General features: G+C 71.6%; 87 protein-coding genes, 1 rRNA gene, 5 pseudogenes and 1 riboswitch (1 of these 94 only partly in view). Of the genes and pseudogenes, 39 read left to right on the forward strand and 54 right to left on the reverse strand.

The genetic code is table 11. The features are described from left to right. The 4 genes from AB0I16_RS20360 to AB0I16_RS20375 all read left to right on the forward strand — a co-directional run. Positions 1-616: the 3' portion of a hypothetical protein gene (locus tag AB0I16_RS20360; RefSeq protein ID WP_363250840.1), read on the forward strand. 365 nt of this gene lie to the left of the window's left edge; only the last 616 of its 981 coding nucleotides appear in the window; its start codon lies off the left edge, out of view; its stop codon occupies positions 614-616. A 341-nt stretch (positions 617-957) separates the two neighbouring features. Next, positions 958-1,731 carry a hypothetical protein gene (locus AB0I16_RS20365; RefSeq protein ID WP_363250841.1) on the forward strand — a complete coding sequence of 258 codons (774 nt, stop codon included), beginning with the start codon at positions 958-960 and terminating at the stop codon, positions 1,729-1,731. Between the two features lie 87 nt (positions 1,732-1,818). Next, positions 1,819-2,919, forward strand: a complete 1,101-nt coding sequence (locus AB0I16_RS20370; protein ID WP_363250842.1) for a hypothetical protein — start codon at positions 1,819-1,821, stop codon at positions 2,917-2,919. Between the two features lie 108 nt (positions 2,920-3,027). After that, positions 3,028-4,374 carry an MFS transporter gene (locus AB0I16_RS20375; protein ID WP_363250843.1) on the forward strand — a complete coding sequence of 449 codons (1,347 nt, stop codon included), beginning with the start codon at positions 3,028-3,030 and terminating at the stop codon, positions 4,372-4,374. On the opposite strand, the gene AB0I16_RS20380 is transcribed toward AB0I16_RS20375, so the two are convergent. Together AB0I16_RS20380 and tuf are read right to left on the reverse strand one after the other, a co-directional pair. Further along, positions 4,336-5,127, reverse strand: coding sequence for a fused MFS/spermidine synthase (locus AB0I16_RS20380; RefSeq protein ID WP_363250919.1), 792 nt, complete (start codon positions 5,125-5,127; stop codon positions 4,336-4,338). The two genes, AB0I16_RS20375 and AB0I16_RS20380, sit on opposite strands and share 39 nt — an antisense overlap. Before the next feature lie 425 nt (positions 5,128-5,552). Further along, positions 5,553-6,725 (reverse strand): elongation factor Tu, encoded by a 1,173-nt coding sequence (tuf, locus tag AB0I16_RS20385; RefSeq protein ID WP_363250844.1) that lies wholly within the window; start codon positions 6,723-6,725, stop codon positions 5,553-5,555. A gap of 420 nt (positions 6,726-7,145) precedes the next feature. On the opposite strand from tuf, the gene AB0I16_RS20390 reads away from it, so the two are divergent. Together AB0I16_RS20390 and AB0I16_RS20395 are read left to right on the forward strand one after the other, a co-directional pair. Continuing rightward, positions 7,146-7,850: a TVP38/TMEM64 family protein gene (locus AB0I16_RS20390; RefSeq protein WP_363250845.1), complete on the forward strand. Its 705-nt coding sequence runs from the start codon at positions 7,146-7,148 to the stop codon at positions 7,848-7,850. Between the two features lie 348 nt (positions 7,851-8,198). Next, the gene (locus AB0I16_RS20395) at positions 8,199-9,071 is read left to right on the forward strand and encodes an undecaprenyl-diphosphate phosphatase (RefSeq protein ID WP_363250846.1); all 873 of its coding nucleotides are present in this window, start codon (positions 8,199-8,201) and stop codon (positions 9,069-9,071) included. Between the two features lie 81 nt (positions 9,072-9,152). Here AB0I16_RS20395 and AB0I16_RS20400 read toward each other — a convergent pair whose 3' ends face one another. From AB0I16_RS20400 to AB0I16_RS20425, 6 genes are all read right to left on the reverse strand, one after another. Then, entirely contained in the window at positions 9,153-10,325 is a 1,173-nt protein-coding gene (locus AB0I16_RS20400; protein WP_363250847.1) for an LLM class flavin-dependent oxidoreductase, read from the reverse strand. Between the two features lie 29 nt (positions 10,326-10,354). Next, positions 10,355-11,542, reverse strand: a complete 1,188-nt coding sequence (locus AB0I16_RS20405) for an SfnB family sulfur acquisition oxidoreductase (protein WP_363250848.1) — start codon at positions 11,540-11,542, stop codon at positions 10,355-10,357. Then, on the reverse strand, positions 11,539-12,096 hold the full coding sequence (ssuE, locus tag AB0I16_RS20410) for an NADPH-dependent FMN reductase (RefSeq protein WP_363250849.1): 558 nt from the start codon (positions 12,094-12,096) through the stop codon (positions 11,539-11,541). Before ssuE ends, AB0I16_RS20405 begins: the two co-directional genes overlap by 4 nt. A gap of 11 nt (positions 12,097-12,107) precedes the next feature. Then, complete coding sequence (locus AB0I16_RS20415; protein ID WP_363250850.1) at positions 12,108-13,325, reverse strand: acyl-CoA dehydrogenase family protein; 1,218 nt, start codon at positions 13,323-13,325, stop codon at positions 12,108-12,110. A gap of 39 nt (positions 13,326-13,364) precedes the next feature. Continuing rightward, positions 13,365-14,492, reverse strand: a complete 1,128-nt coding sequence (sfnG, locus tag AB0I16_RS20420; protein WP_363250851.1) for a dimethylsulfone monooxygenase SfnG — start codon at positions 14,490-14,492, stop codon at positions 13,365-13,367. Positions 14,493-14,686: 194 nt separating this feature from the next. Continuing rightward, on the reverse strand, positions 14,687-14,767 hold the full coding sequence (locus AB0I16_RS20425; RefSeq protein WP_351078001.1) for a putative leader peptide: 81 nt from the start codon (positions 14,765-14,767) through the stop codon (positions 14,687-14,689). Between the two features lie 120 nt (positions 14,768-14,887). On the opposite strand from AB0I16_RS20425, the pseudogene AB0I16_RS20430 reads away from it, so the two are divergent. After that, positions 14,888-15,010 (forward strand): annotated as a pseudogene (locus tag AB0I16_RS20430) (LysR family transcriptional regulator); the annotation flags it as partial. Then, positions 15,004-15,189, forward strand: a pseudogene (locus AB0I16_RS20435) (ATP-binding cassette domain-containing protein); the annotation flags it as partial. The pseudogenes AB0I16_RS20430 and AB0I16_RS20435, both read left to right, overlap by 7 nt. Positions 15,190-15,208: 19 nt before the next feature. Here AB0I16_RS20435 and AB0I16_RS20440 read toward each other — a convergent pair. From AB0I16_RS20440 to AB0I16_RS20495, 12 genes are all read right to left on the reverse strand, one after another. Then, the gene (locus tag AB0I16_RS20440; protein ID WP_363250852.1) at positions 15,209-16,336 is read right to left on the reverse strand and encodes an LLM class flavin-dependent oxidoreductase; all 1,128 of its coding nucleotides are present in this window, start codon (positions 16,334-16,336) and stop codon (positions 15,209-15,211) included. Further along, on the reverse strand, positions 16,329-17,414 hold the full coding sequence (locus AB0I16_RS20445; RefSeq protein ID WP_363250853.1) for an LLM class flavin-dependent oxidoreductase: 1,086 nt from the start codon (positions 17,412-17,414) through the stop codon (positions 16,329-16,331). The genes AB0I16_RS20440 and AB0I16_RS20445 overlap by 8 nt, the downstream gene beginning before the upstream one ends. Then, positions 17,411-18,820 (reverse strand): NtaA/DmoA family FMN-dependent monooxygenase, encoded by a 1,410-nt coding sequence (locus AB0I16_RS20450; protein ID WP_363250854.1) that lies wholly within the window; start codon positions 18,818-18,820, stop codon positions 17,411-17,413. The genes AB0I16_RS20445 and AB0I16_RS20450 overlap by 4 nt, the downstream gene beginning before the upstream one ends. Positions 18,821-18,841: 21 nt before the next feature. Next, entirely contained in the window at positions 18,842-20,044 is a 1,203-nt protein-coding gene (locus tag AB0I16_RS20455; protein ID WP_363250855.1) for an LLM class flavin-dependent oxidoreductase, read from the reverse strand. 81 nt (positions 20,045-20,125) lie between these two features. Continuing rightward, a complete protein-coding gene (locus AB0I16_RS20460; RefSeq protein ID WP_363250856.1) occupies positions 20,126-20,239 on the reverse strand; it encodes a putative leader peptide in 114 nt (37 codons plus the stop codon). 285 nt (positions 20,240-20,524) lie between these two features. Continuing rightward, positions 20,525-21,784, reverse strand: a complete 1,260-nt coding sequence (locus AB0I16_RS20465; RefSeq protein ID WP_363250857.1) for a vanadium-dependent haloperoxidase — start codon at positions 21,782-21,784, stop codon at positions 20,525-20,527. Between the two features lie 341 nt (positions 21,785-22,125). Beyond that, positions 22,126-23,112 (reverse strand): ABC transporter substrate-binding protein, encoded by a 987-nt coding sequence (locus AB0I16_RS20470; RefSeq protein ID WP_363250858.1) that lies wholly within the window; start codon positions 23,110-23,112, stop codon positions 22,126-22,128. 44 nt (positions 23,113-23,156) lie between these two features. Further along, a complete protein-coding gene (locus AB0I16_RS20475; protein ID WP_363250859.1) occupies positions 23,157-23,921 on the reverse strand; it encodes an amino acid ABC transporter ATP-binding protein in 765 nt (254 codons plus the stop codon). Next, on the reverse strand, positions 23,918-24,940 hold the full coding sequence (locus AB0I16_RS20480) for an amino acid ABC transporter permease (RefSeq protein ID WP_363250860.1): 1,023 nt from the start codon (positions 24,938-24,940) through the stop codon (positions 23,918-23,920). Before AB0I16_RS20480 ends, AB0I16_RS20475 begins: the two co-directional genes overlap by 4 nt. A gap of 21 nt (positions 24,941-24,961) precedes the next feature. Then, positions 24,962-25,918: an ABC transporter substrate-binding protein gene (locus AB0I16_RS20485; RefSeq protein ID WP_363250861.1), complete on the reverse strand. Its 957-nt coding sequence runs from the start codon at positions 25,916-25,918 to the stop codon at positions 24,962-24,964. Continuing rightward, positions 25,915-26,469, reverse strand: coding sequence for a GNAT family N-acetyltransferase (locus tag AB0I16_RS20490; protein ID WP_363250862.1), 555 nt, complete (start codon positions 26,467-26,469; stop codon positions 25,915-25,917). The genes AB0I16_RS20485 and AB0I16_RS20490 overlap by 4 nt, the downstream gene beginning before the upstream one ends. Further along, positions 26,466-27,602 carry an LLM class flavin-dependent oxidoreductase gene (locus AB0I16_RS20495; RefSeq protein ID WP_363250863.1) on the reverse strand — a complete coding sequence of 379 codons (1,137 nt, stop codon included), beginning with the start codon at positions 27,600-27,602 and terminating at the stop codon, positions 26,466-26,468. Before AB0I16_RS20495 ends, AB0I16_RS20490 begins: the two co-directional genes overlap by 4 nt. A 596-nt stretch (positions 27,603-28,198) precedes the next feature. Here AB0I16_RS20495 and AB0I16_RS20500 point away from each other — a divergent pair. From AB0I16_RS20500 to AB0I16_RS20565, 14 genes and pseudogenes are all read left to right on the forward strand, one after another. Then, positions 28,199-29,206, forward strand: coding sequence for an amino acid ABC transporter permease (locus tag AB0I16_RS20500; protein ID WP_363250864.1), 1,008 nt, complete (start codon positions 28,199-28,201; stop codon positions 29,204-29,206). Next, on the forward strand, positions 29,203-31,218 hold the full coding sequence (locus AB0I16_RS20505; RefSeq protein WP_363250865.1) for an FAD/NAD(P)-binding protein: 2,016 nt from the start codon (positions 29,203-29,205) through the stop codon (positions 31,216-31,218). The genes AB0I16_RS20500 and AB0I16_RS20505 overlap by 4 nt, the downstream gene beginning before the upstream one ends. Before the next feature lie 271 nt (positions 31,219-31,489). Then, a complete protein-coding gene (locus AB0I16_RS20510; RefSeq protein ID WP_363250866.1) occupies positions 31,490-32,059 on the forward strand; it encodes a winged helix-turn-helix domain-containing protein in 570 nt (189 codons plus the stop codon). Between the two features lie 13 nt (positions 32,060-32,072). Then, positions 32,073-32,395: pseudogene (locus AB0I16_RS20515) on the forward strand (acyl-CoA dehydrogenase); the annotation flags it as partial. 260 nt (positions 32,396-32,655) lie between these two features. Next, the gene (locus tag AB0I16_RS20520) at positions 32,656-33,438 is read left to right on the forward strand and encodes a sulfite exporter TauE/SafE family protein (RefSeq protein ID WP_363250867.1); all 783 of its coding nucleotides are present in this window, start codon (positions 32,656-32,658) and stop codon (positions 33,436-33,438) included. 177 nt (positions 33,439-33,615) lie between these two features. Next, on the forward strand, positions 33,616-33,708 hold the full coding sequence (locus tag AB0I16_RS20525) for a putative leader peptide (RefSeq protein WP_363250920.1): 93 nt from the start codon (positions 33,616-33,618) through the stop codon (positions 33,706-33,708). 318 nt (positions 33,709-34,026) lie between these two features. Beyond that, positions 34,027-34,167: pseudogene (locus AB0I16_RS20530) on the forward strand (ABC transporter permease); the annotation flags it as partial. Between the two features lie 83 nt (positions 34,168-34,250). Then, on the forward strand, positions 34,251-35,606 hold the full coding sequence (locus AB0I16_RS20535) for an LLM class flavin-dependent oxidoreductase (RefSeq protein ID WP_363250868.1): 1,356 nt from the start codon (positions 34,251-34,253) through the stop codon (positions 35,604-35,606). A gap of 225 nt (positions 35,607-35,831) precedes the next feature. Then, positions 35,832-36,290, forward strand: a complete 459-nt coding sequence (locus tag AB0I16_RS20540) for an Rrf2 family transcriptional regulator (protein ID WP_363250869.1) — start codon at positions 35,832-35,834, stop codon at positions 36,288-36,290. A gap of 168 nt (positions 36,291-36,458) precedes the next feature. Then, positions 36,459-36,560, forward strand: coding sequence for a putative leader peptide (locus tag AB0I16_RS20545; RefSeq protein ID WP_363250870.1), 102 nt, complete (start codon positions 36,459-36,461; stop codon positions 36,558-36,560). 195 nt (positions 36,561-36,755) lie between these two features. Beyond that, positions 36,756-37,862, forward strand: a complete 1,107-nt coding sequence (locus tag AB0I16_RS20550) for an aliphatic sulfonate ABC transporter substrate-binding protein (protein ID WP_363250871.1) — start codon at positions 36,756-36,758, stop codon at positions 37,860-37,862. 233 nt (positions 37,863-38,095) lie between these two features. Further along, a complete protein-coding gene (locus tag AB0I16_RS20555; protein WP_363250872.1) occupies positions 38,096-38,275 on the forward strand; it encodes a hypothetical protein in 180 nt (59 codons plus the stop codon). 485 nt (positions 38,276-38,760) lie between these two features. Beyond that, positions 38,761-40,020 carry a TfuA-like protein gene (locus AB0I16_RS20560; RefSeq protein WP_363250873.1) on the forward strand — a complete coding sequence of 420 codons (1,260 nt, stop codon included), beginning with the start codon at positions 38,761-38,763 and terminating at the stop codon, positions 40,018-40,020. After that, positions 40,017-41,192: a YcaO-like family protein gene (locus AB0I16_RS20565; RefSeq protein WP_363250874.1), complete on the forward strand. Its 1,176-nt coding sequence runs from the start codon at positions 40,017-40,019 to the stop codon at positions 41,190-41,192. Before AB0I16_RS20560 ends, AB0I16_RS20565 begins: the two co-directional genes overlap by 4 nt. A gap of 144 nt (positions 41,193-41,336) precedes the next feature. On the opposite strand, the gene AB0I16_RS20570 is transcribed toward AB0I16_RS20565, so the two are convergent. Beyond that, positions 41,337-41,534, reverse strand: coding sequence for a hypothetical protein (locus AB0I16_RS20570; RefSeq protein WP_363250875.1), 198 nt, complete (start codon positions 41,532-41,534; stop codon positions 41,337-41,339). An 11-nt stretch (positions 41,535-41,545) separates the two neighbouring features. Between AB0I16_RS20570 and AB0I16_RS20575 the strand changes: the two are divergent. Next, positions 41,546-41,647 (forward strand): annotated as a pseudogene (locus AB0I16_RS20575) (undecaprenyl-diphosphatase); the annotation flags it as partial. Here AB0I16_RS20575 and AB0I16_RS20580 read toward each other — a convergent pair. Continuing rightward, positions 41,601-42,302 carry a poly-gamma-glutamate hydrolase family protein gene (locus tag AB0I16_RS20580; RefSeq protein ID WP_363250876.1) on the reverse strand — a complete coding sequence of 234 codons (702 nt, stop codon included), beginning with the start codon at positions 42,300-42,302 and terminating at the stop codon, positions 41,601-41,603. The pseudogene AB0I16_RS20575 and the gene AB0I16_RS20580 overlap by 47 nt on opposite strands. A 175-nt stretch (positions 42,303-42,477) precedes the next feature. Next, positions 42,478-43,152, reverse strand: coding sequence for a hypothetical protein (locus AB0I16_RS20585; RefSeq protein WP_363250877.1), 675 nt, complete (start codon positions 43,150-43,152; stop codon positions 42,478-42,480). Positions 43,153-43,806: 654 nt separating this feature from the next. Between AB0I16_RS20585 and AB0I16_RS20590 the strand changes: the two genes are divergently transcribed. The 3 genes from AB0I16_RS20590 (at position 43,807) to lnt (ending at position 46,594) form a co-directional block, all read left to right on the forward strand. Next, entirely contained in the window at positions 43,807-43,986 is a 180-nt protein-coding gene (locus tag AB0I16_RS20590; RefSeq protein WP_363250878.1) for a hypothetical protein, read from the forward strand. Positions 43,987-44,182: 196 nt separating this feature from the next. Then, positions 44,183-44,677: a nuclear transport factor 2 family protein gene (locus tag AB0I16_RS20595; RefSeq protein WP_363250879.1), complete on the forward strand. Its 495-nt coding sequence runs from the start codon at positions 44,183-44,185 to the stop codon at positions 44,675-44,677. A gap of 276 nt (positions 44,678-44,953) precedes the next feature. Continuing rightward, positions 44,954-46,594 carry an apolipoprotein N-acyltransferase gene (gene lnt, locus AB0I16_RS20600; protein WP_363250921.1) on the forward strand — a complete coding sequence of 547 codons (1,641 nt, stop codon included), beginning with the start codon at positions 44,954-44,956 and terminating at the stop codon, positions 46,592-46,594. On the opposite strand, the gene AB0I16_RS20605 is transcribed toward lnt, so the two are convergent. Then, entirely contained in the window at positions 46,518-47,423 is a 906-nt protein-coding gene (locus AB0I16_RS20605) for a Gfo/Idh/MocA family oxidoreductase (protein WP_363250880.1), read from the reverse strand. The two genes, lnt and AB0I16_RS20605, sit on opposite strands and share 77 nt — an antisense overlap. 351 nt (positions 47,424-47,774) lie before the next feature. Here AB0I16_RS20605 and AB0I16_RS20610 point away from each other — a divergent pair, with 351 nt between their 5' ends. Then, positions 47,775-48,260 carry a hypothetical protein gene (locus AB0I16_RS20610; RefSeq protein ID WP_363250881.1) on the forward strand — a complete coding sequence of 162 codons (486 nt, stop codon included), beginning with the start codon at positions 47,775-47,777 and terminating at the stop codon, positions 48,258-48,260. A gap of 31 nt (positions 48,261-48,291) precedes the next feature. On the opposite strand, the gene AB0I16_RS20615 is transcribed toward AB0I16_RS20610, so the two are convergent. After that, positions 48,292-48,780 carry a hypothetical protein gene (locus tag AB0I16_RS20615; protein ID WP_363250882.1) on the reverse strand — a complete coding sequence of 163 codons (489 nt, stop codon included), beginning with the start codon at positions 48,778-48,780 and terminating at the stop codon, positions 48,292-48,294. A gap of 97 nt (positions 48,781-48,877) precedes the next feature. After that, positions 48,878-49,840 carry a WYL domain-containing protein gene (locus AB0I16_RS20620; RefSeq protein WP_363250883.1) on the reverse strand — a complete coding sequence of 321 codons (963 nt, stop codon included), beginning with the start codon at positions 49,838-49,840 and terminating at the stop codon, positions 48,878-48,880. 382 nt (positions 49,841-50,222) lie between these two features. Between AB0I16_RS20620 and AB0I16_RS20625 the strand changes: the two genes are divergently transcribed. Then, positions 50,223-50,720, forward strand: a complete 498-nt coding sequence (locus tag AB0I16_RS20625; protein WP_363250884.1) for a DUF3224 domain-containing protein — start codon at positions 50,223-50,225, stop codon at positions 50,718-50,720. 12 nt (positions 50,721-50,732) lie between these two features. On the opposite strand, the gene ung is transcribed toward AB0I16_RS20625, so the two are convergent. The 6 genes from ung to AB0I16_RS20655 all read right to left on the reverse strand — a co-directional run bounded on the left by ung (position 50,733) and on the right by AB0I16_RS20655 (position 56,136). After that, positions 50,733-51,416: a uracil-DNA glycosylase gene (ung, locus tag AB0I16_RS20630; protein ID WP_363250885.1), complete on the reverse strand. Its 684-nt coding sequence runs from the start codon at positions 51,414-51,416 to the stop codon at positions 50,733-50,735. 98 nt (positions 51,417-51,514) lie between these two features. Beyond that, positions 51,515-53,077, reverse strand: a complete 1,563-nt coding sequence (locus AB0I16_RS20635) for an ABC transporter substrate-binding protein (protein WP_363250922.1) — start codon at positions 53,075-53,077, stop codon at positions 51,515-51,517. A gap of 203 nt (positions 53,078-53,280) precedes the next feature. Beyond that, positions 53,281-54,036: an SDR family oxidoreductase gene (locus AB0I16_RS20640; protein ID WP_363250886.1), complete on the reverse strand. Its 756-nt coding sequence runs from the start codon at positions 54,034-54,036 to the stop codon at positions 53,281-53,283. 18 nt (positions 54,037-54,054) lie between these two features. After that, positions 54,055-54,816: a 3-oxoacyl-ACP reductase FabG gene (gene fabG / locus AB0I16_RS20645; protein WP_363250887.1), complete on the reverse strand. Its 762-nt coding sequence runs from the start codon at positions 54,814-54,816 to the stop codon at positions 54,055-54,057. 148 nt (positions 54,817-54,964) lie between these two features. Continuing rightward, positions 54,965-55,348 (reverse strand): DUF3037 domain-containing protein, encoded by a 384-nt coding sequence (locus AB0I16_RS20650; protein ID WP_363250888.1) that lies wholly within the window; start codon positions 55,346-55,348, stop codon positions 54,965-54,967. Then, positions 55,345-56,136, reverse strand: coding sequence for a HipA family kinase (locus tag AB0I16_RS20655; protein WP_363250890.1), 792 nt, complete (start codon positions 56,134-56,136; stop codon positions 55,345-55,347). Before AB0I16_RS20655 ends, AB0I16_RS20650 begins: the two co-directional genes overlap by 4 nt. 64 nt (positions 56,137-56,200) lie before the next feature. On the opposite strand from AB0I16_RS20655, the gene AB0I16_RS20660 reads away from it, so the two are divergent. Together AB0I16_RS20660 and AB0I16_RS20665 are read left to right on the forward strand one after the other, a co-directional pair. Further along, the gene (locus tag AB0I16_RS20660) at positions 56,201-58,402 is read left to right on the forward strand and encodes a prolyl oligopeptidase family serine peptidase (RefSeq protein WP_363250891.1); all 2,202 of its coding nucleotides are present in this window, start codon (positions 56,201-56,203) and stop codon (positions 58,400-58,402) included. A gap of 32 nt (positions 58,403-58,434) precedes the next feature. Then, positions 58,435-58,887, forward strand: a complete 453-nt coding sequence (locus tag AB0I16_RS20665; protein WP_363250892.1) for a Rieske (2Fe-2S) protein — start codon at positions 58,435-58,437, stop codon at positions 58,885-58,887. 6 nt (positions 58,888-58,893) lie between these two features. Here AB0I16_RS20665 and AB0I16_RS20670 read toward each other — a convergent pair whose 3' ends face one another. Then, entirely contained in the window at positions 58,894-59,535 is a 642-nt protein-coding gene (locus AB0I16_RS20670) for a cysteine hydrolase (RefSeq protein ID WP_363250893.1), read from the reverse strand. Positions 59,536-59,775: 240 nt separating this feature from the next. Between AB0I16_RS20670 and AB0I16_RS20675 the strand changes: the two genes are divergently transcribed. Further along, complete coding sequence (locus AB0I16_RS20675) at positions 59,776-60,243, forward strand: pyridoxamine 5'-phosphate oxidase family protein (RefSeq protein ID WP_363250894.1); 468 nt, start codon at positions 59,776-59,778, stop codon at positions 60,241-60,243. Between the two features lie 221 nt (positions 60,244-60,464). On the opposite strand, the gene AB0I16_RS20680 is transcribed toward AB0I16_RS20675, so the two are convergent. Continuing rightward, the gene (locus AB0I16_RS20680) at positions 60,465-61,367 is read right to left on the reverse strand and encodes a LysR family transcriptional regulator (protein ID WP_363250895.1); all 903 of its coding nucleotides are present in this window, start codon (positions 61,365-61,367) and stop codon (positions 60,465-60,467) included. Positions 61,368-61,470: 103 nt separating this feature from the next. Between AB0I16_RS20680 and AB0I16_RS20685 the strand changes: the two genes are divergently transcribed. Beyond that, positions 61,471-62,571 (forward strand): DMT family transporter, encoded by a 1,101-nt coding sequence (locus tag AB0I16_RS20685; protein ID WP_363250896.1) that lies wholly within the window; start codon positions 61,471-61,473, stop codon positions 62,569-62,571. On the opposite strand, the gene AB0I16_RS20690 is transcribed toward AB0I16_RS20685, so the two are convergent. Next, a complete protein-coding gene (locus tag AB0I16_RS20690) occupies positions 62,510-63,841 on the reverse strand; it encodes an aminotransferase class I/II-fold pyridoxal phosphate-dependent enzyme (RefSeq protein WP_363250897.1) in 1,332 nt (443 codons plus the stop codon). The genes AB0I16_RS20685 and AB0I16_RS20690 overlap by 62 nt on opposite strands. Before the next feature lie 94 nt (positions 63,842-63,935). Between AB0I16_RS20690 and AB0I16_RS20695 the strand changes: the two genes are divergently transcribed. Further along, positions 63,936-64,652 carry a pyridoxamine 5'-phosphate oxidase family protein gene (locus tag AB0I16_RS20695; protein WP_363250898.1) on the forward strand — a complete coding sequence of 239 codons (717 nt, stop codon included), beginning with the start codon at positions 63,936-63,938 and terminating at the stop codon, positions 64,650-64,652. A gap of 56 nt (positions 64,653-64,708) precedes the next feature. Here the strand turns inward: AB0I16_RS20695 and AB0I16_RS20700 are convergent, their stop codons facing one another. From AB0I16_RS20700 to AB0I16_RS20710, 3 genes are all read right to left on the reverse strand, one after another. Then, on the reverse strand, positions 64,709-65,674 hold the full coding sequence (locus AB0I16_RS20700; RefSeq protein WP_363250899.1) for a DMT family transporter: 966 nt from the start codon (positions 65,672-65,674) through the stop codon (positions 64,709-64,711). A gap of 154 nt (positions 65,675-65,828) precedes the next feature. Then, positions 65,829-66,848, reverse strand: a complete 1,020-nt coding sequence (locus AB0I16_RS20705; RefSeq protein ID WP_363250900.1) for an EamA family transporter — start codon at positions 66,846-66,848, stop codon at positions 65,829-65,831. 69 nt (positions 66,849-66,917) lie between these two features. Beyond that, entirely contained in the window at positions 66,918-67,493 is a 576-nt protein-coding gene (locus AB0I16_RS20710) for a Clp protease N-terminal domain-containing protein (protein ID WP_363250901.1), read from the reverse strand. A 196-nt stretch (positions 67,494-67,689) separates the two neighbouring features. Between AB0I16_RS20710 and AB0I16_RS20715 the strand changes: the two genes are divergently transcribed. Further along, a complete protein-coding gene (locus tag AB0I16_RS20715) occupies positions 67,690-67,878 on the forward strand; it encodes a hypothetical protein (RefSeq protein WP_363250902.1) in 189 nt (62 codons plus the stop codon). A 110-nt stretch (positions 67,879-67,988) separates the two neighbouring features. Here AB0I16_RS20715 and AB0I16_RS20720 read toward each other — a convergent pair whose 3' ends face one another. Beyond that, positions 67,989-68,786, reverse strand: coding sequence for a putative protein N(5)-glutamine methyltransferase (locus AB0I16_RS20720; protein WP_363250903.1), 798 nt, complete (start codon positions 68,784-68,786; stop codon positions 67,989-67,991). 295 nt (positions 68,787-69,081) lie between these two features. Beyond that, positions 69,082-69,738 carry a PadR family transcriptional regulator gene (locus tag AB0I16_RS20725; RefSeq protein ID WP_363250904.1) on the reverse strand — a complete coding sequence of 219 codons (657 nt, stop codon included), beginning with the start codon at positions 69,736-69,738 and terminating at the stop codon, positions 69,082-69,084. A gap of 228 nt (positions 69,739-69,966) precedes the next feature. Between AB0I16_RS20725 and AB0I16_RS20730 the strand changes: the two genes are divergently transcribed. Continuing rightward, the gene (locus AB0I16_RS20730; RefSeq protein WP_363250905.1) at positions 69,967-70,812 is read left to right on the forward strand and encodes a PhzF family phenazine biosynthesis protein; all 846 of its coding nucleotides are present in this window, start codon (positions 69,967-69,969) and stop codon (positions 70,810-70,812) included. Positions 70,813-70,822: 10 nt separating this feature from the next. Here AB0I16_RS20730 and AB0I16_RS20735 read toward each other — a convergent pair whose 3' ends face one another. After that, positions 70,823-71,602 (reverse strand): type II CAAX endopeptidase family protein, encoded by a 780-nt coding sequence (locus AB0I16_RS20735; protein WP_363250906.1) that lies wholly within the window; start codon positions 71,600-71,602, stop codon positions 70,823-70,825. A 209-nt stretch (positions 71,603-71,811) separates the two neighbouring features. Here AB0I16_RS20735 and AB0I16_RS20740 point away from each other — a divergent pair, with 209 nt between their 5' ends. Beyond that, a complete protein-coding gene (locus AB0I16_RS20740) occupies positions 71,812-73,587 on the forward strand; it encodes a substrate-binding and VWA domain-containing protein (protein WP_363250907.1) in 1,776 nt (591 codons plus the stop codon). Between the two features lie 20 nt (positions 73,588-73,607). On the opposite strand, the gene AB0I16_RS20745 is transcribed toward AB0I16_RS20740, so the two are convergent. Then, positions 73,608-75,128 carry a glutamate--cysteine ligase gene (locus AB0I16_RS20745; protein ID WP_363250908.1) on the reverse strand — a complete coding sequence of 507 codons (1,521 nt, stop codon included), beginning with the start codon at positions 75,126-75,128 and terminating at the stop codon, positions 73,608-73,610. A 481-nt stretch (positions 75,129-75,609) separates the two neighbouring features. On the opposite strand from AB0I16_RS20745, the gene AB0I16_RS20750 reads away from it, so the two are divergent. After that, entirely contained in the window at positions 75,610-76,194 is a 585-nt protein-coding gene (locus tag AB0I16_RS20750) for a hypothetical protein (RefSeq protein WP_363250909.1), read from the forward strand. A gap of 313 nt (positions 76,195-76,507) precedes the next feature. Beyond that, on the forward strand, positions 76,508-76,714 hold the full coding sequence (locus tag AB0I16_RS20755; RefSeq protein ID WP_363250910.1) for a DUF5999 family protein: 207 nt from the start codon (positions 76,508-76,510) through the stop codon (positions 76,712-76,714). A gap of 131 nt (positions 76,715-76,845) precedes the next feature. On the opposite strand, the gene gcvP is transcribed toward AB0I16_RS20755, so the two are convergent. Beyond that, positions 76,846-79,731, reverse strand: a complete 2,886-nt coding sequence (gene gcvP / locus AB0I16_RS20760) for an aminomethyl-transferring glycine dehydrogenase (RefSeq protein ID WP_363250911.1) — start codon at positions 79,729-79,731, stop codon at positions 76,846-76,848. 199 nt (positions 79,732-79,930) lie between these two features. Beyond that, a riboswitch (glycine riboswitch) is annotated at positions 79,931-80,029 on the reverse strand. A gap of 174 nt (positions 80,030-80,203) precedes the next feature. Between gcvP and AB0I16_RS20765 the strand changes: the two genes are divergently transcribed. Next, positions 80,204-80,581 carry a PRC-barrel domain-containing protein gene (locus tag AB0I16_RS20765; protein ID WP_363250912.1) on the forward strand — a complete coding sequence of 126 codons (378 nt, stop codon included), beginning with the start codon at positions 80,204-80,206 and terminating at the stop codon, positions 80,579-80,581. 98 nt (positions 80,582-80,679) lie between these two features. On the opposite strand, the gene AB0I16_RS20770 is transcribed toward AB0I16_RS20765, so the two are convergent. The 11 genes from AB0I16_RS20770 to rrf all read right to left on the reverse strand — a co-directional run. Then, positions 80,680-82,047 carry a DNA polymerase IV gene (locus AB0I16_RS20770; protein ID WP_363250913.1) on the reverse strand — a complete coding sequence of 456 codons (1,368 nt, stop codon included), beginning with the start codon at positions 82,045-82,047 and terminating at the stop codon, positions 80,680-80,682. Between the two features lie 46 nt (positions 82,048-82,093). Then, the gene (locus AB0I16_RS20775) at positions 82,094-82,711 is read right to left on the reverse strand and encodes a MerR family transcriptional regulator (RefSeq protein WP_363250914.1); all 618 of its coding nucleotides are present in this window, start codon (positions 82,709-82,711) and stop codon (positions 82,094-82,096) included. Between the two features lie 169 nt (positions 82,712-82,880). Beyond that, positions 82,881-83,354 (reverse strand): bifunctional nuclease family protein, encoded by a 474-nt coding sequence (locus tag AB0I16_RS20780; protein WP_030794342.1) that lies wholly within the window; start codon positions 83,352-83,354, stop codon positions 82,881-82,883. Between the two features lie 98 nt (positions 83,355-83,452). Next, the gene (locus AB0I16_RS20785) at positions 83,453-84,193 is read right to left on the reverse strand and encodes a MerR family transcriptional regulator (protein ID WP_363250915.1); all 741 of its coding nucleotides are present in this window, start codon (positions 84,191-84,193) and stop codon (positions 83,453-83,455) included. Positions 84,194-84,237: 44 nt separating this feature from the next. Further along, complete coding sequence (locus AB0I16_RS20790) at positions 84,238-85,206, reverse strand: FHA domain-containing protein (RefSeq protein ID WP_363250923.1); 969 nt, start codon at positions 85,204-85,206, stop codon at positions 84,238-84,240. An 82-nt stretch (positions 85,207-85,288) separates the two neighbouring features. Next, complete coding sequence (locus AB0I16_RS20795) at positions 85,289-86,119, reverse strand: DUF881 domain-containing protein (protein WP_363250924.1); 831 nt, start codon at positions 86,117-86,119, stop codon at positions 85,289-85,291. Positions 86,120-86,124: 5 nt separating this feature from the next. Continuing rightward, complete coding sequence (locus AB0I16_RS20800) at positions 86,125-86,457, reverse strand: small basic family protein (RefSeq protein ID WP_030794354.1); 333 nt, start codon at positions 86,455-86,457, stop codon at positions 86,125-86,127. Then, positions 86,454-87,353 (reverse strand): DUF881 domain-containing protein, encoded by a 900-nt coding sequence (locus AB0I16_RS20805; protein ID WP_363250916.1) that lies wholly within the window; start codon positions 87,351-87,353, stop codon positions 86,454-86,456. Before AB0I16_RS20805 ends, AB0I16_RS20800 begins: the two co-directional genes overlap by 4 nt. Before the next feature lie 111 nt (positions 87,354-87,464). Then, positions 87,465-89,960, reverse strand: coding sequence for a mannose-1-phosphate guanyltransferase (locus AB0I16_RS20810; protein ID WP_363250917.1), 2,496 nt, complete (start codon positions 89,958-89,960; stop codon positions 87,465-87,467). A 111-nt stretch (positions 89,961-90,071) separates the two neighbouring features. Further along, positions 90,072-90,680, reverse strand: a complete 609-nt coding sequence (locus AB0I16_RS20815) for a CDP-alcohol phosphatidyltransferase family protein (RefSeq protein WP_363250918.1) — start codon at positions 90,678-90,680, stop codon at positions 90,072-90,074. 172 nt (positions 90,681-90,852) lie between these two features. Further along, a 5S ribosomal RNA gene (gene rrf / locus AB0I16_RS20820) occupies positions 90,853-90,940 on the reverse strand; the annotation flags it as partial.

Genomic DNA, 90,940 nt, shown 5'->3' on the forward strand with positions numbered 1-90,940 from the left:
CGACAGCGGCGAGCCGCGGCCGACCGTGGCCGGCTGGCAGGTGGTCACGAACCCGGCCCGGGGCATCGCCTTCGAGGTCCCGCCCGAATGGGCACCCCAGACCAAGACCTGGGTCCATTACGTCTCCGACGACGAGGACCCCTACGACAAGCCGCTCGCCAGCATGGGCGCGCCCGCGCTCCTCAAGGAGAAGTGGTGCGGCTCCGACGAGGACCGCAACGGCACGAAGGACTACTCCGCGCTCGCCGCCGCGGGCTCGCGCGGCAACAGGGGCGCCAAGAGCACCGACGGCATCGCCCGCAGGGACGCCCGCAACTGGATCTACGGCGGATACACGCAGCCCTCCAGGGAGCAGATCACCGTCGGCGAGCCCGCCCCGTACACCACCGCGTCGGGCCTGGAGGGCAGCCTGGTGACGGCCTTCTCCGAAGGCGCCGAGAAGCAGCACAAGTGCGACTCCGACGGCAAGGCCACCGTGTTCGCCTTCAAGAACGCCGAGGGTGAGTTCGCCTCCTGGTCCTTCGTCGGGGCCAAGGGCGTGCGGGACGAGGTCCCGGACGCCACCGTCAGGAAGATCCTTTCGACAGTACGCGTGTACGAAGCGCCCGAAGACTGAGGCTCCGTCAAGGGGTGCCAGCGGAGACCGCTGTGCCCCCGCCGGGGCGGCTGCGACCCCGTCGGGCCGCCCCCGTATCGTTTCCGGCCATGTGGCCAGGACACCAGCCGCCCGGGGGCGAGCAGAACCAGCGGAATCAGCCGGACCAGCAGAGTCAGCCGGACCAGGGTGGGAACCCGTATCAGCAGCCGGGGTACCAGCAGCCCAATCCGTATCAGCAGCCGGGGTATCAGGCGCCCCATCCCTATCAGCAGCCCGCGGCCGGGCCGCAGGGGCAGTGGAGTGTGCCCGCCGCGCCCGTGGCTTCGGGTGGCAGTGGGGGCGGGGGGAACCGGGTCAAGGTGCTGTCGATCGTGGCGGCGCTCGCGGTGGTCGTGGCCGCCGGGGTGACCGGGTTCCTGGTGCTCGGCGGTGACAAGGACGGCGAGGACCGTGCGGCGGACGCCCCGTCGAAGGGTGCGCCCCAGGCATCGGCCACCGCGGGCGACGACGACGGGCGCGGCGGCGACGACGGGCTCAAGCCGACCGTCAAGGGCTGGCACGTCGTGGTGAACCCCCGCTGGGGCACCGCCTTCGACGTACCGCCGGAGTGGGACGTGCAGAACCCCGACACGGCTCTCACGTACTCGGACGACAAGACCGGCGAGCCGCTGATGACCATGTCGGCCCCGGCGTACCTCAAGCCCAAGTGGTGCACCGCCGACGACGACAAGGACGGCAGGAACGAGGACCACGAGCTGGCGGCCGTGGGCACCAAGGGCGCCAAGGGGGCGAAGAGCACCGACGAGATCGCGCTCGTCCAGGCCGAGTCGTGGGTGTACGCGGCGTACACCCAGCCCGACAAGAAGAGCTACACGGTCGGGAAGGCCGAGCCCTTCACCACGAAGTCGGGCATCAAGGGCAGCATCGCCTGGGCCCGCTCCAAGGGCTCACCGATGACCGGCAAGTGCGCCACGGACGGCAAGGCGATCACCTTCGGCTTCAAGAACTCCGAGGGCACCTACGTCTCGTGGAGCCTGTACGGCGCAAGCGGCGTCGAGGGCGAGGTCTCCGAGGACACCGTCATGAAGATCCTCAGCACGGTGCGGACGCACGGCGAGCCGACGAAATCCTGACAACTCGTCCCGTGCCACGGGTCTCCCCGCCTCCCCTCGCGAGGGCCCGTGGCACCCGGCGCCCCGGCACCTCTATGGTTACTGGCCATGTGGCCAGAACAGCAGCCGCCCGGGGGCGAGCAGAACCCGCAGGACCAGAGTCCGAACCCGTATCAGCAGCCGGGTTACCAGCAGCCCAACCCCTACCAGCAGCCGGGGTACCAGCAGTCGGGGTACCAGCAGCCCGCCGGTGGGTACCAGCAGCAGCCGCCCCCGGGCGGCCACCAGCAGCCGCAGCCGGACGGCTACTCGCAGCCCCAGCAGCCGCAGTGGTCCGCGCCGACGCCGCCCCCGATGCCGCAGCAGCCGGGCGGCGGCCAGGGCGGTGGCGGCGGCAACAAGACGAAGATCACCGCCATCGTCGCCTCCCTGGCCGTGGTGGTGGCGGCCGGCGTCACCGGCTTCCTCGTCCTCGGCGGTGACGGGGACAAGGAGGACGACGCCGCGCCCGCGAAGCCCGCGAAGTCCGCGACCGAGAAGCCGAGCCCGACGGCCACCGACGACGGCAACGAACGCGGCGAGGGCGGCGAGGACAAGCCGACGATCGACGGCTGGCAGGTCGTCGTGAACCCCAAGTGGGGCACCGCCTTCGACGTGCCCGCCGACTGGAAGGTCGAGACGCCGGACACCTTCGTCGGCTTCGACGACCGCGCGGACAAGGGCACGAAGACGATCATCGGCATGTCGGCGCCCGCGGTCTACAAGGAGAAGTGGTGCACGTCGGACGACGACAAGGACGGCGAGTCCGACGACACCTCGCTCGCCACGGTCGGCACCAAGGGCCAGAACGGCGCCAAGAGCACCAAGGACATCGCGCGCAACGACTCCGCGTGGTGGGTGTACGGCGGCTTCACCGAGCAGACCAAGGCCGACAAGAAGAAGATCAAGATCAGCGAGGTCGAGGACTACACCACCGAGTCCGGCATCAAGGGCAGCCTCGCCACGTCCACGACGACCGGCACGGCCACTTCCGAGAAGTGCGACTCGGACGGCAAGGCGACCACGTTCGGCTTCAAGAACGAGGCCGGTGAGTACGTGGCCTGGACCCTCTACGGCGCCAAGGGCGTCAAGGACGAGATCTCCGACGACACGGTGAAGAAGATCCTCTCCACCGTGCGCTGGAGCGAGGCCGCTTCCGAGGGGTCGTAGAAGAGGGGGCGCGGAAGAGGGGACGCGGAAGAGGGGGCGTGGAAGCGGTTCTGAGCCACAGGGACAAACCGTTTGGCAAGTCGGACCGGTGACGGGGATAGTCCCGGGGTGAACAACGCCGAGCCGCCCGTCCCCCGCCGCCGCCGACGCCCCTCCTGGGCGGGCCGCAACTACACACTGCTGACCGCCGCCGCGATCATCACGAACCTCGGGAGCCACGGGGCACTGATCGCGGCGGCGTTCGCGGTTCTCGACGCCGGGGGCGACGGCGGGGACGTCGGTCTGGTGGCCGCCGCGCGGACACTGCCGCTCGTCCTGTTCCTGCTCATCGGCGGCGCGGTCGCCGACCGGCTGCCGAGGCACCACGTCATGGTCGCCGCCAACGCCCTGAACTGCGTCTCGCAGGCCGCCTTCGCCGCGCTCGTCATCGCCGGCGAGCCGCAGCTGTGGCAGATGATGCTCCTGTGCGGCCTCGGCGGCGTCGGCCAGGCCTTCTTCGGGCCCGCGGCCGAGGGCATGCTGATGTCGTCGGTCAGCGGCGAGCAGGTCAGCAGGGCGTTCGCGCTGTACCGCATGGCGATGCAAGGGGCGGGCCTCGGCGGAGCCGCGCTCGGCGGTCTGATGGTCTCGGCGCTCGGCCCCGGCTGGGTGCTCGCGGTGGACGCGGCGGCGTTCGCCCTCGCGGGCACCCTGCGGATGTTCCTCGACGTCAGCCACATACCCCCGCGCGCACCCGGCGGCGGCCTCCTCGCGGATCTGCGCGACGGCTGGCGGGAGTTCATCGGCCGGCCCTGGCTCTGGTCGATCGTCGCGCAGTTCTCCGTGGTGGTGGCGGTGGTGGGCGCCGCCGAGTCGGTGTTCGGACCGCTGGTGGCCAGGGACGAGCTGGGCGGGGCCGGGCCGTGGGGCCTGGCGCTCGGCGCGTTCGGGGCGGGCACGGTCGGCGGTGCCTTCCTGATGATGCGGTGGAAGCCCCGCCGGCTGCTGCTCGCGGGCACCCTCTGTGTCTTCCCGCTGGCCGCGCCGTCGGCGGCGCTCGCGGTGCCGCTGCCGGTGGCCGGGCTCGCCGCGGTGATGTTCGTCAGCGGTGTGGCGATCGAGGTCTTCGGCGTCTCGTGGATGACCGCCATGCACCAGGAGATCCCGGAGGAGAAGCTGTCGCGCGTCGCCGCCTACGACTGGTTCGGCTCGATCGCGATGGTGCCCCTCGCAACGGCCCTCGCGGGCCCCGCGGAGTCCGCTTTCGGGCGCGGCCCCTCACTGTGGGGGTGCGCGCTGCTCGTGGTCCTGGTGACGGCGGCCGTCCTGCTGGTGCCCGACGTACGGCATCTGACGCGCCGGACGAAGGAAGCGGGCGCCTCCGTGCCGAGCCCCGGCTCAGGTTCGGCTTCCGGTCCCGCGCCGGCGGGCGAGACCTCAGCCGATGACGAACGTTCCGTCGGGCGGCTCGGGTGAGGGCACGGCGTCCTCGTCCCGCACGGGTTCCGCGCCGCCGATGAGCCGCCGCAGCGCGTCCCCGTGCTCGACCCTGGCGGGGAAGGCGTCGGAGGCCGCGCGCCGGGCGAGGGCGGCGATGTCGAGGGGGCGGTGCGCGGCGACGAGCACCGCGTTGCCGAAGCGGCGTCCGCGCAGTACGGACGGCTCGGCCATGAGCGCCAGTTCCCCGAACACCGCCGCGAAGGTGGCGAGCTGGGAGCGGAGGAAGGCGAAGGGGGCGCCGTCGGCGAGGTTCGCGGCGTAGACGCCGCCGGGCCGCAGCACGCGGTCGGCGGTGCGGGCGTACGCGACGGTCGTGAGGTGCGCGGGGACGCGTGAGCCGCCGAAGACGTCCGCCACCAGGACGTCGGCGCTGTCGTCCGGCGCCGCCTCCAGCCACTGCCTGGCGTCGGCCGCGTGGGCGGAGATCCCGGTGCTGCCGGCCCACGGCAGCTGCTCGGTGACCAGTTCGAGCAGCTTCCGGTCGGCCTCGACCACGTCCTGCCGGGACCCCGGCCGGGTGGCGGCGACATAGCGGGGCAGCGTCAGGGCGCCGCCGCCGAGATGGACGACGTCGAGCGGCTGCCCCGGCCCTGCCGCGGTGTCCAGGACGTGCGCGAGGCGCCGCGCGTACTCGAACTCCAGGTACGTGGGCTCGTCCAGGTCCACGTACGACTGGGGGGCGCCGTCGACCGTGAGCAGCCAGGCCCTCGGGCGGTCGACGTCGGGCATCAGCTTGGCGAAGCCGTGGTCGACGGCGCGGGCCACCGGAATGGCCTCGTCCGGCACGACTTCACCGCCTCCCGCACCGCCCTCACCGCCTTCGCCGCCCTCGCCGTACTCGCCGTACTCGCCGCCCTCGCCGCCTTCGCCGACCTCGCCGCCTGCACCCCCTCCGGTGCCCTCGCCCCCGCCGGTGCCGCCGCCTCCGCCGTCATCCACGTGCTTCGCGCTCGCGGCACGCTCGTCCGCGATGCCGTGGCTCCGGCACCCGCCACTCGGGCGCTCGTCGTCCCGGCGTTCGTCGCCCCGGCGTTCGTCGCCCCCGCACTGGTCGTCCACGCGCCCATTGTGCCCGTCCGCCCCGGGGGCCCGATGCCCCCGGGGCGGACGTCGCGGACGCGTACTCCCGTACGGCCCGGTGGGCCGCGCGCCCGTCAGACGACCTCCGTCACGGTGCCCGCGCCGACGGTGCGACCGCCCTCGCGGATCGCGAAGCCGAGGCCGACCTCCAGCGGCATGTCACGGCCCAGCTCCACCGTCATCGTGACCGTGTCGCCGGGGCGGGCCACGGCCGCCTCGCCGAGGTCGACGTCGCCGACGACGTCCGCGGTGCGGAGGTAGAACTGCGGCCGGTACCCCGTGGCGACCGGCGTCGTACGCCCGCCCTCGCGCGCCGACAGGACGTACACCCGCGCGGTGAAGCGCCGCCTCGGGGTGACGCTGCCCGGCGCCGCGACCACGTGACCGCGGCGGACCGCGTCGCGTGGCAGCCCGCGCAGGAGCAGCGCCACGTTGTCGCCCGCCTGCGCCTCCTCCATGGGCTTGCCGAAGGTCTCCAGGCCGGTGACCACCGTCTCGGTGTCGGCGCCGAGCACCTCCACGCGGTCGCCGAGGCGGACGGTGCCGCGCTCGATGGCACCGGTGACGACGGTGCCGCGGCCGGTGATGGTCAGCACGTTCTCGACGGGCAGCAGGAACGGCGCGTCGAGATAGCGCTCGGGCATCGGCACGTACGTGTCCACCGCGTCGAGCAGCGCCTCGATCGCGGCGGTCCACCGCGGGTCGCCCTCCAGGGCCCTGCGCCCCGAGACCCGCACCACCGGTACGGAGTCGCCTCCGTACCCGTGCGTGGAGAGCAGGTCGCGGACCTCCAGCTCGACGAGGTCGGTCAGCTCGGCGTCGTCGACGGCGTCGGCCTTGTTGAGGGCGACGACGATGTGGTCGACGCCGACCTGCCGGGCGAGCAGCACGTGCTCGGCGGTCTGCGGCATGATCCCGTCGAGCGCCGAGACGACGAGGATCGCCCCGTCGAGCTGGGCGGCGCCGGTGACCATGTTCTTGACGTAGTCGGCATGGCCCGGCATGTCCACGTGCGCGTAGTGGCGGGTGTCCGTCTCGTACTCGACGTGCGCGATGTTGATGGTGATGCCGCGCCGCGCCTCCTCCGGCGCGCGGTCGATGCGGTCGAAGGGCACGAACGTGCCGGTGCCGCGCTCGCTGAGGACCTTGGTGATGGCGGCGGTCAGGGTGGTCTTGCCGTGGTCGACGTGCCCCATGGTGCCGATGTTGAGGTGCGGCTTGGTGCGGACGTAGGCCGTTTTGGACATGACGGTTCCTTCTCCGGAACTCGAAGCTGTGGTCCCGGACCGGCGGCGGTGCGCGCACGGTCGGGACGGGGACCCCGGGGCCTGACCGACCCTCCCCCTGCGGGGTCCGCCGGAATGTCCGGGGAGGGTCAGCTTCGGGCGCCGTGGAAGGCGTCGGGAGTGGGGACGGCAGCCTTCGCAGCGCCCGCGACTGCGGGCGTGGCTGCGAGGAAGGCGTACCGGGACATGGGTCCGATCCTCATCGAAGAGGACGTCCCCGTCGAATGGTTTTCCGCCGGGCGGCCCGGGCAGTTTCCACCGGTTCTCCGCCGGCCGGGAGGCTCCGCGTGGCTCCGGCCCGCCCGGTCACCTCTCCGCACTGTGACGCTCGTGAGACGCAGCATACGGCGATCAGACACATGAGCCGGTTAGTCTGCCCGGATGCCCGAGACCGCAACCGCCCGTCCGCAGGCCTTCGCCGTACGCTGCACCAGAGTGCTGCTCTCGCCGTGGTCGCGGCTGTCGCTGCTCGTCGTCCTGCTGGCGGCGGCGGGTACGTGCGTGCTGCTCTTCGAGCCGCAACGGCTGCTCTCGGGCGGCTGGATCGCGCAGCTCGGCGGCGCCACGGCGGTGGCACTCTTCGCCGTGGCGTACGGGGCGTGCACCGCCGCGTTCGTGCCGCGCCCGCTGCTCAACCTGGCCGCGGGCGCGCTCTTCGGCACGCAGGCGGGTGTCGTCGCGGCGATCGGCGGCACGGTGTTCGGGGCGGGGATCGCGTTCGGGCTCGGGCGGATGCTGGGGCAGGACGCGCTCCGGCCGATGCTGCGGGGCAAGTGGCTGCGGGCCGCGGACGGCCAGCTCAGCCGGCACGGCTTCCGTTCGATGCTGGCGGTACGGCTCTTCCCCGGGGTGCCGTTCGCCGCGGCCAACTACTGCGCGGCGGTCTCCCGCATGGGCTGGCTGCCGTTCCTGCTCGCCACGGGCCTCGGGTCGATCCCGAACACCGCGGCGTACGTCATCGCGGGCGCCCGCGCCTCCACGCCGACGTCCCCGGCCTTCCTGATCGCCATGGGGTTCATCGCGGTCACGGGGCTCGGCGGGGCGACGGTGGCCTGGTTCAAGCGGCATCACCTGCGCGGGCGCTGAATCACTTCGGGGGGGGCGCCACAGGCCCTCGCGCGTCCGCGGGTTGCCGCAAGGCGAACCCCCGGGCGCCGGGAGGTTACGGCCGGACGGGCCCGCGGTAACGCCGAAAGGTTACGGCGGGCAGGCCCGCGGCGGCGGTCGGCGCCGGCAGGGCGGGCCTCCCACCACCCCGTAACTTCGGACCGCTACGCTGCCCCCGGACGAGGGACGTGATCAGGCGATCACCCCCCGCGTTCCGGCGTTCGCCCACCCCTTGTCCCCTCCCCCAGCCACGCCTCTCGATGACCGCTACGACCGCTACGACCGCAGCCGCGGTCCGATGATCAGTACTTGGACGGCGCAGTACTCATGTCTTGGCTTGAATCCTTCATCCTCGGGCTCGTCCAGGGACTGACCGAGTTCCTTCCCATCTCCTCCAGCGCGCATCTGCGGCTGACGGCGGCGTTCGCCGGCTGGCACGACCCCGGGGCGGCGTTCACGGCGATCACGCAGATCGGCACCGAGGCCGCCGTGCTCATCTACTTCCGCAAGGACATCGCGCGGATCTTGTCGGCGTGGTTCGGCTCCCTCTTCGGGAAGGTGCCGCGCTCGGACCACGACGCGCAGATGGGCTGGCTGGTCATCGTCGGCTCGATCCCGATCGGTGTGCTGGGCGTGACGTTCAAGGACCAGATCGAGGGCCCGTTCCGCGATCTGCGGCTCATCGCCACGACGCTGATCGTGATGGGCATCGTGCTCGGCATCGCCGACCGCCTGGCGGCCCGCGACGAGACGGGCGGCAGGCACCGCGTGGTGCGGGAGCGCAAGAGCCTGCGGGAACTCGGCGTCAGGGACGGCCTGATCTTCGGCATCTGCCAGGCCATGGCGCTGATCCCCGGCGTCTCGCGCTCGGGCGCCACGATCAGCGGCGGCCTCCTCATGGGCTACACGCGCGAGGCCGCGGCCCGCTACTCCTTCCTCCTGGCCATCCCCGCGGTCCTCGCCTCCGGCGTCTTCGAGCTGAAGGACGCGGGCGAGGGACATGTCTCCTGGGGCCCCACGATCTTCGCGACGCTCGTCGCCTTCGTGGTCGGCTACGCGGTGATCGCGTGGTTCATGAAGTTCATCACCACGAAGAGCTTCATGCCCTTCGTCTACTACCGGGTCCTGCTGGGCCTCGTCCTGATCGTGCTGGTCAGCATGGGCGTACTGAGCCCGCACGCGGGCGAGTCCGGCGGCTGAAACCGGGCCGCACACGTAGCGCTGACGTGTATTTCCTGGCGCTCGATCGCAGCACCACGCCGGCCTCCAAGTCGTCAGCGATCACCTGGGCCGTGGTGCGCTCGCGGCGCCGGCGAAGGGGACCTGGGCGGTGGGCCCCACATCCGTCACGGTGCGGAAGGGGTGGGTCCACAGGCCCTGTGCCGCGAGCCCGGGCAGGACGCCCTCGCCGAACCAGTACGCCTCCTCCAGGTGCGGGTAGCCGGAGAGCACGAACTCCTCGATGCCCAGGGCCGCGTACTCCTTGATCCGCTCGGCGACCTCCTCGTGGCTGCCGACCAGCGCTGTGCCCGCGCCGCCCCGGACCAGCCCGATGCCGGCCCACAGGTTCGGATGGATCTCCAGGGCGTCCCGGCTGCCGCCGTGCAGGGCGAGCATGCGCTGCTGCCCCTCGGACTCACTGCGGGCCAGGCCCGCCTGGACGGCCTTGACGGCCTCCGGATCGAAGCCGTCCACGAGCCGGTTCGCCTCCGTCCATGCCTGCTCGGACGTGTCGCGCGTGATGACGTGCAGCCGGATGCCGAACCGGACGGTGCGTCCCTGCTCGGCTGCCAGCCTCCGGATCCACGCAATCTTCTCGGCGACGGCGGTCGGCGGCTCGCCCCAGGTGAGGTAGACGTCCGCATGGCGGGCGGCGATCTCGCCGGCGATCGGTGAGGAGCCGCCGAAGTACACCTCGGGGGCCGGGTCGGGCACCCGGGCCAGCGTGGCGTCCTCGACCTGGAGGTGCTCGCCGACCAGATCGACGGTCTTGCCCTCCCACAGCTCCCGGACGATCCGCAGGAATTCGCCCGTGCGGCGGTACCGGTCGTCCTTGCCGAGGAAGTCGCCGTAGGCGCGCTGTTCGTGGCTCTCGCCGCCGGTGACGACGTTGAGCAGCAGCCGTCCGCCGGTCTGCCGCTGGAAGGTGGACGCCATCTGTGCGGCGAGCGTGGGTGAGACGAAGCCGGGCCGGAAGGCGACCAGGAACTTCAGCCGCTCGGTGTTCTGGCTGACCATCGCGGTGGTGAGCCACGCGTCCTCGCACCAGGCGCCGGTGGGGGTGAGGGCGCCGACGAAGCCGAGGTCCTCGGCTGCGCGGGCGATCTGGCTCAGGTAGGCGACGGACGGCGGCCGGTCGCGGCCGAAGGCGGTGGCGGGGGTGCCGTGGCCGCCGCCGACGACGTGGCGGCTGTCGCCGTTGGTGGGCAGGAACCAGTGGAAGGTGAGGGACACGTGGGGGTCTCCGTTCGAGGGGCGTCGGTCTACAGCAGTCCGTGCCGGGGCGGCCGGGTGCCGTTCAGGATGTAGCGGCCGATGTGCTGGACCTTCCAGCGGGTCGGATCGTGCAGGGTGTGAGTGCGGGCGTCACGCCAGTGGCGGTGCAGGCCCAGGGAGTCGAGGGCGGCGCGGGTGCCGGCGACCTCGAAGAGAGCGCTGCCGACCTCCACGGCGGCCTCCGCCGCGGTCACCTTGGCCGCGGCGACCGCGATCGACGCCTCGGCGGCGGAGTCGTCGGTCAGGTCGTCCCGGGCGGCGTCGACCCTCCGGGCGGCCTCGCGCAGCAGTGCCCGCGCCGCCCTGACCCGGAGGTCGAGCTCGCCGAACCGCTGGACGAGCAGCGGGTCCTGCGCGGCCGTCTCGAACCCGCTCTCGAACCACGGCCGGCTCTTCGTACGGACGAAGTCCACGGCCTCCGCGAGCGCGCCGGAGGCGATGCCCGCGTCGATGGCGGCGTGCAGCAACTGGGCGACGGCGCCGTGGAGCTGAGGCCCCTGGAAGGTGAGGTGGTGCGGTACGACCCGGTCGGCGGGCACGGGCACCGACTCCAGGCGGACGGTTCCGCTGGCGGTGGTGCGCTGTCCCATGCCGTCCCAGTCGTCCACGACCGTGAGGCCGGGCGCGTCGTGCGGTACGTACGCCACGTACAGGGTGTCGTCGTCGGCGCGGGCGAGGACGGGGACCCAGTGGGCGAACAGGGCACCGGTGGAGTAGTGCTTGACGCCGTCGAGGACGTACGACCCGTCCGGGCGTCGCGCGAGCCTGGTACGGATGTCCTGCACGTGCTTGGTGCCCGCCTCGGACTGGGCGTTGCCGAATCGCTTGCCGCGCAGCACCTCACCGAAGAAGAACTTCCGCTGCTCGTGCGTCCCCTGCCGGCGCAGCACGTTGACGTAGACGAAGTGGCTCTGCGGGATCTGGGCGAGGCTGGCGTCGGCGGCGGCCAGCAGCCGAAAGACCTCGGCGAGCGTCTCCGCGCGGACGTCCGCGCCGCCGAACTCGGCCGGCACGTTCACCCCGAGCAGCCCGGAGGCGGAGAGCCGTTCCAGCTCCGCGTGCGGCAGCCGGCGTACCGCGTCCCGCTCCGCGGCGTCCTTGCGGAAGTCCGCGGCCAGACCGGCGGCGACGGCGAGGGCCTCACCGTCGCCGCCGATCACGACCGGGGCGCTCATCCGGTGGCCGCCAGCGGTGCCGTACGGCCGCCCAGCGCGAGCGAGAACTGGTCCGTGACCTGGGCCAGCGCCTCGGCCGAGCCCGGCGCGACGATCAGCGAGCCGTCGTCGCCCACGGTGAGGTCCTTGTCGAGGGTGAACCAGCCCGGGACGATGTGCGTGGCACCCATGGAACTCAGCACGGGGCGCAGGGCGTAGTCGATGGCCAGGACGTGGGCGGTGGAGCCGCCCGTGGCCAGCGGCAGCACCGTCTTGCCGGCCAGCGCGTACTGCGGGAGCAGGTCCAGCAGGGACTTCAGCAGCCCGGAGTAGGCGGCCTTGTAGACGGGGGTACCGACCACGACCCCGTCGGCCCGCTCGACCAGGGCGGTGGCCCGGATGATCTCCGGGTGCCGGAAGTCCGCCCCGAGCAGGGCCTCGGCGGGCAGGGTCCGGACGTCGAACGCGATCACCTCGTGGCCCTGCGCGGTGAGCCGGTCGTCCAGGTGGCGCAGCAGCCGGGCGGTGCGGGAGGTGGCGGAGGGACTGCCGGAAACGGAGAGGATGGTGGCCATGCGAGGACCTTTCAGGAGTACCAGGTGGGCTGCGGCAGTTCGCCGGTGAGGACGTGGCGGCCGATCTCGCGGCGCTTGTAGGCGACCGGGTCGTGGAGCGAGTGGGTGCGGACGTTGCGCCAGAAGCGGTCGAGGCCCTCCGCGGAGGCGGTGGCACGCGCACCGGTCACCTCGAAGACGCGATGGGTGATGTCCAGGGCCACGTCGGTGGCGCGGGCCTTCACCGCGGCCACCCGGACCTCGAACTCGCCCCGGGCCTGTTCGGTGACCGCGTCCGGGTCGTCGTGCAGCCTCTGGCCCTCGGCGGCCACGGCGTCGGCCAGGGCCTCGACGGCCCACAGCTTGGCGGTGAGGTCGCCGTAGATGTCGATGACGTACGGCTCGTCGACGGCGCGCTCGTGGCCGCCGTGCAGCCAGGGCCGTGACTTGGTCCGGGTGTAGGTGGCGGCGGTCTCCAGTGCGCCGGCGGCGATGCCGAGGTAGAAGTTGACGAAGACGAGCTGGATGGTGGGCACGTTGAGGGTGTTGTAGACGCGCGGCCGGAACCGCTTGTCGACGTAGCCCGCCGCGGCCGACCAGGGGACCCGTACGGCGTCGAGGGTGACGCCGCCGCTCTCGGTGAGGCGCTGGCCGATGTTGTCCCAGTCGTCGTGGAAGGTCAATCCCTCGCTGTCGGACGGGACGATGGCGAAAACGTGGTCGTCGGTGCCGGCCAGGACGCCTTCCAGCACGGTGACGTCGGAGACCTTGCTGCCGGTGGAGAAGGACTTGCGGCCGGTGAAGGTGAGCGTGTCGCCCTCGTCCCTCACCACCACGTCCTCGTCGCGCGGGTTGACCGCGCCGCCGAAGAACCACTGGCTGCGGGCGGCCTCGGCCTCTACGTGCTCCCACTGCTCGCGGGTGCCGACGATCCGGGCGGCCCAGTTCCACAGGTAGTGGTAGCCGAGCAGCTGGCCGATGGAACCGTCCGCCTTGGCGACCTCGCGGACGACACGGTAGGCAGTGGGCCAGTCCTGGCCCCCGCCGCCGTGCTCGACGGGGCCGAGGAGGGTGACCAGGCCGGACTCCTTCAGCAGCCGGACCTCGGCGTACGGGGTGGCGGCGGCCTTGTCCCGGGCAGCGGCGTCGGAGGCGAGGACGGCCGCGACCTCGGCGGCGCGGGCGATCCAGCCGGCGGCGTCGGTCGGGGCGGGGGCGGTCTTCCAGTCGGCCGGTGCGGCGGTGCTCATGGGGATACCTCTCTTACTGTCGGTGCCGGTCACGGGTGGTCAGGCGCGGGCGGCGACGAGTTCGGACTCGGGCTGCTGGGCCTCCAGTTCGCGTACGAGGGGCAGCACCCGCTTGCCGAAGTAGTCGACCTCCTCCAGGTAGTGCAGGAAGCCGAGGAGGAAGAGGTCGACGCCGAGCCGCTTGTAGGCGACGATCCGCTCGGCGATCTGCTCAGGGGTGCCGATCAGACCCGTACGGAAGCCGTCGTTGTACTGGACGAGGTCCTCGAAGTCCGAGTCCTGCCACATGCCCTTGCCGTCAGCGGTGGACTGCCCGGCCTGCTGGACAGCGTCCCGGAAGCCGTGCACGGCCGGGGTGTCGGCCTTGGCGACGATCTCGCGGAGCGTGTCGCGGGCCTCGGCCTCGGTGTCGCGGGCGATGAGGAAGCCGTTGAGTCCGAACTTCGGTGGCGTACGGCCCGCTTGGGCGGCGGAGGCGCGGATGTCGTCGATCTGCCCGGTGACGCCCTCGAAGTCCTTGCCGTTGCTGAAGTACCAGTCGGAGACGCGGCCGGCCATGGCGCGGGCGGCGGTGGAGTTGCCGCCCTGGAAGATCTCCGGGTGCGGACGCCCGGGGGTGTTCAGCGGCTTGGGCTTGAGGGAGAAGTCGCGCACCCGGTAGAAGTCGCCGGCGAGTTCGGCGTGGTCCTCGGTCCAGATCGTCCGCAGGGCGGTGATGAACTCCTCCGCGCGCCGGTAGCGTTCGTCGTGCTCCAGCCAGGGCTCGCCGAGAGCGGTGAACTCGGCCTTGAACCAGCCGCTGACGACGTTGACGGCGAAGCGGCCGTCCGACAGGTGGTCGGCTGTGGCGCCGAGCTTGGCGAGGACGCCCGGGTGCCACAGGCCGGGGTGGACCGCGGCGATGACCTTCAGCCGCTCGGTGGCAAGCAGCAGGGCGAGGCTGAAGCTGGTCGACTCGTGCTGGTACTCGGCGCCGTAACCGGCCATGTAGCGGACCTGGCTGAGGGCGTAGTCGAAGCCGTTGTTCTCGGCGAGGACGGCCAGTTCGCGGTTGTAGTCGTAGCCCCAGTCGGTGCGCTGCTCGATGGTGCTGGTGACCAGGCCGCCGCTGACGTTCGGCACCCAGTAGGCGAAACGGACGGGGTCGGGTCCGGGGATTGCGGGCATGGGGAAACTCCTGGCATGAGTACGCACGCGAAAGGGGCGCATGTGTGAGAGGGAAACGTCTCCAGTGACCGGAATCCGGACGTGTGGGGACGACGTTCCCGGGAAAAGCCGGCATCACCGCGGACAACGGCTTGCAGGGGAATTCGCGAAGGAAGGAAGATCAGCGCGAGTGCGAGGGTTTCCCTCGGATGCGCTCAGACCCGACAGCGACAGCAGGAGCTGGAGACACGCGCAAGGTCGACGTGGCGTCGCCGCGTGAGGTCCTGTCGCTTCATGTCATCGATCAAAGCAGCGGGGAGTCCGGCCGGTCAAGAATGCCCGGAGCTGATTCCACATGCTGAAAGCAGGAATTCACGAGGTTGTGACAGGGTTTCCCTTGAACCCGGTCGGCGGTGATGGGCAGCCTCGCTGTCGTGCGTAGAGAACAGCTCGAATACCAGCCGGCGCTCAGCGAGACCGTGCGCGATCTGGAGCGCGAGCTGGGCGTGGACCTGCTGGAGCTCAAGCGGTCCGGGGCGGTCTGGAGAGCACCGAGAAGCGGCGTGTCCGGGAGATCTCCGGCGGCCGGCGGCAGCGCGTCGCCATCGTCCGGGCCCTCGCTGTCGAGAACCCGCTCTTCCTGCTCGACGAGCCGTTCACGGTGCTGGACGCGCTGACCCGGGAGCGGCTTCAAGAGGACGTCCGCCGGGTGACCTCCCGCAGGCCGGGCCTCCCGCTCACCTCCGGCTCCACTCCCGCGCAAGCAGTTCGTACGACCTCACCCGATCGGCGTGGTCATGGGTGATCGTCGTGATGAGCAACTCGTGTGCCCCGGTGGCCTCTTGGAGCTGCACCAGGCCGTCTGCCACCTGTTCCGGTGAGCCGACGAACTGCGTGTCCACGCGGTCCCGCACCAGCTCCCGGTCCTCGTCACTCCACTCGAAGGCCCGGGCCTGCTCCGGCGTCGGGTACTCGATGGCGCCCTCGGCGGTGCGGATGCTGCGGACCCAGGCCGCGTAACCGGTGGCGAGCTCGCGGGCCGTCTCCTCGTCCTCCGCCACGACCACGTCGGCCGAGACGCTGACGTACGGCTTGTCGAGGAAGTCGGAGGGCTGGAAGAAGGCCCGGTAGCCCTCCACGGCCTCCAGCACGGTGGCGGGGCTGACGTGGTAGTTCGCGGCGAACCGCAGCCCCCGCGCGCCCGCCGCCTCGGCGCTCTGGCCGCCGCTGCTGCCCAGTATCCACACCTCGACGTCGGCGCCCTCGCCCGGCACGGCGTGCGCCTCGACGCCCTCCGGGGACCGGTAGGTGCCGGCCAGCAGGGCGAGGATGTCGTCGATCTGCTCGGCGTAGTCTGGCGACTCGGCACCGGGCAGCAGGAGCAGCTTGCGCTGCAGGGCGATGCGGGGTGAGCCGAGGAGGCGTTCGAAGGAGAAGCGGGACGGGATCAGCAGGCCGTTCGGGGCCCGGCCGTCCACGACGGGCGTCACGGTCGCAGGCGCTGCGTTCGCCTGTCCCGGCGGGCGGCCGCCCGAGCGGCCCAGGCCGAGGTCGAAGCGGCCGGGGTGCAGGGCGTCGATCAGGCCGAACTCCTCGACCGTGCTGAGCGCGGTGCGGTGGCCGAGCTGTACGGCGCCGGAGCCGAGCCGGATCGTGGACGTGGCGGAGGCGGTCAGCGCGAGGACGACCGCGGGGGAGGTGCCTGCGACGCCCGGGTTGAGGTGGTGCTCGGCGAACCAGTACCGGGCGTACCCGAAGCGCTCGGCGTGCTGGGCCAGGTCGATGGAGTTGCGCAGGGCGTCGGCGGCCGTCGAGCCGGACGGTATCGGCACCAGGTCGAGGACGCCGAGTGGGATGTCAGGCATGGGCGGGTTCCTCCTCGGTGACGGGCAGGACCGGTCCCCAGACGAAGGGCGGGTCCGGGATGTCGCGGCGCAGTACCGGGGCGACATCGGACTGGAAGAGCTGGAGCGAGGCGCGGTGCTGCGCATCGGTCAACCCGTTGGCGTCCGCCTGCAGATGGAGCACCGTGTGCCCGAACTGCTCGTGGTAGCGGTGCACCTTGTCTGTGACCTGCTGCGGGCTGCCGATCAGGGCGGAGCTGCGCTCGACGAAGTCCTCCACGGTCTCGAAGACCACCGGCAGGCCTGACTGCTTGTGGAACGCCAGCGTGGACTCGAAGATCGGCCGGTATGCCTTGAGGGCTTCCTGGGAGGTGCGGGTCACGAGGAGCCCGGCCGTGCCGGCACCGACCGCGATCCTCGCCGGGTCGTGGCCGTGGAATTCCCAGCGCTCGCGGTAGTACCTGATCAACTCGGCGTACGGCTCGATGGGGTTGGTGACGTTCGCCGAGAACAGCGGATCGCCGTAGCGGGCGGCCAGGTCCACCGACTCCTTGCTGGTGGCGCTGCCGTGCCAGACCCGGACGGGCCGCTGGTAGGGCCGCGGCCACACCTCGGCGTCCGTCAGCGGAGGGCGGAAGCGAGTCGCTGCGGTCACCTTGTCCTGCCGCCAGATCTGCCGGAACACCTCGTAGCTCTCGGCGTTGCGGTCCCACTGGTCCTCGGGTGTGACGTGGAACAGCTCGCGCTGGGCGGCGCCGTTGCCCTTGCCGATGATCAGCTCCAGCCGTCCCCCGGAGAGATGGTCGAGGGTGGCGTAGTCCTCGTAGGCGCGCACCGGGTCCAGGAGGCTGAGCGTGGTCACGGCGGTGAACAGCCGGATGCGTCGGGTCAGTGCCGCGATGTGGCTGAGGACGACGGTCGGCGAGGAAGAGATGAACGGCCGCTCATGCCGCTCCCCCACACCGAAGCCGTCGAAGCCGAGTTCCTCGGCGAGCAGGGCGTTGTCGAGGACCTCACGGAACCGGTCATGGGTCGGCTTGTGCACCCCGGTGATCGGATCCGGCCGGTGCACTATCAGGGTGATGGCGAGGAACTTCACGACGCCGCCCGTTCGTCACGGACGTCGTCGATGGGGGTCCCCCCGCTTGAGCGGAGCCGGGAGTGGGGGAGGGCCAGACCGAGATGGTCGCGCAGGGTCGCGCCCTCGTACTCCGTGCGGAACACGCCCTGTTCCTGCAGGAGCGGGACGACCTTGTCGGCGAACTCGTCGAGGCCGGTCGGGGTAGTGTGCGGGACGAGGATGAAGCCGTCACTTGCGTCGGCCTGCACGAACTCGTTGATGGTGCGGGCGAGCGTCTCCGCCGAACCGATGAAGTTCTGCCGGTTCCCGGTCGCGATGGCCAGGTCACGGATCGACCAGTTGTTCGCGGCGGCGAGCTCGCGCCACTCGCGGGCGGTGGCCAGCGGGTCGCGGTACATGCGGACCTGGGCGCGGCCCTTGGAGATGTGGTCGTCGCTGACGTCCGGGTCGATGTCGGGGAGGGGGCCGTCCGGGTCGTAGGAGGACAGGTCCCGGTTCCAGACGAACTCCAGGTGCTTGAGGGCGGTGGCGCCGCTGACCTGCCGGCGGCGCACCAGCTTGGCCAGCTCCTCCGCCTCGGCGTCGGTGTCGGCGAGGGTGAAGGTGGCGGCGGGCAGGATCAACAGCTGGTCGGGGCGGCGGCCGTACTTGGCGAGGCGCTTCTTGACGTCGGTGTAGAAGGTCTGGCCCGCTTCGAGGGTGGCGTGCCTGCTGAAGATCGCGTCGGCTTCGGAGGCGGCGAACTCGCGGCCTTCCTCGGAGTCGCCGGCCTGGAAGATCACCGGCCTGCCCTGCGGGGAGCGCGGGACGTTGAACTGCCCGTGGATGTCGAAGTGTTGCCCGGTGTGGACGAAGGCGCCGGCCTTGGCCTCCCGCAGGAAGGTGCCGGTCTCCTGGTCGGCGAGGATGTCGTCGCCGTGCCAGGAGTCGAAGAGTTCGTTCGCCGTGGCCAGGAACTCCTTGGCGCGGGAGTACCGCTCCTTCTGCGGCAGGAAGCCGCCGCGGCGGAAGTTCTCGCCGGTGAAGGCGTCCCAGGAGGTGACGACGTTCCAGGCGGAGCGCCCGCCGGAGAGGTGGTCGAGGCTGGCGAACTGGCGGGCGACTTCGTAGGGCTCGTTGAAGGTGGAGTTGATGGTGCCGGTCAGACCGAGGTGGTCGGTGACCGCGGCGAGTGCGGCAAGGACGGTGAAGGTGTCGGGGCGACCGACGACGTCCAAGTCGTATATCTCGCCGCCCTGTTCCCGCAGCCTGAGGCCCTCGGCGAGGAACAGGAAGTCGAACTTGGCGCGCTCGGCTGTCTGCGCGAAGTGGACGAAGGAGCTGAACTCGATGTGGCTGCCGGCTGCCGGGTCGCTCCACACGGTGGTGTTGTTGACGCCGGGGAAGTGGGCGGCCAGATGGATCTGCTTCAAAGGCTTGGTCATCGGTCGGGGCATCCTTCCGGCTCAGGCAGCGGCGTAGCGGTTGGCGGGGCGGGCAAGGCCCAGCAGGCCGCGCAGGGTGTCGGCCTCGTAGGCGCCGCGGAAGACGCCCCGGTGCTGCAGTGCGGGGACCAGCCTCCGGGTGATCGCCGGGAGGTCGTGGCCGGCGACGGCGGGGCGCAGCCGGAAGCCGGTCAGCCCGGCGCCGCGCAACTCCGTCAGCACGTCGGCGAGTTGGTCAGGCGTACCGGCGAAGATCCGGGCGTCGCTGGTGTACGGCTCCCCCACAAGGGCGTCGAGGCGCGCGCGCCGGTCCTCCGCAGCAGCCTGGTCGTCGTCCAGGAAGACCACCACGTCGCCGAAGACATGCAGGGGTTCACCTGCTCGCCCGGCCGTCTCCTGCTCGGCGCGGATCTCGGCGACGATCCCGCGGGCCTGCTCGGCGTCGTGCGGGGTGACGTAGCCGATGTCGGCCTGCCGGGCCACCAGCCGGTACGGAACGGTCTGGTGGGCGAGGGCGCTGACGATCGGCTGGCCCTGCGGCGGACGGGGCGTGATGCTGGGGCCCCTGACGCTGAAGTGCCTGCCCTCGAAGTCGATGTGGTGCAGCTTGTCGCGGTCGATGAAGCGGCCGGTGGCAGCGTCCCGGATCTCGGCGTCGTCCTCCCAGCTGTCCCAGAGGCGGCGCACCACCTCCACGTAGTCGGCGGCCTCGTCGAACAGGTCGGTCACCACCTCCTGGGCGGCCGGGCTGTCGTATGCCTCGACGCGCGGGATGGTGCGGCGGCCGAAGTGCGCGGCCTCGTTCGGGCGGGCGGTGATCTGCACGCGCAGGCCGGCGCGGCCGGCGCTGACGTAGTCGAGGGTGGCGATCGCCTTGGAGATATGGAACGGCTCCGTGTGCGTGGAGACCACCGTCGGCACCAGACCTATGTGCCGGGTCAACGGTGCGATGCGGGAGGCGACGAGGACGGCGTCGAGGCGGCCGCGCACCTGGTCGCTGCGCTCGTCCGGGTCCAGGAAGTGGGAGGACTGCGGGCCGAGGCCGTCCTCGATGGTCACGAAGTCGAGCAGACCGCGTTCGGCCTCGGTGACCAGATCGGCCCAGTATCCGGCAGTGAACAGATCGCGCGGGCGGGCCACCGGCTCGCGCCACGAGGCGGGATGCCAGCCGGTGCCGTCCAGGGCGACGGCAAGGTGCAGGGAGGAGGGAGTTGTCGAGGACACGAGTGGGTGCCTTCCTGGAAGTCCGTGACGAGAACGCCGGCCCCCTCAGACAGGAGGAGGCAACGGCGGTGAGGGAACGGGTCAGGAACAACAGAGCGCGCCGGCCACGCGCTGGAGGTCTATGTGGGGCCGGGAGTGGAGGTGGACGGCGTGGAACATGTGCGTCACGACCGCCACCTCCGTCCTCAGGATCATGCGCGTCGGCGCCTCGCACACCTCGTCGTGACTCACAACGCCCCGGCTTCGCCCGATGTTCCCGGGCCGCGGACGAGGCCGGTGAGCGGGTTCGTCCGCCCGAGCGCCGAGAGCTGCCGCCGCGCACCGAGCGTGGACGTGAGCGGGCTCGACAGCAGGGCGGTGGGCCCCTCCGAGCCCGGGCTCAGGCCGGGTGCGGTACGCGCGACAGCCGACCGCTACGACGTCGAGACCGGTGTTGGTCAGGGACACTCCGCGGCCGGCAGCACCTGGTGCCGGTGCCGCTCACAGCGTGCCGAACAGGCGCGCGGCGTTGCGCAGGGCGTGCGTCGCCACCCGCTCGCCGAGGACGAGACCGGCCTCGTCGGCCGAGCGGGTGTGGATGCCGGAGTACACGCGGGCGTCCACGTTCTCCTGGGACAGTCGGCTCCAGGCCGTGTACGTGCGGGTCACTCCGGGGGCGGTGGGGCTGGTCAGCCGGAAGGGCGCCGTGCGCGGCCCGACGAGCGCCGAGAGGACCGCTTCCGCGGCGCCCGAGTACGTGGTGTGGCCGCTGGGGTAGTCGGGATGGGCCGGCGTGGTGTGCAGCGGCGTCCATGAGGGGTCGGGGTCGATCGAACCGGTACGGATGGCCGTGATCGGGCGCCACCGCAGATGGGCGTACTTGCTGTCGGAGGTGGCGATCTGCGTGTCCACCAGGGCGACGTGGAACAGGGCCACCAGCCTGGCCCGCCCGGCGCTGGAATGCGGTGACCGGGCGAGGGCCACCCGCAGTGGCTCGGTGTACAGCGTCAGTGAGGATCCGAGCCAGAAGGTGGCGGTCTCTGTCTGCCTCTCCGTGCGCACGGTGCTGTCCACCGCCCCGTATGCACGGACTTCGGCCAGTTCGGCGCGGTAGCGCGCGGAGTCCAGGGCGGGCGGTGCGGTCAGCCGGTACTGGTCGGGGCTGTCCAGCAGGAAGGGCCGGGCGAGCCGATTGCCGTACTGCGCGGCCGGGGCGTGGGCGGGCGGGGTCGGCTGCCACACCCCAGGAGCCGCCGGGGGGACGGTGAACGGCGCGTCGACCGAGGCCGGGTCGAGGCCGTCACCCTCGCGGGCGGCGAGCACCAGCCGCGCCTGGCGGGCGCCGGCCGCCACGCCCTTCGACTCGGCCGCTCCGTCGGGAACGCCCTGAAGCGTCGTGCGCAGAGCGGCGTCCAGTTCCTGAGCGCGGGAGGGGACCAGCGCCACCAGCGCGTCGTGCAGGGCGGACGCCAGGGCCGCGTCCTGGAAGTCGCCCCGGTCGACGCCTGACGGCACCTGGCGGGCGGCTCGGGCCGCCGCGAGCCAACTGACGGCCCAGGTCCGGCTGTTGGTGATCTGCGTCGGGGCGGCGTCCGCCGCGACGGTGGCCGCTGTCGTGTCGTACCAGTCGAGCGCGACGGACGAACGCGGCTGCTCCTCCACCACGGCAGCCGCGGCGGACGGGACGGTGACGGAGGCTGCCAGCAGGACGGCCGAGCCCAGCGCCACCAGGACGGGATGACGGGTTCTGAACGGTTTCACGCGTACTCCTTCGTGGACGTGCGGACGGCCGGTGGTGTTGTGGACGCCGGGGAGTGAGCGGCGAGGTGAACTCACGCTCGGGGCCCGGTCATTGCGGCGGTTGTCGTGGTGTGCGTCATCGGGTCGCCTCCGTGTATCGGTCGTATCGGTCGTATCGGCCGGCGGGACGGGGCAGGCCGAGGTGGTGGACCACGGCGGACGGATCGGCGGGTGCCGGGGCCGGAAGGAGGTGGAAGCCGTCGACGCCGGTGGCCTCGTGCCAGTGGGCGAGCGGACCGGCGAGGTCCGCGGCGGCGCCGGTGGGTGCGCAGGCGTCGTACGGCCTGCGGACCCGGGGTCGGCTACTTGTTGGTCCTGGGCAGGCCGGGCGTGTTGATCTCGGACTTGGTCACGGCCTCGTCCGACAGGCCCCAGCGCTTGAGCACCTTGGCGTACGTGCCGTTGTCGATGACGTGGTTGAGGGCGTCGGCGAGCGGCTCGACCAGGCCGCTGTCCTTCTTGGTGGTGGCCGCGATGAGCCCCTGGAGGGTGGAGCCGGCGCCGGAGTAGGTGCCGACGACCTCGGTCTTGCCGGTGGTGGCCGCGTGGTAGGCGGCGGTCGGGTGGGGGCCGAGGTAGAGGTCGACGCGGCCGGACTGGAGGGCGAGGTAGGTGTCGCTCTCGTTCTGGTAGTACTTGATGTTCACCGGCTTGCGGCCGGCCTTCTCGTTCTCCTTGCTCCACTCGATGAGCAGCTTCTCCTGGTTGGTGCCGCTGCCGACCGCGACCGTCCTGCCCGCCACGTCCTCGGGCCCGGTGACCTTCAGGCCGCTGCCCTTCTTCGCCTCGAAGCCCAGGTTGTCCTCGCGGTAGGTGGCGAAGTCGTACTTCTCCTTGCGCTCCTCGGTGACGGTGATGTTGCTGAAGCCGACGTCGTACTTGGCGCTGTCGAGGCCGACGAAGATGTTCTCCCAGGAGACCGTGTTGATGTGCGGCTTGAGGCCGAGCACGTCGGCGACCAGGGAGGCGATGTCGGGCTCGACGCCGATGACGGTCTTGTCGTCGGTGGCGAAGAAGGTCAGGGGCGCGGCGGAGCCGGAGGAGTCGACGATCTCCAGGGTGCCTCTCTCGCGGATCTTCTCCGGGACCTCGGCGGCTATGGAGTCGACCTTGCCGGTGGTGACGCGGTTCTGGTCGGGACTGATGTTGATCTTCGTCTTGCCGCCCGACGTGGCCGCGACCTCGGTCGTGCCGCCGTCGGAGGGGTTGCTGCAGGCGGCGAGGACGAGGGCGGTGGCGAGTCCGAGCGCGGCTGCGGCGGTTCGGCGGCGGGCGAGGGTGGTGGACACGGTCGTTCTCCTTGCGTGGGCGTGCGAAACAGGTGAGGGGCTGGTCAGAGGACCTTGGAGAGGAAGGCGCGGGTGCGCTCGTGCCGCGGGGCGTCCAGCACGGCCGCGGGCGGACCTTGCTCCACGACGACTCCGCCGTCCATGAACACCACGGTGTCGGCGACCTCGCGGGCGAAGCCGATCTCGTGGGTGACGACGATCATGGTGGTTCCGGTGCGCGCCAAGTCCTTGATGACGTCGAGGACCTCACCGACCAGTTCCGGGTCGAGCGCCGAGGTGGGCTCGTCGAAGAGCAGCACCTTCGGTTCGAGGGCGAGCGCACGGGCGATGGCTACGCGCTGCTGCTGGCCGCCGGAGAGCTGCCGCGGGTAGGCGCCCGCCTTGTCGGCGAGGCCGACCCGGTCAAGGAGGCGGCGGGCGGTCTCCTCCGCCTGCTTGCGCGGGCGGCGCAGAGCCGACACGGGGGCCTCGACAAGGTTGTCCAGCACGGTCAGATGCGGGAAGAGGTTGAAGTTCTGGAAGACGAACCCGATGTGGGTGCGCTGCTTCAGTACATCCTTCTCCTTCAGCTCATGCAGCTTGCTCCCGGAGCGGCGGTAGCCGATGAGCTCGCCGTCGATGCTGATCCAGCCGCTGTTGACCTTCTCCAGGTGGTTGATGGTGCGCAGCAGCGTGGACTTCCCCGAGCCGGACGGGCCGAGGACCACGGTGACTTCGCCGGCCCGGACCCGCAGGTCGACGCCGCGCAGTACCTCCAGCGGGCCGAAGCTCTTGTGGACGCCGCGGACGTCTACCATCACCGCGCTCATCGGCTGTCTCCCAAAGGCTTGAGGGGTATGACGGGCTGGTTGCGCTGAGCCGCGGCGGAGCGGAGGCCGCGTACGAAGCGGCGGGCGCGCTGGAGCGGGGTGGGTGGCGGGGTGCGGTTGGCGCCGCGGGCGTAGCGGCGCTCCACGTAGTACTGCGCGATGGACAGCAGGGAGGTGAGGACCACGTACCAGGCGGTGGCGACCAGCAGCAGCGGGATCACCCGGCCGTTGCGGCCGTAGATCACCTGCACCTGGTAGAACAGCTCGCCGATGGACATCACGTAGACCACCGAGGTGCCCTTGAGAAGGCCGATGATCTCGTTACCGGCCGTGGGCAGGATGGCGCGCATCGCCTGCGGCAGCACGATCCGGCGGATCTGCCGCAGCCGGGGAATCCCCAACGCCGCGGCGGCCTCCAGCTGCCCGTGGTCGACGGCGATGACACCACCGCGCACGATCTCGGCGGCGTACGCGGCCTGGTGCAGCGTCAGCCCGATGATGGCCGCGCCCATGGTGCCGATGACGCTGTTGCTGTCGACGGACCAGAACACCGGGCCGAAGGGGACGCCGAAGCCCAGCCTCTCGTACAGCGCGCTCAGGTTGAACCAGAACACCAGCTGGACGATCATCGGGATGGAGCGGAAGATCCAGATATAGGTCCAGGCGACGGTCTGCAGCACCGGGCTGCGCGACAGCCGCATGAAGGCCAGGACGGTGCCGAGGAGGAAGCCCAGCACGGTGGCGTAGGCGGTGAGCTGAAGGGTCACCCACACCGCCCGCACGATCGTCTCGGACAGCACGTAGTCGCGGAAGACACCCCACTCCCAGACCGGGTTGGTGGCCAGACCGTGCACGAACTGGGCGACCAGCACGATCACGGCGACGGCCGCCACCCAGCGGGCGTAGTGGGGGGCGGGGACGACCTTGAGGGTGGCCGGATCGTCCGGGGCGGGCGCGGCCCCGGGGCCGGTGCCCGGGGTGGCCGCGCCGGGCGGCGCGGTGTCGGTGGTGGATGCCATCGTGGTGTTCCTGCTCAACTCTCAGGTGTGCTCGGGCGGGTTGATCCGCGACGCGTCGATCGCGGAGGCGGAGGTGCCCCACTTCTTGAGGATTCGGGCGTACGTGCCGTCCTTGATCAGCTCTCTGACGGCGGCCTGGAAGGCCTTGGTGAGTGGGGAGCCCTTCTTGAAGGCGAAGCCGACGTCGAGGCGGTGGAACTCGCCGAGGAAGGTGGTCCGGGAGGCGGGCTGTGCCGCCTGGTGGCGCAGGCCGTTGATGGTCGACATGATCACGTCGATCCGGCCCTGCTGGAGTGCGGTGAGGGTCGCCGCGTTCTCCGAGTAGACCTTCACGTCGTACGGCTTCTTGCCCGCCCTCGCGCACACGCCCTTCCGCGCGGTGAGGGTGGCCGCGAAGGTGGTGCCGGCGCCGGTGCCGATGGTCAGCCCGCACAGCTGGGTGAGGCCGGTGACCTTCTTGCCGAGGGCGGTGTTGCCCGTCTTCACCGCGAAGCCCTGGCCGTCGTTGATGTAGGTGACGAAGTCGATGGTCCTCAGGCGTTCGGTGGTGACCCCGAAGTTGCCGGTCCCGAAGTCGTACTTGCCGCTGCCCAGGGCGGGCAGGATCGTCTCGAAGGAGGCGTCCTGCCGCTCCAGCTTCACGCCGAGGACCCTGGCCACCGCGTCGGCGAGGTCGATGTCCTGGCCTGCGGGTGGCTTGTCCTGCCCGTTCGGGTAGTACGCCCCGGGCGGGGACCCGATCGAACTGCCGACGCGAAGCGTGCCCGCTGTGCGGACGTCGGCGGGCAGCAGGGCGGCGACGGAGTCCACCTTGCGGACGGCGGCGACCGGGTCGTCGGTCGGCGCGGGAGATGCCTGGGCGCCCGCCGGTGTGGTGCCGGAGGTGGCGCCGGAGCCACAGGCGGTCAGCGCCAGTACGGGCAGCAGCGCGACGGTCGCGGCGACGCGCAGGCGGGTTCTGATCGGGCGAGGGTTCACAGGTCGGCTGCCTTTCCCGTGCGTGCTGTGCGTGCTGTGCGTGCTTCGGCCGGCAGATGCTTCTCGAAGGGCAGCGGGCCGATGGTTTCCGGGTCGGCCTCGGTGTCGAACAGCGGTGTGTAGCCGGTGGCCAGGTACAGGCCGCGGGCCTCGGGCTGGCGTGGTCCGGTGGTCAGGTGGATCCGCCGGTAGCCGCGTGTGCCCGCCTCGCGTTCCAGCTCGGCGATGACGCGGCGGGCGAGGCCGCGCCGCCGGTGGGCGGAGTGGGTCCAGATCCGCTTCAGTTCGGCGGTGGTCGCGTCGTACCGCCGGAAGGCGCCGCCTGCGACGGGCTCGCCGCGCTCCAGCAGCAGGAGCAGCAGGCCGCCGTACTGTTCGGTGAACTCCTCGTCGGGGTAGCGGGAGATCTCGGCGTGGGCGTCCTTGCCGTAGCGCGTGGAGTACTCGTGCCCGAGTTCGCGCAGCAGGGGTCTCACGCGCGGGTCCGAGACAGGGACCTGAAGAACCGTCAGATCCGCTGTCCACGACGGCGGTTGGGCTACCGAGGTCATTCGTCCACCGCCACAAGGGTGTGCGTCCCGCGTGCCGCCCGCTCGGCGTCGCGCTTGGCGACCTCCTCCCGGACGATCGGGATGACGTACCGGCCGAAGTCGATGGCGTCGCCCAGCAGGTCGTAGCCGCGGGCGGAGAGGATGTCGACGCCGAGGTCGTAGTAGTCGAGCAGCGCCTCGGCGACCGTCTCGGGGGTGCCGACCAAGGCGTTGGAGTTGCCCGCGCCGCCGGTGGCGGCGGCGGTCGGGGTCCACAGGGCGCGGTCGTAGCGCTCCCCCGCCTCGGCGATGACGAGCAGCCGTTGCGAGCCGGTGTTCTCGGGCTGTGCGTGGCCGTTGTGGCGCTTGGTGATCGCCTCGCCGCGCTGCCTGCGGGCCTTGATCGCGCCGACCGTGCGGTGGGCCTTTTCCCAGGCCAGTTCCTCGGTCGGGGCGATGATCGGGCGGAAGGCGACCTGGATGCGGGGCGGGTCGGTGCGGCCCGCGGCCTCCGCTGCGGCCTTGACGTTCTCGATCTGCTCGGCGGTCTTCGCGATGGGCTCGCCCCACAGGCAGTAGATGTCGGCCTCGGCACCTCCGGCGGCGTACGCGGCAGGGGACGAGCCGCCGAACGAGACCTTCGGGCGCGGCCGTTGGACGGGGAAGACGTCGCTGACGAAATCGTGGAAGCGATAGTGCTCGCCCTCGTGGTCGAAGGGCTCGTGGGTGGTCCAGATCTTCTTGACGATCCGGATGTACTCGCGGGTGCGGGCGTAGCGCTCGTCCTTGGTGAGGGTGTCGCCCTCGCGGCCCTGCTCGTGGTCGTTGCCGCCGGTGATGAAGTGCACGGTCAGCCGGCCTTCACTGATCTGGTCGAGGGTGGCGAAGGTCTTGGCGGCGAAGGTGGGGTAGGAGACGTTCGGCCGGTGGGCGAGGAGAATCTGGAGGCGGTCCAGCCTGCTCGCGATGTACGCGGCTGCCGGTGCGGGGTCCGGCGATCCGGAGCCGTAGGCGAACAGCACCCGGTCCCAGCCGTGGTCCTCGTGCGCCCGGGCGAGCCGGAGCGTGTACTCCTTGTCGAACGCGGCGCCGGAGCGCGGCGTGGTCTCGGAGCCGTCATGGGTAGCGGCGATGCCGAGGAACTCCACGGGCATGGGCATGGCCTTTCAGGGATTGCGGCGGCACGCGGGCATGGCGGAATCGCCTTGCGTGCGGGCATGGGCGAACGGACCGTCAGGCAGACGGTTCGGTGCAGTCGTGACGACGTCGAGCGTCGGGAGAAGCAGAGCTGCGGCAGCGCGCGTGAGGAGAGAACTCGGCCCGCGACGGGGTCACCGAGGGAGGGAAGGGCCGGTCAGACGGCCCGCTGCCGAGTCAGGCGCAACACGCGGCCGACCACACCCGACCGAAGTCGATGTGATCGCGCGAGACCAAGCGCTGCTGGGCATTCATGCGACCAATTGAGCAGTACATCGTGGCGCTCGTCAAGCAGCGCCCGGATGCCGGACCGCCTGGACGCGCCCTGCGCAGGGCACTGTTGACACATCGATCCCCTGGGCACATACGATCGACAGCGGATCGGCCGCCCTGCCCGGCGGCCCTCCCGGGCCGCGTTGAGGGACGCGGCGAATGTGACGACGCCGAGCCCCGGCCGCACCGTATGCACGCAGCGCCTGTGCCGTTGCGCTCCCTGCGAGTGCCGCCGGGTGGTCACCCACGCCTGCGATTCCCTCCCCCGGAGAGCCTCTCGATGGTCACCCCTTCCGAAGTCACGCCGGCCCCTGTGACGAAACCCCCGAAACGGGCGAGCGCCCCTGGCTCCGACGTGCCGCGGATCGTGCCGCGCCGGCACGTCGGCCGGTGGCTGACCGCCGCGGTCGCGCTGCTGCTGTTCGCGATGGTGCTCAACTCCGTCGTCCGCAACCAGGCTTTCCAATGGAGCGTGGTGGGCCGGTACTTCACCACCGCCGCCGTGCTCGACGGACTGCTGCTCTCCCTGTGGCTGACGGCTGTGGTGATGGTGCTCGGCTTTCTGCTCGGCACCGTGCTCGCGGTGATGCGGCTCTCCGCCAACCCGGTGCTGCGCGGCCTGAGTTGGGGCTACGTGTGGATCTTCCGGTCCACGCCGCTGCTGGTGCAGCTGCTGTTCTGGTTCAACATCGGCGCCCTGTATCCGACGCTGGGCCTCGGCATCCCGTTCGGCCCGCAGTTCCTCACCGTCAAGACGGTCAACCTGCTCGGCCCCACCCTGACCGCCGTCATCGGCCTGACCCTGCACGAGACCGCCTACGCCGCCGAGGTGGTGCGCGGCGGCATTCTCTCCGTGGACCCCGGGCAGACCGAGGCAGCCCATGCCCTCGGGCTGAGCAGATACCGCACCCTGTGCCGGATCGTCGTCCCCCAGGCGATGCGCTCCATCGTGCCCACGGCCGGGAACATGCTGATCGGCACGCTCAAGGGCACCAGCATCGTCAGCGTGCTGGCCGTGCACGACCTACTGTATTCGGTGCAGCTCATCTACAACCAGACTTACCAGGTCATCCCGCTGCTGATGGTCGCCACCCTCTGGTACATCGCGGTCACCACAGTGCTCGGCGCGGGCCAGTTCTACGTCGAGCGGTACTACGCCCGCGGCAACTCCCGCGCCCTGCCGCCGACACCACTGCAGCGGCTGCGCGGCCACCTGACCGCCGTGCGCCACCGACTGAGCGCGGCGACCGCTGCCGACGCCCGGCCGGCGATCGGCGGTGACCGGTGAGCAGCACCCCTTCGCCGGCCGTCCTGGTCGTCGTCGGCGCGGGGCCGCGCGCCACGGGCCTGCTGGAGCGCATCGCCGCCAACGCGCCCGAACTGTGGGACGGTGTACGGGCGTTGCGCATCCACCTGGTGGACCCGCATCCGCCGGGTCCGGGACGCATCTGGCGCCACGAACAGTCGGCGCTGCTGCGGATGAACTCCATGGCCGAGGACGTCACCATGTTCACCGACGAGTCCTCCACGATCGACGGCCCGGTACAGCCGGGCCCCTCGCTCGCCGAGTGGGCCGCCCAGTTCTCCGGCCGGAGCCCGCACCACGCCCCGTACTCCCCCAAGCTCTCGACCTCGCTCGACCAGGGGGTACCCCCACCACCCGCCGACCCGGAGGTGCTCGCCGAACTGCGCTCGCTCGACGGGTCCGACTTCCCCACACGCCGCGCCCAGAGCGCCTACCTGGACTGGGTGTTCCGCAGGACGCTGGCCCAGCTGCCGCCCACCGTCACGGTCGAGTGGCACCCCACCACCGCGACCGCCGTCACCGGCCCCCCGGACGGCCCGCAGCAGGTGCACCTCGCCGACCGTGCCACGCCGCTCACCGCCGACCTGGTGATCCTGGCCCAGGGACACCTCGGCTCCACTCCGTCCGCCGAGTACCGTGACCACGCCGCCTTCGCCCGCCGGCACGGCCGCTTCCACCTCCCGCCCGAGTTCTCCGCCGACACCGACCTGTCCGCACTGCGCCCCGGCGAACACGTCATCCTGCGCGGCTTCGGGTTGGCCTTCATCGACCTGATGACCCTGCTCACCGAGGGACGCGGCGGCGCCTTCCGCACCGAGCCCGACGGCACCCTCACCTACCTCCCGTCCGGCCGCGAGCCCGTCCTCCACGTCGGATCGCGGCGCGGAGTGCCGTACCACTCCAAGACCCGCTACCGCCTCCAGGGCCCCCGTCCCCCGCTGCCGCGCCACTTCGGCCCCGAGGCGGTCGACGCGCTGCTCGTCCAGGGCCGCCCGCTGGACCTGCGGGACGACGTGTGGCCGCTGATGGCCAAGGAGATCGGCTTCGGCCACTACCACGAGCTGTTCCACGCCCACCCGGAGCGCACCGCCCTTCCTTGGCCGGAGTTCTCCGCCGTGTACGACCGCCTGGGCTGGTACGCCGGCGAGATGGCCGCCCTGGTTGTCACGGCCGTACCCGATCCGGCGGACAGGCTGAACTTCGAAGCCCTGGACCACCCGCTGGACGGCCTCGCCTTCCCCACACCGGACGCCTTCCAGGACCACCTGCGCGACCACATCGCCCAGGACGTCACCCGCCGCGAGGACCCGGAGTCCAGCGCCGACCTCGGAGCGTTCCTCGCCTTGCTCTCCGTCTACGGCCAACTGCCCCGCCTCGTCGCCTCCGGTCGTCTCACCGCCCGCTCGGTCGCCGACGACCTCGACGGCTGGTGGCACGGCTTCTTCAGCTTCCTCGCCTCCGGTCCGCCCGGCTTCCGCCTGCGCCAACTCCTCGCGCTGTCCCAGGCCGGCATCGTCCACTTCCTGGGGGCAGGTATCCGCATCGCCACCGACGCGACGAGCGGCACCTTCACCGCGACCAGCACCACCGTCCCCGGCCACACCACCCACGCCACGGCCCTGATCGAGGCGTACCTGCCGGGCACCTCCCTGGCCCATACCGAGGACCCACTCCTGCGGGGCCTGTACCGGGAAGGCTCACTCGCCGAGGAGGTCATCGCCGACCCCACCCACACCCACCGCTCCGGCCTGCTCGCCGTCTCCCCCACGGACGGCCACGTCCTCGACCCGTCCCTCGACAGCCCCCATCCCCGCCGCATCGCCCTCGGCGCCGCCACCAACAGCCGGGCTGTCGCCGCCTTCGCCCGCCCCCGCACCAACGCGCCGGCCTTCCGCCAGAACGACGCGGTCGCCCGCGCCCTCCTGCGTGCCCTGAGCGCCACCGAGGCTGGGACAGCGACGTCTCCGGTGGACGGCCGACCTCTCAGAGTGTGAGACCTTCCCGCCTTTTCCTACGGAGTTACTAGGGAAGCCTTGACGGCGTCTGCCGGGGATGCGCAGGATGATGAACATGTCCCGTAAGCAGCAACGACTCGTTCGTCGTCGGCATGTCGACTTTGGTCACGTCGTCAGCGCCGCCTGCTGCCGCGCGTAAGGCACGCGACTCGCACCTTCGCCCGCGCCGCTCCGCTCCCCCTTCCCAGGCGATCAGACGAAGTCACCCACTGCGCCTGACGGCCCGACACACTTCCGAGGGACAACCGCCATGACCACGGCTCTTCCGGCCCAGGCCACCCCACACGATCCACTCCTCTCCGACACACCCCGTCTTCGCCTGGTGGGCGACACCGCTCAGCGAGACACCCAGGGACACACTTCCGCGCCGCTCGTCGGCTACCTCGTGCTCGTCCCCGAGGGCACCGATCCCACCGAGCTCTTCGCCAAGGACAGGCCGCGGCCCGAGATCCGACCGGTCGCCGCCGCAGGCCCGGCCCCTGTCCAGCGGACGGCAGACGACGTCGTCCGCATTGATCCGGCGCGACATGTCGCCGAGGTCGACGGACGTGAACTCGACCTCACGTACCTGGAGTTCGCGCTGCTGGCACATCTCGTCCAGCATCCCCACCACGTACAGACCCGTGATCGGCTGGTGGCCACCGTCTGGGGCTACGACCACATCGGCGACGGCCGCACCGTGGATGTCCACATCGCCCGCCTGCGCCGCAAGCTGGGCAGAACTCACCGGCACCGCATCGTCACCGTTCGGCGCGTGGGCTACAAGTACGTGCCCGACCAGCGGGGAAGCCTCAACGCCGCGCCCAGCGGCCGACCTTGAGAAGACCGCTTCCATGGGCCTTGCCTCCGCGCCGTCCCGCCCCGCCTCGCCGTCCGAACGAACCGGGCCCCGGCCATGCGCACTGGCTGCGCGAAGCGGGACTGCTGACGCTCCTGACGCCGACCGAGTCCCAGGGCGGCGGCGCGGACTGGCCCATGGCCTACTCCGTCGTCCGGGAGATAGCCGCCTCCGACGGCGCAATCGGTCGACTGCTCGGCTGTCACTACTTCCAGTCGCCTGTCGTGGAGCGCCCGGTTCTGCTGCACCACCGGGGTCCTGGCCGCCGGTCGTCTCGCCGTGCGTGCCGTGCGTGCCGTGCGGCAGGACACGGGTGAAACGCGGGCGGCGCAGCAGTCCACCACCCGCGCCCTCGACATCATCGGTCGCCCACCCTCCGTTCGTCCTGCCCGCCTGATCCGGGAGGCGGGGACGCTCAGGGAGACCGATTCCAAAGACCGATTCCGTAGTCCCACCCATGCCCAAGCGGAACGATCTGCTGCCAGGGCCCCTCGCCACCGGGGGACTCAGCAGCCCTGTGGGCCGGCGACAGGGACCACGGCGGCGATACCGGCCGGACATTCGAATCGGAGGGCTGCGTGACGTGGTCAACGGGGCTGGCCGGGCTGGCGGTCGGCCTGCTCATAGCGGTGGTGACCGCGCCCGTGGGGGTGTCGGGTGCGGTGTTCCTGCTGCCCGTGCAGTTGAGCGTCCTCGGTGTGCCCAACCCGGCCATCACACCCACCAACCTGCTGTTCAACGTGGTGGCCGGGCCCGGCGCCCTGCTGCGCTACCGCCGCGAGGGCCTCCTGTACGGTCCGCTGACGCGGCGCCTGGTCACCGGCACGCTGCCCGGGGTGGTCATCGGCGCCGTCATACGGGTCTTCGCCGTCCCGGGGGCCACCGCCTTCCGCCTTCTGGTCGCCGCTCTGCTGATGCCACTGGGCCTGTGGCTCATCGGGCGCACCCTCCGACCCACCCGGCCGGCCCGGGCCGCGGAACCCTCACGCCGGGCCATCACCGGAATGGCCCTGGTCGTCGGGGTCGTCGGCGGGATCTACGGGATCGGCGGCGGATCGATCCTCGGCCCCATACTGGTCGGCCGGGGTATGTCCGTCGCCCGCGTGGCACCAGCCGCCCTCGCCTCCACGTTCACCACCTCCGTGACCGGGGCCGCGGCCTTCGCGCTGCTCTCCCTGACGAGCTCCGGTGACATCGCCCCTGACTGGTACCTCGGTCTGGCCTGCGGCCTCGGCGGACTGATCGGCGGCTACCTCGGGGCACACCTGCAACCTCGGCTGCCCGAAACGGCACTGCGTCTCCTGCTCGGCGCCCTGGCTACCGCCCTCGGCGCCCTCTACGCCGTGCAGTCTCTGCGCTGACGGCGGTGACGGCGGTGACGGCGGTGACGGCACGAACGGCAGTCACCACGCCACCCGCCACCCCCGTCCGGAGAATTGTGAACGCCGCGCTTCATTGGCATGTCGGACTGTTGAGAACATAAGGCGCATACGCAAGCGATATTGACCTGGCTGGATTTCGCTGCGACTTTCGTGGCTGTGAGCAAGTCCGAGACCCTCGCCGCGCGCCTGCACGTCGATCTGCGACGTCAGGCCAGCGCCATCTGTGCCGCCGGTCGCCGTACTCACTGACAGGCGCAGCTCCCCTTCGCTCCCTATCACGGTCGGCTTCTACGCAAGCTGCTGCCTCTGCCTTTTCAACAGACGTCGGCCCTCGCCATGGCCATTTCTGCTGAGGCCGCTTCTCCGCCGTTCGACGCCTGCCCTTTCCTCTCCCCGTTTCCCGTTTCCCGTTTCCCGTTTCCCGAACAGGAGCCTGCCATGGCCGTTACGGCGTCGGCCCGACGTCACTTCCTCACCCTTCTCGGTCTTTCGGCGGTGTCGGTGAGCTGCGGCACGGCCGCGTCCGGAACACCGGCAGCCAAGGACCGGACCAGGACACTGAGATGCAACGCCTCGCAGTTCACCTTCGCGATCCCGCGGATGTACGCGGGCATCATCACGGTCTCCGCCATCGGCGTGATCTTCAACCAGCTCCTGGTGACCGTGGAACGGCGGCTCAGCTCCTGGCGCGTACCCGCCGGCAACTGACCCGCCTCCGCCCTCTCCTCCCCCTCTCCTCCGCCCTTCCCCTGTCACCCGCTCGTCTCGCTGCCCCCGATCCGAGGAACCCCATGACCGCGCCCAGACCCCGTCAGCTGCATCTCAACGCCTTCCTCATGAACGCGGGCCACCACGACGCCGCCTGGCGGCACCCGCGCACCCAGCCCGAACGCGTCACCGACCTGCGCTACTTCCAGCACCTCGCGCAGACCGCCGAGCGCGGCCTGCTCGACTCCGTCTTCCTCGCCGACGGTCTCGCCCTGTGGGGCAAGGTCCGGCACAACGCCCTCGGCGGCTTCGAACCGCTCACCCTGCTGTCCGCGCTGGCGGCGGTCACCGAGCACGTCGGCCTGATCGCCACTGTGTCCACCACCTTCAACGAGCCCTTCCACACCGCCCGCAAGTTCGCCTCCCTGGACCACATCAGCGGGGGCCGGGCCGGCTGGAACATCGTCACCTCCGGCACCGTGAACGAGGCCCGCAACTTCGGGCAGGACGAACACCTGGAGCACGGGCTGCGCTACGAGCGGGCGCGGGAGTTCGTCGAGGTCGCCACCAAGCTGTGGGACAGCTGGGAGGACGACGCGATCCTCCTCGATCGGGAGAGCGGTGTGTACGCCGACACCGACAAGGTGCGGGAGATCAACCACCGCGGTGCATACTTCGGGGTGCAGGGCCCCCTGAACGTACCGCGCAGCCCGCAAGGACACCCGCTGCTGGTGCAGGCCGGTTCGTCGGAGGACGGCAAGGAGTTCGCCGCCCGGTACGCCGAAGCCGTCTTCACCGCCCAGCAGACCCTCGCCGACGGCCAGACCTTCTACAAGGACCTCAAGTCCCGGCTCGCCCGGTACGGCCGCTCCGGACACCAATTGCTGGTGCTCCCCGGCATCGCGCCCGTCATCGGCTCCACGGAGGCCGAAGCTCGCGCACTGGAACAGGAGCTGACGAACCTCCAGGTTCCGGAGTACGGGCTCGCCCAGCTCTCCGGGATGCTCGGCACCGACCTGACCGGACTGCCGCTGGACGGGCCGCTGCCCGAGCTGCCCGGAGAACGGGACATCAACGGCAACAAGAGCCGCTTCACCCTCGTCGCCGAACTCGCCCGCCGCGACGGCCTCACCCTGCGCCAGCTCATCGCCCGCCTCGGTGCCGGACGTGGTCACCGTGTCTTCGCCGGTACGCCGGAGCAGACAGCGGACGAGATCGAGGAGTGGTTCACCGAGGGTGCCGCCGACGGCTTCAACATCATGCCGCCCCATCTGCCGGGCGGTCTGGAGGACTTCGTCGACCACGTCGTACCGATCCTGCAGCGGCGGGGGCTGTTTCGTACCGAGTACACCGGCCGCACCCTGCGCGAGAACTACGGCCTGGCCCGCCCCGCCAACCGGCTGGCACCGGCCGCCGCGGGAGAGGAAGCGGCCGTATGACCGGTCTCGACCTCACCACGGACGTCCTGGTGGCCGGCGGCGGTGGCCCCGCCGCCTCCGCCGGAACCGGCGTCTGGTACGTCCCCCCGGAACCCGCCGCGCGGGAGGCGCACTGGACGCCGGGTGACCGTCGCGGGCGACGCCCCGCCGGGCAGGGGTATCCGCTCCCGCCCGGCGGCCCGCGGGTAGCGGATGCCGGCCGAAGCCATACGGGACAATGGACGCATGCGGATCTCAGCCAGAGCGGACTACGCGGTACGTGCCGCACTGCAACTCGCCGCGTCACGCGATGACGGGCCACTGAAGGCCGAGGCCATCGCCGACGCCCAGGACATCCCGCACAAGTTCCTCGAAGGCATCCTGAACGACATGCGCCGGGGCGGGCTCGTGATCAGCCGGCGCGGCGGCAACGGCGGCTACCGGCTGGCCAAGCCCGCCGAGTCCATCAGCATCGCCGACGTCATCCGCGTCGTGGAGGGACCCCTGGTCTCGGTACGCGGTGTCCGCCCGCCCGAGTTGTCCTACACCGGCCCCGCCGAGTCACTGCTCCCCTTGTGGATCGCGTTGCGGTCCAACGTGCGCGAGATCCTTGAGGGCGTGTCGCTCGCCGACGTCGCATCGGCCCAACTGCCCACTTACGTAACCGCCCTGACCGACGCCCCCAAAGCCTGGGTGAACCCCTGACACGCTGGGCCGTCGACCAAGGATTCCAAGAAACAAGCAAGGTGGATTCCAAAAAGCGAGATAGTCGCGTCCACCATATGAACACCCCCTTGGGGTGAACACCGCCTTCTGCCACGATCCCTATCAGCCAGGTAGGAAAACTAGGGATCTGTGGATCTGTGGGGGGCCATGCGAACGCACAACCGCGCAGACTTGCCGCTCCCCCTGCTGACCTCGCGCTGCCACATCGACCTCGGCCGCACGTCCAGCGCCCTCTGTCGGCCCGCCTGAGACCGCCGACAGAAGATCCTCCGGTCGGCAGCGTCATCCGCGCCCGCCCATCCCCGCACAGCTCCGCTCCCGGCCCCGTGACGGCATTCCCGCCGCCGAGGACCGCCGAGCGAAGCGCGGGCGCATGCCCCATGAGCTGTGCGCCTCACGCTTTCGCATCTCCCTGACCAACCCATTCCCCGAGAGGACACCTCCGTGTCTGCCGCAAGACCGCTCACCACCCTGCGCACCATCGCCGTCGTAGCAGCGCTCCCCCTTCTGCTCACCGCCTGCGGCTACGGTTCCGACGCCACCGACGACGGCAAGCGGACCGAGGTCGCGGCGGACGCCAAGAAGCTCTCCGCCGACGAGGTGAAGATCGGCTACTTCCCCAACCTCACCCACGCCACGGCCCTGGTGGGCGTCCAGGAGGGCCTGCTCCAGAAGGAGCTGGGCGGCACCAAGATCAAAGCCTCGACCTTCAACGCAGGCCCTTCCGAGATCGAGGCCCTCAACGCCGGCTCCATCGACATCGGCTGGATCGGCCCCTCCCCCGCCATCAACGGCTACACCAAGTCGGGCGGCAAGAACCTGCGCATCATCAGCGGTTCCGCCTCCGGTGGCGTGAAGCTCGTCGTCGACCCGAAGAAGATCAAGTCCCTGGACGACGTCAAGGGCAAGAAGATCGCCACGCCGCAGCTCGGCAACACCCAGGACGTCGCGTTCCTCAACTGGATCGCGGACAAGGGCTGGACGGTCGACGCGGAGAGCGGCAAGGGCGACGTCTCCGTCGTCCGCACGGACAACAAGATCACCCCGGACGCCTACAAGTCCGGTTCCCTCGACGGCGCCTGGGTGCCGGAGCCGACCGCGTCGAAGCTGGTCGCCGAGGGCGCGAAGGTGCTCCTCGACGAGGCCGACCTGTGGCCCGACAAGAAGTTCGTGATCACGAACATCATCGTGTCGCAGAGCTTCCTCAAGGACCACCCGGACGTCGTCGAGGCCGTGCTGCGCGGCTCGGTGAAGACCAACGAGTGGATCAACGCCAACCCGGAGAAGGCGAAGGCGTCCGCCAACGCGGCACTGAAGGCGGAGACAGGCAAGGCCCTGCCCGCCGAGGTCGTCGACCCGGCCTGGAAGTCCATCACCTTCCTCGACGACCCGCTGGCCTCCACCCTCAACACCCAAGCGGAGCACGCGGTGAAGGCCGGGCTGCTGGAGAAGCCCGACCTGAAGGGCATCTACGACCTCGCACCGCTCAACAAGGTCCTCAAGGCCGAGGGCAAGGACGAGGTCGACGACGCCGGTCTCGGCGCCAAGTAGCCGAACCGCCGACAAACGGCAACCGCCCCGATGAGTCCCCAGGAGGTGACGACCATGCCCACCACGATCGCCAAGGCTGTCCAGGTCACCAGCCTTGAGCCACGAGCGTTCCTCCCTCCCTGCCTGGGCGAGGGGCGATGACCGATATAAGTAGAAACATCCCGTAATCGTGCGTAATGTCTCCACTACTCAGCACACATGCTGAGGCATCGACGTGCAAGGAGGCGGAGGTCATGGCTGACAAGCCTGAGGAGATCCACGCGGAGGAGTTCCCCGAGGAGGGAAGGAGCCGTTCGGCACAGTCCGCCGGGCGGAAGAAGCAGGACCCGACGAAGGAGCGACCCGAGTCGCGCGAACAGTCGGGTGACGACGACGATCCGCCTGGGCCGAGGGCCGCTGCCGGCCTGCGATGAAGACGGACGTCGTGGCGGTCGAGTGGTAACGAACGCCGAAGGGTCTGCGGTGCGCCGACGAGACGCACCGCAGAACCGTTTCTGAACACGCGCCGCTGGGCGTCGGCTGCTCGCCCCTCAACAGCTTCGAGGGGCTGCGCACGGTCGACGAGTTGCCGGTGAGCACCTGGCCCCACCGCGACGCGGCCGAAGTCCGGCACCTGGGACCGATGGCCCAGGACTGGTGGGAGGCGTTCGGGCGCGGCGGCGGCGACAGAACCGTCAGCATGGTCGACACCAATGGCGTCGCGCTCGCCCGCGTCCAGCCCCGCACCGGCTGCTGGAAGAGGGTCGCGAAGAGGTATGTGACTCCGCCGACCGGTGGGCGCGCACACAGTCGCCCTCCGGCAGGTCGCGCGAACAGATGTCTCCCCGTCGGTTCGCGACCGGCTGACGGAAGGTTTCGGCGGCGTCCCCCAGCCACGACCGGTGAGGAGTCCGGATCAGTGACCATTCATGTCTTCGTCGGGCCGACGGTGCCCGTCGACGTCGTCCGTGACCGGCTCCCCGCAGCCGTGGTGCACGGCCCAGCCGGCCACGGCGACCTCATCCGCCTCGATCCGGCACCCGGTGACATCGCCGTCGTCATCGACGGGCGGTACCATCACAGCCTGCCGCTGCGGCACAAGGAGCTCCTCTGGGTCCTCGCCCGGGGGACCGTCGTTCTCGGCGCGGCCAGCATCGGCGCCCTGCGGGCCGCCGAGCTTGAGGCGTACGGCATGGTCGGCGTGGGCGAGATCTTCCGCCAGTACCGCGACGGCGTCATCGACTCGGACGCCGACGTCGCGGTCGCCCAAACGGAGGACCCGCCCCACCGGGCCCTCACCCTCGCCCTCGTCGACGTCCGCCACCAGGTCACCGAGCTCACCCACAGCGGCGTCCTGACCGGGGAGGCGGCGGCGCGCGTCCTGGAGGTGGCGGGCGCACTCCCGTACACCGCGCGCTCCTGGGCCGCCATCAAGCACCATCTCGCCCGGGAGCGCCCCGAGTTGCTCGCGCAGACCGAGGAAGCCGCACGTACCGTCGCCGGTGACCCGCTCCTCCACAGCCTGAAGGCTTCCGACGCGCTGCGCTGCCTCGACCACGCGGGAGCCCTCACCGGGACAGCGCCGGCCACCGCGTCCTGGGCGGCGGACGAGGGGTGGCGGACCACCTTCCTGGACGAGGCGATCGTCGAGTACCTCCCCGCCGACCCGGACGGAGCCCACCCGGGCACCCTGGGGGCCGTCCTGCGTGAACAGCGCCTCCATGACCCCGGCTTTCCCGCCCGCTGGGCCGCGTACGTCCGAAACTGGATCGCCACCGCCAAGGACGCCTGCCCGGGTCGCCTCACGAAGGAGCAGATGGCGCAGTGGCTGACCCCTCAGGAGGCCCACGCCTTGGACGATGACCGGGCCCACGCCGTCGCCCACGTACGGTCGGCCGCCCCACCCCTCGCGCGGGCCGCGGAGGCCGACCGGCTGCGGGCACTCCTGCACGGACGAGGCCCGGCCGTGCAGGAGCGCCCGCCCTCCGCGCACACGAGCCGACCGGCCCAGGGGCGGCGGGTGCGCGCCTACTTGAGCGGTGTCTGGGGTGTGCCCGAAGAGAACGACGCGCTGCTGGCGGCAGCCCGGGACCGTGGCTTTCCCAGCATCCGCCACGCTGTGGACGCGGCCCGCCAACTGCTCAACGACCCGCCTCCAAAAGAGAGGACCGCCCGGTGACGACCACCCACGCAGCGACATCCGCCACACGCAAGGTCTTCACCGAGGGCACCCACCGCGTACGTTCTCCGGAGGAGACCTGGGAGGCGGTACGGCCCCTGCTGTCCGAGTACGGCATTACGCGCGTCGCAGACGTCACCGGCCTCGACACCCTCGGCCTGCCGGTCGCCATGGCCGTACGCCCCCTGTCGAAGACGCTGGCCGTCTCCCAGGGCAAGGGGCAGTCCGCGCTGCTGGCGAAGATCTCGGCCGCCATGGAGAGCATTGAGCTCTGGTACGCGGAGCGGGCCGTCCCCGACCCCGATATCGGGATCGCCCCCGCGCGGCGTCTCGACCTGCCGTACGACCTGATGGACCTCGCCCACGAGCCGGGAAGCATGGCCGACGCCCGGCGGGAGCTGTCCTGGGTGCGGGCCGTCGACCTGCTCAGCGGCTCCCCCGTTCCACTGCCGCTGGACGCCGTACGCCTCAACCTGGAGGCGGATCGGCCCTGGCGTCCGCCGGGCCTTCAGGCGTCGAGCAATGGTCTGGGGTCCGGCAACACGCAGGCTGAGGCCCTACTGCACGCCCTGTACGAGGTCGTCGAGCGCGACTGTCTGACCCAGCTCGACGACAGCGGTCACGACTGCCGCCTGACCATCGAACCCGGCTCCGTCGCGGGAGGGGTGAGCGACCGGCTGGTCCGGCTCTTCGACGAGGCGGCGGTCTATCTGGAGATCGCCCTCGTCCCCAACCGCTGGCAGGTGCCGTGCTTCGTCGCGTACGTCTGGAGCGAGGACTTCCCGGTGTGGTCCGCCGGTTCGGGCGCCCACTCCTCGCCGGACGTAGCTCTGTCGAGGGCGATCACGGAGGCGGCCCAGAGCCGGCTGACCTTCATCACCGGTACCAGGGACGACCTGCCCGCCCTCTACCATGACGACCCGCGGAACCGCCCGTGTGCGCCACCGGATCTGGTCACCTGTCCAGATGCCGTGTCCTCGTACCGCATCGGATTCGACGACGTCACCGCCGAACTCACATGGCTGACGGAGCGGATCTCACGGGCCACGGGCCACGGCCCCCTCGCCGTCCGCCTCGCCGACCGGGACGAACTGGCCGTGGTGAGAGTCGTCTGCCCCGGCCTGCGGTTCGACGCCCGGCACGAGATCCCCCGCCCCGTCCACACACCCTGACCGACGAGACCGAGTGGGCCGCGGTGAGCGGCCCGGTGTGACTGCGGAGGAGGCCGCGGAGATCGTTCGTCGACGCCCGCCGGCAGCTGTTCGGAGTCGAGCCGATCCGCGAAGTCCTGACCAGCCACGGGCTGAAGACGTGGATCAGCCGCGTGCACGCCGACAGCTTCGGTGTACCAGCCTCGGGAGCCCCGTAGCAGGGTTCACATACGGGTTCTGCAGCAGTTCCGGCATCGGCTCCCCGGTCGCGGCCGAGGTGATCGCCTCGGCGACGAACCGCAGTTTGGCATCGGCGTACTGGGAGGCCGCCACCAGGATCTCCCACGCCTCCTCCGGCTTCACCGTGCCCGGACTTCATGCCGTTCGTCTGCTCCCGGGTCCCGCTGGGCCTCGTCCTGATCGTGCTGGTCAGCATGGGCGTACTGAGCCCGCACGCGGGCGAGTCGGCGGGCTGAGTCCCGGGGAGGACGGGGCCGGGACCGGGGCGGAGCCGGCGCAGGCCGTTCGTAGCGCCGCGGCGTAGCGGAAGAAGTCCTGCGTGCGGGCGCCCGACTCGCGCGCCGCTCGGGTGAGGTCCCCGCCGGGGAAGAAGCTGCGGCGCAGCGCCTGGCTCATCTCCAGCTGTACGCCCGCGCCCGGCAGCGTCCTGTTGCAGATGTTGGCCGGGTCGGTGCCCGCGATGTCGCCCGCGGCGGCGGACACCGTGAAGCCGGCTGCCCGCAGTCCGGCGGTCACGCGGGCGGCCAACGCCGTGTCCAGGCCGCCGATCGCGGTCATGGACAGCAGGTTGTCGTCGTCCTGGTAGCCGTGGAAGGACAGGCAGCCGCGGGCCGTCGTCACCAGCGCGAGGGCGCGGGGCTCGTCGTAGCGCGTCGACGTGATGTGCAGGTCGCGGTTGCCGGAGGACTTCATTCCGTCGAGTTCGTAGTACCGCATCCACGTCCCGGCGACCTCACGGGCCATTTCACCGGACCCCGCCTCGATGCCGCCGCCGTGGATGGCGATGGACGCCAGGGACGCCCCCGCCGGGTCGGCGAAGCGGATCTGGTAGTCGACGCCCTCGACCTCCGCCGCCGCCAGCTCCGCCCAATCGCCGTACAGATCCGCCATGTGATCCCACGCCCCCTCCGGGCTGTAGTCGGAGGCGCTGCCACCACCGGTCGCCGTCCCTCCCTGCCCGGAGGCGGTGGTGCCGCCCGGCGGTGACGTTGCGCGCACAAGTGTCCTATACCGCCCTCACGTCAGCAGGACTCCTCGCACACGTCAGCAGGACTCCTCGCTCACGTCAGCAGGACTCCTCGAACTTCACCGCACTGAGCGTCACGGGCCGCCCGTCGAGCTTCGCGCCCGCGGCTGGCTCCTGGCCGCACACCTGCCAGTTCGACTCCATGAGGATGAACCGGTCCTGCCCCGACGCGTCCTTCACCGTGATGCTGGTGCCGGAGTCGAGGGCGCCACGGGCGACCTTGACGGCCTTGCCCTTGAAGTCGGGCATCTTCGCCCCCGCGGCCTGCGGCTGCTCCGCGCCGGCGTCCTTGGCCGGGCAGGTCTCCTCCAGCTTGACCGTGGCGAAGTCGACCTTGGTGTCGGTCGGGTGGTCACCGGCCTTCGGGGTCTGCGAGCAGACCTTCCAGTTCCGGTCGAAGGCCTGCATGCGGTCGCGGCCGAGCGCGTCGTGCGAGGTGAGGCCGTAGAAGCCGGCCGCCTGCGCCTGGTCCTGCGCGGACTGCAGCCCCTTGCCCGTCATGTCGGGCAGCGCGGCGGTCTCGTCCTTCGCGTCCGTCGCCTTCCCGTCCGCCGCCTTCTCGCCCGCCGCCTCTTCGTCCGCCGTGTGGGCGGCGGCGGGCTTGTCTGTGGTGGTGCTCGTACCGGAGTTTGAAGCGTTGTCCGGGCCGCAGCCGGTGAGCGCGAGCAGGCTGCTGCCCACGATGAGCGCGGTGGCGATGGTACGGGTGTGCATGATCCCCCCTGGGATTGCGCATGTGCTGTGCTGTGCCGAAAGAGTCATCATGCGCCATGTGGGGGGATGGTGAAGACGCCGTGACGCTCCCGAGGGGCTCGACCACCTGTCGGCAGGGGGCGCGTGCGCGCACACGCGGGCGCCACCCGGCATCGCGCACCACTCTGCGGCTACGGACACCCCTCCGCCCCCGGGCGCCACCCCGGCGTGGTCGCCACCGCCCCACCCGGGCGGCGGCACCGCGCCGCCGCCCATGGTGGCGCCCCGCCGGCCCGCGGCGGTCGCCTGGGGCGTGTTGCGAAAGTGGCGTCGTCCGCCCGGAGGACGGGTCCGGCGGCGTCCGGGCCGGACAGGCGGGACTTCCGCAACACGCACTAGGACTGGGGGCGGCTCCCGTGGTTGGCCGCGTGCTTGCGGCGGGCCTTCTTCTTGCGGCGTCGCTTCGACGACATCTCGCCACCTCTCTCGGTAGGACTCGACGCGGGCTCCCTCCGTACTCGGCAGAGATGCGTCACACCCGCCGAGCCGCTTTCCACCGTTCCATACCGATTTGAGGGCGGCTACCGGAGGCGGATCGGCCTCGATCGATCACCTGGCGGAGGTGTGCGGTAGCTGACAGTTCCGATTGTCGTAGGCATCGCCTAGGCTTGCCGCATGCCCTTAACCCCTCCACCCCATGGTTCCGTGCGCTCTTCCGCGGAACTGAACGAGCGCATCCGCAGCCTCTGGCTGCGCGCCGGCGGCCGCCTCTCCACCGAGCAGCGCGCCGAGTACGAACGACTGGTGACGGAGTGGGCGGCGGCGGTCCGCGCGGAGATCGTCAAGGCCGCCTAGCCGGCCCCCGGCACCGGGTTCACCACCCGTCCGGCCCCGATCACCGGTCACCGATCACCGATCACCGATCACCGATCACCGCTCGCCCGACCTCGGCCACCCGTCACCACTCGTCCGACCCCGGCCACCGCTCCCCCGGCGGACGCGTTCCTGCACGCCCCTTGGCTCGGCACCTCCCGTGCCCAACACTGAGCCGATGACGCAGCGCGTGGAACTGGCGGCCGTGATCGACCGGTTGGCCATCGATGCCCTCATCACCGAGTACGCGGTGGCCGTCGACGACGGCGACTGGAGCGCCTACGAGCGGCTTTTCGCCGCGCAAGGACGCGCCGACTACAGCTCGGCGGGCGGTATCGAGGGGAGCGCCCGCGAGGTCGCTGCCTGGCTCGCCGAGACCATGCGCATGTTCCCGATGCGCCAGCATCTCATCGTCAACCGGAAGCTGGACTTCGGCGTCCTCGACCAGGACGTCGGCGACACCGCGCGCGTCCAGGCCGACTATGTGAACCCCATGCGCTTCCCCGACCGCGACGGCTCCGCGACGTCCACGGCGCCCGACTTCGAGTGCGGCGGGCGGTACGTCTTCACCCTCCTGCGGACACCCTCCGGCTGGCGGCTCCGGCAGGTCGCGGTGGAGGAGAAGTGGCGCCGGACCAGCGAACGCGCCCGCGAGGCCGCCGCCAGGAAGTGACTCGATCCCTCCGCCCCTTGCCGCCGGGCAGCCGCCCCCTGTTCTAGATCGCCGAGGACGCGCACACTGGGACGCCCGCCGGGGCGGCGGGATCGAGGAAGGCGCTGCATGATTCAGTTCGGCGACCGCGACCGCGACCGCGACGGCCACGGCGACCGCGAACGCAAACGCGAACGCGAACGCGACGGTGACCGGAGCGGTGACGGCGGCGGCCGGGGCGGCGGCACCGGAGGCGGCGACCGGTGGGGCCGGCTCGGGGCTCCCGCCCGGCGGGCCATGGCCTCGCGCTGGTGGCGCGGCGGCATCGCCGTCCTGACCGGCGCGCTGCCCGCCCTCGCCTTCCCCGCGCCGTCGCTGTGGTGGTTCGCGTACGGGGCACTCGTCCCCTGGCTCCTGCTGATCCGCACGGCGCCCACCGCCCGGCGGGCCATGCTCGACGGCTGTCTCGGCGGCCTGGGCTTCATGGTGGCCGTACACCACTGGCTGCTGCCCAGCCTGCACGTCTTCACGGTGGTCATAGCGGCGCTGCTGGGGCTGCTGTGGGCGCCGTGGGGCTGGCTGGTCCGCCGCTTCCTCGGCGGCGCGCCGTCCCCGGGGCGGGCCACGGCGGCCCTCGTGGTCCTGCCGTCGGGCTGGCTGATGGTCGAACTGGCACGGTCCTGGGAGAACCTGGGCGGCCCCTGGGGCCTGCTCGGCTCCAGCCAGTGGCAGGTGACCCCGGCGCTGCGGCTCGCGTCCGTGGGCGGGGTCTGGCTGGTCAGCGCGCTGATCGTGGTGCTGAACGTGGGCCTCGCGCTGCTGGCGCAGACCCTGGCGGGCCGGGTAGCAGCGTCGCGTGCGGCGGTGTCCCGCACGGAGGTCGCGGCCTCGGGGCCGGACACCGCGGGCCCGCGGACCACGGGCGCCGCCCCCGCCCTCGCGGGCATCCTCGCCGTGGCCGCCGTCACCGCCGTGACCGCGGCGGCCTCGGCCTGGGCTCCGCGCCCCGAGGCCGCGGGCCACGTCCGTGTCGCCGTCGTGCAGCCCGGTGTCATCGACGGCATCTCGGGGCCGGAGAAGCGGCTCGACCGGCAGGAGGCGCTGACCCGGGCCCTGGCGGGGCAGGACCCCGACCTCGTGGTGTGGGGCGAGAGCAGCGTCGGGTTCGACCTGGCCGACCGCCCCGACGTGGCGCGCCGCCTCGCCGCGCTCTCCCGCGACGTCGGCGCCGACCTGCTCGTCAACGTCGACGCCCGCCGCTCCGACCGCCCCGGCATCTTCAAGAGCTCCGTGCTCGTGGGCCCGGGAGGCCCGACCGGGGACCGCTACGACAAGATGCGGCTCGTGCCGTTCGGAGAGTACATACCGGCGCGTTCCCTGCTCGGCTGGGCCACCTCCGTCGGCAAGGCCGCCGGTGAGGACCGCAGGCGCGGCGACCGCCAGGTCCTGATGGACGCGGGACCCGGTCTGCGCGTCGGGCCGCTGGTCTGCTTCGAGTCGGCGTTCCCCGACATGAGCCGTCGGCTGACCCGCGACGGGGCGCAGATGCTGCTGGCCCAGTCCGCCACGTCGTCGTTCCAGTCCAGCTGGGCGCCCGAACAGCACGCCTCCCTCGCCGCGGTGCGCGCCGCCGAGACGGGCCGCCCCATGGTGCACGCCACGCTGACCGGTGTCTCCGCCGTCCACGGCCCCGACGGCTCCCGCGCGGGCGCCCCGCTCGGCACCTCGGCGAGCACCGCCGAGGTCTACGACGTGCCGCTGGCCACCGGCACGACGGCGTACGTCAGGTGGGGCGACTGGCCCGTGCACGGGGCGCTCGTGGTGATCACCGTGCTGTGTGCCGCCGAGTGCGCCCGGTCGCTCAGGCGCCCTGCTCCCGAGCCGCACGGACGACGCGCTCACACAATTCATGGGTCGCCAGCGCATCCCGGGCACTGAGGACCTTGCCCGCCCGTACGGCGTCGAGGAAGGCGAGGACGACCTGCTCGATGCCCCGCTGACGGGCCACCGGCACCCAGTCGCCGCGCCGCCGCACGCTGGGCTGGCCCTTGTGGTCGATGACGTCGGCGAGGTTCACGACCTGCCGCTTGGTGTCCTGCCCCGAGACCTCAAGGATCTCCTCGGTGGAACCGCTCAGCCGGTTCATCACGCCGAGCGCCGTGAAGCCGTCGCCCGCGAGCTGCAGCACCACGTGCTCCATGAGGCCGTCCACGACCCGGGCGCGCACCCCCACGTGGTCGATCTCGCCCGGCGCGAGGAACCGCAGGGTGTCCACGACGTGGATGAAGTCGTCGAGCACGAGGGTGCGCGGGTCCTCGGGCAGGCCGACGCGGTTCTTCTGCATCAGGATCAGCTCGCGCGGGTGGTCGGCGCACTGGGCGTAACCGGGCGCGTAACGGCGGTTGAAACCGACGGCGAGGCTCACTCCGCGGTCCTCGGCGAGCTGCACCAGGCGGGTCGAGTCGGCGATTTCGTACGCTATCGGCTTGTCGACATACGTCGGGACGCCCGCCTCGATGAGCCGGCCGACGATCTCCGGGTGCACGGAGGTCGGGGCGTGCACGAACGCGGCGTCGAGGCCCTGGTCGAGCAGCGCGTCGAGGTCGGTGTGGCAGCGCGCGTCGGGGATGTGGTGGGCAGCGGCGACCCGGGCGAGCGTCGCCGGCGTACGCGTCTGGAGGTGCAGCTCGACCCCGGGCAGGGTGGTGAGGACGGGCAGATACGCCTTCTGCGCGATGTCACCGAGTCCGATGCAGCCGACCTTCACCACTGTCTCCCTACCGCCCGTCGCCGATCTGGCGCCCTGCTGTCCCCGCGTCCGGCGCCCGCACGGTCCTCGCGGGCGCTCCGGTCGCCGTTCCCGCAGCATACGGGGGTTGCGGCGGACGCCGGCCGGTGACGGAGGTGATGCTCCGCAGGAGGAGGTCCGGGGCCGACCGTGACACCGTCGGCGACGAGGGGGTCGCGTACCGCGCCCTCGCCGTTCGCCCCGCCCCCCGTCACCCCGCCCCACCCCCGTCATCCCGCCCCGCCTCCGTCACCCCGCCCCGTCACCCGTGCGGGGCACCCCCCACCCGTTCCGACCCCAAGACGCGCCCCCTCCTCAAGAGTTACGCGGATGCATCGATCGACGACCACCGCTGCCGCCGCGCTGCTCCTCTCCGTGGCCGTGCCGGCCGCCGTCTCCGGCTGCGTGAGCGTCGAGCGGCCGGGCGGCAGCAGCGGCATCCCGGCAGCCACCGCACCGCCGTCCACCCCCTCGCCCGCGCCGCCCCGTACCGAGGGACGCAGCCGGGACCGGGCCGAGGAGTCCCCGGCCAGGGAGGTGCTGGAACGCATGGGGCCACCCCGCCCCCGTTCGCCCCGGCGCCCTGCCCCCGCCGCTCTCCCCTCGGCCCCGCCGCGCCACCCGGACCGGCCCGCGCCCCCGCCGGTCCGCAGACCCCCCGCCGCCCGTCCTGACGCCGGAGCCACGCGGGCCGCCCCCGCTCCGTCCGCGCCCGCCGTCCCCCGTACGGACGTGTGCGCGCTCGGTGAGACCTACGGAGGCTGGGACCCCGGCAGCCCCCAGGCCGTCATCTGCCGCGAGGCCTACCGCCCTTGACACGCGGCGGCTTCGCACCGCCGCGGGCGCGTCACTCCTCCTCGCCCCCCTCCCCCAGCTGCCCCTCCAGTCTCGCGAGGGCCGCCTTGATGCCGTTCCCGTACCCGTCGTCCGCCAGGGAACCCGCCGCGCCGCGGGCCCGGCGCAGATGGGTGCGGGCCGCCGCGGGACGGCCCAGCTTCACGTAGTCCGCGGCCAGGTTCAGGTGCAGGGAGGGATACAGGCCCCGCACTGCCAGTGACTGGTGGTGCGCGCTCAGCCGCTGGTCCGTCAGCTCGTCCGCCGCGGACAACGCCCGCAGGTCCCACGCCAGTTCGGCCGAGGGGTCCTCCTGCGTGTCCGCCATGTAGTGCGCGAGCGTGCAGCGGTGCAGCGGGTCGCCGTCCTCGCCGATCTCCCCCCACAGCCCGAGGAAGCGGCCCTGTGCCTCCTCGCGGTCACCGCCGTGATGCAGCATGACCGCCTGCCCGATACGCGTCATCATCGCGTCGTCCGCCGTCTGCTCCTGCTGCTCCGTCACCGGGTCCTCCGTGGTCGTGCCGCCTGCGCCCCCATCCCCCACGACGCTAGCGGCCCCCACTGACAATCGCGCTCAGGCACGTTCGGACGGGAGGCGCTCAGGCGTACCGCTGGGCCAGCCCGGTGACGCTCCTCGCCACCTCGGCGCGGAGTTCCGGCGGGCCGAGCACCTCCGCCTCCAGACCGAGCCGCAGGATGTCGCTCACGGCGACCGGCAGCTCCTCCACCTCCAGGTCGACCTCGGACCAGCCGTCCGCCCGCGGCTCGCCCGCCCCGTCGACGGCCCGCGCGCCCGCCGCGCCGAACATCGCGGGCAGCAGCCGGAGCCCCGCCCCGCTCACCCGCAGCCGCGCCGTGCCGCGCAGCACGCGGGCCTCCAGACCGCGCGACGCCTCCTCCCAGTACGCCGCGAGGTCGAAGTCCGCGGGGCGCGCGCACGGCTTCTCCACCACCGTGACCTCGACGAACCGCGAGACCCGGTAGGTGCGCACGCGGTCGTCGACGGACGCCGCCAGATACCAGTTGCCCGCCTTCAGCACGAGCCCCAGCGGGTGCAGCTCGCGGTGGACGTCGCCGCCCCACCGGCGGTAGTGCGCACTCAGGACGCGCTGTCGCCACACGGCGTCGGCGACCACGTCGAGCAGCGGCGCCGGTTCGGCGGTGCGGAACCACGCCGCCGCGTCGAGGTGGAAGCGCTCCTGGATGCGGCGTGACCGCTCCCCCAGACCCGACGGCAGCGCGGCCGCCAACTTCAGCTGGGCCGTCGCGAGTTGCGCGCCGAGCCCGAGGTCGGACGCGGCCCCCGGCATCCCCGCGAGGGCGAGGGAGTCGGCCTCGTCGCCGGTGAGCCCCGTGAGGCGGGTGCGGTAGCCGTGAAGGAGCCGGAAGCCGCCGGCCGGGCCCCGCTCGGCGTAGACGGGCACTCCGGAGGCGGCGAGCGCCTCCGCGTCGCGGTAGACGGTCCTGACGGAGACCTCCAGCTCGGCGGCGAGCTCGGGCGCGGTCATCCGGCCGCGGTTCTGGAGGAGCAGGAGGAGGGCGAGGAGCCGGTCGGCGCGCATGATCCCCAGTCTGCCCGCGCTCCCCTCGCGTCCCTGCCCGCGCTCCCCTCGCGTCTTTGCCCGCGCTCCCCTCGCGTCCCTGCCCGCGCTCTCCCGCGTCCCTGTCCGTGCTCCCCCAGGTCCCTGCCCGCACTCTCCCGCGTCCCTGCCCGTGCTCCCCCGGGTCGGTCCTGCCCGCACTCTCCCGCGTCCCTGCCCGCGCTCCCCCCGGGTCCTGCCCGCGCTCCCCCGCGTCCCTGCCCGCGCCCTCTCGGGCCCCTGCCCGAGCTTTCCCGCGTACCTGACAGAAGGTGTCAGGTACGGCCGGAAGAGTGCTCCTTGGCGGCGGACGGCCCGTCCGCCGGAGCCAGACCCCTCTCATCCGCACGCGGAAGGACCAACCATGCCCCAGACCCACCCGCTGACCCAGACCCACCCCGCAGCCGGCCCCCGGCCCACAACCGGTCCCCGCCCCGCGGCCGATCCGCGCTCCACGGCCCGGCGCGTCACCGGCACGTTCACCTTCACCCACTGGGACGAGCGGCCCGTGGCCGGTGAGGACGGGGGCGTACGCATCGCGCGCGCCGACGTCTCCAACGACTTCCGCGGCGGGATCGAGTCGACGGCCACCTCATGCCAGTACACGATCGCCTACCTCGGCGAGAGCGGCGGCGCCTACGTCGGCCACGAGTTCATCGAAGGGACCCTCGACGGCCGCGAGGGGTCCTTCGTCATCGAGCAGCGCGGTTCGTTCGTGGCCGACGGCATCGAGTGCGCCTTCACCGTGCTGCCCGGCTCCGGCACGGGCGAGCTGGCCGGGCTGAGCGGAACCGGCGCGTTCACCGCGCACCACGGGGAGAAGTCCACCCCGTACACGCTCGACTACACGCTCGGCGTGTGAGGTCCCGGCCGGTCAGCCGATGTCCGGGATGCGCCAGTCGATCGGCTCGTGTCCCTGCGCCGCCACCGCGGCGTCTATCTGCGTGAAGGGGCGCGAGCCGAAGAACTTCTTCGCGGACAGCGGTGAGGGGTGCGCGCCCTTGACGACGACGTGCCGCTCCTCGTCGATGAGGGGCAGCTTCTTCTGGGCGTAGTTCCCCCAGAGGACGAAGACCGCCGGGTCGGGGCGTGCGGCCACCGCGCGGATCACCGCGTCCGTGAACTTCTCCCAGCCCTTGTTCTTGTGGGAGTTGGCCTCGCCGGCGCGGACCGTGAGCACCGCGTTCAGGAGGAGGACGCCCTGCTGGGCCCACGGCATCAGATAGCCGTTGTCCGGCACGGGGTGGCCCAGCTCCTCCTTCATCTCCTTGTAGATGTTCCGCAGGGAGGGCGGGGTCTTCACGCCGGGGCGCACCGAGAAGCAGAGCCCGTGGCCCTGGCCCTCCCCGTGATACGGGTCCTGGCCGAGGATCAGGACCTTCACCTCGTCGTACGGCGTGGCGTCGAGGGCGGCGAAGACCTCGTCGCGCGGAGGGTAGACGGGGCCTTGCGCGCGCTCCCGCTCGACGAACTCGGTGAGCTCCTCGAAGTAGGGCTTCTGGAGCTCCTCGCCGAGGACTCCGCGCCAGGACGCGGGCAGCATGGCGATGTCGGTCACGTCACGAACCTCCGGTGTGCGATCACTTCTGACCACAGAACCTACCGGCGACCACTGACAATCGGCCCCGCCGCCCCGTCCGCCGAGCCTCCCGGCCGCTACCAGCTCGTCTTGCGCTGGAGTTCCCACATCATCATGATCGCCGAGGGGTCCAGGGCGCGCTCGCCGCCCGCGATCTCCTCGCTGGCCATGATGTACTGCTTGCCCTGCCAGAGCGGCAGCAGCCTGACGTCGTCGACCAGGATCTTCTGGGCCCGTTCGAAGTCGTCGACCACCGCACCCCTGTCGGTCTCCCTGCGTTCACGCGGCAGCAGTTCCTCGGTGATCTCCTTCGACACGTACGGCGTGTTGAGCACGTTCTTCGCGCCGACGAAGGGCGCGATGAAGTTGTCCGCGTCGGGGAAGTCGGGGAACCAGCCGCGGCCGAAGACGGGGTACTCGCCCTTGCTGTAGCCCTCCTGGAACTCGTTCCAGGGGCGGCTCTTGAGCGTGATGTCGAACAGGCCCGAGGCTTCGAGCTGCCGCTTCAGCTCGGCGAACTCCAGGGCGGTGGCCGATCCGTACCGGTCGGTGGTGTACCAGAGGGTGAGCGGCACGGGAGCGTTGATGCCGGCGTCGGTGAGGATCTTCCTGGCCTTGGCCACGCTGGGGTCGCCGTAGTCGTCGAAGAAGCCGGTGGCGTGTCCGGTGAGCCCCCTCGGCACCATCGAGTACAGGGGGTCGACGGTGTCCTTGTAGACCTTGTGGGCGATGGCGGGGCGGTCGACGAGCTGAGCGAAGGCGCGCCGGACCGGCAGTTTGCCCGCCCAGGGGTCCCGGGTGTTGAACACCAGGTAGCGGATCTCGGTGCCCGCTCCCTCGACGAGTGCGACCTTCTGCCCGCCTTCGCCGGCCCCGCTCTTGCTCTGCGCGGCGATGATGTCGCCCGCGTCCAGGCCGCGGAAGGTGACGTCGATCTCCTTGTCCCTGAGGGCGTCGACCATGGCGGAGGACTTCTTGAAGTAGCGGATGGTGACGCCGTCGTTCTTGACGTCGGCGGCACCCTTGTAGTTGTCGTTCTTGACCAGCTCGGCCTTCTGACCGGGCTCGTACGCCTTGAGCGCGTAGGGCCCGGAGCCCGTGAGTCCGTTGCCGGTGCGCAGCTTGTCGGCCGGGTACTCGCGCGGGTCGACGATCGACATGGCGGGTGTCGACAGGACGAGCGGGAACGTCGCGTCCGGCTTCTTGAGCCGGAAGACGACCGTCCGCTCACCCTTCGTCTCGACCTCGTCGAGCGAGCCGAGCAGGCCCATGGGCCCGCCCTTGACGACGCCCTCGGCCTCCAGGGTGCGCATGCGGTCGAAGGAGTGCTTCACCGCCGCCGCGTCCAGCTCGTGCCCGTCGGAGAACGTCAGGTCCTCGCGCAGCTCGCAGGTGTACACCGTGTTCGACGCGCCGTCGAACGCGCAGGACTCCGCGGCGTCCGGCTCGGGCTCGGTGGCCCCCGACGGCAGGCTGAGCAACGTCTGGAAAACGTTTCTGTACAGCTCCCAGGAGCTGTCCCAGGCCTTGGCGGGGTCCAGGGTGCTCGGGGCGCTCATCGTGCCGACCGTGATCACCTGTTCCCCGTCCGACCCCTCGGAGGACAGTGCCCCGCATCCTGCGACGAGGGACAGCGACATGACTGCCGCCACGGGCCCCAGGCCCCTCGTCCACTTCGCGGGGGGAACATCACTGAACACGCGCACGCTCCTCGATCGGCCTCGCCATGGGTCGGCAGACCATATCCGCAGTGCCCCGCCACGCCAACCAGTGGCGCGTACGGGGCACTTGATGCGTGCCTACGTCCTCTTTGACGGCGAAGCCGACGGTTGAGCCGCCTTCGTCAGCCGACGCCCGCATTGAGGAAGATGCCGCCATCGACCACGAGTGTCTGGCCGGTGATCCAGTCCGACTGACTGGAGGTGAGGAACGCGGCGGCGCCCCCGATGTCCTCGGGCACACCGAGCCTGCCGAGCGGGTAGGAGGCCGCGGCCTCCGCCTCGCGGCCCTCGTAGAGCGCCTGGGCGAACTTGGTCTTGACGACGGCGGGCGCGATGGAGTTCACGCGCACCTTCGGCGCGAACTCGTGCGCGAGCTGAAGGCTGAGGTTGACCATGGCGGCCTTGCTCATGCCGTACGCCCCGATGAAGGGCGAGGCGGAGACGCCCGCGACGGAGGCGATGTTGACGATCGCGCCGCCGTTCTCGCTCTGCCAGGCCCGCCAGGTCTGCTGGGCGAAGCCGAGCGCCGAGACGACGTTGGTCTCGAACACCTTGCGCGCCACATCGAGGTCGAGCTCGGCCATCGGTCCGAAGACCGGGTTCGTGCCCGCGTTGTTGATCAGGAAGTCGACGCGCCCGAACGCCTCCATCGCGCGCTCGACGGCGACCGCCTGGTGCGCCTCGTCATGGGCCTTGCCTGCGACCCCGATGACCCGGTCGGAACCGAGCTTCTCGACGGCCTCCTTGAGGGCGTCCTCATTGCGTCCCGTGATGCAGACGCGGTCGCCGCGGGCGACCAGGGCCTCGGCGATGCCGTAGCCGATGCCGCGGCTCGCACCCGTGATGAGCGCGGCCTTCCCACTGTCCTGCACAGCCATCGTCCTCCGCCTTCCGGGTCAGTTGAGCGGGCCGCCGGCCACGTACATGACCTGTCCGGAGACGAACCCGGCCGCGTCGCCCGTGAAGAAGGCGATGGCGTTGGCGATGTCCTCGGGGCGGCCGACGCGCTGCACCGGGATCTGGGTGGCGGCGGCGGTCTGGAACTCCTCGAAGTCCATGCCCACACGGTCGGCGGTGGCCTTGGTCATCTCGGTGACGATGAAGCCGGGGGCGACGGAGTTGGCGGTGACGCCGAACTTGCCCAGCTCCTTGGCGAGGGTCTTGGTGAAGCCCTGGAGGCCGGCCTTGGCGGCGGCGTAGTTGGCCTGGCCGCGGTTGCCGAGGGCCGAGGACGAGGAGAGGTTGACGATACGGCCGAAGCCCGCGTCCACCATGTGCTTCTGGACGGCCCGCGACATCAGGAACGCGCCGCGCAGGTGCACGTTCATGACCGTGTCCCAGTCGCCCGCGCCCATCTTGAAGAGCAGGTTGTCGCGGAGCACACCCGCGTTGTTGACGAGGATCGTCGGCGCGCCGAGCTCCTCGGCGATGCGGGCGACGGCGGCCTCGACCTGGGCCTCGTCGGACACGTCGCAGCCGACGGCGAGCGCCTTGCCACCGGCCGCGGTGATCCGCTCGACGGTGTCCTTGCAGGCGGCCTCGTCGAGGTCGATGACGGCGACGGCGCGGCCCTCGGCGGCGAGCCGTACTGCGGTCGCCGCGCCGATGCCTCGCGCTCCGCCGGTCACGACCGCGACGCGCTGCTCAGTGGTGGACATGCTGGTTCTCCTCGCCCTTGGATACGGCTCTTGGGGTGCGGTCCACGGTACGCCCCGATGGTGAGCGACCGCTTAGTACCTTCGGCTGGACGAGACGCTAGAAGCCCTGGCACCGGGTGTCAACGGCCCACAGGTCCGCTGTGACGCGTTACCTCACCAGGAGGTCGAGGAGGCGGTCCGTCTCCGCCGCGGGATCGGCCGTGAGGCCCGTGTGCACCGGGCCCGGCTGCACCACCGTGGAGCGGGGCGCGATGAGCCAGCGGAAGCGCCGCCCCGCGTCGTCGCGCTCCGCCTGGCCCGCCGCCGCGCCGCCCTCGCAGATCCGCTCGACGGCGCCGAGGGCCGCCCTGATGCCGTCCACGTCGGCCGCGGGGTCGAGGGCGAGGAGCTTGGCCTCGTCCAGGTGGGTGCGGGCGGCCACGTAGGACTTCGCGCGGCAGTAGACCACCACGCCCGCGTTGAACCGCTCGCCGCGCTCCACGCGCGGGACCACCCGCACCAGCGCGTACTCGAAGACGTCCCGATCCGTCATGTGACGGCCCCCTTCGGCTGCGGCTCGCCGAGTGCGATCCGTTCGTGGATGGTCGCGGCGCGGGGCAGCAGGGCCGCCACGTACGCGTGGCGCACGTCGTCCGGTGTCGCGAAGCCCGGCTCGTCGGCCAGCCAGGCGTCGGGCACCTCGGCGGTCACCTCGGTGAGCAGCTCCTCGGTGACGAGCGGGGCCAGCTCCGCGGCGGCCGACGCCACGTCGGGCCCGAAGCCGCCGAGCACGTGGTCTCTGGCGTCGTACGGCTTGGCGGACGCCGTCGCGGCGGTGCGCCAGTTGTGGTGCCAGATCATGCTCGCCCCGTGGTCGATCAGCCACAGGTCGCCGTGCCACAGGAGCAGGTTGGGATTGCGCCAGGAGCGGTCCACGTTGTTGATCAGCGCGTCGAACCAGACGACGCGTCCCGCCTCCGCCGCGTCCACCTCGTGGGCGAGCGGGTCGAAGCCGAGCGCCCCGGAGAGGAAGTCCATGCCGAGGTTGAGGCCGCCGCTCGACTTCAGCAGCTCCTGCACCTGCTGATCCGGCTCGCCGAGGCCGATCACCGGGTCGAGCAGGATCTGGGTGAGCCGCGGCATCCGCAGCCCCAGACGGCGCGCGAGCCCACCGCAGATCACCTCGGCGACCAGCGTCTTGCGGCCCTGGCCGGCGCCGGTGAACTTCATGACGTACGTCGCGTACGCGCCATGGCCGTCGACGGCCTCGACGACGCCGGGGAGCGATCCGCCCTCGCGCAGGGGCGTGACATAGCGGACCGCGGTCACTTCGGTGAGCATCGCCCCAGATTACTGGCGCCCGGTACCTGTTCGATCACTCGCCCCGCTGCCTACAGTGCCGCTCATGGACACACCGGATCTTCCTCGGCAGTTCGCGCGCACGGGCCGCTTCACCCTGGGCGCGCCCCGGGGACTGACGCTCTCCGAGGACGGCCGGCGGCTGCTCTTCATCCGCTCCGGCGCGGGCGACGACCGAGTCGGCAGGTTGTGGCTGTACGAGGACGGGGCCGAGCGCCTGCTCGTCGATCCGTCGGCCACGGGCGCGGCGGGCCCGGTGCCCGAGGCGGAGCGCGTGCGCAGGGAGCGCGCCCGGGAGGCCGCACGAGGAGTGGTGTCCTTCGCGACCGACCGCCACGCGCGCGTGGTGGCCTTCACGCTCGGCGGCGCCCTCTGGGTGGTGGAGCCGGACGGCGGTGCTCCGCGCCGCGTCCGCACCGCGGGCCCGGTCGTCGACCCGCGCCCCTCACCGGACGGGACCCTGATCGCCTACGTCACCGGAGGCGCCCTGCGGGTCGTCGGAGCCGACGGCACGGGCGACCGGGCCCTGGCGGAACCCGAGGGCCCCGATGTCACGTACGGGCTCGCCGACCACGTGGCCGCCGAGTCGATGGACCGCCACCGGGGCTTCTGGTGGTCACCGGCGGGTGACGCGCTGCTCGTCGCGCGCGTGGACGCCTCCATGGTGCGGCGCTGGTGGCTCGCGGACCCTGCGAGGCCCGAGCTGCCGCCCCGCGCGGTCCGCTACCCGGCGGCGGGCACCGCCAACGCCGAGACGTCCCTGCACATCCTGCGCCTGGCCGGGACCCGCACCGAGGTGCGCACTCCGGAGCGGGCCGGTGAGCCGCACCCCGGCGGTACGTGGACGGACGACCGCTTCGACTACGTGCCGACGGCGGCCTGGGACGCCCACGGCCCCCTGGTCGGCCTCCAGACGCGCGACCAGCGTTCCGTGCACGTCCTGGCGGTCGACCCGGCCACGGGTGCCACACGGACCGTGGGCCGCCCGCACGACGAGGCGTGGGTGCCGCTGCTGCCCGGCGCGCCGCTGCGGACCCCGTCCGGCGCCCTGGTGCGGTACGCGGCGGTCGACGGGGACACCCGCGGCCTCGCCGTGGGAGAGGCGACGACGCCCGCGGGGCTACAGGTGCACGAAGTCCTCGGCGCGGTGGGCGAACGGGTGTTCTTCACCGCATCGCGGGAGCCCACGGAGGTCCACGTCTGGTCCTTCGACCACCGTCAGGACCAGGCCCGGGCCCAGGCCCAGGAGCAGGGCCTGGGTCTGGGCCTGGGCCAGAGCCGGACGGGAGCGGACTCCGTCACGCGGATCAGCGAGGGACCCGGCGTGCACACGGCCGTGCTCGGCGGCGACACCGTGGTCCTGGACAGCCGGACGCCCGAGGGGCAGACGGTGACCGTGCTGAGCGGCGGCGAGCCCGCGGGGCGGATCGGCGTGCTCTGCGAGGAGCCCGTCGTCGTACCCCGCCCCCGGCACCTGACGCTCGGCGAGCGGGAGCTGCGGGCGGCGCTGTACCTGCCGTCCTGGCACGAGCCCGGCACCGGAAAACTGCCGGTCCTGCTCTGCCCGTACGGGGGCCCGGGGCTGCGGCTGGTCGTGCGCACGCGCGCGTGGTGGACCGTCGTCGCCCAGTGGTTCGCCGAGCAGGGCTTCGCGGTCCTCATCACGGACGGGCGAGGCACCCCGGGGCGCGGCATCGCCTGGGAGCGGGCGGTGCACGGGGACCAGTTGACGCCGGTGCTCGACGACCAGGTGGACGCGCTGCACGCGGCGGCAGCGACCTGCCCCGACCTGGATCTCGACCGTGTCGGCATCCGTGGCTGGTCGTTCGGCGGCTACCTCGCGGCCGGTGCCGTACTGCACCGCCCCGACGTCTTCCACGCCGCGGTCGCGGGCGCGGCGCCCACCTCAATGGAGCTGTACGACACCCACTGGAAGGAGCGCTACCTGGGGCACCCCGACGTACGACCGGAGCAGTACGAGCGCTGCTCCCTCGTCGCCCATGCGCACCGGCTGACACGGCCGTTGATGCTGGTGCACGGCCTGGCGGACGACAACGTCTTCCCCGCGCACCTGCTGCGCTTCTCCTCGGCCCTGCTGGCGGCGGGCCGGCGGCACACCGTGCTGCCGCTGTCCGGCGCGAGCCACCTGGTGCGGGACGAGGAGGCGGCGAACCTGCTGCGGTGCGAACTCGACTTCCTGAAGACCTCCTTGTTCCCGGCTCTCCCGGCCACATCCGCGACGGTTTGAACACCTGGCCGCGCGGGGCCGTACCACCCGGCATGACGACTCATGAGGAACCCCTCTCCGGACCCTGCCGCCGCACCGTCGTGGCGACGATCGGCGCCGCGGGCCTCGCCGCCGCGCTCACCGCGTGCGGCGGCGGGGACGACGGCAAGGACACGGCCGAGCCCGCGGGGGCCAAGCCGGAGGGCGGCGGGGCCGGTGGGACCGTGCTGGCGAGCACGGCGGACATCCCGGTGGGCGGCGGCAAGATCTTCAAGGACGAGGGAGTGGTGGTCACCCAGCCCAGGAAGGGCGAGTTCAAGGCGTTCTCCAACCGCTGCACCCACAAGCAGTGCCCGGTGACGAGTGTGGCGGGCGGCACCATCAACTGCCCTTGTCACGGCAGCAAGTTCGACATCGCCGACGGCAGCGTCAAGCAGGACCCGGCGCCCCGGCCGCTGCCCGCGGCCGAGATCTCCGTGGACGGTGACTCGATCAGGCTTGCCTGACGGTCCTCACGCGTTCCACGCCCCCTTCCAGGCGTCGAGCACGTCCTCGGTGGTGGTGACGGTGGCGACGAGGGCGAGGGTGTTGCGGACGACCTGGGGGGTGTAGTCGGCGGGGACGCCCGCGATGGCGTCGGCGGGCACGACGGCGGTGTAGCCGAGGTTCACCGCGTCGAACACGGCGTTCGGGATCGCCACGTTCGCCGAGACCCCGGTGACCAGGAGGGTGCGGCAGCCGAGGTTGCGCAGCAGCGGGTCGACGTCGGTGCCCGCGAGCGGCGAGAGGCCGTGCAGGCGGCGTACGACCAGGTCCTCGTCGGTGACCTCGATCGGCGGCGCGATCCGTACGGCCGCCGTGCCCGAGAGCTGCCGCACGGGCAGCCGATCCGCGGCGCGGAAGAGCCGGGCGTTGCGGTTGGCGCCCCGCCCGTCGGGGCGCCGTTCGGCCACGGCGTGCAGGACCTGGACGCCGTGGCCGTGCGCGGCGGCCACCAGCCGCGCCACGTTGTCCAGCGCCCCCGACGCCCTGGCCTCCTCGGCGAGTTCGGGCAGGGCGCTCTCGGTGCCCACGACGCCCTGCTGGCACTCGACGGTCAGCAGGGCCGTGCTCGCCGGGTCGAGGATCTCGCTGAGCTGTCCGTACGACGGCATGGGTCCCCCTGGGGCGGTGGCCCGGGGCACCGGCACGGCCGTCGCGGGCCCGCGGCTCCCGGAATCCGCGTGAGGCTAACGGCCATTGCGTGACGAGGGAAGAGCCTCCATCATCCTTTCCTGACACCCCGTCAGGCGCGGTGAGCGGGGCACGTCAGGTACGCCGGGCACCAGCTTCGGGCGCGCAGCCCCGGGCCACCCGGCACCGGCACACCGCTACACGTCACCCTTGGAGGACGCATGGCCGCCACGCAGCGCAGGGGCCGCAGGATCATGATGACGCCGGAGGAGCGCGATGCGTTCCTCGCCGCGGAGCGCACCTGCCGCATGGCGACGGTATCGGCCGACGGCTCCCCGCACGTCAGCACGCTCTGGTTCGCCTGGGACGGCACGTCCCTGTGGCTGTACTCGATCACGCGCAGCAAGCGCTGGACCGACCTCCGCGCTGACCGGCGCGTCGCTGTCGTGGTGGACGCCGGCGAGGAGTACGGGGAGCTGCGCGGCGTCGAGCTGTCCGGAACCGTGGAGTTCGTCGGCGAGGTGCCGCGCACGGGTGAGCCCTGCCCCGAGCTGGCCGCCCCCGAGAAGCTGTTCGCGCGCAAGCTGTTCGGCATGGACGAGATGCCGCACGACGGCCGCCACGCGTGGCTCCGCCTCACGCCGGACGCGATCGCCTCCTGGGACTTCCGCAAGCTCGCGCAGCTCTAGCGCCGACATCCGGCGCCCGACATCCGGCACCCGGCGCCCGGCGCGCGACACCCGACATCCGGCGCCCGACATCCGACATCCGGCACCTGACATCCGGCGCCCGGCACCTGACATCCGGCACCTGACATCCGGCACCCGGCATCCGGCACCCGACATCCGGCGCCCGACACACAGTGCCCCTCGATCCCCGCGCGCCGCCCACCACGGAGGCTGAACCGGCCCTACCGAAGTCCCGCCCCCGCCACCCGCAGCGCCTCCGCCGCCGCTCTGATCGACGGGCGGCGGGCCGCGTCCGCCCGCCAGACCACGTACACATGGCGCCGCACCCGGTGCCGCACCGGGACCGTCCGCACTCCGGCCGGCATCGGGTCGCGGCCGAGCTGTGGGACCACGCAGACCCCGAGGCCCGCCGCGACCAGGGCGAGCTGCGTGTGGTGCTCCTCCGCGCGGTGCGCGATGCGCGGCTCGATGCCCTTGCCGCGCAGGGTGAACATCAGCCACTCGTGGCAGAACTCGCCCTCGGCCCAGGTGATCCACTCGTCGTCCGCCAGCTCCTCCAGATCGACCTCGGTCCGGTCGGCGAGCGGGTGCGCGGCGGGCATCGCGACGTCGGCGGGATCGTCGAGCAGGGGCGCCTTGGCCAGCCCGTCCGGTATGGGCAGCGGTTTGTTGTACCAGTCGAGGACGACCGCCATGTCGATGTCACCGCGCACCACGGCGGCGACCGCGGTCGCCGGCTCCATCTCGTGGCAGCTCACCCGCAGCCCCGGGTGCTCGGCGCGCAGCGCGGTGAGCGTGGCGGGCAGCAGGCCGCGCATGGCCGTCGGGAACGCGGACATCCGCAGCTCGCCGACCGCCTTGCCGCGCTGCTCCTCCAGGTCGGCCTGGGCGAGCTCGACCTGCGAGAGGATGCGCGCGGCGTGCTCGGCGAGCAGCTGCCCCGCGTCGGTGAGCCGCACCCCGCGGCCGTTCTTGGCGAGGAGCCGCTGGCCCACCTCGCGCTCCAGCTTGGTCATCTGCTGCGAGACGGCGGACGTCGTGACGTGCAGCCCGGCGGCCGCGCCGCTGACCGAGCCGTGCCGCGCGAGGGCGTCCAGCGTGCGCAACCGCTCCAGATTCAGCATCGGCTCCCCCAGTCACCCGACAGGACATGTAAGCGATGCTACGCGATGCCCCGCAAAAAATCTCGCTTGCGCTACGAGATTGTCGGGGCGCATCGTGGAGCGCATGAGCGACCCGACCGAGCACGCGGTGACGGCCACCGCGCCCACACCGCCCGCCACGTCCCCCGGCCCCGGCACGGCCACGCCCCGGCGGCCCGCCGTCGACTGGCGCATCCGGTTCGGCGTCCTCTCGCTGATCTGGGGCTTCAGCTTCTTGCTGATCAAGGTGGGCACGGAGGCGTACGCGCCCTTCCAGGTCACCCTGGGCCGGCTCGTGTTCGGTACCGCCGTCGTGGCCGCCGTGCTCGTCGTCAAGCGGGAGCGGCTGCCGCGCGGCACGCGCACGTGGCTGCATCTGGCGGTGGCGGCCCTGCTGCTCAACGCCGTGCCGTTCTCGCTCTTCGCGTACGCGGAGCTGACCGTTCCGTCGACGCTCGCCGGCATCTGCAACGCGACGTCACCGCTCTGGGGCATGGCCCTGTCGCTCGTCGCGCTCTCGGAGGACCGGCCGACCCGGCGCCGCGTCGCGGGCCTCGGCATCGGCTTCTTCGGGGTGCTCACGGTGCTCGGCGCCTGGCAGGGCTTCAGCGGCCTCGACCTCACCGGCACCGCGATGGCACTGCTCGCCTCGCTCAGCTACCCGATCGGCTGGATCTACGTACGCCGCACGCTGGCCGGTTCGGGCCACTCGAACCTCTCCCTGTCCGGCGCGCAACTGCTCGTCGCGACCGCGGAACTCGCCGTGGTGACCCCCCTGTTCACCGATGTCCCCACGCACTTCCCCGTCGTGCCGCTCCTCGCGGTCGTGGCGCTCGGCGCCCTCGGCACGGGACTCGCCTTCCAGTTGCAGTACGCCCTGGTCGCCGAGGTCGGTCCGACCACCGCCCAGATGGTCACCTACTTCATCCCGGTCATCGCCACCGCCGCAGGCGTCACGCTGCTCGGTGAGTCCCTCAGCTGGTCCACCCCGGTCGGCGCGGTGATCGTCCTCGCGGGGGCCGCGCTCACCCAGTCGAGGCCACGCGCGCGTGGCGCCACCCGCCGGCCGGAGCGGGCACCGCGCGAGGACGTCGGCCGCAGCAGGCGCGCGGAAGCGGGACCGCTCAGTCGTAGCGCCGCGCCGGAGCGGGCCCCAGGGCCGAGGCCACCGCGTCCGCCACGGTGACGATCTCCTCGTCGGTGAGGGCGGCGATGGTGATCCGCATGCCGGGCGGCGCGGCCAGCCGGTAGCGCGCGCCGGGGGCGACGCCCCATCCGGCGTGCAGCAGCCGCGCCACCACGCCCGTCTCGTCCGGGACGGGCACCCATACGTTCATGCCGCTGCGCCCGTGCGCGGGCACGCCGCGGTCGGCGAGCGCCGCGATGAGCGCGTCGCGCCGCCGCCCGTAGGAAGCCGCCACCTCGCGCGCGTCCACCGCGTCACCGGCCCAGAGCCGCAGGACGGCGCGTTGCAGGAGCATGCTCACCCAGCCGGGTCCGAGCCGCTGGCGGCCCTGCACCCGGTCGACGGTGACGGGGTCCCCGGTGAGCACGGCGAGCCGCAGGTCGGGGCCGTACGCCTTGGCGGTCGAGCGGACCAGGGCCCAGTGGCGCGATGCTCCGGCCAGCGGGTGGAGCGGCAGGTCGACGATGCCGTGGCCGTGGTCGTCCTCGATCAGCAGGGCGTCCGGGTGCGCGGCGAGCACGTCGCGCAGGGCACGCGCGCGTGCGGCGCCGACGGCGGCGCCGGTGGGGTTCTGGGCGCGGGCCGTCACGATGAGGGCGCGGGCACCGCCGGACAGCGCCCGTTCGACGTCGGCGGGGCGTGGCCCCTCGTCGTCCACGCCGACGGGGACCGTGCGCAGCCCGAGCGCCGGGACGAGGTCGAGCACGCTGCCCCAGCCCGGGTCCTCGACGGCCACCGCGTCGCCGGGCCTGAGGTGCGCGGCGAGCACCCGCTCGATGGCGTCGAGCGCCCCGGAGGTGACGGCGACGGGTCCGGCGGGAACGCCCTCGGCGTCGAAGGCCGCGCGCACGTACCGCGCGAGCCCCGGGTCGACCGCGTCCTCTCCGTAGAGGACCGGTTTCGCGTCGCCCTCCGCCGCGGCCAGCGCGAACGCCTCGGCGAGCGGCGGCAGCAGCCGCGGATCGGGATTGCCCTGGGAGACGTCCCGCACGCCCGGCGGCACGTCCACCCGCATCCGGTCGCGCGCGGTCGTGGCGGGCTTCGGCCTCACGCGGCTGCCGCGCCGCCCGGCCGTCTCGATGACTCCGCGCTCGCGCAGGGTGCGGTAGGCGGCGGCGACGGTGTTGGCATTGACCCCGAGGCGCGCCGCCAACTCCCGCATGGGGGGCAGCAGTTGACCCGGCTCCAGGCCGCCGTCACCCACGGCCCGCTCCACACTGGCCGCGATATCGGCTGCACGCCGGCCTTCGATCCGATACTCTCCTAGCACAAAAACGAGTATGCACTAGTGCAATATGAACGGCAAACCGGAGCGCCCGGGAGGCGCGCCGTCAGCCGGACACAGGCTCAGTACAGGAGAGGCCATGCAGACGACGCGCACCACCACCGACACGGACACGGACACGCCGGAGAGCGCCGCCTACGCACCGACCGACCGCACCGTCCCCACCCGCTCCCGGGAGCGCGCCTCGTACGACCGCGAGACGGTGCACGCGATACTCGACGAGGCCTACGTCTGCCACCTCGGCTTCGTGCGCGACGGCGCCCCCGTCGTCCTGCCGACGCTCTTCGGCCGGGTGGGCGAACGCCTCTACGTGCACGGCTCGACCGGTTCCCGGCCGCTGCGCATGGCGGGCGACGCGGGGGCGGCCGGGAAGGACCCGGGGCTTCAGGTGTGTCTGACCGTCACCCACGTCGACGGTCTCGTCCTGGCCCGCTCCGCCTTCCACCACTCGATCAACTACCGCTCCGCCGTGATCCACGGCACCGCCCACCAGGTCACGGACCCCGAGGAGAAGCGAGCCGCCCTCGACGCGCTCGTCGACCACGTCGTGCCGGGGCGGGCCGCCGACTCCCGCCCCGCCAACGCCAAGGAGCTCGCCGCGACAGCCGTGCTCCGCCTCGACCTGAACGAGGTGTCGGCGAAGGCCCGCACCGGAGGCCCCAACGACGAACCGGAGGACATGGGCCTCCCGCACTGGGCGGGCGTGCTCCCGCTGCGCGGTGGCTACGACGCGCCGATCCCCTCCGCCGACCTCGCCGAGGGCGTGACGGCGCCGGACTACCTGCCCGGCCTGTGACCCTCCGCCGCGAGCCCTGAAGGGGGTGGCCGCCCCACCGCGGGGCGGCCACCCCCTCAGACCGTCACGGCGGCCCGTCGCGCCGCCACCGCTCCCCGCGCCTCCGCGACCGCGAGGCCCGTCACCGCGGCCAGCATCAGCACCGTGCCCGCCACGGTCGCCGCCGTCAGCGCCTCGCCGAGCAGGGCGACCGCGATGACCGCGGCGCTGACCGGCTCCAGGAGCATGATCACGGAGACGGTCGCGGACCGTACGACGGCCGCCCCCGCGAAGTAGAGCGCGTACGCGACGGCCGTCGGCACGGCGGCGATGTACAGCAGGTACACGCCCACGCGCGCGGGGTCGGCGGTGTGCGGCACCAGGCCCTCGGCCGCGGCCCCCGGCAGCAGGCAGAGCGCGACGACCGCGAACGCCCAGACCGTCGTGCCGGAGGAGTCGGCACCGCCGTCCCGCCCCCACCACCGCGTCACCAGCGTCATGGCGGCGTACGCGGCGGCCGACACGAGACCCCAGACCACGCCCAGCGGTCGCACGGTCGCGCCGCCGCCCCCGAGGACGAGCACCACGAGCCCGGCGAGGGCCCCGAGGACGGCGCAGGCTCCGCCGCGCCCCAGCCGCTCCCCCATGGCGAGCCGCGCCCCGAGGGCGATGAGGACAGGGCCCGAGCCCATGGTGACGACGGTGCCGACCGCGAGACCGGTCGTCTCCACCGCCGCGAAGTAGGCGGTCTGGAACACCGCGAGGGCCACACCCGTGACGGCGATCCGGCGGGCCCTGCGGCCCAGCGGCTCACGGGCCGCCCCCGCCACGTACGGCTTCTCGCGGTTCGGCCGTACCGCGCGGGCGGCGAGCAGCAGGACGAACCCGCCCGCGCACCGCCAGAAGGAGAGGCCGACCGGCCCCATGTCACTGGCCCGGAACACGAGCGCGGCGGCGGCACCGGCCGTGCCCCAGGCGACTCCGGCGACGATCAGATAGATGAGGCCTCGCCCGACGGGCAGACCGAGGACAGCGTTCGACACGTGAATGTTCTCCGCAGCAGAGGAGGGACAGATCGGCTCCGTCTGCGGGCAGCACCGCTCGGCCCGGCCACCGGCCGGGCGTGATCCGTGGGGCGTCCCGCGCTAAGCGGCGGGAGGCGGAAGGACGAGCGCGCGTGCGTGCATGATCCGCACCCTAGGCCGCGCCGCCACTGCGCGCCAACTCCGTTTCGGGTGACGGAACGGCATCCTTGCCCGCCGGCCCGCCCGGTGTCGCCGACTGCGCGATGAACGCGCCGACCAGGACGACGGCACCGCCCACGATCTGCGGCGCCGAGAGGTGCTCGCCGAGGACGACCCAGGCGAGGGCGGTCGCGATGACGGCTTCGAGGCAGGCCACGACACCGGCCACCTGCGGGGAGAGCCGACGCACCGCCAGCACCCCGGTGACGTAGGCGACGACGGTCGCGAGGAGCACGATCCAGCCGAGCAGCACCCAGGCCGGGACGGCCGAACCGTCCAGGTCCGCGCTGCCCGCCAGCACCTGCCAGTCCATGCCCCACGGCCGCGCGACGACGGTCAGCACTGCGGTGCCGACGAGCAGTCCGTACGCGATGACGCCGAGGGGGTGGGGGGCGTCGTCGCCCGCGTCGCTGCCCTGGTCGGACAGGACGAAGTAGCCGACCTGGCAGCAGGCGGCGCACAGCGCGAGCACGAGTCCCACGGCGTCGAAGCCGAGCCCCGCCCACACCTCGACGACGCAGGCGAGTCCCCCCACCGCGAGCACGACGCCGAACGCCGCCGCCCGCGTCACGGGCTTGCGCTGCACGAAGCGCACCCAGCCGAGGACCAGCGCGGGCGCGAGGTACTCGATCAGGAGGGCGACCCCGACGGGGATACGGGAGAGCGCGGCGAAGTAGCAGGCCTGGACGCCCGCGACGGCGAGGAGACCGAACCCGGCGAGCAGCGCGGGCCTGTCCCGCACCAGCGAGCGATGGCGCCACGCGACGGGCAGCATCACCAGGGCGGCGCCCGCCACCCGCAGCCACACCACGTGGAGGGGGTCGAGCCCCGCCTCGATCAGCGGCTTGGCCGCGACACCGGAGCCGCCGAAGGCGACCGCGGAGAGCAGGGCGAGTCCGAGGCCGAAGCCCCGCCCCTGGCTCCCGTGGCCCGTCGGGCTCCCCTGGCTCCCCTGAGACGCTTGCACCGGCACATCATGACAGGCGGCGTCATGAGCGTCATCCCCGATGACCCCTGTCTCAATCGGCGGACGTCCCGCGCCTCACGTCCGTGCCGAGCCGGTTCCCCCCAGGTAGCCGTGGTCACCGGACGCGTACTGCCGGCAGCCCGCCTCGACGCGCCGCAGCAGGACCTCGACGTCGACGCCGGCCCGCCCGAAGACCTCGACCGCGCGGCTCTCGGCGTCGGCCACCAGGCCGGCCAGGAGATCCATGCCGAGCGCCCGCGTGTCGCCGCGCCGTTCGGCCCGCTCAAGGGCCACCTCCATCGCGAGGACGGCCGTCGGCGACCAGCCGGTCTCCTTGGCCGACGGCACCACGGGCACGGCCCCTGAGTCCTCGACGGTGCCCTGCCACTGGAGGCCGTAGCCGATGCTGCGCTGGACGAGGTAGCCGAGGAGGCGCACGACCTGGGCCCCGTCGGCGAAGACCGCGCGCACCTCGGGGTCGGACTCCAGGAGGGAGTGCAGCAGGTGGGCGGTGTCTATCTGCCGGTCCCCGTCGCGTACCGCCCGGCGGCGCGCGCCCGCCACCACGGAGGCCAGCTCGGCGCTGAGGCGGGACTCGGGTTCTGCGGGGATCAGGTCGGGTTCGGCCCCCGGCGGGGTACGGCTTTGCACGTCTCCCACCACATCAAGCGCGAGCGGCATATGCATCGGCGGCGGGAAGCATCTTCGCGTCCGACACAGGTTGGGCATGGGTGCGACGGTTGTCCTCCTTACGGATGAGATCCGGCGGATACGTCCGGGGCGGCGCGCGCCGCCTTGCCCCGCGCCCGTGGGGCAACCATGGTGCGTCGCCGCACGTCTGAAAGACATGGAGAGCAGGTGCTGGATGGTCGCCCTGCCGGCGATCGACGGCAGGCAGTACGTGTACCGGGTGTACGCCCCCGACGACGCGCTGCCCGCCGACCTGTTCTGGGACGCCTGGCACTGCCATGACGAGAGCCCTCTCCCGAGGGCCTCGGACCTCTTCGACGCGGCGGTCATACGCCGCGTCGGCTGACGGTACGAGGCCGCCTGGCCCGCACGGAATCACGCGGGCCCGCCCCGGATCACCGGTCCCGTACCGGTCCCCCGGGCCCGCACGGCATCACCCGGCCCCGTACGGCATCCTCACTCGGCCCGCGTGCCGACCACGACCGTCGCGTACAGTTCCTCGTCCTCGACGACCGACGCCGTCAGGCCCGCCCGCTCGACGGCGTCCACGGCCGCGGGCACCTGCGCCTCGCTGGTCTCGAACAGCAGGTGCCCGCCGGGCGCCAGCCAGCGCGGTGCCCGCTCGGTCACCCGGCGCAGCACGTCGAGCCCGTCGCCGCCGCCGTCGAGCGCCACCCGCGCCTCGTGCTCGCGCGCCTCGGCGGGCAGCAGGCCGACCTCGGCGGTCGGGACGTAGGGGACGTTGGCCAGCAGGATGGCGACGCGGCCCCGCAGTTCGCCGGGCAGCGGTGCGTAGAGGTCGCCCTCGTGGACCCGGCCGCCCGCGGCGACGAGATTGCGGCGGGCGCAGCGGACGGCGGCCGGGTCGATGTCGGCGGCGTGCAGTTCGACCCGGTCGAGGCGCGCGGCGAGGGCGGCACCGAGCGCGCCCGACCCGCAGCACAGATCGACGACGACGGCTTCGCGCCCCGCGAGGGCGACCGCCCGGTCGACGAGGAACTCGGTGCGGCGGCGCGGCACGAAGACCCCCGGGTCCACGATGATCCGCAGACCGTGGAACTCGGCCCAGCCGAGGACGTGTTCGAGGGGCAGTCCACCGGCCCTGCGCCGCACCATGGCGGAGGCCTCGTCCAGGGAACGCGCGGTGGACAGCAGGAGTTCCGCCTCGTCCTCGGCGAAGACACAGCCCGCCGCGCGCAGCGCGGTGACGACGGATGCGAACTGGGCGGGGGTGAAAGAAGAAGTGACCGTCATGCGAAGAAAACCTTCCGGGATCCCGATGGGGCTCCCTCGGGTCACCTACGCGTGGTGAACCGCGCGGTCGCGAGAAGGGAGCGCCCGACCTGCTGCTGCGGTAATGGGTCTCACCTCCGTCGGTCGCCGCCTGCGTCCGCCGCAGGGCACCGGAACAGTACCGCACCCGCCGGAGGACCGGACACCGGCCGCGCGGGGCCCAACGCCCGTGGGCGCGCCCGGTCACGTGACGAGGCGCCCCGCACTGCCTGTGCGGGGCGCCTCGTCTGCGGGGAGGGCTCTCGGCCCGCACCCGTCAGTCCTCATCGGCGAGGATCAGGTACAGCTTCTTGCGGGCGTCGTTGATGACCGTGACGGCCTTGTCTCGCTGCTCCTTGCTGCCGGTCTTCCAGACCTGGCCGAAGGCCTCCATCAGGCCCGTCCCTGCCTGGCGGATCTCGTGCAGCGTCTCCCAGTCGACGCCGCGCCCCGCCTCTTCCCAGGGCGCGTCGGGACCCTCGCCGGCCGTCTCGCGGCCGGCCTCGGTGAGCGAGAAGAGCTTCTTGCCGCCCTCGCTCGCGCTGCTGATCAGGCCCTCGTCCTCCAGGAGCTGGAGGGTCGGGTAGACCGAACCGGGGCTGGGCTTCCACGCCCCGCCGCTGCGCTCGGCGATCTCCTGGATCATTTCGTAGCCGTGCATGGGACGGTCCTTCAGCAGGGCCAGGATCGACGCGCGTACGTCGCCGCGCCGTGCCCTGCCGCGCCCGCCCCGCCCGCCGGGACCGCCGCCCCAGGGGCCGCCGGGGCCACCGAAGCCGGGCCCGAAGGGGCCGAAGGCGCCGCGCCGCGACTCGAAGTCGCCGAAGCCGCCGAAGCCGCTGAAGCCGCCGCCTTCGCGGCCGAAGCCCTCGCGGCCCTGGCGGCCGCCTCGGCGACCGCGACCGTGCTCGTGTTCGAAACCGTGGGAACGCATGACGATCACTCCTTGTACGTCTATGGGTCTTCTGATCGTCGATCATCAACGCACGATCGTCGATCAGTCGCGTGTCGTTCGCGATGCTTCAACGATATATCGTAACAGCTCGCCGAACAAGCCTTCAGCGGGGCGCGTCAAGTCCCCCGCCAAAAGGGTCCACCAAAAGGTCCACTGATACGCGATTGGCCTTACCGGCCCGCTCCGCCACGCCCTACCGTCGTCGGTATGCCGACTCCTCAGCCGACTCCTCAGCCGACGTCTCACCGCATCCGCGTCGTGGACGCCTTCACCGACCGCCCCTTCACCGGCAACCCGGCCGGTGTCCTGCTGCTCGACGCCTTTCCCGACCATGCCTGGCTACAGGCCGTGGCCATGGAGGTCAACCACGCGGAGACCGCCTTCGCCCACCCCCTGCCCGCGGACGGCGACGCCGACTGGGCCCTGCGCTGGTTCACGCCCACGACCGAGGTGGACCTCTGCGGCCACGCCACTTTGGCCACGGCCCATGTCCTGCACAGCACCGGCACCGCCTCAGGGCCGGTCCGCTTCGCCACCCGCAGCGGCGTCCTCACCGCCGTCGCCCACGCCGACGGCAGCCTCACCCTCGACTTCCCGACCGCACCGCTCACCGCGACCGGCATCCCCGACGGCATCGCCGAGGCCCTGGGCGCCGAGCCGCTGTGCGCGTACGACACCGGTCCACGCTGCGGCGACCTGCTCGTCGAGCTCGCCGACGAGAAGACGGTCAGGGCACTCACCCCCGACCACAAGGCCCTCGTACGCCACTCAGGGCGCGGCATCATCGCCACGGCACTCGCCGAGGACCCCGCCCGCGGCTACGACTACGTCTCGCGGGGCTTCTTCCCCCGCGTCGGCATCGACGAGGACCCGGTGACGGGCAGCGCGCACACCGCCCTCGCCCCCTTCTGGTCCGAGCGCCTGGGCCGCGCGGAGCTGACGGGCCTGCAGGCATCGGCCCGCACCGGACTGGTCCGCACCGGACTGCGGAGCGAGCGCACCCTCCTGACGGGCCGCGCCGTCACGGTCATCGAGGGCGACCTCCTGGCCTGAGCCGCACGGGTCAGGGTGTGGGAAGCCAGTCCACCTTGCCCGCGAGCAGCGCGTATCCGACGAACGCGCCGATGTCCAGCAGGGAGTGGGCCACGACCAGCGGGCCCACCCTGCCCCACCTGCGGTAGAGGAGCGCGAAGACCACACCCATGGCGAGGTTGCCGACGAAGCCGCCGATGCCCTGGTACAGGTGGTAGGAGCCGCGCAGCACCGAACTGCCCACCAGCGCGGCCATCGGCGTCCACCCCAGCTGGTGCAGCCTGCGCAGCAGATAACCGACGACGATCACTTCCTCAAGGACCGCGTTCTGGAGCGCGGACAGCACGAGGACCGGGTACTTCCACCACACGTCGGGCAGCGCCTCGGGGACCACGGTGAGGTTGAAGCCGAGGCCGCGGGCCGCGAGGTAGAAGGCGATGCCCGTGCTGCCGATCACCGCGGCGACGGCGGTGCCGCGCCCCAGGTCCGGCCAGGGGCGCGTCCGGTCGAAGCCGATCGTCCGGAGGCCCGCCCGCTCACGCAGGAGGAAGTGCGCGACGAGCGCGACCGGCACCAGCGCCGTCGTGATCCCGAAGAGCTGCCACGCGAGATCGAGCCACGGCCGTCCCGGTGCCGCCGACGCGTTCAGGGTGGCCGCCTGGTCCTTGAGGCCGCCCGGCTTCGTCACCGAGCCGACGAAGCTGATCAGCGCGGACACACCGCTCGCGCCCAGTGAGAGGGCCAGGACGAGCAACGTCTCGTCCCGCAGGGTCCGCCGCGCCGGCTCGTCCCCCGGAAAGGAACCGTCCATCGGCTCCGGCTCCGCTTGCACTTGTGCCTCCAGTTGAGTGATCCCGCCTCGTCCCCACCCCCGCCCCGCTAGGGTCTCGAAAGAGGTTACGGAGATCGCGCGACAGGCCGAGGGGGAGGCCGCCGTTCCGGGCGAGACGCCCCCTCTTTCCTTGCTGCAGCAGCTTGCTTCGGCACCTGCTCCAGCACTCAGGGAGGGGCACCACCGCCATGGGACGTCACAGCTTGCCCGATGAGCACGGGACGGACGCGCGCACCCCCCGGCCGCGCGCCCGTGTCCGCACCGTCGCCATCGCCACGGCTCTCGTCCTCGTCGTCGCCGGCGGCACCGCGGTGGCCGTCCGCAGCGGGCTGCTCTCCTTCCCCGGCTCGTGCGGTGCCGACGCCGTGCGCGTCGACGTCGTCGCCGCCCCCGCTGTGACGCCCGCCCTGCGCACCGCCGCCGAGCGCGCCAGGGAGCGGGAGATCACCTCCGACGGGCACTGCCTGGACGTACGCGTCACCGCCCGCGACTCCTACGAGGTCGCGGGCGAACTCCGCGCGGGCAGGAAGACCCCCGGATACGAGGTGTGGGTCCCCGACTCCGGGCTGTGGGTGCGGCGCGTCGGCCTCGGCACCAAGCAGACGAAGATCGCCGCCGCGGGGAACATCGCCTCCTCACCCGTCGGCATCGGCATGGTCCCCTCGACCGCCGAGACCCTGGGCTGGCCGAAGAAGACGTACGACTGGCCGGAGTTGGCCGCGGTCGCCCTGAAGGGCGACACGGTGCGTCTCGGCGCCGCCGACCCGGCGCGGAGCGCCACCGGTCTGCTCGCCCTGGCCAAGATCGGTGACTCGGCCCAGAAGCAGGGCGGCAAGCGGGGCGACACCCGGGCCGCGGCCCTGGCGAAGGCGCTCTCCGAGCGGACCACCGACACCGACGCGCAGTTGCTGGACACGCTGGCCCGCGACGGCTCCGGCGCCGAGAAGGGCGACCCGCGCCGCAACCAGGCACTGATCGTCTCCGAGCAGGCGGCGTTCGCGCACAACGCGTCGGCGGGCGAGGAGAACAGCCTCGACCTCTTCTACCCCGAGGACGGCTCACCCCGGCTCGACTACCCGTACACGCTGGTCGAGGACGACGAGATGTCCACGGACACCAGCCGCGCGGCCCTGCGCTTCATGGCGATGTTCAGCGAGGACGAGGGCCGGCAGATCCTGGCGGACCACGGTTTCCGGACCGACCCCGACGAGCCGTCGGACGCGCTGGTGGAGGCCGCGGGGGGACGCGCCCCGCAGCCGTACTCCGCCAAGGGTGCCGAACCGCCCGCCGACGAGCGGGTCGAGGAGACCCTCGGCATGTGGACGATCACCGTGCGGAACGCCCGGCTCTCGACGGTCGTCGACGCCTCGGAGTCCATGCGGCAGCTCGTGCCGGGGCAGGGCCGGTCCCGGATGGAGGTCACCAGATCCTCCCTGCTCCAGGCGCTGGCGGGCTTCACGGACGAGGACGAGATCGGCCTCTGGGAGTTCGCCACCGCTCTCGACGGGCGACGTGACTACCGCGAGCTTGAGCCCACCGAACGGCTCGGCGACCGCAGGGGGGACACCACCCACCGCGACCGGCTGACGAAGGCGTTCAGCGGACTCGAACCCGTGCCGGGCGGCGCCACGGGCCTGTACGACACCACGCTCGCCGCTTACAAGAAGGCACGCGCGACGTACGCCGACGGCATGTTCAACGCCCTGGTGATCCTCACCGACGGCGCCAACCAGGACCCGGGCAGCATCTCCCGCAGCTCCCTCGTCGCCCGGCTCGAAGAGCTCACCGACCCCGATGAGCCGGTGCCGCTCATCGCGATAGCCGTGGGTCCCGACGCCGACAAGGAGGAGGTCCAGCAGCTGGCCGCCGCCACCGGCGGCTCGGGCCACCAGGTCGACGACCCGACGCAGATACACTCCGTCATCCTCAAGGCCATCATGGAGGCGGGCGGCCACCAGCGCTGACGGCGGCTCCCCGGCGGGCTTCAGCCCCGCGGCACCACCGGCTCGGGGAGCCCCACCGGCCAGGTGTGCACCGGCTCCCCCTCGTGCATCAGCCGGCAGTACCGCTGGGTGGTCGCGGCGAGCGCCGCCTCCCTCGTGAGCCCGCTGTCCAGGGCCAGGTGGTAGGTCGCCGCCTGCCACGAGGCCCCGTTGACCCGCCGCCGGCAGCGCTCCTCGATCACCCCGAGGTACAGGTCCCGGTCCGCGGGCGCCACGCCCCACGCGTCGAGCCCGGCGGCGGCCAGCGGCAGCAGCTCCTCGCGTACGAGGTCCACGGCCGGCACCTCCGCGGTGCCGCCCAGTCTGCCGCGCCGCGGCCAGCGCAGGCCGGCGTCGATGCCGTGCCGGCACGCGACCTCGAAGTTGTGCGCCGCGGCCTCGAACGGCAGCCGGGTCCACACGGGCCTCGCCTCCTCGCAGAGCGCCCGTACGAGCCCGTAGTAGAAGGCGACGTTCGCGATGACGTCGGTGACGGTGGGGCCCGCGGGCAGCACGCGGTTCTCCACGCGCAGGTGCGGTACGCCGTCGGCGATGCCGTACACCGGGCGGTTCCAGCGGTACACGGTGCCGTTGTGCAGGGCGAGTTCGCCGAGGTGCGGGACCTCTCCCGCGTCGAGCACGGCCAGCGGGTCCTCGGGGTCCATCAGCGGCAGCAGCGCGGGGAAGTACCGCAGGTTCTCCTCGAAGAGTTCGAGCGGCCCGGTGATCCAGCGCTCCCCGAACCAGGTCCGCGGGCGCACGCCCTGGGCCTGCAGCTCCGGGGGCCTGGTGTCGGTGGACTGCAGGAACAGCGGCGGCCGCGACTCGCGCCACACCTCGCGCCCGAAGAGGAACGGCGCGTTGGCGCCCACGGCGACCTGTGCGGCGGCGATGGCCTGCGCCGCGTTCCACACGTCGGCGAACCGGTCCGGCGTGACCTGCAGATGCAACTGGATGGAGGTACAAGCCGCTTCGGGGGCGATCGAGGCGGAGGTGCAGGTGAGCCGCTCCACGCCCTCGATGTCGAGGGCGAAGGGCTCGCCGCGCGCGGCCACGATCTGTTCGTTGAGCAGGGCGTAGCGGTCGACGTCGGAGAGGTGGGCCGACGTCAGATCAGCGCTGTTCAAGGTCGGCAGAATACCGATCATGACAATGCCGGCGCCCAGTTCGTTCGCTTTTCTATGAGCGTAGTTGAGACCGGTGCGCAGTTCTTCGGCGAGCTGGTCGAGAACACGGCCGCCGAGCCGGTGCGGGGCAATGTTCACTTCCAGGTTGAACATTCCGAGTTCGGTCTGGAAATCCCGGCTCGCGATGCGCTCCAAAACCTGCGCATTCAACATTCTCGGCAGCCCGTCGGGCCCTGCGAGATTCAGTTCGATCTCCAGTCCCATGAGGTTCTGCGGCCGGTCGAACCGCTCCTCCTCCAGCAGGCGCTCAAGTCCCGTGAGGCACTTCTGGAGCTTGCTGCGGTAGCGGTCCCGATCGGACAGGTCGAACGCGCCCGCCGCGACCTTATCCCCCATCGCCTTGTCCTTCCTCGCGCGGGCAGCCGGGGGCCCGGCCGCTGTGTACGAGGGATGATGCCCCACCGATGTGATCCGTAACGCCCCGCGGGACGCGGCAGGACAGTAGACTCGGCCCCGCCGGGCCACGGCACATTCACGGGGCATGCGGCAGAGTGGAGATTCGCACCTGCGGGCGTGGTCAAAAACACCGATGAGAATCGGCCGACCGCTTCCGCCGAGGAATCGAAGGTCACGGCGTCGTCTCCCTCGCTAAATGGGGAGAAAAACCGCATCATGACGGCCCGATAAGTCCTTGCCGGAAATGTCGATCACCGTTAGATGAAACAACGCCTGAACACCCATCGTATAAACTCCGCATTCGAGGCAGAGTTCTGGCGCCCTGGTCCCCCGGCCCCCGCCCCTCTGACCCGAAGCTGACAGCGCCGTCACGCACCCGCCCCGCTCCACCGTGCCTGTCGAACGAGAGAGGCGACCCACCATGCCGCTGCATGTCCCCCCTGCCCCCGCACCCGCCCTGCGCAGCGTTCTCGCGGCACTCGGTTCCCCCACGGCCGTACGTGAGGCGCGCACCCCTACCCTGCGCGCCGCCCAAGGCCCCCTGAGCCCCGAACTCCCGCTGCCCGTCCACGTCCTGGAGCACCTCGCCCCGGGAGGCACCTCGCCCACGCGTCTCGCCGGCTGGCGCTTCCTGATCCGCGGCGGCGAGCGCGCGCTCGCCGCGGCCGACACGATGCTCACACCGGACGGCTGGGCCTTCTCGCACTTCTTCGAGGGCCCCTACATCGCCTCCACCGAACGGGCCCTGCGGCACGCCGAGGCCATGCCGATGCCCTGCCAGCCGCGGCTGCTCTCCGTTCCCGAGCTGTACATGCTGACGCTGTGGCTGCACCGCGACTGCACGGACGACGGCGCCGAGGGCCCGCTCGCCCCGGCCGACCTCCTCGTGCCGCTCGCGCCCGCACCGCCCGGCATCGCGGCCCACCGCCCGCACCGGGTCGCCGAGTTGCTCCAGGTCCTCACCCTGCGGCTGACCCCCGCGCCGCTGCTGAAGTCACCCGCCTGACGGCGCCACGCCCCTTCCGTCTCCCGTGCCCCGCAGCCGACGGCCGCGGGGCACGACGCTGTTCCCACCCGGGTGGACTAGCCCGGTCGGGCCACCCCGAACCACCCGAAGGGACAGTGGAGTTGGGCTGAACCGTCCGGCCGGGTGACACGTCATTAAGCAGGAGGAACCACTGCCGCAAAATCCCTGCGGATTGACGCCCGGAGGGCAACACTGGGAACGGACCGACTACAACGGGGGGGCGGTCATGAGTACCGCATCGAGCCACAGGACCGACGTCACAGCCATCGAATCGCAGCGAAAGAACCCTTCCATGTGCCAGCACCAACCACCGTGCCCGACAGCCGACTCCGCCGACCGGGAGGCCGCGCTCCTCGCGGCGAGCCACCCGGAGCAGGGCTGGAGCCTGCTGTGCAACGGCGTCCTGCTCTTCGAGGACACCGGTGAGCTGCTGCCGGACGGCCGCATCATCGCCCCGCACCGACCGCTGGGCACCGACCAGATCATGACGGCCGCCTGACCGCCGCCCGCGCAACCGCACGGACGGGCACCTCGCGCGATCCACGTGATCGGCGGAACACCGCGGGGCCGGCCCGGAGATCGCTCTCCGGGCCGGCCCCGACACATGCCCGCGGCGCGCGGGCGCACGCATCAGTGCTCGTACGCGTCCAGCGGCGGGCAGGAGCAGACGAGATTCCGGTCGCCGTACGCCTGGTCGATGCGACGCACCGGCGGCCAGTACTTGTCCGCCGCGGAGACCCCGGCGGGGAAGACGGCCTCCGCACGGCTGTAGCCGTGCTCCCACGCACCGCTCAGGGCGGCGGCGGTGTGCGGGGCGTTGCGCAGCGGGTTGTCGTCGGCGGCCCACTCGCCGGAGCCGACCTTCCCGATCTCCTGGCGGATGGCGATCATCGCTTCGCAGAACCGGTCGATCTCGTCCAGGTCCTCGCTCTCCGTCGGCTCGATCATCAGCGTCCCCGCCACCGGGAACGACATGGTCGGCGCGTGGAAGCCGTAGTCGATGAGCCGCTTGGCGATGTCGTCGACGCTGACGCCGGTCGCCTTGCTGAGCGGCCGCAGGTCGACGATGCACTCGTGCGCGACGAGACCGGCGGGGCCGGTGTAGAGCACCGGGTAGTGCGGCTCAAGGCGCTTGGCGATGTAGTTGGCGGAGAGCACCGCGACCTGGGTGGCGCGCTTGAGGCCCTCGCCGCCCATGAGGCGTACGTACGACCAGGAGATCGGCAGGATTCCGGCGGAGCCCCACGGCGCCGCGGAGATCGGGCCCACGCCGGTCTCGGGGCCCGCGGCCGGCTGCAGCGGGTGGTTCGGCAGGTAGGGCGCGAGGTGCTCGCGGACGCCGACCGGGCCGACGCCGGGGCCGCCGCCGCCGTGCGGGATGCAGAAGGTCTTGTGCAGGTTCAGGTGCGACACGTCGCCGCCGAAGTGGCCCGGCTTGGCGAGGCCCACCAGTGCGTTGAGGTTGGCGCCGTCCACGTACACCTGGCCGCCGGCCTCGTGCACCTCGGCGCAGATGTCGGCGACGTGCTCCTCGAAGACGCCGTGCGTCGAGGGGTAGGTGATCATCAGCACGGCCAGCTCGTCGCGGTGCTTCTCGATCTTGGCGCGCAGGTCCTCGACGTCGATCTCGCCGTCGTCGGCGGTCTTCACGACGACGACCTTCATCCCGGCCATGACGGCGCTCGCCGCGTTCGTGCCGTGCGCGGAGGACGGGATGAGGCAGACGGTGCGCTGCTCGTCGCCGTTGGCCCGGTGGTACCCGCGTACGGCGAGCAGTCCGGCCAGCTCGCCCTGCGACCCGGCGTTGGGCTGCAGGGAGACCTTGTCGTACCCGGTGACCTCGGCGAGCCGCTCCTCCAGCTCACGGATGAGCGTGAGGTAGCCCTGCGCCTGCTGGGCGGGCGCGAAGGGGTGCAGCGAGCCGAACTCGGGCCAGGTGACGGGCTCCATCTCGGTGGTCGCGTTGAGCTTCATGGTGCAGGAGCCCAGCGGGATCATGCCCCGGTCGAGCGCGTAGTCGCGGTCGGCGAGCCTGCGCAGGTAGCGCAGCATCGAGGTCTCGGAGCGGTGCTGGTGGAAGACCGGGTGCGTGAGGTAGGCGTCGCCGCGGAGCAGCCCCTCGGGCAGCGTGTCGGCGGCGGTGGCGTCGAGCGCGTCCACGTCGGCGTCGACACCGAAGGCGCCCCAGACCGCGCTGAGCTGCCGGCGCGTGGTCGTCTCGTCGCAGGACAGCGAGACGTGGTCGGCGTCGACGAGGTGGATGTTCACACCGGCCTCGCGGGCACCGGCGACCAGCTCGGCGGCCTTGCCGGGCGCCCGCACGGTCAGCGTGTCGAAGTAGGCGCCGTGCACGACCTCGTACCCGCCGCCGGTGAGGCCGGCGGCGAGCAGCGTCGCGTACCGGTGGGTGCGGCGCGCGATGGACTTCAGGCCATCGGGCCCGTGGTACACGGCGTACATCCCGGCCATGACGGCGAGCAGCACCTGCGCGGTGCAGATGTTGCTGGTGGCCTTCTCGCGGCGGATGTGCTGCTCACGGGTCTGCAGCGCGAGGCGGTAGGCCTTGTTGCCGTCGGCGTCGACGGAGACGCCCACCAGGCGGCCCGGCAGGCTGCGCGCGAACTTCTCGCGCACCGCCATGTAGCCGGCGTGCGGCCCGCCGAAGCCCATGGGGACGCCGAAGCGCTGGGTCGTGCCGACGGCGATGTCGGCGCCGAGCTCGCCGGGCGAGGTGAGCAGCGTCAGGGCGAGCAGGTCGGCGGCGACGGTGACGACCGCGCCCAGCTCGTGCGCCCGGTCGATCAGCGGCTTGATGTCGCGGACGGCGCCGGACGCGCCCGGGTACTGCACGAGGAGGCCCACGATGCCGCGCTCGGCGACGTCGGCGGGGATGCCGTCGCTCAGGTCGGCGACGACGATCTCGACACCGGTCGGCTCGGCGCGCGTCCGGATGACCGCGATGGTCTGCGGCAGCACGTCGGCGTCGACCACGTACACGCCGTTCTTGACCTTGCCCATGCGCCGCGAGAGGGCCATGGCCTCGGCGGCCGCGGTGCCCTCGTCGAGCAGGGAGGCTCCGGAGGTGGGCAGACCGGTCAGTTCGGCGACCATGGTCTGGAAGTTGAGGAGCGCCTCAAGGCGGCCCTGCGAGATCTCGGGCTGGTACGGCGTGTAGGCGGTGTACCAGGCGGGGTTCTCCATCACGTTCCGCAGGATCACCGGCGGCGTGAACGTCCCGTAGTACCCGAGGCCGATCATGGAGTCCAGGACCTGGTTGCGGTCCGCGAGCGAGCGCAGCTCGGCGAGGACCTCGGCCTCGCTGCGGGCGCCGGGCAGGTCGAGCGCCTCGGCGTTCTTGATCACATCCGGCACCGCGGCGGCCGTGAGCTCGTCAAGGGAGCCGTACCCGACCTGGGCGAGCATCTTGGCCTGTGCCTCGGCGTCGGGCCCTATGTGCCGCTGCTCGAAGGGGATGCCCTGCTCAAGCTCGGCGAGCGGGATATGGGTGGCAGTCATTGCGGAGGCCTCCTGGTCTGCACGACCTACGAGGGGTACCTCGGCGCGGGTACCCGGACGGCCTCCCCCTCTGTCATCTCAACCTGAGAGCTTCACCGGCGACACCCTCGACACACGAGGACGCCGGCCGGCTTTCACCGTCGGTGAGGGAGGATTTCGGACGTGCCCGCCCGACGCCCGCCCTGCTTTCCAGAGTGACCTCGTCCGTGCGGTACGGGTGCCTGAGAGATTCCGGGGAGGATTTGCTCCTTCGGCGCCTCCGGGCCTGTGGTCCGGAGAGCTCTCCCGCACGGGGTCAGCAGCCGCCGCCAGCGTACCAGCGAGGACCATGGCCGATCCCTCGAGTGGCCGCCTGCCGCGAAGTGCTCTTTCGTAGTGAGTACGAACGAACAATGATGAGTTGTCCCCCCGTCCCGGTGTCCCACACGCCGATATCCCGGTGTCCCACACCCCGCGACCAGCTGGAGGGCCCGTGCGAACCGACATCGATCCGCGCAACCTGATCGGCCGCAAGGCGTTCGACCGGAACGGGGCGAAGATCGGCACGATCGACGAGATCTACCTCGACGACGCCACCGGCGCCCCGGAGTGGGCGGCGATACGGACGGGCCTGTTCAGCCGCGACGCCTTCGTCCCCCTCGAACCCAGCGAGCTGGTCGACGACGGCACCCTCCGCATCCCCTTCGACCGCGCCCTGATCAGGGACGCACCCGACTTCGGCGTCGGCCGCCACCTCTCCCCCGCCCAGGAGCTCCAGCTCTACCACCACTACGGCCTGGACACGACGCCGCCGGGCACCCCGCCCCCGGACCGCGACTTCGGTCACGTGGTGGACCAGGACCCGGCCTGACCCGCGTCTCAGCCGTCCCGCTCGCCCCCGCGGCCGTCGCTCTCGTCTCAGCCGTCGCTCTCCTCGCAACCGTCTCTCCCGCCTCTCGGTGCCGGTCGTCACTCACCGCCCACCAGCGGCAGCGGCTCAGCGGGCTCCAGCTTCGGATCGTCCGTCCTGAACGTCCGCACCCGCCCCGGCGCCGACTGCGGCGTCTCGAAGCGCACCGTCACCCGGCCCAGGCCGCTGCCCTGGACCCAGCCGTGCCCGTGGTCGGCGTGCCGCACGTCGTGACCGGCCGCCCAGCGGCGCTCCGCCGGCGCCGCCCGCGCCTCGGCGGGCTCCGTCTCGGGGCCGATGACGGCCTCGCCCGCCCTGGGCTCAGCGGCCTCCCCGACATCTTCGGCTGCGGCCTCGGCGGCCTGCGCGAACAGGTCCTCCTGCGTGTAGTCGGCGAGGCCCGTGACACCGACGCCGAGCAGCCGCACGCCTCCGGTGGTGTCCACGGACTCCAGGAGCCGCGCCGCGGCCTCCCTGACCACTCCAGGGTCGTCGGTGGGCCCGCGGAGCGTCTCGGACCGCGTCAGGGTCGAGAAGTCGAAGCGCCGCACCTTCAGCACGATGGTCCGCCCGGAGTGCCCGGCGGCCCGCAGCCGCTGCACACACCGGTCGGCGAGCCGAGCGACCTCTCCCCTGACCCGCACGCGGTCGTGGATGTCCACGTCGTACGTGTCCTCGACACTGACCGACTTGGTGTCGCGCTCGGCCACCACGGGCCGCTCGTCGTGCGCCAGCGCCATCGCGTACAGCGAGACGCCGTGCGCCTTCCCCAGGAGCCGGACGAGCTCGTCCTCCCCGGCCTCCGCGATCTCCTCGACCGTGGTGATCCCCGCCCGCCGCAGATGGTCGCCCGTGGCGGGCCCCACCCCGGGCAGCGTCCGCACGGACATCGGCCCGAGCAGCGCCCGCTCCGAGCCCGGCGCTATCAGCACGAGACCGTCGGGCTTCGCCTGCTCGGAGGCGATCTTCGCCAGCATCTTGGAGACCGCGAGCCCCACCGACCCCGTCAGCCCGGTGACCGCCTTGATGTCCGCCCGCAGCCGCTCCCCCACGGCCCGCGCCGACGCCTCGTCGTCCGCGACGCCGCCCGCCTCCAGGTCGACGAAGGCCTCGTCCAGGCTGAGCGGCTCCACCAGCGGCGACAGCTCGCGCAGCAGCCCCATGACCTGCTCGCTGATCTCGCGGTAGAGACCGAAGCGCGGCACCAGATAGGCCGCGTTCGGCGCGAGCCTGCGCGCCTGCCCCATCGGCATCGCGGAGTGCACCCCGAACAGCCGCGCCTCGTACGACGCCGTGGCCACCACGCCCCGGGGGCCGAGACCGCCGACCACCACGGCCTTTCCGCGCAGACTGGGCTTCGCGGCCTGCTCCGCGGACGCGTAGAAGGCATCCATGTCCAGATGCAGGATCGTCGGCGCGCTTCTCACGCCTCCGATGCTGCCCTACGCCACTGACAATGCCCTGCCCGGCGCCTCAGACGGCCTTGTTGCGCCGCCTGGCCAGCTCGTCGGCGGGGTTGTGGCCGATGAGCGTCTCCCCGGTGTCGACGCGCTCTCCGTGCAGCTGGGACAGTGCGGCCTCGACGTCCCGCCACACCACGCCCACGGCGATGCCGAAGACGCCCTGGCCGCCCTGGAGCAGCTCGTGGACCTCACCGGGCGACGTGCACTCGTAGACCGTGGCGCCGTCGCTCATCAGCGTCATCCGCTCCAGATCACGGAAGCCGCCGTGCCGCAGGTGCTGCACCGTCGTCCGGATGTTCTGCAGGGACACACCGGTGTCGAGCAGCCGCTTGACGATCTTCAGGACGACGACGTCCCGGAAGCTGTAGAGCCGCTGGGTCCCGGAACCGCCCGCCGCCCGCACACTGGGCTCGACCAGACCGGTCCTTGCCCAGTAGTCCAGCTGGCGGTACGTGATGCCCGCCGCCGCGCAGGCCGTCGGCCCCCGGTAACCGATCTGCTCGGAATTCTCTGACGTAGCGTCCCCGCTCCCCTGGACCGCCATCGGTCGTTTCGGAGAGTGATCGGCCGCGCTGCCGTAAAACGGGTAGGGGCCGCCCACCGCCGTACCGTCGCCGCTGCTTCTCACGCCGACCTCCGTCCTTGACCTGCCTTCTCGAAGGTAGGCAGTCACCAGGGGCTCGTCAACGATCGCCACACTCGCCACGCCGAGTGATAATCACCCTGAGAGTGGTTTCGCGTACCTCGCCACGGGGAAAGGCTGCTCGAATGGCCCGAAGTCGGCCTCCCGAAGCGGCTCACTGGCTGTTGGTGCCGAAGTCCTCGGGAGAGATCTGGTCGAGGAACTCGCGGAACTTCTCCACCTCGTCCTCCTGCTCGTCCGGGATCGCGATCCCGGCGTCGTCGAGGACCCCGTCACTGCCGTAGATCGGCGTGCCCGTGCGCAGTGCCAGCGCTATGGCGTCGGACGGCCTCGCGCTCACCTCCACGCCGCTGGCGAAGACCAGCTCGGCGTAGAAGACCCCTTCTCGCAGGTCCGTGATGCGCACTTCGGAGAGCTCTTGGCCCACCGCTTCCAGCACGTCCTTGAAAAGGTCGTGGGTCAGCGGCCGTGCGGGTGCCATGCCCTGCTGTGCGAAGGCGATGGCGGTCGCCTCACCTGGTCCGATCCAGATGGGAAGGTACCGGTCGCCTCCCACTTCACGCAGGAGCACGATCGGCTGGTTGGAGGGCATTTCGACCCGGACACCTACGACGTCGAGCTCGTTCACACAGCAACCCTAGGACGTGGTCGGCAGGTTTGGGTAGTCGGGCACCCGCCGAGTACGGCGCGGGCAGGCGGGCCGGGCGTCCACGGACGCCCGGCCGGTCACGGCAGTCTGATCCCGAGAGCGGTCTGCACGAGGGCCGAGTGCAGCTTTCCCGTCAGGCCCGCGAGCTCCTTGGTGCGCGCCTCGGCGTGCGCCCTGGTCTGCGGGTTGCGGTGGCGCCGGAGCGGGGCGACGACCTGGTCGACGAGGCCGGCCTCCCGGTCGGCGGCCGACTTCATGGCGCGCAGATGCCGCGGCTCGATACCGAACCTGCCCAGCTCGACGACGAGCGAGGCGACCGTGACGGCCTCCGCGTCATATCCGCCGTCGGGGAGCTGCGCGACCAGTCCGTACGTCTCCCACTCCGCGAGCTGCTGCTCGTCGATCTCGGCGAGGGCGAGCAGCTCGTCGCGGCCCACACGGGCCGCCGTGGGGCCTTCGAGCTCCTCCTGGCCCTCGGCGTCGCCCGGACCCCGCTGACGCCCCAGGGAGGGCAGCGGAGCCCGCTCACCCCGCTCCAGCGCGTCGAGGTACTCGCGGATGACCTTGAGCGGCAGGTAGTGGTCCCGCTGTATCCGCAGGACGTGGCCGAGACGCTCGACATCCTCCGGGCTGAACTTCCGGTAACCGGAAGGGGTGCGCTGCGGTTCGATGAGGCCCTCGGACTCCAGGAAACGGATCTTGGAGATCGTGACCTCGGGGAACTCGTCACGCAGCGCGTTCAGCACGGTACCGATGCTCATCAGCCGACGGTCCGTGGCGGTGCCGGTGTCGGCACCGCCCCTCGGTGTTTGCAGCATGGACCTTCCATGGGGGTGTTCCCCGGAGCAGGTCCGGGGGCGGATCAGATGCCGACGCTCCGCTGACTCGCGTAGAACACCAGCCGGTACTTGCCGATCTGCACCTCGTCGCCGTTCGACAGCGCGACCGAATCGATGCGCTCCCGGTTGACGTACGTGCCGTTGAGGCTGCCCACGTCCGCGACGGTGAAGGAACCGTCCTGGACGCGACGGAACTCCACGTGGCGCCGCGACACCGTCACGTCGTCCAGGAAGATGTCGCTCTGCGGGTGGCGTCCCGCGGTGGTCAGGTCTCCGTCGAGCAGGAAACGGCTGCCCGAGTTCGGCCCGCGGCGCACCACGAGGAGCGCCGAGCCCAGCGGCAGTGCGTCGACAGCGGCCTGCGCCTCCGGGGAGAGCGCGGGAGACGGGTTCGTACCCGTCGCCTCCGCGTCGTAGGCCTCAAGGCCCGAGATGGAGATCGTGGAGGTCGTCTCGGAAGCACGCTCCGGCGTGGCCCCGGCCCGCAGCGGCGCACCGCAGTTGGAACAGAACCGGCTCGCCTCGGCGTTGCGGTTGCCGCACCTCGTACACACCAGGGCCATGGACGGATCCTCCTGCCGCGGCTGCCCCGAAGGGGCGTTCGATGCGTACGGGCCGGGGGTAAACCCTCCACCCGCACTTGAGGTTGACGGTTCTCCGAAACCTATGCGGCCGGGACCGGCAGGGTCAACAGACGACGCGCCCTGTCCGCCCGAAATGTCTCCACCCTGGCCGGCGACCTGATCGCGGAACATCGGGCGCTCTCCGCCCTGCTCCTCGGCCTCTCCATGACGCGGGGCACGGTGACGGGCAGTGGCGGGATTCCCGCTGTCCTCACGTGCACTCTTGCCGAACAACTTCGCAAACAACTTCACGGGCGATTCCCCTTGACCGAAACAGACCCGCCCGTGGGGCAGGACGAACCCTGATTGCACACACCGGCACTCATCGGTGAACCGGACATCCTCATAACGTCCGAAGTCACCAAACAGTTTCCACCACGCACCGTGCTTCCGGTGCGCCGACCCCCCGCAACCTCATGCCCTTGCCGCGCGGCCCCCATGCGCCCGCGGCTCACTCCGACGACGACCGAGCGTAGTCAGGCTGCTTCGCGGGTCGCAAGGCGCTCACGACGATCTTCTCCGAGCGGGTCACGGTGACCGTGGCCTGCTCCTTCTCCAGAGTCTGCACCACACCCCCGGGAATGTTCAGCGCGGGCTCGAGATCGTGCGGCTTGCCGATCACCTTGAAGAGGTACGGCGCGCCGACCTTGCGGCCGTCCACCCGCACGCCACCGCCGCCGGCGTCCGACAGATGGGTGCTGGCCACCACACGTACATCGTTGACCTGGATCGCCTCCGCGCCGGCGGCACGGAGCTCCTGAATGGCGTCGAGCAGCATGTCCGCCTCGATCGCCCCCTTCTTGTCCTCGATGGCCAGCGTGATGCCGGGCCCCTGGGCGGCGACGGTACCGGCCAGGATGCCGAGTTGCCGCTCCCGCTCCACCGTCTGCTTGCGGGCTTCCTCGGCCTGGTCCGAACTGTTCTCCAGCCCGGTCCGCTGCTCCTCGAGACCCCGCTTCTCCTCTTCCAGACGTTCAGTACGGTCATCGAGTTCATCGAGGATGCGTACGAGATCTTCCTGACGTGCCCCGCGCAGCGCGCTGCTGTCGTTGTTGGACCGCACCTGGATGGCCAGACCGAGGCCCAGCACGAACAGCAGCAGGGCCACGATCAGTTGGGGCCGCGTCACCCGCGGCGGCCACAGGCCCTTCACCAGCCGCTGGCGGCCGGTGAGCCGCGGCCTGCCGCCGGCCGGCCCGGCGGGTGCCTCCGGCTCGGCCGCGGGCACCTCCGCGGGCAGTTCACCGCGGAGGGGGAACTCGGGCTTGTCGTCAGCGCTCATCGGCGTCACGCCCTGAAGATGTGCCGGCGGATCGCGGCGGCGTTGGAGAAGATCCGGATGCCGAGGACCACGACGACACCCGTGGACAACTGGGCGCCCACGCCCAGCTTGTCGCCCAGGAACACGATCAGGGCGGCCACCACGACGTTCGACAGGAACGACACGACGAAGACCTTGTCGTCGAAGATGCCGTCGAGCATCGCGCGCAGCCCGCCGAACACGGCGTCCAGGGCCGCGACCACGGCGATCGGAAGGTACGGCTCGACCACCGCCGGAACCTCGGGCCGAACCAGCAATCCGGCCACGACTCCCACGACGAGGCCCAGTACGGCGATCACGATGTGCCCTTTCCTGCCTTCGGCTCTGCTGTACGTACGGTCACACTCGGCGCGGCGGGCAACCGGAGTTCGTCCGACACGGAGATGCTGGTCCGGATGCCGAAGTTCTCCTGCAGCGCGTGCAGATACCGACCGTCGTGGCTGTTCTGGAACCGGGCGCTCAAACGTTTCCCGTCCCCCACCGCGAGCACCGTATACGGCGGCACCAGCGGCCTGTTGTCGACCAGTATGGCGTCACCCGCGGCCCTGATCGCCGACAGCGCGGTGAGCCGCTGGTCATTGATGGAGATCGCCTCGGCCCCCGACTGCCACAGGCCGTTGACGACGCGCTGCATGTCGCGGTCCCGCACCCGTCCGGTGTCGGAGAAGTCCGCGCTCTCGCGCGGCCCGCCCCCGCCCTGGTCCGCCGCCTTCTTGTCGTCCACGACGAGCCGCACGCCGGGCCCCTGGACCTTGGTGGCGCCCGAGAGGAGACCCACCAGTTCGCCCTTGCTGCCGCCGTGCTCCTCCAGCGCGGCCCGCTGCCGTTCGCCCACGTCGTCGCGGAGCTCGTCCACGTCGTCCTCCAGCTTGTCGGCGCCGGCCGTCGCGTCCTCGACGCGGTCGATGAGCTCCTCGCGCTCCTTGGCGACCACCGGCGCGGCTATCCGCGCCTCGGCCGCGCCCACGGTGACCACGAGGGCGGCGAGCACGAGCCCCGCCGCGAGACCGAGCTTGGCGCGCAGCGGACGCGGCACGCCGCTGTCACCCCTGGCCCGCTTCCGGGCCGCGGCCTCCGCGTAACCCTCGTCGAGGCTGTGGTCCATGACCGTGGTGAGCAGCGACATGGAGGCGTCCGGACGCCGGGGGCGTACAGGGGTGCTCCGAACGGGGGGCTGCTGCGGCATGCCGCACATCGTCGCACGTCGCGGGCGCTACCTCCGAATGGCCCCACCGTCGTACCCCGAACGACCCCATGGGCGTGCCGGGCAGCACCTGTCCCGGTGCTGCCCGGCACGCGCGCGTGGTCAGTGACCCGCGCTGTCCACCACGGCTGCCCACTCGTCGAGCAGCGCCTGGGCGGACGCGTCATCCGGGCCCTCGGCCCACAGATGAGTGACGGCCTCGGCCGGGTCCGGCAGCACGAGCACCCATCGGCCGTCGGCCTCCACGACCCGCACACCGTCGGTGGTGTCGACGGAGCGGTCCCCGGCCGCCTCCACCACACGCCGCATGACGAGCCCCTTGACGGCCCACGGCGTCGCGAGGTCACGCCGCTGGACATGAGCGCGCGGAATGCGCGCGTCGATCTGGCTCAGCGTGAGCTGCGTACGCGCCACCAGGCCCACGAGCCGCACGAACGCCGCCGTCCCGTCGAACACGTTGCTGAACTCCGGCACCACGAAGCCGCCGCGCCCGTCGCCACCGAAGATGGTCGACTCGCCGCCCGCGACCCGCGTCAGGTCGTCCGGCGACGTGGTCGTCCAGTCCACCTGCGTTCCGTGGTACGCCGCGACCTGCTCGGCGATGCGCGTCGTCGTCACCGGCAGCGCCACCCGCCCGCTGCGCCGCTCGGCGGCCACCAGGTCGAGCATGACCAGCAGGGCCCGGTCGTCCTCGACGATCCGCCCCTTCTCGTCCACCAGCGAGAGCCGCTCGCCGACCGGGTCGAAGCGCACGCCGAAGGCGGCCCGCGCCGAGGCCACGATCTCACCGAGCCGCACAAGGCCCGACCTGCGGGCGTCGGCGGTCTCGGTGGGCCGCGACTCGTCGAGGCCCGGGTTGATCGTGAGCGCGTCCACCCCGAGCTTGCCGAGGAGGCTGGGCAGCACGAGGCCGGCGCTGCCGTTCGAGGCGTCCACGACGACCTTGAGCCCCGACTCGGCGACCCCGGTGGTGTCGACGTTCCTCAGCAGGGACCCGGTGTAGGAGTCGTAGACGCTGGACGGGAAGTGCAGGTCGCCGATCTCACCGGGGAAGGCACGCCGGTACTCCTGGCGCGCGTACACGCGGTCCAGCTTCCGCTGCCCCGCCTGCGACAGGTCGGCTCCCTGCCCGTCGAAGAACATGATGTCGACGGAGTCGGGCACCCCGGGCGTCGTCCGGATCATGATTCCACCGGCACTGCCCCGGGCGGTCTGCTGGCGTGCCACCGGCAGCGGCACGTTCTCCAGGTCGCGTACGTCGATAGCGCTGGCCTGCAGCGCCGAGATGACCGCCCGCTTGAGGGCACGCGCGCCTCGGGAGTGGTCACGCGCGGTCGTGACGGTCGAGCCCTTCTTCAGGGTCGTCGCGTACGCCCCCGCGAGGCGTACGGCGAGCTCCGGCGTGATCTCCACGTTCAGGATGCCGGAGACGCCACGCGCGCCGAACAGGTGCGCCTGGCCCCGGGACTCCCAGATGACCGACGTGTTGACGAAGGCGCCCGCCTCGATCGTCTTGAACGGGTAGACCCGCACATTGCCCTGAACGATCGATTCTTCACCGACGAGGCACTCGTCGCCGATGACGGCGCCGTCCTCGATGCGTGCGGCCCGCATGATGTCGGTGTTCTTGCCGACGACGCAGCCGCGCAGATTGCAGTGCTGCCCGATGTAGACGTTGTCGTGCACGACCGCCTTGTGCAGGAACGCGCCGCTCTTCACGACGACGTTCGAGCCCACCACGGTGTGCTCTCTGATCTCGGCGCCCGCCTCGACCTTGGCGTAGTCCCCGATGTAGAGCGGGCCGCGCAGCACGGCGTCGGGGTGCACCTCGGCGCCCTCGGCGACCCAGACGCCCGGCGAGATCTCGAAGCCGTCGAGTTCGACGTCGACCTTGCCCTCCAGGACGTCGGCCTGGGCCTTGCCGTAGCTCTCGTGCGTACCGACGTCCTCCCAGTAGCCCTCGGCGACGTAGCCGTAGATGGGCTTGCCTTCCTTCATCAGCTGCGGGAAGACGTCGCCGGACCAGTCGACCGACGTGTCGGCCTCGACGTAGTCGAAGACCTCGGGCTCCATCACGTAGATGCCCGTGTTCACCGTGTCGGAGAAGACCTGGCCCCAGGTCGGCTTCTCAAGGAAGCGCTCGACCTTTCCTTCTTCGTCGACAATGGTGATGCCGAACTCCAGCGGATTGGGTACGCGCGTCAGACAGACGGTGACGAGCGCGCCCTTTTCCTTGTGGAAGTTAATCAGGTCGGTGAGGTCGAAGTCGGTGAGCGCGTCGCCGGAGATGACGAGGAAAGCGTCGTCCTTCAGCGCTTCCTCGGCGTTCTTCACACTGCCGGCGGTGCCGAGCGGCTTCTCCTCGTTGGCATACGTGAGCTCCATGCCGAGCTCTTCGCCGTCGCCGAAGTAATTCTTGACCAGCGATGCCAGGAACTGCACTGTTACTACGGTCTCGGTGAGCCCGTGCCTCTTCAGCAACCGAAGCACATGCTCCATGATCGGGCGATTGGCCACGGGAAGGAGCGGCTTGGGCATGCTGGAGGTCATCGGGCGAAGGCGTGTGCCCTCACCGCCGGCCATTACGACGGCCTTCATGTCGGAAACGTCCTCCTTATAGACGACGATGTCGCCGACAAGCCCGCCGCGTGAGGCCCGTACCAGTCGGATACGGGCCTTCGTGCCTCTGCGGCCGCCGAGTCGGCGGGCTCAATCGGTCATGCTGTCCACCTTGACAAGTCGGCGGACCTGAACCACATACAGGATTCCTGCCCACCAATACAGCGTTGTACCCCATCCGGCGAACGCCCATCCGAAAATAGCAGCGAGAGAAGCGATCCATCCGCTTCCGTCGCTCAGCAGCAGTAGTGGAAAGGCGTACATCAGGTTGAAGGTGGCGGCCTTGCCCAGGAAGTTCACCTGGGGCGGCGGATAGCCGTGACGCCGGAGGATGCCGACCATCACCAGGAGAACCAGCTCGCGCAGGAGAAGCGCCGCGGTCAGCCAGAGAGGCAGAATCTCCCGCCAGGTGAGGCCGACGAGCGTCGAGAGGATATAGAGCCGGTCGGCGGCAGGATCGAGCAGCCGGCCGAGGCTGCTGATCTGGTTCCAGCGGCGCGCGAGCTTGCCGTCGAGATAGTCGCTGATGCCGCTCAGCGCGAGGACAAGCAGCGCCCAGCCGTCGCTCTTGGGCCCTCCGAACTCCGGCCTGAGGATCAACCACAGGAACAGGGGAACGCCGACCAGGCGCGCCATGCTGAGGATGTTCGGGATGGTGAGGACACGGTCCGTCTGGACGCGTGTCTCCTGGACCTCCACCCGGGGGCCTCCTGTGGGAAAGAGCCGATGATGCCCCCTGACCCTACCCTCAGCCGCAAGCCGTAGGTACGTGAGGGTGGGCCGGCCCCTGGTCGGAACGTCCCAGAACAACCCCGTCCCCGAACGCAGAAAACCCCCGCACCAAAAGGTGCGGGGGTTTTCCCTAAAAGGAGTTCGGCGGCGTCCTACTCTCCCACAGGGTCCCCCCTGCAGTACCATCGGCGCTATGAGGCTTAGCTTCCGGGTTCGGAATGTAACCG

Source organism: Streptomyces sp. NPDC050703, from assembly GCF_040654435.1.
GTDB lineage: Bacteria > Actinomycetota > Actinomycetes > Streptomycetales > Streptomycetaceae > Streptomyces.

Bases quoted from the DNA above. Each gene is read 5' to 3' on its own strand.
- AB0I16_RS20735 (WP_363250906.1), bottom strand. From the start codon at position 71,602: ATGGACGGTTCCTTTCCGGGGGACGAGCCGGCGCGGCGGACCCTGCGG.
- gcvP (WP_363250911.1), bottom strand. From the start codon at position 79,731: ATGACTGCCACCCATATCCCGCTCGCCGAGCTTGAGCAGGGCATCCCC.
- fabG (WP_363250887.1), bottom strand. From the start codon at position 54,816: ATGTCCACCACTGAGCAGCGCGTCGCGGTCGTGACCGGCGGAGCGCGA.
- AB0I16_RS20695 (WP_363250898.1), top strand. From the start codon at position 63,936: ATGCAGACGACGCGCACCACCACCGACACGGACACGGACACGCCGGAG.
- AB0I16_RS20595 (WP_363250879.1), top strand. From the start codon at position 44,183: ATGACGCAGCGCGTGGAACTGGCGGCCGTGATCGACCGGTTGGCCATC.
- AB0I16_RS20730 (WP_363250905.1), top strand. From the start codon at position 69,967: ATGCCGACTCCTCAGCCGACTCCTCAGCCGACGTCTCACCGCATCCGC.
- AB0I16_RS20390 (WP_363250845.1), top strand. From the start codon at position 7,146: ATGCCCGAGACCGCAACCGCCCGTCCGCAGGCCTTCGCCGTACGCTGC.
- AB0I16_RS20755 (WP_363250910.1), top strand. From the start codon at position 76,508: ATGTGCCAGCACCAACCACCGTGCCCGACAGCCGACTCCGCCGACCGG.
- sfnG (WP_363250851.1), bottom strand. From the start codon at position 14,492: ATGCCCGCAATCCCCGGACCCGACCCCGTCCGTTTCGCCTACTGGGTG.
- AB0I16_RS20740 (WP_363250907.1), top strand. From the start codon at position 71,812: ATGGGACGTCACAGCTTGCCCGATGAGCACGGGACGGACGCGCGCACC.
- AB0I16_RS20670 (WP_363250893.1), bottom strand. From the start codon at position 59,535: ATGCCGTCGTACGGACAGCTCAGCGAGATCCTCGACCCGGCGAGCACG.
- AB0I16_RS20460 (WP_363250856.1), bottom strand. From the start codon at position 20,239: ATGATCCTGAGGACGGAGGTGGCGGTCGTGACGCACATGTTCCACGCC.
- AB0I16_RS20635 (WP_363250922.1), bottom strand. From the start codon at position 53,077: ATGTCGCTGTCCCTCGTCGCAGGATGCGGGGCACTGTCCTCCGAGGGG.
- AB0I16_RS20590 (WP_363250878.1), top strand. From the start codon at position 43,807: ATGCCCTTAACCCCTCCACCCCATGGTTCCGTGCGCTCTTCCGCGGAA.
- AB0I16_RS20580 (WP_363250876.1), bottom strand. From the start codon at position 42,302: ATGGCGGATCTGTACGGCGATTGGGCGGAGCTGGCGGCGGCGGAGGTC.
- AB0I16_RS20805 (WP_363250916.1), bottom strand. From the start codon at position 87,353: ATGTGCGGCATGCCGCAGCAGCCCCCCGTTCGGAGCACCCCTGTACGC.
- tuf (WP_363250844.1), bottom strand. From the start codon at position 6,725: ATGTCCAAAACGGCCTACGTCCGCACCAAGCCGCACCTCAACATCGGC.
- AB0I16_RS20745 (WP_363250908.1), bottom strand. From the start codon at position 75,128: ATGGGGGATAAGGTCGCGGCGGGCGCGTTCGACCTGTCCGATCGGGAC.
- AB0I16_RS20625 (WP_363250884.1), top strand. From the start codon at position 50,223: ATGCCCCAGACCCACCCGCTGACCCAGACCCACCCCGCAGCCGGCCCC.
- AB0I16_RS20640 (WP_363250886.1), bottom strand. From the start codon at position 54,036: ATGGCTGTGCAGGACAGTGGGAAGGCCGCGCTCATCACGGGTGCGAGC.
- AB0I16_RS20650 (WP_363250888.1), bottom strand. From the start codon at position 55,348: ATGACGGATCGGGACGTCTTCGAGTACGCGCTGGTGCGGGTGGTCCCG.
- AB0I16_RS20495 (WP_363250863.1), bottom strand. From the start codon at position 27,602: ATGCCCGTGGAGTTCCTCGGCATCGCCGCTACCCATGACGGCTCCGAG.
- AB0I16_RS20585 (WP_363250877.1), bottom strand. From the start codon at position 43,152: ATGCACACCCGTACCATCGCCACCGCGCTCATCGTGGGCAGCAGCCTG.
- AB0I16_RS20720 (WP_363250903.1), bottom strand. From the start codon at position 68,786: ATGACGGTCACTTCTTCTTTCACCCCCGCCCAGTTCGCATCCGTCGTC.
- AB0I16_RS20490 (WP_363250862.1), bottom strand. From the start codon at position 26,469: ATGACCTCGGTAGCCCAACCGCCGTCGTGGACAGCGGATCTGACGGTT.
- AB0I16_RS20620 (WP_363250883.1), bottom strand. From the start codon at position 49,840: ATGCGCGCCGACCGGCTCCTCGCCCTCCTCCTGCTCCTCCAGAACCGC.
- AB0I16_RS20665 (WP_363250892.1), top strand. From the start codon at position 58,435: ATGACGACTCATGAGGAACCCCTCTCCGGACCCTGCCGCCGCACCGTC.
- AB0I16_RS20415 (WP_363250850.1), bottom strand. From the start codon at position 13,325: ATGAGCACCGCCGCACCGGCCGACTGGAAGACCGCCCCCGCCCCGACC.
- AB0I16_RS20450 (WP_363250854.1), bottom strand. From the start codon at position 18,820: ATGACCAAGCCTTTGAAGCAGATCCATCTGGCCGCCCACTTCCCCGGC.
- AB0I16_RS20475 (WP_363250859.1), bottom strand. From the start codon at position 23,921: ATGAGCGCGGTGATGGTAGACGTCCGCGGCGTCCACAAGAGCTTCGGC.
- AB0I16_RS20395 (WP_363250846.1), top strand. From the start codon at position 8,199: ATGTCTTGGCTTGAATCCTTCATCCTCGGGCTCGTCCAGGGACTGACC.
- AB0I16_RS20675 (WP_363250894.1), top strand. From the start codon at position 59,776: ATGGCCGCCACGCAGCGCAGGGGCCGCAGGATCATGATGACGCCGGAG.
- AB0I16_RS20810 (WP_363250917.1), bottom strand. From the start codon at position 89,960: ATGAAGGCCGTCGTAATGGCCGGCGGTGAGGGCACACGCCTTCGCCCG.
- AB0I16_RS20405 (WP_363250848.1), bottom strand. From the start codon at position 11,542: ATGAGCGCCCCGGTCGTGATCGGCGGCGACGGTGAGGCCCTCGCCGTC.
- ssuE (WP_363250849.1), bottom strand. From the start codon at position 12,096: ATGGCCACCATCCTCTCCGTTTCCGGCAGTCCCTCCGCCACCTCCCGC.
- AB0I16_RS20555 (WP_363250872.1), top strand. From the start codon at position 38,096: ATGGCTGACAAGCCTGAGGAGATCCACGCGGAGGAGTTCCCCGAGGAG.
- AB0I16_RS20715 (WP_363250902.1), top strand. From the start codon at position 67,690: ATGGAGAGCAGGTGCTGGATGGTCGCCCTGCCGGCGATCGACGGCAGG.
- AB0I16_RS20535 (WP_363250868.1), top strand. From the start codon at position 34,251: ATGACCGCGCCCAGACCCCGTCAGCTGCATCTCAACGCCTTCCTCATG.
- AB0I16_RS20545 (WP_363250870.1), top strand. From the start codon at position 36,459: ATGCGAACGCACAACCGCGCAGACTTGCCGCTCCCCCTGCTGACCTCG.
- AB0I16_RS20785 (WP_363250915.1), bottom strand. From the start codon at position 84,193: ATGCTGCAAACACCGAGGGGCGGTGCCGACACCGGCACCGCCACGGAC.
- AB0I16_RS20440 (WP_363250852.1), bottom strand. From the start codon at position 16,336: ATGCCTGACATCCCACTCGGCGTCCTCGACCTGGTGCCGATACCGTCC.
- AB0I16_RS20655 (WP_363250890.1), bottom strand. From the start codon at position 56,136: ATGCTCACCGAAGTGACCGCGGTCCGCTATGTCACGCCCCTGCGCGAG.
- AB0I16_RS20425 (WP_351078001.1), bottom strand. From the start codon at position 14,767: ATGAAGCGACAGGACCTCACGCGGCGACGCCACGTCGACCTTGCGCGT.
- AB0I16_RS20370 (WP_363250842.1), top strand. From the start codon at position 1,819: ATGTGGCCAGAACAGCAGCCGCCCGGGGGCGAGCAGAACCCGCAGGAC.
- AB0I16_RS20610 (WP_363250881.1), top strand. From the start codon at position 47,775: ATGCATCGATCGACGACCACCGCTGCCGCCGCGCTGCTCCTCTCCGTG.
- lnt (WP_363250921.1), top strand. From the start codon at position 44,954: ATGGCCTCGCGCTGGTGGCGCGGCGGCATCGCCGTCCTGACCGGCGCG.
- AB0I16_RS20540 (WP_363250869.1), top strand. From the start codon at position 35,832: ATGCGGATCTCAGCCAGAGCGGACTACGCGGTACGTGCCGCACTGCAA.
- AB0I16_RS20500 (WP_363250864.1), top strand. From the start codon at position 28,199: ATGGTCACCCCTTCCGAAGTCACGCCGGCCCCTGTGACGAAACCCCCG.
- AB0I16_RS20750 (WP_363250909.1), top strand. From the start codon at position 75,610: ATGCCGCTGCATGTCCCCCCTGCCCCCGCACCCGCCCTGCGCAGCGTT.
- AB0I16_RS20725 (WP_363250904.1), bottom strand. From the start codon at position 69,738: ATGCGTTCCCACGGTTTCGAACACGAGCACGGTCGCGGTCGCCGAGGC.
- AB0I16_RS20680 (WP_363250895.1), bottom strand. From the start codon at position 61,367: ATGCTGAATCTGGAGCGGTTGCGCACGCTGGACGCCCTCGCGCGGCAC.
- AB0I16_RS20380 (WP_363250919.1), bottom strand. From the start codon at position 5,127: ATGCCCGACGTCGACCGCCCGAGGGCCTGGCTGCTCACGGTCGACGGC.
- AB0I16_RS20795 (WP_363250924.1), bottom strand. From the start codon at position 86,119: ATGAGCGCTGACGACAAGCCCGAGTTCCCCCTCCGCGGTGAACTGCCC.
- AB0I16_RS20480 (WP_363250860.1), bottom strand. From the start codon at position 24,940: ATGGCATCCACCACCGACACCGCGCCGCCCGGCGCGGCCACCCCGGGC.
- AB0I16_RS20685 (WP_363250896.1), top strand. From the start codon at position 61,471: ATGAGCGACCCGACCGAGCACGCGGTGACGGCCACCGCGCCCACACCG.
- AB0I16_RS20510 (WP_363250866.1), top strand. From the start codon at position 31,490: ATGACCACGGCTCTTCCGGCCCAGGCCACCCCACACGATCCACTCCTC.
- AB0I16_RS20660 (WP_363250891.1), top strand. From the start codon at position 56,201: ATGGACACACCGGATCTTCCTCGGCAGTTCGCGCGCACGGGCCGCTTC.